The organism is Stenotrophomonas sp., from assembly GCF_059505245.1.
Genome location: NZ_JCACKF010000045.1, coordinates 82062 through 195870, shown reverse-complemented (window position 1 = coordinate 195870; position 113809 = coordinate 82062). Strand labels below are relative to the sequence as shown.

Annotated in this window: 95 protein-coding genes and 3 pseudogenes (2 of these 98 only partly in view); 58 read left to right on the top strand and 40 right to left on the bottom strand. The window is 67.1% G+C overall.

Annotation, left to right across the window (positions count from 1 at the left end; genetic code table 11):
• Window positions 1-619, top strand: the 3' portion of a protein-coding gene (mutM, locus tag AC5JLE_RS18480; RefSeq protein WP_014645439.1) for a bifunctional DNA-formamidopyrimidine glycosylase/DNA-(apurinic or apyrimidinic site) lyase. It extends 194 nt beyond the left edge of the window; 619 of the gene's 813 nt are visible here — the last part of the coding sequence; its start codon lies beyond the left edge, outside the window; its stop codon occupies window positions 617-619.
• 105 nt (window positions 620-724) lie between these two features.
• Complete coding sequence (locus AC5JLE_RS18475; protein ID WP_046427647.1) at window positions 725-2329, top strand: OpgD/OpgG family glucan biosynthesis protein; 1605 nt, start codon at window positions 725-727, stop codon at window positions 2327-2329.
• 520 nt (window positions 2330-2849) lie between these two features.
• Here the strand turns inward: AC5JLE_RS18475 and AC5JLE_RS18470 are convergent.
• From AC5JLE_RS18470 to AC5JLE_RS18460, 3 genes are read right to left on the bottom strand one after another with little or no spacing between them, the layout of a single operon-like run.
• Window positions 2850-3470, bottom strand: a complete 621-nt coding sequence (locus tag AC5JLE_RS18470) for a thymidine kinase (protein ID WP_169412586.1) — start codon at window positions 3468-3470, stop codon at window positions 2850-2852.
• A 9-nt stretch (window positions 3471-3479) separates the two neighbouring features.
• Window positions 3480-4208: a sel1 repeat family protein gene (locus AC5JLE_RS18465; protein ID WP_496065530.1), complete on the bottom strand. Its 729-nt coding sequence runs from the start codon at window positions 4206-4208 to the stop codon at window positions 3480-3482.
• A gap of 39 nt (window positions 4209-4247) precedes the next feature.
• Window positions 4248-4919, bottom strand: coding sequence for an SEL1-like repeat protein (locus AC5JLE_RS18460; RefSeq protein ID WP_100450850.1), 672 nt, complete (start codon window positions 4917-4919; stop codon window positions 4248-4250).
• Between the two features lie 99 nt (window positions 4920-5018).
• On the opposite strand from AC5JLE_RS18460, the gene AC5JLE_RS18455 reads away from it, so the two are divergent.
• Complete coding sequence (locus AC5JLE_RS18455) at window positions 5019-6995, top strand: UvrD-helicase domain-containing protein (RefSeq protein ID WP_049404935.1); 1977 nt, start codon at window positions 5019-5021, stop codon at window positions 6993-6995.
• A 434-nt stretch (window positions 6996-7429) separates the two neighbouring features.
• Here AC5JLE_RS18455 and AC5JLE_RS18450 read toward each other — a convergent pair whose 3' ends face one another.
• Window positions 7430-7741, bottom strand: coding sequence for a hypothetical protein (locus AC5JLE_RS18450; protein ID WP_496065529.1), 312 nt, complete (start codon window positions 7739-7741; stop codon window positions 7430-7432).
• Between the two features lie 1070 nt (window positions 7742-8811).
• Here AC5JLE_RS18450 and AC5JLE_RS18445 point away from each other — a divergent pair.
• The 3 genes from AC5JLE_RS18445 to AC5JLE_RS18435 are packed head-to-tail and all read left to right on the top strand — an operon-like array spanning window position 8812 to window position 15789.
• The gene (locus AC5JLE_RS18445; protein ID WP_496065528.1) at window positions 8812-11448 is read left to right on the top strand and encodes an RHS repeat domain-containing protein; all 2637 of its coding nucleotides are present in this window, start codon (window positions 8812-8814) and stop codon (window positions 11446-11448) included.
• Window positions 11449-11461: 13 nt separating this feature from the next.
• Window positions 11462-15205 (top strand): RHS repeat-associated core domain-containing protein, encoded by a 3744-nt coding sequence (locus AC5JLE_RS18440; protein WP_262217498.1) that lies wholly within the window; start codon window positions 11462-11464, stop codon window positions 15203-15205.
• On the top strand, window positions 15202-15789 hold the full coding sequence (locus tag AC5JLE_RS18435) for a hypothetical protein (protein ID WP_164110669.1): 588 nt from the start codon (window positions 15202-15204) through the stop codon (window positions 15787-15789). The genes AC5JLE_RS18440 and AC5JLE_RS18435 overlap by 4 nt, the downstream gene beginning before the upstream one ends.
• A gap of 61 nt (window positions 15790-15850) precedes the next feature.
• Here the strand turns inward: AC5JLE_RS18435 and AC5JLE_RS18430 are convergent.
• A pseudogene (locus tag AC5JLE_RS18430) lies at window positions 15851-16282 on the bottom strand (transposase); the annotation flags it as partial.
• Between the two features lie 248 nt (window positions 16283-16530).
• Here AC5JLE_RS18430 and AC5JLE_RS18425 point away from each other — a divergent pair.
• Window positions 16531-17097 carry a DUF4304 domain-containing protein gene (locus AC5JLE_RS18425; RefSeq protein WP_164110668.1) on the top strand — a complete coding sequence of 189 codons (567 nt, stop codon included), beginning with the start codon at window positions 16531-16533 and terminating at the stop codon, window positions 17095-17097.
• 122 nt (window positions 17098-17219) lie between these two features.
• Here AC5JLE_RS18425 and AC5JLE_RS18420 read toward each other — a convergent pair.
• Window positions 17220-17635, bottom strand: a pseudogene (locus AC5JLE_RS18420) (transposase); the annotation flags it as partial.
• A 224-nt stretch (window positions 17636-17859) separates the two neighbouring features.
• Between AC5JLE_RS18420 and AC5JLE_RS18415 the strand changes: the two are divergent.
• Window positions 17860-18384, top strand: a complete 525-nt coding sequence (locus tag AC5JLE_RS18415) for a GNAT family N-acetyltransferase (RefSeq protein ID WP_164110664.1) — start codon at window positions 17860-17862, stop codon at window positions 18382-18384.
• 131 nt (window positions 18385-18515) lie between these two features.
• On the opposite strand, the gene AC5JLE_RS18410 is transcribed toward AC5JLE_RS18415, so the two are convergent.
• Window positions 18516-19166 (bottom strand): YceH family protein, encoded by a 651-nt coding sequence (locus AC5JLE_RS18410; protein ID WP_046427683.1) that lies wholly within the window; start codon window positions 19164-19166, stop codon window positions 18516-18518.
• A 101-nt stretch (window positions 19167-19267) separates the two neighbouring features.
• Between AC5JLE_RS18410 and AC5JLE_RS18405 the strand changes: the two genes are divergently transcribed.
• The 5 genes from AC5JLE_RS18405 to plsB all read left to right on the top strand — a co-directional run bounded on the left by AC5JLE_RS18405 (window position 19268) and on the right by plsB (window position 25859).
• On the top strand, window positions 19268-20191 hold the full coding sequence (locus tag AC5JLE_RS18405) for a 5'-nucleotidase, lipoprotein e(P4) family (RefSeq protein WP_032962372.1): 924 nt from the start codon (window positions 19268-19270) through the stop codon (window positions 20189-20191).
• Complete coding sequence (gene pyrF, locus AC5JLE_RS18400; protein WP_111205508.1) at window positions 20188-20913, top strand: orotidine-5'-phosphate decarboxylase; 726 nt, start codon at window positions 20188-20190, stop codon at window positions 20911-20913. The genes AC5JLE_RS18405 and pyrF overlap by 4 nt, the downstream gene beginning before the upstream one ends.
• A gap of 218 nt (window positions 20914-21131) precedes the next feature.
• Window positions 21132-21953, top strand: a complete 822-nt coding sequence (locus AC5JLE_RS18395) for a S1 family peptidase (RefSeq protein ID WP_032962376.1) — start codon at window positions 21132-21134, stop codon at window positions 21951-21953.
• A gap of 316 nt (window positions 21954-22269) precedes the next feature.
• Window positions 22270-23223 (top strand): hypothetical protein, encoded by a 954-nt coding sequence (locus AC5JLE_RS18390; protein WP_164110660.1) that lies wholly within the window; start codon window positions 22270-22272, stop codon window positions 23221-23223.
• Window positions 23223-25859, top strand: a complete 2637-nt coding sequence (gene plsB / locus AC5JLE_RS18385) for a glycerol-3-phosphate 1-O-acyltransferase PlsB (RefSeq protein ID WP_032962379.1) — start codon at window positions 23223-23225, stop codon at window positions 25857-25859. The genes AC5JLE_RS18390 and plsB overlap by 1 nt, the downstream gene beginning before the upstream one ends.
• 87 nt (window positions 25860-25946) lie before the next feature.
• Here plsB and AC5JLE_RS18380 read toward each other — a convergent pair whose 3' ends face one another.
• Window positions 25947-26150 (bottom strand): YdcH family protein, encoded by a 204-nt coding sequence (locus AC5JLE_RS18380; RefSeq protein ID WP_032962381.1) that lies wholly within the window; start codon window positions 26148-26150, stop codon window positions 25947-25949.
• A 91-nt stretch (window positions 26151-26241) separates the two neighbouring features.
• On the opposite strand from AC5JLE_RS18380, the gene ttcA reads away from it, so the two are divergent.
• The 3 genes from ttcA to AC5JLE_RS18365 are packed head-to-tail and all read left to right on the top strand — an operon-like array spanning window position 26242 to window position 28943.
• Window positions 26242-27162, top strand: coding sequence for a tRNA 2-thiocytidine(32) synthetase TtcA (ttcA, locus tag AC5JLE_RS18375; protein WP_014645455.1), 921 nt, complete (start codon window positions 26242-26244; stop codon window positions 27160-27162).
• Between the two features lie 36 nt (window positions 27163-27198).
• Entirely contained in the window at window positions 27199-28104 is a 906-nt protein-coding gene (locus AC5JLE_RS18370; RefSeq protein ID WP_496065527.1) for a recombination-associated protein RdgC, read from the top strand.
• A 59-nt stretch (window positions 28105-28163) separates the two neighbouring features.
• Window positions 28164-28943: a M48 family metallopeptidase gene (locus AC5JLE_RS18365; RefSeq protein ID WP_414934871.1), complete on the top strand. Its 780-nt coding sequence runs from the start codon at window positions 28164-28166 to the stop codon at window positions 28941-28943.
• 325 nt (window positions 28944-29268) lie between these two features.
• On the opposite strand, the gene AC5JLE_RS18360 is transcribed toward AC5JLE_RS18365, so the two are convergent.
• Entirely contained in the window at window positions 29269-30135 is an 867-nt protein-coding gene (locus AC5JLE_RS18360) for a methylglyoxal synthase (RefSeq protein ID WP_496065526.1), read from the bottom strand.
• 166 nt (window positions 30136-30301) lie between these two features.
• Here AC5JLE_RS18360 and AC5JLE_RS18355 point away from each other — a divergent pair, with 166 nt between their 5' ends.
• Complete coding sequence (locus AC5JLE_RS18355) at window positions 30302-32710, top strand: ATP-binding protein (RefSeq protein WP_496065525.1); 2409 nt, start codon at window positions 30302-30304, stop codon at window positions 32708-32710.
• Here AC5JLE_RS18355 and AC5JLE_RS18350 read toward each other — a convergent pair.
• From AC5JLE_RS18350 to AC5JLE_RS18340, 3 genes are all read right to left on the bottom strand, one after another.
• Window positions 32696-34141, bottom strand: a complete 1446-nt coding sequence (locus AC5JLE_RS18350) for an FAD-dependent oxidoreductase (protein ID WP_032962391.1) — start codon at window positions 34139-34141, stop codon at window positions 32696-32698. The genes AC5JLE_RS18355 and AC5JLE_RS18350 overlap by 15 nt on opposite strands.
• A gap of 61 nt (window positions 34142-34202) precedes the next feature.
• The gene (gltB, locus tag AC5JLE_RS18345; protein ID WP_496065524.1) at window positions 34203-38657 is read right to left on the bottom strand and encodes a glutamate synthase large subunit; all 4455 of its coding nucleotides are present in this window, start codon (window positions 38655-38657) and stop codon (window positions 34203-34205) included.
• A 174-nt stretch (window positions 38658-38831) separates the two neighbouring features.
• Window positions 38832-39221, bottom strand: a complete 390-nt coding sequence (locus AC5JLE_RS18340; RefSeq protein WP_014035471.1) for an I78 family peptidase inhibitor — start codon at window positions 39219-39221, stop codon at window positions 38832-38834.
• A 111-nt stretch (window positions 39222-39332) separates the two neighbouring features.
• Here AC5JLE_RS18340 and AC5JLE_RS18335 point away from each other — a divergent pair, with 111 nt between their 5' ends.
• Complete coding sequence (locus tag AC5JLE_RS18335) at window positions 39333-40388, top strand: DNA topoisomerase IB (RefSeq protein ID WP_111206357.1); 1056 nt, start codon at window positions 39333-39335, stop codon at window positions 40386-40388.
• Here the strand turns inward: AC5JLE_RS18335 and AC5JLE_RS18330 are convergent.
• Complete coding sequence (locus AC5JLE_RS18330; protein WP_014645461.1) at window positions 40366-40674, bottom strand: hypothetical protein; 309 nt, start codon at window positions 40672-40674, stop codon at window positions 40366-40368. The two genes, AC5JLE_RS18335 and AC5JLE_RS18330, sit on opposite strands and share 23 nt — an antisense overlap.
• A 218-nt stretch (window positions 40675-40892) precedes the next feature.
• Between AC5JLE_RS18330 and AC5JLE_RS18325 the strand changes: the two genes are divergently transcribed.
• The 3 genes from AC5JLE_RS18325 to AC5JLE_RS18315 all read left to right on the top strand — a co-directional run bounded on the left by AC5JLE_RS18325 (window position 40893) and on the right by AC5JLE_RS18315 (window position 44347).
• The gene (locus AC5JLE_RS18325; protein WP_241884651.1) at window positions 40893-41999 is read left to right on the top strand and encodes an SDR family oxidoreductase; all 1107 of its coding nucleotides are present in this window, start codon (window positions 40893-40895) and stop codon (window positions 41997-41999) included.
• A gap of 116 nt (window positions 42000-42115) precedes the next feature.
• Window positions 42116-43531 carry an XVIPCD domain-containing protein gene (locus AC5JLE_RS18320; RefSeq protein WP_164110653.1) on the top strand — a complete coding sequence of 472 codons (1416 nt, stop codon included), beginning with the start codon at window positions 42116-42118 and terminating at the stop codon, window positions 43529-43531.
• Window positions 43532-43534: 3 nt separating this feature from the next.
• The gene (locus AC5JLE_RS18315) at window positions 43535-44347 is read left to right on the top strand and encodes a hypothetical protein (RefSeq protein WP_496065523.1); all 813 of its coding nucleotides are present in this window, start codon (window positions 43535-43537) and stop codon (window positions 44345-44347) included.
• Here the strand turns inward: AC5JLE_RS18315 and AC5JLE_RS18310 are convergent.
• Window positions 44282-45403: a serine hydrolase domain-containing protein gene (locus AC5JLE_RS18310; protein WP_414934893.1), complete on the bottom strand. Its 1122-nt coding sequence runs from the start codon at window positions 45401-45403 to the stop codon at window positions 44282-44284. The two genes, AC5JLE_RS18315 and AC5JLE_RS18310, sit on opposite strands and share 66 nt — an antisense overlap.
• 191 nt (window positions 45404-45594) lie before the next feature.
• On the opposite strand from AC5JLE_RS18310, the gene AC5JLE_RS18305 reads away from it, so the two are divergent.
• Both AC5JLE_RS18305 and AC5JLE_RS18300 read left to right on the top strand, forming a co-directional pair.
• Window positions 45595-45981 carry a BlaI/MecI/CopY family transcriptional regulator gene (locus tag AC5JLE_RS18305; protein WP_014645465.1) on the top strand — a complete coding sequence of 129 codons (387 nt, stop codon included), beginning with the start codon at window positions 45595-45597 and terminating at the stop codon, window positions 45979-45981.
• Between the two features lie 3 nt (window positions 45982-45984).
• On the top strand, window positions 45985-47985 hold the full coding sequence (locus AC5JLE_RS18300) for a M56 family metallopeptidase (RefSeq protein WP_478439944.1): 2001 nt from the start codon (window positions 45985-45987) through the stop codon (window positions 47983-47985).
• A gap of 66 nt (window positions 47986-48051) precedes the next feature.
• Here the strand turns inward: AC5JLE_RS18300 and AC5JLE_RS18295 are convergent, their stop codons facing one another.
• From AC5JLE_RS18295 to AC5JLE_RS18285, 3 genes are all read right to left on the bottom strand, one after another.
• Entirely contained in the window at window positions 48052-48366 is a 315-nt protein-coding gene (locus AC5JLE_RS18295; RefSeq protein ID WP_049404229.1) for an I78 family peptidase inhibitor, read from the bottom strand.
• 78 nt (window positions 48367-48444) lie between these two features.
• Window positions 48445-49467 carry a ribonuclease H-like domain-containing protein gene (locus AC5JLE_RS18290; protein ID WP_496065522.1) on the bottom strand — a complete coding sequence of 341 codons (1023 nt, stop codon included), beginning with the start codon at window positions 49465-49467 and terminating at the stop codon, window positions 48445-48447.
• A complete protein-coding gene (locus AC5JLE_RS18285) occupies window positions 49464-51953 on the bottom strand; it encodes a DEAD/DEAH box helicase (RefSeq protein ID WP_014645468.1) in 2490 nt (829 codons plus the stop codon). The genes AC5JLE_RS18290 and AC5JLE_RS18285 overlap by 4 nt, the downstream gene beginning before the upstream one ends.
• Window positions 51954-52165: 212 nt before the next feature.
• On the opposite strand from AC5JLE_RS18285, the gene AC5JLE_RS18280 reads away from it, so the two are divergent.
• Together AC5JLE_RS18280 and AC5JLE_RS18275 are read left to right on the top strand one after the other, a co-directional pair.
• Complete coding sequence (locus tag AC5JLE_RS18280; protein ID WP_180834749.1) at window positions 52166-52684, top strand: hypothetical protein; 519 nt, start codon at window positions 52166-52168, stop codon at window positions 52682-52684.
• Window positions 52685-52724: 40 nt separating this feature from the next.
• The gene (locus tag AC5JLE_RS18275) at window positions 52725-53399 is read left to right on the top strand and encodes a hypothetical protein (protein ID WP_014645470.1); all 675 of its coding nucleotides are present in this window, start codon (window positions 52725-52727) and stop codon (window positions 53397-53399) included.
• Window positions 53400-53509: 110 nt separating this feature from the next.
• Here AC5JLE_RS18275 and AC5JLE_RS18270 read toward each other — a convergent pair whose 3' ends face one another.
• Genes AC5JLE_RS18270 through AC5JLE_RS18230 form a run of 9 tightly spaced genes read right to left on the bottom strand, consistent with a single transcriptional unit; the run spans window position 53510 to window position 65867 of the window.
• Window positions 53510-55318 (bottom strand): hypothetical protein, encoded by a 1809-nt coding sequence (locus AC5JLE_RS18270; protein ID WP_496065521.1) that lies wholly within the window; start codon window positions 55316-55318, stop codon window positions 53510-53512.
• On the bottom strand, window positions 55315-57489 hold the full coding sequence (locus AC5JLE_RS18265; protein ID WP_496065520.1) for a hypothetical protein: 2175 nt from the start codon (window positions 57487-57489) through the stop codon (window positions 55315-55317). Before AC5JLE_RS18265 ends, AC5JLE_RS18270 begins: the two co-directional genes overlap by 4 nt.
• Window positions 57486-58607, bottom strand: coding sequence for a BatA domain-containing protein (locus AC5JLE_RS18260; RefSeq protein ID WP_496065519.1), 1122 nt, complete (start codon window positions 58605-58607; stop codon window positions 57486-57488). The genes AC5JLE_RS18265 and AC5JLE_RS18260 overlap by 4 nt, the downstream gene beginning before the upstream one ends.
• On the bottom strand, window positions 58604-59500 hold the full coding sequence (locus AC5JLE_RS18255; protein ID WP_164167003.1) for a DUF58 domain-containing protein: 897 nt from the start codon (window positions 59498-59500) through the stop codon (window positions 58604-58606). Before AC5JLE_RS18255 ends, AC5JLE_RS18260 begins: the two co-directional genes overlap by 4 nt.
• A 7-nt stretch (window positions 59501-59507) precedes the next feature.
• A complete protein-coding gene (locus AC5JLE_RS18250; protein WP_496065518.1) occupies window positions 59508-60491 on the bottom strand; it encodes an AAA family ATPase in 984 nt (327 codons plus the stop codon).
• Window positions 60492-60507: 16 nt separating this feature from the next.
• The gene (locus tag AC5JLE_RS18245) at window positions 60508-61215 is read right to left on the bottom strand and encodes a DUF4159 domain-containing protein (protein WP_032957605.1); all 708 of its coding nucleotides are present in this window, start codon (window positions 61213-61215) and stop codon (window positions 60508-60510) included.
• The gene (locus AC5JLE_RS18240; protein WP_014645476.1) at window positions 61215-62549 is read right to left on the bottom strand and encodes a TldD/PmbA family protein; all 1335 of its coding nucleotides are present in this window, start codon (window positions 62547-62549) and stop codon (window positions 61215-61217) included. Before AC5JLE_RS18240 ends, AC5JLE_RS18245 begins: the two co-directional genes overlap by 1 nt.
• Before the next feature lie 21 nt (window positions 62550-62570).
• The gene (locus tag AC5JLE_RS18235) at window positions 62571-64205 is read right to left on the bottom strand and encodes a TldD/PmbA family protein (protein ID WP_100450864.1); all 1635 of its coding nucleotides are present in this window, start codon (window positions 64203-64205) and stop codon (window positions 62571-62573) included.
• A gap of 30 nt (window positions 64206-64235) precedes the next feature.
• On the bottom strand, window positions 64236-65867 hold the full coding sequence (locus tag AC5JLE_RS18230) for a TldD/PmbA family protein (protein WP_049419130.1): 1632 nt from the start codon (window positions 65865-65867) through the stop codon (window positions 64236-64238).
• Window positions 65868-66640: 773 nt separating this feature from the next.
• Here AC5JLE_RS18230 and AC5JLE_RS18225 point away from each other — a divergent pair.
• Window positions 66641-67255, top strand: coding sequence for a DUF938 domain-containing protein (locus AC5JLE_RS18225; protein ID WP_032961616.1), 615 nt, complete (start codon window positions 66641-66643; stop codon window positions 67253-67255).
• Between the two features lie 74 nt (window positions 67256-67329).
• On the opposite strand, the gene AC5JLE_RS18220 is transcribed toward AC5JLE_RS18225, so the two are convergent.
• Window positions 67330-71016 (bottom strand): indolepyruvate ferredoxin oxidoreductase family protein, encoded by a 3687-nt coding sequence (locus tag AC5JLE_RS18220; protein WP_496065517.1) that lies wholly within the window; start codon window positions 71014-71016, stop codon window positions 67330-67332.
• Between the two features lie 169 nt (window positions 71017-71185).
• Here AC5JLE_RS18220 and AC5JLE_RS18215 point away from each other — a divergent pair, with 169 nt between their 5' ends.
• Window positions 71186-71821 (top strand): tetratricopeptide repeat protein, encoded by a 636-nt coding sequence (locus AC5JLE_RS18215; RefSeq protein ID WP_080281912.1) that lies wholly within the window; start codon window positions 71186-71188, stop codon window positions 71819-71821.
• 387 nt (window positions 71822-72208) lie between these two features.
• Here AC5JLE_RS18215 and AC5JLE_RS18210 read toward each other — a convergent pair whose 3' ends face one another.
• Window positions 72209-73693: an AAA family ATPase gene (locus AC5JLE_RS18210; RefSeq protein WP_014645482.1), complete on the bottom strand. Its 1485-nt coding sequence runs from the start codon at window positions 73691-73693 to the stop codon at window positions 72209-72211.
• 123 nt (window positions 73694-73816) lie between these two features.
• Here AC5JLE_RS18210 and AC5JLE_RS18205 point away from each other — a divergent pair, with 123 nt between their 5' ends.
• The 9 genes from AC5JLE_RS18205 to AC5JLE_RS18165 all read left to right on the top strand — a co-directional run bounded on the left by AC5JLE_RS18205 (window position 73817) and on the right by AC5JLE_RS18165 (window position 82793).
• On the top strand, window positions 73817-74446 hold the full coding sequence (locus AC5JLE_RS18205; RefSeq protein WP_005420986.1) for a nucleotide-binding protein: 630 nt from the start codon (window positions 73817-73819) through the stop codon (window positions 74444-74446).
• A 49-nt stretch (window positions 74447-74495) separates the two neighbouring features.
• Window positions 74496-74972 (top strand): SixA phosphatase family protein, encoded by a 477-nt coding sequence (locus AC5JLE_RS18200; protein ID WP_014035499.1) that lies wholly within the window; start codon window positions 74496-74498, stop codon window positions 74970-74972.
• Window positions 74973-74976: 4 nt separating this feature from the next.
• Window positions 74977-75594 carry a YceI family protein gene (locus AC5JLE_RS18195; protein ID WP_014645483.1) on the top strand — a complete coding sequence of 206 codons (618 nt, stop codon included), beginning with the start codon at window positions 74977-74979 and terminating at the stop codon, window positions 75592-75594.
• Window positions 75591-77648, top strand: a complete 2058-nt coding sequence (locus AC5JLE_RS18190; protein WP_197556768.1) for a phospholipase D family protein — start codon at window positions 75591-75593, stop codon at window positions 77646-77648. The genes AC5JLE_RS18195 and AC5JLE_RS18190 overlap by 4 nt, the downstream gene beginning before the upstream one ends.
• 10 nt (window positions 77649-77658) lie before the next feature.
• Window positions 77659-78093, top strand: a complete 435-nt coding sequence (locus AC5JLE_RS18185; protein ID WP_014035502.1) for a hotdog fold thioesterase — start codon at window positions 77659-77661, stop codon at window positions 78091-78093.
• 118 nt (window positions 78094-78211) lie between these two features.
• A complete protein-coding gene (locus AC5JLE_RS18180) occupies window positions 78212-79003 on the top strand; it encodes a lysophospholipid acyltransferase family protein (protein ID WP_032961622.1) in 792 nt (263 codons plus the stop codon).
• Window positions 79004-79055: 52 nt separating this feature from the next.
• Entirely contained in the window at window positions 79056-80045 is a 990-nt protein-coding gene (locus AC5JLE_RS18175; RefSeq protein WP_049408361.1) for a YheT family hydrolase, read from the top strand.
• Between the two features lie 56 nt (window positions 80046-80101).
• Window positions 80102-82171 (top strand): tetratricopeptide repeat protein, encoded by a 2070-nt coding sequence (locus AC5JLE_RS18170; protein WP_053495707.1) that lies wholly within the window; start codon window positions 80102-80104, stop codon window positions 82169-82171.
• Window positions 82172-82181: 10 nt separating this feature from the next.
• Window positions 82182-82793, top strand: coding sequence for a YbhB/YbcL family Raf kinase inhibitor-like protein (locus AC5JLE_RS18165; RefSeq protein ID WP_032961630.1), 612 nt, complete (start codon window positions 82182-82184; stop codon window positions 82791-82793).
• A 101-nt stretch (window positions 82794-82894) separates the two neighbouring features.
• Here the strand turns inward: AC5JLE_RS18165 and AC5JLE_RS18160 are convergent, their stop codons facing one another.
• From AC5JLE_RS18160 to AC5JLE_RS18150, 3 genes are all read right to left on the bottom strand, one after another.
• Entirely contained in the window at window positions 82895-83428 is a 534-nt protein-coding gene (locus AC5JLE_RS18160) for an NADPH-dependent FMN reductase (RefSeq protein WP_014645488.1), read from the bottom strand.
• Between the two features lie 79 nt (window positions 83429-83507).
• On the bottom strand, window positions 83508-84335 hold the full coding sequence (locus AC5JLE_RS18155; RefSeq protein ID WP_049420290.1) for an META and DUF4377 domain-containing protein: 828 nt from the start codon (window positions 84333-84335) through the stop codon (window positions 83508-83510).
• 73 nt (window positions 84336-84408) lie between these two features.
• Window positions 84409-85203, bottom strand: coding sequence for an undecaprenyl-diphosphate phosphatase (locus AC5JLE_RS18150; RefSeq protein ID WP_014645490.1), 795 nt, complete (start codon window positions 85201-85203; stop codon window positions 84409-84411).
• A gap of 222 nt (window positions 85204-85425) precedes the next feature.
• On the opposite strand from AC5JLE_RS18150, the gene glnA reads away from it, so the two are divergent.
• The 14 genes from glnA (at window position 85426) to AC5JLE_RS18080 (ending at window position 100044) form a co-directional block, all read left to right on the top strand.
• Window positions 85426-86835 carry a type I glutamate--ammonia ligase gene (gene glnA / locus AC5JLE_RS18145; RefSeq protein WP_014645491.1) on the top strand — a complete coding sequence of 470 codons (1410 nt, stop codon included), beginning with the start codon at window positions 85426-85428 and terminating at the stop codon, window positions 86833-86835.
• A gap of 321 nt (window positions 86836-87156) precedes the next feature.
• The gene (locus tag AC5JLE_RS18140) at window positions 87157-87495 is read left to right on the top strand and encodes a P-II family nitrogen regulator (protein ID WP_004134334.1); all 339 of its coding nucleotides are present in this window, start codon (window positions 87157-87159) and stop codon (window positions 87493-87495) included.
• Between the two features lie 22 nt (window positions 87496-87517).
• Complete coding sequence (gene amt / locus AC5JLE_RS18135; RefSeq protein ID WP_053495709.1) at window positions 87518-88948, top strand: ammonium transporter; 1431 nt, start codon at window positions 87518-87520, stop codon at window positions 88946-88948.
• Window positions 88949-89183: 235 nt separating this feature from the next.
• On the top strand, window positions 89184-89717 hold the full coding sequence (locus AC5JLE_RS18130; RefSeq protein WP_141098637.1) for a hypothetical protein: 534 nt from the start codon (window positions 89184-89186) through the stop codon (window positions 89715-89717).
• 563 nt (window positions 89718-90280) lie between these two features.
• The gene (locus tag AC5JLE_RS18125) at window positions 90281-90658 is read left to right on the top strand and encodes a VENN motif pre-toxin domain-containing protein (protein ID WP_032959340.1); all 378 of its coding nucleotides are present in this window, start codon (window positions 90281-90283) and stop codon (window positions 90656-90658) included.
• Window positions 90655-91143 carry a hypothetical protein gene (locus AC5JLE_RS18120; protein ID WP_197561620.1) on the top strand — a complete coding sequence of 163 codons (489 nt, stop codon included), beginning with the start codon at window positions 90655-90657 and terminating at the stop codon, window positions 91141-91143. The genes AC5JLE_RS18125 and AC5JLE_RS18120 overlap by 4 nt, the downstream gene beginning before the upstream one ends.
• 407 nt (window positions 91144-91550) lie before the next feature.
• Entirely contained in the window at window positions 91551-92297 is a 747-nt protein-coding gene (locus tag AC5JLE_RS18115; RefSeq protein ID WP_032959392.1) for an N-acetylmuramoyl-L-alanine amidase, read from the top strand.
• A gap of 67 nt (window positions 92298-92364) precedes the next feature.
• Window positions 92365-93531, top strand: a complete 1167-nt coding sequence (mltA, locus tag AC5JLE_RS18110) for a murein transglycosylase A (protein ID WP_164109089.1) — start codon at window positions 92365-92367, stop codon at window positions 93529-93531.
• 108 nt (window positions 93532-93639) lie between these two features.
• Window positions 93640-93954, top strand: a complete 315-nt coding sequence (locus AC5JLE_RS18105; RefSeq protein ID WP_005411860.1) for a hypothetical protein — start codon at window positions 93640-93642, stop codon at window positions 93952-93954.
• A 104-nt stretch (window positions 93955-94058) separates the two neighbouring features.
• Window positions 94059-96104 (top strand): TonB-dependent receptor, encoded by a 2046-nt coding sequence (locus tag AC5JLE_RS18100; RefSeq protein WP_241884642.1) that lies wholly within the window; start codon window positions 94059-94061, stop codon window positions 96102-96104.
• 115 nt (window positions 96105-96219) lie between these two features.
• Window positions 96220-97281, top strand: coding sequence for a two-component system sensor histidine kinase NtrB (locus AC5JLE_RS18095; protein WP_032959394.1), 1062 nt, complete (start codon window positions 96220-96222; stop codon window positions 97279-97281).
• The gene (gene ntrC, locus AC5JLE_RS18090) at window positions 97274-98722 is read left to right on the top strand and encodes a nitrogen regulation protein NR(I) (RefSeq protein ID WP_197556764.1); all 1449 of its coding nucleotides are present in this window, start codon (window positions 97274-97276) and stop codon (window positions 98720-98722) included. The genes AC5JLE_RS18095 and ntrC overlap by 8 nt, the downstream gene beginning before the upstream one ends.
• Before the next feature lie 93 nt (window positions 98723-98815).
• The gene (locus AC5JLE_RS18085; protein ID WP_241884641.1) at window positions 98816-99385 is read left to right on the top strand and encodes a superoxide dismutase family protein; all 570 of its coding nucleotides are present in this window, start codon (window positions 98816-98818) and stop codon (window positions 99383-99385) included.
• 32 nt (window positions 99386-99417) lie between these two features.
• Window positions 99418-100044, top strand: a complete 627-nt coding sequence (locus AC5JLE_RS18080; RefSeq protein WP_049420293.1) for a superoxide dismutase family protein — start codon at window positions 99418-99420, stop codon at window positions 100042-100044.
• A 296-nt stretch (window positions 100045-100340) separates the two neighbouring features.
• On the opposite strand, the gene AC5JLE_RS18075 is transcribed toward AC5JLE_RS18080, so the two are convergent.
• Window positions 100341-101228: a hypothetical protein gene (locus AC5JLE_RS18075; protein ID WP_241884612.1), complete on the bottom strand. Its 888-nt coding sequence runs from the start codon at window positions 101226-101228 to the stop codon at window positions 100341-100343.
• Window positions 101229-101321: 93 nt separating this feature from the next.
• Here AC5JLE_RS18075 and AC5JLE_RS18070 point away from each other — a divergent pair, with 93 nt between their 5' ends.
• On the top strand, window positions 101322-102617 hold the full coding sequence (locus tag AC5JLE_RS18070) for an acetyl-CoA C-acetyltransferase (RefSeq protein ID WP_087786464.1): 1296 nt from the start codon (window positions 101322-101324) through the stop codon (window positions 102615-102617).
• Window positions 102618-102844: 227 nt separating this feature from the next.
• Here AC5JLE_RS18070 and AC5JLE_RS18065 read toward each other — a convergent pair whose 3' ends face one another.
• From AC5JLE_RS18065 to AC5JLE_RS18055, 3 genes are all read right to left on the bottom strand, one after another.
• Window positions 102845-104140: a heme biosynthesis HemY N-terminal domain-containing protein gene (locus tag AC5JLE_RS18065; protein WP_164109097.1), complete on the bottom strand. Its 1296-nt coding sequence runs from the start codon at window positions 104138-104140 to the stop codon at window positions 102845-102847.
• A 6-nt stretch (window positions 104141-104146) separates the two neighbouring features.
• Entirely contained in the window at window positions 104147-105124 is a 978-nt protein-coding gene (locus AC5JLE_RS18060; protein ID WP_496065516.1) for a uroporphyrinogen-III C-methyltransferase, read from the bottom strand.
• A 104-nt stretch (window positions 105125-105228) separates the two neighbouring features.
• Window positions 105229-106038 (bottom strand): uroporphyrinogen-III synthase, encoded by an 810-nt coding sequence (locus AC5JLE_RS18055; RefSeq protein ID WP_496065515.1) that lies wholly within the window; start codon window positions 106036-106038, stop codon window positions 105229-105231.
• A 35-nt stretch (window positions 106039-106073) separates the two neighbouring features.
• On the opposite strand from AC5JLE_RS18055, the gene AC5JLE_RS18050 reads away from it, so the two are divergent.
• The 5 genes from AC5JLE_RS18050 (at window position 106074) to AC5JLE_RS18030 (ending at window position 109158) form a co-directional block, all read left to right on the top strand.
• Complete coding sequence (locus AC5JLE_RS18050; RefSeq protein ID WP_005407593.1) at window positions 106074-106541, top strand: YiiD C-terminal domain-containing protein; 468 nt, start codon at window positions 106074-106076, stop codon at window positions 106539-106541.
• A 32-nt stretch (window positions 106542-106573) separates the two neighbouring features.
• Entirely contained in the window at window positions 106574-106999 is a 426-nt protein-coding gene (locus AC5JLE_RS18045) for a hypothetical protein (RefSeq protein ID WP_049441732.1), read from the top strand.
• Window positions 107000-107056: 57 nt separating this feature from the next.
• Window positions 107057-107494 carry a rhodanese-like domain-containing protein gene (locus AC5JLE_RS18040; protein WP_014645505.1) on the top strand — a complete coding sequence of 146 codons (438 nt, stop codon included), beginning with the start codon at window positions 107057-107059 and terminating at the stop codon, window positions 107492-107494.
• Window positions 107495-107593: 99 nt separating this feature from the next.
• Entirely contained in the window at window positions 107594-108112 is a 519-nt protein-coding gene (secB, locus tag AC5JLE_RS18035) for a protein-export chaperone SecB (RefSeq protein WP_005407596.1), read from the top strand.
• A 20-nt stretch (window positions 108113-108132) separates the two neighbouring features.
• Window positions 108133-109158, top strand: a complete 1026-nt coding sequence (locus tag AC5JLE_RS18030; RefSeq protein ID WP_005420929.1) for an NAD(P)H-dependent glycerol-3-phosphate dehydrogenase — start codon at window positions 108133-108135, stop codon at window positions 109156-109158.
• A gap of 124 nt (window positions 109159-109282) precedes the next feature.
• On the opposite strand, the pseudogene AC5JLE_RS18025 reads toward AC5JLE_RS18030, so the two are convergent.
• Window positions 109283-109738, bottom strand: a pseudogene (locus AC5JLE_RS18025) (YybH family protein).
• Between the two features lie 135 nt (window positions 109739-109873).
• Here AC5JLE_RS18025 and AC5JLE_RS18020 point away from each other — a divergent pair.
• Window positions 109874-110539 (top strand): Ivy family c-type lysozyme inhibitor, encoded by a 666-nt coding sequence (locus AC5JLE_RS18020; protein ID WP_164109103.1) that lies wholly within the window; start codon window positions 109874-109876, stop codon window positions 110537-110539.
• A 60-nt stretch (window positions 110540-110599) separates the two neighbouring features.
• Here the strand turns inward: AC5JLE_RS18020 and AC5JLE_RS18015 are convergent, their stop codons facing one another.
• From AC5JLE_RS18015 to AC5JLE_RS18000, 4 genes are all read right to left on the bottom strand, one after another.
• Entirely contained in the window at window positions 110600-110974 is a 375-nt protein-coding gene (locus AC5JLE_RS18015) for a hypothetical protein (RefSeq protein WP_075076523.1), read from the bottom strand.
• A 487-nt stretch (window positions 110975-111461) separates the two neighbouring features.
• Entirely contained in the window at window positions 111462-112493 is a 1032-nt protein-coding gene (gene arsB / locus AC5JLE_RS18010) for an ACR3 family arsenite efflux transporter (RefSeq protein WP_164109105.1), read from the bottom strand.
• A 13-nt stretch (window positions 112494-112506) separates the two neighbouring features.
• Entirely contained in the window at window positions 112507-113010 is a 504-nt protein-coding gene (locus AC5JLE_RS18005) for an arsenate reductase ArsC (protein WP_111206057.1), read from the bottom strand.
• 37 nt (window positions 113011-113047) lie between these two features.
• Entirely contained in the window at window positions 113048-113377 is a 330-nt protein-coding gene (locus AC5JLE_RS18000; protein ID WP_164109106.1) for an ArsR/SmtB family transcription factor, read from the bottom strand.
• 17 nt (window positions 113378-113394) lie between these two features.
• On the opposite strand from AC5JLE_RS18000, the gene arsH reads away from it, so the two are divergent.
• Window positions 113395-113809, top strand: the 5' portion of a protein-coding gene (gene arsH / locus AC5JLE_RS17995; protein ID WP_164109108.1) for an arsenical resistance protein ArsH. It continues 314 nt past the right edge of the window; the window shows 415 of its 729 coding nt (coding positions 1-415); its start codon is at window positions 113395-113397; its stop codon lies beyond the right edge, outside the window.

Sequence of the window (113809 nt, the reverse complement as noted above, 5' to 3'; positions counted from 1 at the left end):
CATCGGCAGCGCGGTGCTGCACCTGGGCATGTCCGGCAGCCTGCGCGTGCTGCCCGGTGACACACCGCTGCGCGCCCACGACCATGTGGATATCAGTCTGGACAACGGCCGCCTGCTGCGCTTCAACGACCCGCGCCGATTCGGCAGCCTGCTCTGGCAGCCCGCCGGTGAGATCCACCCGCTGCTGCAGGGGCTGGGCCCGGAGCCACTGGACGAGGGATTCGACGGCGACTACCTGTTTGCGCGCAGCCGTGGCCGCAGTGCGCCGGTGAAGACCTTCCTGATGGACCAGGCGGTGGTGGTGGGCGTGGGCAACATCTACGCCGCCGAGAGCCTGTTCAAGGCCGGCATCAGTCCGCTGCGCGAGGCTGGGAAGATCTCGCGCGAACGCTACCAGCGGCTGGCCGACGCGGTGAAGGAGATCCTGGGCTATGCCATCACCCGTGGCGGCACCACCCTGCGCGATTTCATCAGCCCCGATGGCGCGCCGGGCTACTTCGAACAGGAACTGCTGGTGTACGGCCGTGACGGGCTGCCCTGCCCGAACTGTGGCCGCGCGCTGAAGCACGCCACCATCGGCCAGCGCGCCAGCGTCTGGTGCAGCCACTGCCAGCGCTGAGCCGGCAGCCAGCGGCAGCTGAACGGGCAGGGCGCGTCTCCGCTGCCCGTTAACGTTTGTCTGCCTATGATGGCCGACCTTCCTCCCTGTGCCTGACGCGCCTGCATGCAACGACGCGACTTCATCCGCAATGCCTCCCTCGCCCTGGCTGCATTCGGCCTGCCGTCCCTGCCCGCGTGCGCGGCCAGCAGGAGCGGCCAGATGGGCCTGCGCCGCCTCGGCCAGCCGCAACCGTTCGACTTCGCTACCCTGAAGGGCCAGGCGCGCGCGCTGGCGCAGGCGCCCTACAAGAGCCACAAGCGGGTGCTGCCGGGCCGTCTGGAAGGACTGGACTGGGACCAGTACCAGTCGATCGGCTACCGCCAGGACCATGCGCTGTGGGCCGACCAGCCCGGCAAGTTCCAGGCCAAGTTCTTCCACCTGGGCCTGTACTTCCATTCGCCGGTGCGCATGTTCGACGTGGTCGACGGCAAGGCGCAGGAACTGGCCTATGACGGCGCGGCGTTCAACTACGGCAAGAGCGGCATCAAGGATGGCGAGCTGCCGGCCGACCTCGGCTTCGCCGGCTTCCGCCTGAACACCCGCAAGGACACTGACCGCGACTTCGCCGCCTTCCTCGGCGCCAGCTACTTCCGCGCGGTCGGCAAGGAAGGCCAGTACGGCCAGTCCGCGCGCGGCCTGGCGATCGACACCGGGATGGGCAAGCCGGAGGAATTCCCGGATTTCATCGCCTACTACCTGGAACAGCCATCGGCTGATTCGGACACGATCGTGGTCTACGGCCTGCTGGATTCACCCAGCGTGGCTGGCGCCTATCGCTTCGCGATCACCAATGGCGACGTGCTGCTGATGGACATCGACAGCGCGCTGTACCCGCGCAAGCCGATCGAGCGGCTCGGCATCGCACCGTGCACCAGCATGTACCAGGTGGGCGAGAACGACCGCCGCATGGCATGGGACTGGCGCCCGGAGATCCACGATACCGATGGCCTGTCGCTGTGGACCGGCGCTGGCGAATGGATCTGGCGGCCGCTGCTGAACCCGCGCAACCTGCGCTTCAACATGTTCGTGGACCGCAACCCGCGCGGCTTCGGCCTGCTGCAGCGCGACCGCAACTTCGACCATTACCAGGACGACGGCGTGTTCTACGAGAAGCGCCCGTGCCTGTGGGTGGAGCCGAAGGGCGAATGGGGCGAGGGCTCGGTGCAGCTGGTGGAGATTCCCACCGTGGACGAGACGTTCGACAACATCGTGGCGTTCTGGAACCCGAAGGATAAGCCGCAGCCGGGCCAGGAGCTGCTGGTCGGCTACCGCCTGTACTGGGGCGCCGAACCGCCGGCGCGCCCGCCGCTGGCGCACTGCGTGGCCAGCCGCACCGGCCTGGGCGGTGTGGTCGGCAAGAAGCGCGAGTACTTCAGCTGGCGCTTCGCGGTGGACTTCGAAGGGGGCGAGCTGGCCAGCCTGATCGACAAGGGTGAGGTCGAGGCGGTGGTGGAAGCCAGCCGTGGCCGGGTCGAGATCGTGTCGGCGCGCCCGCTGCGCGAGATCAACGGCTATCGCGCGATGTTCGACCTGGTGCCGCCGGAAGGCAGTACCGAGCAGATCGACATCCGCCTGTTCCTGCGCAGTGGCGGCAAGACGCTTACGGAAACCTGGCTGTACCAGTACACCCCGCCGCCGGCGGGTGCGCCGGAGCGCACGCTGTACTAAGAGGGGGTTGGGTTTGCAGGGCTTGCAGCCCTGCACCTGCAGACATCAACGTCAACGTCAACGTCAAAAGCGGGCATTCCGTGGGACGGCGGGGTGGGTCCGGTGGCGGGAGACGCCGTAAACCCGTCCCTGGGGGCTTGGTCGCGGCATCCATGCCGCGAACACTCCCGCCACCGGACCCACCCCGCCTTCGACAGATCGCCGCGATCTGTCGGAATTGCTCATGGGGTCAGATCCGTTTTACGAAGGAAAACGGATCTGACCCCGGAATTTCATTCGATATCTGACAGATGTGTCGACCAAGGTCGACACCTACCAACAGCCGCGGCCATCTGTCAGAGGTGGGGCGGTGTCGGAGTGCGGGGTGTCAGCCGCATGGATGCGGCTGCCAAGCTTGCAGGGACGTACTTGCAGCGTCCCCGCACTCCGACACCGCCCCGCCATCCCACGGAATGCCCGCTGTTGCCGTTGCTGTTGTCTCTGCAGGTGCAGGGCTGCAAGCCCTGCAAAAGAACACCCCTTACAGCGGCAGCGGCGCCTGCGCCGGGTCGATCCGCCCTTCGCCGCGGGTGATCTTCTTGAACTCCGCACGGCTGACCGACACGTAGCGCTCGTTGCCACCGATCTCCACCTGCGGGCCATCCTGCACGGCGTGGCCATGCTCGTCCACGCGCACGGTCATGGTCGCCTTCTTGCCGCTGTGGCAGATGGTCTTGATCTCCTGCATCTCGTCGGCCCAGGCCAGCAGGTACTGGCTGCCTTCGAACAGCTCGCCGCGGAAGTCGGTACGCAGGCCGTAGCACAGCACCGGAATTCGTAGCTGGTCGACTACCTCGCTGAGCTGCCAGACCTGGGCCCGGGTCAGGAACTGCGCCTCGTCCACCAGCACGCAGCCCATCGGCCCGTTCGTCGCCAGATCCTGCTCCACCCAGCGCTGCAGGTCGGTATCGCGGTCGAAGGCCATGCCATCGGCGCGCAGGCCGATCCGCGAGGCGACCACGCCGGCGCCGGCGCGGTCGTCCAGGCGTGGGGTCAGGATCGCCACCCGCATGCCGCGCTCGCGGTAGTTGTGTGCGCTCTGCAGCAGAGTGGTGGTCTTGCCGGCGTTCATCGCCGAGTAGTAGAAGTAGAGCTTGGCCATCGGCCAATTCTAGTCGCCCCCCGGCCCGCCGTCGCGGATCTGCTGCGGCGCACCGATCTCGATGCTGGGCGCAAGCGCTGGCCGCCAGTAGTTGTCCTGCAGGCACCAGTAGTCGGGGGCCTTCCAGTAGTCGTTGTCGTAGACGATGTTGCCTGGCGTTGCGATGCCCTGCTCGTCGCCGCGGCGCCGCACGACGACCAGGGCCGAGCTCACGTAGCCGACGCGGCTGCCGGTGATCTGCCGGCGCCCGTCGCTGAGCGCCCGTTCCATGCGGGGCTTGGCTACGCGGTCGCCATAGTCGGCGTATACCTGTTGGCCGCGCTCGATCGCCTGTGCCTGCTGCAGCGGATCAAGGCGTGCCCAGTAGTGTTCCCGCAGGACCAGGAAGTCGTGGTACATGCGCTCGGCGGCCAGGTCCATCCAGATGTAGGCCATCACCGGGTCCGGCGCAGTGCCGATACCCTCCTGGTACAGCCTTGCCACCATTGCCTGGGAGAACTTGTCGGCGTAGCGTGCCGAGCGTTTGTAGTAGACCAGGGCCCTGGCGGGCTGTTTATCCTGTTCGGCCCGTTGGGCCATGCTTCGCCAGAAGAGGTCCGGGTGCGAATCGAAAAACCCTCCGGTCAGGACGGTGGGCGGAATCCGTCGCGGGGCCTCAACCGGACATTCCTTTGCGGCGACGGCAGCGGCCGTCGACAGAAGCAGCAACAGGCAGAGTGGAGCGTGTTTCGCCTTCATGATGGCCCTCCTGGCCATGGCCATGGAAAAAAACCAACGTCATCGCCCCGACTTCGCCAACGCCTCGTCCTGCCATTGCCGGTAGGCCACCGGATCCCAGTAACGGGCCAGCTGGTGCTTCTCCGGTTGCAGCACGCGCGGCCCGGCATCGCCGCGGCCCTGGCTGCGCATGGCGCCGCTCCAGCCGGCGCGGCTGCCGGTCTGCTGCATGCTGCCGGCGCGCAGTTCGCGTTCCAGCCGCGGTGTGGCGGCGGGGTCACCGAACTCGGCGTACAGCGCGCGGCCCTCGCGCACCGCGCGCTCGCGTTCGTCGGCGGACAGCGCCTCCCAGAAGCGTTCGCGCTGCACCACCAGCCACTCGGTGCCGCGCTCGGCCGCCAGGTCCATCCACGCGTAGCCCAGGGCGCGGTCAGCCGGGCCGCCTTGCCCGTTCCAGAGCATGTCGGCCAGCGCTGCCTGTGACAGCTTGTCGCCGTAGCGCGCGGCATTGCGGAAGTCGATGCGGGCTTCTTCGTGGCGGCCCCGTTCGCGGGCCTGCATGCCGAGCCCACGGAAGCGCAGGTCCGGATGGTAGATGAGGAACTCGTGCGACTGCAGCACGATCGCTTCATAGGCATCCGTGCGCGGCGGCGGGCCGGACCCGGCCGCAGGCTGGGCCAGCAGGCCGAGCAGGGCGGCCGCAAGCGGACGGGCGATGACAGTCGGGGACATGGACCACGCTCCTGTGTTCCGGTGCCGATTCAATACCTTACGGGCGGGCGCCATGCAAGTCAGGTGGGCCTGCCGGCACCCCGCTACAATCCTGTCCCCATGCACGGTCTGAATCCTCCCCAAGCTGCCGCGGTCCTGCACGTCGAAGGCCCGTTGCTGGTGCTCGCCGGCGCCGGCAGCGGCAAGACGCGCGTGATCGTGGAGAAGATTGCCCACCTGATCGGCTGTGGCCGCTACCCGGCCCGCCGCATCGCCGCGATCACCTTCACCAACAAGTCGGCCAAGGAAATGCGCGAGCGCGTGGCCAAGCGCCTGCGCGAGCAGGACGCCGACGAGGTGACCATCTGTACCTTCCATGCGCTGGGCCTGAAGTTCCTGCAGATCGAACATGCCGCCGTGGGCCTGAAGCGCGGTTTCTCGATCTTCGATGCCGATGATGCCGCCGCGCAGATCAAGGACCTGATGTACGGCGCCAAGCCCGATGACATCGAGGACATGAAGAACCTGGTGTCGCGCGCGAAGAACGCTGGCCTGTCGCCCGAACAGGCGATGGCCGCCGCGCGCAGCAACCGCGAGAAGGAAGCGGCCAGCGTCTACGAGCGCTACCAGCTGCGGCTGACCGCGTTCAATGCGGTCGACTTCGACGACCTGATCCGCCTGCCGGTGCAGATCCTGGAAGAGAACCCGGAAATCGCGCTGGCCTGGCGCGAGCGCATCGGCTACCTGCTGGTGGACGAATGCCAGGACACCAACGACGCGCAGTACCGCCTGCTCAAGCAGCTGGCCGGCGAGAAGGGCAATTTCACCTGCGTGGGCGACGATGACCAGTCGATCTACGCCTGGCGCGGCGCCAACCCGGAAAACCTGCAGCAGATGGGGCGTGATTACCCCGCGCTGGAAATCATCAAGCTGGAGCAGAACTACCGCTGCTCCAACCGCGTGCTGCGTGCGGCCAATGCGCTGATCGCCAACAACCCGCACGAGCACCTGAAGAAGCTGTGGAGCGACCAGGCTGACGGCGAGCGCATCCGCGTGTGGGAATGCCGCAACAGCGAACACGAAGCAGAGAAGGTCGCTGCGGAGATTGCCTTCGTGGCGCAGTCGCGCAACGTGCCGTGGAGCGACTTCTGCATCCTGTTCCGCGGCAACTTCCAGTCGCGCCCGCTGGAAAAAGCGCTGCAGCTGCTGCGCATCCCCTACCACCTGACCGGCGGCACGATGTTCCTGGAGCGCCAGGAAGTGAAGGACACGCTGGCCTGGCTGCGCCTGCTGGTGAACCCGGACGACGACACCGCGTTCATGCGTGCGGTGCAGTCACCCAAGCGCGATGTCGGTGCCGGCACGCTGGCCAGGCTGGCCGAACTGGCGCAGGAAAAGGACATGCCGATGGCGCAGGCCGCCGAGGCGATCGGCGCCCTGCAGCAGTTGCCGCCGCGTGCGGCCAACAGCCTGGCGCGCTTCACCGACATCCTGCGCGACCTGCGTGCGCAGATGCGCCAGGTCAGTTCCGGCGACATGATCCGCAAGGTCGCCAAGGAGTCCGGCCTGCTCAGCGAACTTCGCCAGCAGGCCAAGGAAGAAGCCAGTTACCAGCGCCGTGCCAACAACATCGAGGAACTGGCGCAGTGGTTCGAGGGCGGCCCGCGCGGTGCCACTGCGGCTGACCTGGCCGGACAGCTGGCACTGCTGTCGCGCAGCGACAAGGACGAAGGCGGCAACCAGGTGCGCATGATGACCATGCATGCCTCCAAGGGCCTGGAGTTCCCGTACGTGTTCATCGTCGGCTGCGAGGACGGCGTGCTGCCGCACCAGGTCAGCCTGGACGAGGGCAACCTGCAGGAAGAACGTCGCCTGCTGTACGTGGGCATCACCCGCGCCAAGATCCAGCTGTGGATGAGTTACAGCAAGCTCACGCGCAAGTTCGGCGAGCACGTGCGGCTGAAGCCGAGCCGGTTCTTCGATGAGATCCCGGCCGAGGAGATCCAGCGCGATGGTGCGGACCCGGTGGCCGATGCGGCGCGGAAGAAGGAGCGGGCGAGTGCCGGGTTGGCGGCGATCGAGGCGTTGTTCGACTAAGTGGAGTCTGAACACTCCTCCCGATCCATCAAAACAGGCTCCGGCCCGCCAGCAAGCACCTGTTCCAGGTAGTCCAATGGATGCATCTGTCGTTGCAGCAGCGCCCGTAACTGCAGAACGTCGGGCGCTCGCTGTTTCGCATCCAGTGAAGCCCGCAGCAGCAAATGCTGCGAGCGCCTATCCAGCCACAGCACTGGAACGTCTCTGCAGTGAATCCGGAAAGCGCCGTCTGCATGTCGTTCGACGAGCTGGAAGCCCTGCCTCGGCCGTGCCTTCACGAACTGGACCGCTTGGCGACGCAGCTGCGAATAGCGCACGCCAGAGAGGCTCTGGAACGCGAGAGGCGAGGGTATGGACGGTACCCACCACTGGCGCGGTACCGCAATCGCTGGGGCGAGGCACAGCGCCATCGCCATCCAAGGGTGCCACACCACTCAGCCCTCCGGCTGCAGGCGCGTGCTGGCGTGCGCGGTGAGTCCCAGCCCGGCCATGATCAGACCTTCCATGACCCGCGGGCCGACGTACTGCTCCAGTTCGCCGTTCTCGCGGGCGCGCTGCGCGGCCAGCAGGATCTCCAGCACGCGCAGGCCCGCCAACGAACAGTCGGTGTCGGCCAGGGCCAATCGTCGGCCGGGCATCTGATGCCGTTCCGGCCAGGGTTGGCCATCGGAAGCAGTGCCGGAGCCGATGCTGTGCAGCAGGGCAATGAGGGTGCTCGGATCCAGCGCCGGCCCGTCCGCGGGCACGTCGTGGACTGGGTGCGGGGCAGGGGAGTGGGGCTAGGTCATGGCTGGGCTCCTTGCGTGCAGGCAGAAGCCGCCACCGATAAAGGTGGCGGACGATGCATGGTTCGAAACCCCGTGTGTGGATGACCGGGCAGGCTCTAGGCCTCCACGCATCGCCCGCCATAGCCGGCCGACGGATTGCCAGCCGGCACCGCACGAGGCGGTGCCGGCTGGCAACGTGCAAACAACATCCACACAACCGGGGTTTCGAATCCCGACCACCAGTGCTCGGTGGCACGGCAAGGAATACGCGGACCTATGCGTGATGCCAATGCAGTAGGGCCGATGCCGTCATCACTTTCAACATTTTCAGAATCGTTGCATATGGTGTAACGGGGCCGGAGCCCAGCGCTGCAAGGCTATCGGCGATGTTGGTAGTGGATGCCAGCGGACTGTCGACATCCGCCCGGCGGGTTCATAAACGAGGCGGATGCGACAGGGGCGCCGGAGACTGTTTGGTCTCAGCACCTCTTCAGCGCGGCTTTGATCAGCTCCAGCCATGCGGCATGTCAGGATGTAGGGATCGTCGCCCAATGGCGAGCTGACCGCCTGCTCGAGCAGGAGTGGGCGTGGGGTCGGGTGCCATCGGTGGCGACCTGTCATGACGCGTCAGTTAATGAGCTCAAGTCCTATGGTGAGCTATCTGATGGGGTGGTGCTGATGAAAAGGGTTTCACTCCGATATCGCTGGCGATTTTAGAAGAGCCTCAACCTCCCGATCTTGCCGTATCACCCGGATGAGCAGGCCAAATACGCTTGGTGTCGTTTTTGGCACGTCGGTTTGCGGAAGTGTGGCAGGAAATTCGATGAATCGTGACTTTCTCACGAGATCGCCTCGGAATAGCTTGAGAGGATTTTTCACTTCTGGCTGCGGCCAATCCGCAGGAGATTGCCGTAGCTCCTGATCGGAAAATTAGTGGGTCATTACAGCCCCGCTCAATACAGGTTTGACAACGCGAAGCTGTAGGCGTAGTTCTTTGCTCAATCAGCAGCTGATTTCCCTTTCACTCGTTATCCAAGGATGTAGCGAAGATGATTTCTGCCAAGGACAGGCGGGAGGAAAAATCCCCCCGTAGTAATTATCTTAATTCGCGACTTTGCTCGATCATCACGGGCGCAGCGCTCACGTTGGGGGCTGGGTTCCACGCTTCGGCGCAAGATGGGCTCTTCAATTACCAAGAATATGAGAAGCGGATAAAGAGCACGCAGTCGCTCGCCGCTATCTCTACCGATGAGGTCTTTGGCGATCGGACTTCAGGCTTCGACGGTAGTACGGAGTTCTTCATTGAGGACGTGTCCATTCCCGGCAACTTTGACCTTCCTGTGAGCGTCGCTCGACGCTTTTCGGTGGAGGCGACTAACCGAGGATTTCGCGATAGCGAGACGAAGGGTCTGACAGTGTTCGATGATTGGGAAATCGTCGTGCCTTATGTGTCGGGCGTGTGGACCAAAGGCGCTGGATGGATCACGGGTGACCAAGGGGCTCAGACCACGCAGCGTTGTTCGGTCAACACCGCGCCCTTGCTGCTGGAGACCTGGGGCTACACCGACATCGGCTTTGGCATCGATGTGAAGTGGAGTGGCGGAAACGGCGAGGAGCTTCTGATTGCCGATGACCCGTCCTATGCCTCTGCGCCAGGCCTTGAGGCACCCAAGTGGATGACAGCGTCCAGAGCGCGATTCACTTGTCTGTCTGCAACGCGCAACGGATACCCAGGCGAGGCGTTCGTGGGGCATACGCCCGATGGCAAGAAGTACTTCTTTGACTGGGGAGCGGAAAAGCCCTACGCCACAGCTAAGGCCGGGAGTCGCATGATGGCGCGTAAGCGCGTCTACCTTCTGGCATCGCGTGTTGAGGATCGTTATGGGAACTGGGTTTCTTATAGTTACGACGGGTACCGGCTCACCAGGATTGAGTCCAGCGATGGACGCCGGATTGACCTGAGCTACGATGGCGACGGCCGGGTGACCACAGTCACGGCCAATGGGCGAGTTTGGCGGTATGCCTATGTGGGCGATACGGAGGGAAATGACGGCGGCTTGTCCCAGGTGACACTCCCGGATGGCTCTGCTTGGACCTACAGTCATCGCGGGCGGCTTCAATCAAGCCTTCCTTTGCGTGGCGGTGACGATGGGGGCGGGTGCGAGATCCGCGCGGGCAATGCCCCTCCACCCACGCAGATGACGGTAACCTCTCCGTCAGGTGCTCAAGGCATCTTCGACTTTGAAATGGAGCTGTTTATCCGCTCTGATCCTTGCAACGGACTCCTTCCGTCGCATTACGATGCATGGTCCTTGAAGAAGCGCAGCATCATGGGGCCCGGACTGCCTTCGATGGTGAGTACGCGAAGCTACAACCTGCAGTTGCCGGGAGATGGGCGCTGGTCCAGTCTGACCAAGCCGGATGGCACGCAGATTCGCGAACGCTATGGCGCAGATCCGGGCTTGAACGAACGAAAGCTCCTCCAAAAGCAGATTCTGGATGCGGCCGGCAAGGTGCAACGTGATGAGCTAAGCACCTACACCTTTGGTTCCGAGACAGGTCCGTTTACCGTCCGGGTAGGGCGGTCAATTGGACTACAGTCAGGTCAGTTCTTGGCGGGCACGCTGAGTGCGCTGAGCGAGAGCCAATTCAGTCAGGATGGCGATACCTATCGCGTGGTCTACAGCGACTTCAATCGCAATGCCCGTCCAGCACGCGTGACTTACAGTGGCCCTTCCGGATCCAAGGACGAGATACGCGAGCATCTTGATACGCCGAACCCTTGGGTCTTGGATCAGGTGTTGAGCGTCAAGGAGGTTGCGTCCGGGAAGGTCACCACGCGATATAGCTATGACGCCATGGCCAAGCCGAATGCCGTCTATCGCGCTGGAGCGCTGCTGCAGAGTGTGACTTATGCCGCGGATGGCACGATTAGTACGGTGCGTGACGGAAAGGGAAATACGACCCAGATCCAGGACTGGTATCGGGGGGTACCGCGACTGGTCACCAATCCTGATGGCACCACCAACAGCATGTCGGCCGACGGAAACGGGTGGATCACCTCAACCACGGATGCGCTGCAGAGGACCACGTCCTATCAGCACGATTCGATGGGTCGCGTGAAGGAGGTCCAGCCACCGGTCGATGAGAACCAGTGGACCAAGACAACCGTCTCGTTCCAGCAGGTCGCGGCCGATGAGTACGGCCTTTCGCCGGGCCACTGGCGAGTCGATAACGCTCAAGGGGCGCGGCGTCAGGAAACCTATCTCGATGCGCTTTGGCAGCCGCTCCTGGTGCGCGAATACGATGCAAACGACATCGCGGGGACCCAACGGTGGGTCAGGAACAGCTACGACAGCGAGGGTCGCCCGATCTTCACTTCCTACCCTTCAAAGGATAGCAACGTGGCGACCGGTACCTGGACTGAGTACGACGCACTTGGGAGGAAAACTTCCTCGGCCCAGGACAGCGAGCAAGGCCTGCTGATCACGACCATTGCCTACAGCAGCAATGCTACGACTACCGTCGTTGATCCGCTCGGCCACCAGACGATCACCCGGTTCGATGCCTTTGAAGGACCTGACTATGAAAAGCCTGCGCAGATCATTCGTGCCGACGGCAGCAAAGTCAGCATAAAACGGAATGCGTTTGGCCTCACTACCGAAGTGGTCCAGTCCGCAAACTGAAACCACGTCAAGGATGGCATTCGTGAACACTGAAAAACTGCGCATGGCCGCGGCGGCCCTGCTGGGGCTGATGATCATCTTCCTGTGCCAGGTGGCACACGCTGACGCTTGGATTGAACTTACGGGGCCAGCCCAAATCTCCTACACGGCACCAGCAACCTATCAGTTGCAGCTCAAAAGTGGCGTCACAAGCACTGGCCCCAAAGCTGAGTATCTGGAAGACATACAGCTCACGCGCAATGGCCAAGTGATCTCCCGACTTCCGAACGGGACCTATACCGAGAACGGCCTGTCGGCGGGCACGTATCAGTATGTCTATAAGGCATTTGGCGTGCGCAACTTCAACGGCAATGAGTCTTACAGACAGCTGATCTCACCCACGATCACGGTCACGGTGGCGGCACCGCCAACCCCTTTTGACGGCGCGGAGTACGTTTCCGCAAGCTGGCCTAACTCGGCCGATAGAGGAACCCCGTTCAGCGGTACTGTCACCTTCCGGAACACGGGCAACACAACGTGGCGAGCAGGGGAAGGCTATCGACTGGGTCAGGCCGAGCGCTACGTTTCCGGCGCCACGAAACTCGGAATTGCCGAGGTTGCCGTACCCCACGACGTGGCTCCGGGTGGCACAGCAACGTTCGCGTTCAGCGGAGTAGCGGCCAGTGAAAACGGACCGACAACGCTCCAATGGCAAATGAACCGGAATGGTGCTCGCTTCGGTAGCACCAGCAGCGAGCAGATCTTTGAGACGACCGGAAGGCTCAATCGCGGCGTCATGTATGAGCAAGAGGTCCCGACCAGCATGGAGACCGGGCGGACCTATCGAGTCAAGCTGAAGTTCACCAACACGGGTAACACGACGTGGTCGGCGTCGGCGGGCTATGCATTGGGGTCCTGGAATCCCAATGACAATGTCCGCTGGGGTAGGGCGCGGGTTCCAATGCCGAATGACGTCAGTCCACAGCTACCTGCGTTCTTTGAATTCGACGTGGTAGCTCCTTCATTGCCAGGTGTCTACAGCTTCCAATGGCGGTTGCTGGAAGAGGGCAAAGAATGGTTTGGTCGGGAAAGCGACAATGTCCAGGTCACGGTCAGCGGGCCGCCGTCCAAGGTGATCGGCAACATCGATGGTGTCACCAGCGACGGTCAGATTCGAGGCTGGGCGTGCTCGACGGGCATTGATTCGTCGATTGACATTCATGCCTACTCCGGTGGAGCCGCCGGCAGTGGTGGGACGATCTTCCTGACCGGCAAGGCCGACTTGGCGAGTGAGCCGGCCGTGGCTGCGTCCTGCAAGGCGGGAGGCAATCATCGCTTCTCGCTTCAGATGAGCAACGAGCAGCGCCGCCAGCGTGCCGGACAACCGATCTACGTCCATGGAATTTCCCCCGTTGGACAAGCCAACAACACCCTTGATGGCTCCGGCGCCTTTGTGGTTCCTGCAGCCCCCACTGGCACGGTGTCCGCGACTCCGGCCATGTGCCAGATTGCATCGGGCGCTCAAACCTGCAACGTAACGCTGGCCTGGTCTGCAACGGACTCACGTGCGGAGCTCTGGCGTGATGGCGGGGTGTTGGTGGGCAGTGGTGCCAGCGGCTCTCTTGCTGCACCCATCGGTGCTGGAACGAGCCGGTTTACTCTCACTGTAGACGGCGATGTGATCGCTAGTGCGCTTGCCACCGCGAGCAGGGCTCCCATAGCGCCTGTCGACCCAGAAAATCCGGCGCCTCCGGTCACCCGGAGATACGTCTACGACGACAACCTCCGGCTGTGCAAATCAATTGAGCCCGAAGTCGGTGCAACGGTTATCGAGTACGACGCTGCCGGTAATATTGCCTGGAGCGCACAAGGGCTTGATCTCTCCGATTCCTCCCGGTGCGATCGCGATGTAGCTTTTTCCTCGACTCGACGCGTGGCGTATGCTCATGACGCACGTAATCGCATCGTCCAGACGACCTATCCTGATGGGCTTGGCAACCTCCAGCTCCAGTACACCGCCGATGGCAAGCTGAAGTCAGAGACGTCTCTCAACCAGAATGGCGTCACCGTCATCACCGGGCTCAGCTACAACTCGCTGGGCTTGGTCGTTGGCCACTCCAGAATTGTTGGGACAGCAAGCCCAAGGACCTCCACCTTTGCCTACAACGGGCTTGGTCAACAGGTGCTCACGCGCTATCCGGACGGCTATGAGGTTCAGCAGACCCTGAACGCGCTGGGGCAACCACTCAAGCTGCAGGATGGCCAAGGCACCGTGCTGGCCAGCGAGGTGAGCTATGCACCCAGTGGCAAGGTCTCGAGCATGACCTATGGCAATGGAGTCACTCGTCGCGTACAGGAAAATGCTCGTCAGCTGGTGAGCGAGGTGCTAGACGTCGAGGTTGTCAACCTAAATTACAGCTACGATTCGGCAAGGAATATCGTCACTATCCACGATGCCCTGCGCGGCGACGCGGGCACTGTATCGCTAGGCTATGATCGACTCGACCGACTGGTACGAGCCAACTCACCTTCGTTCGGTGGTAATGGGCAGTATGTGTTCGCCTACGATACCTTAGATAACATCATCTCGATGCGCCTTCCGGGAAAGCGCGAGCGCACGTATCACTACGATGCGTGGAATCGCCTGCAATTGCTTCGCGACCATGATGGCAACGGCGTATTTGCAATCGGGTACGACGCGGCAGGCAATATGACGACTCGAAACGGCCAGATGTTCGAATTCGATGTTGGTGGGCGGCTCCGCGCTGGCGGACTCGTTTCCAAGTACCTGTATGATGGTGGCGGCAATCGCGCTGCCGCGGAAGGCGAGCTGTACCGTACTTGGAACTACTTGGCAGATGGCAAGCTGATCGAGTCGACAACGGGGCCAGATGTATCCGACTACATCTATTTGGGGAGCAGCCTGCTTTCCATTCGAACCAGTACCCCCGATGCAGTCAAGATGGTCTACCAGCATTACGATGCGCGCTCGACACTTGCTGCGACCAGCGACACCAGCGGCAAGGTGTTATCCCGCCACATCTGGTCACCGTACGGCGAGCCGGACATTGCGCCAGACGCCTCGACGCCAGGTTACTCAGGACATCTCACCGATCCCGATACAGGCTTGATATACATGGGGCAGCGCTATTACGATCCAGCGATCGGGCTGTTCCTGAGCGCGGATCCGGTTACGGCGCACAGTGATCCTGCAGCAATGTTCCACCGCTACAGATACGCAAACAACAATCCCTACAAATTCATCGACCCCGATGGTAGGCAGGCAGTCCCCGTCCGCCCGCTTGTCTTTTACCAAATCACAACGCGCACCACGACCGACAGCGGAGCGGTCAACGTCGCCAGGACGAATGTTTCGAACTACGGAATCGTCCACGGTGCGCAAACGGAAGTCCGCGGGACCGTCACGCTTCTACCCCAAAAGTCACTAGGCGGGACACCGGCCAACCCCGGGCCTGCCGTGACAACCAGATTGCTTAATTTCAGCGATAAGACCCAGCAGAACATTGAAGTGACGAGCGGCCAAAGAACCGTGGAGCAAAACCAGGCTGTGGGCGGTGCGACTCGGAGCCAGCATCTGCAGGACAACGCGGCAGACATTCGGATCAGTGGGAGCACGCCGAAGCAGACCGCTGATGCGGCCCATAGCTCCGGTGAGTTCAACAGAGTCAATCAATATACTGATGGCCGCGGCGTCCATGTAGATCTTAAGCAAGGCGGAACGCAGGGACGATTCACTGACTGGAAACCTCAAGAATGAAGATTATCTACAGTGCCGCCTCGGTTCTGATGCTGGCGGCATGCAGCCCCGCCCCCTCTGACGTGCTGGAGGGGGCAAAGCACGCACCCGTTGAGGCTGCCTCCGCAGCGGAGACGGCCATCGACACCAGCCATGGTTCAATCGCAGGTCTCCGTACGGGTATGACTAGGGACCAACTTGTCGCAACCGGGCACGCCATCATTGAACGCTTGGTCATGCAAGAAGGAGACGAGTACGTGGTCATGGACGTCTCATTGCGCGACGGCGTAACCGTCGAATGCTGGATTGACGATGGCAGGATTGAGCTGATGCGAACCACAGCCGAAGGCATGAGCGACAAGAAGGGAGTTGGCGTCGGCTCAACTCTGGCCGAGTTGAAAGCCGCCTACCCCGGTGGCCGTCTGATTGTGGGAATTGAGGACGGGAGACGCTATGCCAACTTCGTCAACCACTCAAGGCTAGTCTTCGAGATGGACATGGACGCGCTTCCGAAAGCATGTTTCGATGACGAAAGTGTCGGATGTGAAATACACCCGGACTTGCGGGTGCGTAGCATTGTCATGTATTCCAGCCCCGCAGGTTGAGCGAAAAGCGCGAAGTGCAATTCCCGCGGAGTCCTGATTGCCCAAACACACACCTAGCTAACTAGCACGATGCTTCAGCCGGAAATACGGGCACATCTCGCAGTGTCCGTTCCGGCCACGGGGTGATCCGTGCGGCAGCGCGGAGCGGGCGCGGCACCAGCGCCGACAGGTCGAAGCGTCGTTTGGAGCGCCATTGCGCCTCGGCCAGATAGCGATGAGCGTACTTGCAGAATCTGAAGGCATGGCACGTGCCGTCCAGCGCACGCTTCAGATTGGACAACACCACGTTGACCCAGTGCGCATTGGGTTGCTCGCACCCAGTATTGCCACTGGCTTGGGTCACCGTATGGGCATGCTCGTTCTCCAGCACACGAAAGGCGCCTAATCCGTCGCTGTAAACATCCGATCCCGGTTGCAGCTGCCGTGCACTTCATTGGGCCAGGGCGGCTTTGCATGCGCGCGGCGGAGAGAATGCTGCCGCTGCAAATGGACGCGCAGCTCACGCCGCTCTAGCCCAAAGAATTGCAGCGAAACCTGGCTGGCAATCTGAGCCGCAAATGATTGGAGCTGACGGTAAGGTCTACAAACCTGACGCAGTCACACCGAATGGTCGAGTCCTCGAGTTGAAGCGAATACACCTTTTGGTATGACACCGGGCGCTCGGCAAACTGCAAATTACGAAAAGCAGCTCGGCACGCATGCACGAGTCATCTATTACGGCCCGGATAAATTTAAAAAGCCATGACAATAAAGAAACTCATTGCGCGCACAGATGAGGTCCTTGCACCCCTTGTATTCAACCGAAAGGGCGCACTTTGGAATCGCACGATTGATTCAATTGTTGAGGTGATTGATATTCAGGTAGGTAAGTCTGGTGATACTGCGACGATTAATGTCGGTGTGTTGCAAGTCGACGCCTTCGAGAAAGCATGGGGCCGCAAGCCTCAAGGATTTGTGGAAGAGCCCTTTTGCATCGTGCGTGCTCGCGTTGGAGAGATCGTCAACAATCACGATCTCTGGTGGCCTCTGAATGATGGCCAAACTCCAAAGAACGTCGCCATGACACTGGAAACACATGTTCTCCCTTTCTTGGAAAGGTCGCGAACTCAAGAGGCAATGGAGGCATTCTTGGAAGCCGTACATGGAAATTACCCCCTGCCGAAGATCTATCTGGCGATCCTCAAATACCAAGGCGGGGACATTCAAAGTGCATGCGCTATTCTTCGTAAGTTGCATGAGAAAGCGCGTGGGGACGGGAGTGATAGATCCATGGAAGTTGCACGAAGGATTGGGTGTGATATCGGTTGAAGGCTCTGTAAAGTCGAACAGGGAATAAATAAGAGCCGCCTGGACAATCCCGGCATTCCATACGTGCTGCTCAGCACGCCTGTCTGCGGCGATATAGGCACTGTCGCGAACACCCAGTCTTATTTGCCATGCAGCAGCTCATGGGTGACCGTCATGTCACCGACATCGGCCGCAGTACGCTTCACGTGATGCACCAGGCCTGAAAACTCATCTACACCGATATGGACCTTCATGTCGAAGTATCACGGGTTGCCCTTGCGGGTCTCGTGCATCTCAGAATCTCCCGCCCTTTCGGCATTCTTGGTTGAGCTGGGCCCGTGGATGATGGAGGCGATCCACGATCGTGCCCGCGCGCAGGCACCCTTTCGGGCAGGTGCGCGTTCACCGCTTCAAGCATCTTCGCCGCCAGGCCGTGCAGCTCCAGCAGACGACGGACATTGAGGATCTTGGTCTCATCCGGAATCGCATCAGGACCGCCGGGCCGGGCGAACAACCGCATCGAGGCGATCTCATGCAATGCCATGGATGGCTCCTCAAGATGAGCCGCATTGTCTCTCGGGTTGCCGGCAAGCGGCCGGCACTGCCCGGGTAGTTGTTCAGAGCATCCTTTTTCGCGCCATCCATGGCGCCGATACCCCCGCGAACCCGCCCCACCCGGCCTCTGAAGGATTCCGGGCGCGTCCTACCGCGGCAATGCAGAGAGAATCAAACGCAACTGCCGGGGGTTGAGGCAGAATCGGGGTTTCGGCTGGAGGTCTGCGCGTGCATCCGATTGAAAGTGAACGCCTGCGCCTGCGTGCGATCGAACCTGATCGCGATGCGGTGCCGATGCTGGCGCTGTTGAACGATCCGGGTTTCCTGCGCTTCATCGGCGACCGTGATGTGCACAGCGAGGAACAGGCGCGGGAGTACATCGCGCTGCGCGTGCTGCACAGCTATGCCTTGAACGGGTTCGGCATGTATGCCATCGAACGCTTGTCCGATGGTGCCTGGCTGGGCAACGCCGGGCTGGTGCGGCGTGATGGCCTGCCGGGGCCGGATATCGGCTATGCGGTGCTTTCGGAATTTGCCGGGCAGGGCTATGCCGGCGAGGCGGCGCGGGCAGTGTTCGCGCATGCACGCGGAGCGCTGGGCCTGCACGATCTGTATGGCATCACCGACCTGGACAACGTGGTGTCCGGAAAGATCCTGCTGGGCCTGGGCATGCAGGAACGCGGGGTGATCCAGCTGCCGGGCGTGGACAGCCCGAGCCGGCTGTATGCCACGCCGGGCGCGGCCGAGGTTTGATCATGGTGGGTGCCGACAGTTGGTCTGCACTGCATCGGCAGGACATCCGGTAGTGCCGGCCGCTGGCCGGCAACCCGGGATAGCACTGGGGTCAGAGCCCGCCTTGCGGGATCCGACCCCAGTAGATTGCTTCAGACGCGCAGTTCGGCCAGCTGTGCCTGCAGCTCGGCCACGGCCGCTTCCAGCTGGGCCACGCGCTCGGCCAGGCCCGGGTCGGCCGCATCGCTGCTGCCGCTGCTGCTGGCGTACTTCGCCGCCAGCGCCGCGCCATCCACCTCGCCGCACAGCAGGTGCATGTAGCGGTCTTCGCGCTGGCCACTGGCACGCGGCAGCACCACCAGCAGGGCACGCTGCTGCAGGCGCTCGATGGCATGGCGGGCTTCGTCGGTGTCGGCGAAGCGGTGCAGGCGCTCGCTGCGCGTGACCAGCTCGCCCAGCGTCTGTGGACCGCGCAGCAGCAGCAGCGCCAGCAGCACGGTCTGCTGCCGGGTCAGGTCCAGCGCGGCCTGCAGGCGGTGTTCGTAGCGATCGGCGCGCGAGGAGAAGTGCTGGCGGGCCAGGCCCAACGCCTCCAGCTGGCGCAGCGCGTGCTGCACGCTGCCAGCGTCCACGTTCATCACCGGCTCGCGCGCGGTCTTCTGGTTGGCCGCCGATTGGGCGGCGTTGACCGTCAGCGGGTAGGTGTCCGGGGTGGTCGCCTCCTTCTCCACCAGGCAGCCCAGCAGGCGGGCCTGCACGGCGTCGAGCAGGGGGACGTCAGGGGTCTGGGCGGAATCGGTCATGGCGGCCTCCGGAAGGGCAACGGGTCAACCGCCAAGCATAGCCGTCCCGGGGCCGGCTTTGCCGGTAAAATGCGCCGGTATATCTGATTGCCGGTGAATCCATGCGTCGTCCCGTTTCCCTGTCCCTGACCCTGCTCGCCACTGCGGCGCTGGGCCTGTCCGCCTGCAAGCGCGTGGAGGCGCCCGCCGCCGAAGCCGCGGCCCCGCAGGCGCCCGCTGCCGCCGCCAAGGCCGACGGCGCGCTCGATGCCACGGCCAACGACAACCTCAACGCCGTGCTGTGGATGCAGCGCGCGCAGGAGTACAGGGCGATCACCGAGCAGACCTACCGCGCCGCCGCCGACCACCTGGATGCGGCGTTGAAGGAAGCCCACTGGGATGCGCTGGTGCCGGAAGAGCGCGGCAACGACGCCAAGGGCCTGAAGCCGGCCGTGGTGCTGGACGTGGACGAGACCGTGCTGGACAACTCGCCCTACCAGGCGCGCTTGGTGCGCGACGGCAAGGAATACGACGAACTGACCTGGGACCAGTGGGTAGCCGAAAAGAAGGCCAAGGCGATCCCGGGCGTGGTCGACTTCGCCAAGGCCGCCAATGCCAAGGGCGTGACCCTGCTCTACATCTCCAACCGCGCCGTGCACCTGAAGGACGCGACCCTGGCCAACCTGCGCGAGCAGGGCCTGCCGGTGGCCGACGACAGCGTGTTCCTTGGCCTGGGCACGGTGGTGCCGGGCTGCGAGCAGGCCGGCAGCGAGAAGAACTGCCGCCGCCGCCTGGCAGGGCAGAAGTACCGCGTGCTGATGCAGTTCGGCGACCAGCTGGGTGACTTCGTTGAAGTGACCGCCAACACCAACGACGGCCGTGACGCGCTGCTGCAGCAGTACCACGACTGGTTCGGCGAGCGCTGGTGGATGCTGCCGAACCCGACCTACGGCGGCTTCGAGCCGGCGCAGTTCAACAACGACTACAGCCAGTCGCGCCAGGCCCGCCACGACGCCAAGCGCGCCGCCCTGGACTACGCCCCGTGAGCCGCGCACCGCTGCCGTTGCGCGCCGATGAGCGCCTGATCTTCGCGCTGGACGTGCCTGATCGCGCGCAGGCACTGGACTGGGTCGATCGCCTTGGTGACAGCGTGGCGTTCTACAAGATCGGCATGGAACTGCTCGCCTCCGGCGAGTACTTCCAAGTGCTGGATGAGCTGGCCCGCCGCGACAAGCGCGTGTTCGTCGACCTGAAGTTCTTCGACATCCCGGCGACCGCTGCAGCGGTGATCAAGCGCCTGTCGCAGTGGCCGGTCAGCTACGCCACCATCCATGGCTGGCACCCGGCGATGATGGAGGCCTGCGCGGCCGCCAACAGCAGCGACATGCGGCTGCTGGCGGTGACCGTGCTGACCTCGATGGGGCGCGCCGATCTGGCGCAGATGGGCGTCGACCGCGAGCCGGTGGACGTGGTGGTCGAACGCGCGTTGGCCGCCCAGGCAGCGGGCGTCGATGGCGTGATCGCCTCGGGCCAGGAGGCTGCACCGATCCGTGCCGCGACCGGTAGCGGGTTCTCGATCGTCTGTCCGGGCATCCGTCCCGGTGGTCCGGTCGGCGATGACCAGAAGCGCACCGTTGGCGTGGCCCAGGCCTTCGCCGATGGCGCCGACGCCATCGTTGTCGGACGCCCGATCCGCCTGGCGGCTGATCCGCAGGCCGCTGCGCGGGCAATCCAGCAGGAAATCGCGTCGGCTCTGGCTGCACGCTGAGCCCACCGCTGACGCCGGTCACGCCGGCACCACGAACGCCATTCCGATCCATGCGGGATGGCGTTCGCAATTGTTGGCCTGCGACTGTCGCAGGCAGCGCATTGCACCGAAACTGTGCGCGCGTTCGCGCTGCAGGCTTCATCCCTGCTTCCCAATCGATGCACCGGCACGGACCGCGGCCGCGCCGGTTCCAACCATTGATAGAGGAGTACAGGGATATGTATCGCAGCACCTCTTTGTTCATCGGCCTGTTGTTGGCCGCGTCCGCCGTACCCGCCTTCGCTGCGCCGCAGGTGCGCGAAGCACCGCGCATCATCGGCGGTGAAGCAGCGCCGGCTGGCGAGTACCCGTTCATGGTCAGCATCCAGGGCATCTTCGACGGCGATTCGGATCATGACCGCCACTTCTGCGGGGGCACCCTCATCTCGCCTTCGTGGGTGCTGACCGCCGCGCACTGCATGCAGGGGGAAGCGCCGGGCGGCATCGCCGTCGTCGGCAACGCGGCGGCCCTGTCCACCGAAGCCTCGCCCCGCGCCTCCAACGTCAAGGCGATCCACGTCCATCCGGCATTCAACAGCGGCAACTCGCTGGAGCACGACGTGGCCCTGATCCAGCTCAACGCCCCCCTGGACGGTGCACAGCCGGTGGCGCTGCGGCTGCGGCCCGACGCCAGTTATCTCAAGCCGGGCCGCGAATTCACCGTGATCGGCTGGGGCGACACCGACATCGGCGATGGCCGGGTCTACCCGACCCAGCTGCAGACCGTGCAGGTGCCGTTCGTGGCATTCGACGAATGCCAGCAGGCCTACGGCGGGGAACTGTCGCGCGGCAAGGTGATCTGCGCCGGCCGCGAGGGCATCGACAGCTGCCAGGGGGACTCCGGCGGGCCGCTGCTGCTGCGCCTGCGTGAGGGCTGGACCCAGTTCGGCATCGTCAGCTGGGGCGAGGGCTGCGCGCTGGCCGGCTATCCGGGGATTTATGCCCGAATCGCCGAAAAACACGCCGTAGATTTCATTGAATCCGTCTGGCAGCACGATTGATTCAATAAAATCAAATACATACATGGCATTACGTGAAGTGTTGCCTTAACTTGAAGGGCAGCGTAGGATCGCCGCCATCCGGTCCTCGGACCGGACATGTGCCACAACACTGTCCTCCGGCCCCGTGCCGGTTTGAAGAGCCTGTGATCCCCGTGATCCGGGCTCTTTTTTTATCCCGCTGGTGGTTCTGGGGTCAGATCCCTTCTGCCTGCCGGCAGAAGGGATCTGACCCCCTTGGTTGGAAACGTGACCGCACGGCTTGCCGCTGTCACGTCGCAGGCCGCAAGATGCGGGCCGGTCCGGGGAGTCCGAGTGCATGAGCGTGGCGGTGCGAGCAAGGTCTGCGCGTGGATGGGGGCTGGCGGCGATGCTGCTGCTGGCCGTTGCGGCATGCCGCGAGTCTGTGAACGATCCGGCCAGGCCGGCGGCCGAGCCGGTGGCTGCGGTGCAGGCGATGGCGTTGCGCCTGGCCGAAGATGATCTGGTCGGCTACGCAAAGCTGTCGGTATCGCCAGGCCAGTATCAGCGGCTGCAGCAGGCCTGGGCGGAGGGACACAGCCAGTGGCCGCTGACCGAGCTGCCGCTGGGGGACCAGCTGCTGCCGATGCTGGCCGCGCTGCGCAAGCCCGATGCCAGCACCGAACTGCAGCGCAGCTTCGACCGCCAGCTGGCCGGCCAGGCCAGCGCCGTGCGCCAGGCCGCGCAGTCGATGGGCAATTTCGGGGTGCAGTACCTGCGCCATCAGAAGGGCTACACGCCCGGCCAGCAGGCCCATTACATCGCCCTGGTCGAAACCCTTGCTGTCTGGGCGCAGGGCGCGCCGATCAGTGACCGCGCCCGTGCACGCAGCACCATCGCCGCGCTGGTCGGCGCGGCCGGCAAGGTCGGCTTCGATGACGAGGCTGGCCTGCAGGCGGCTGGCATGGAGGGCAGCCTGCAGCAGCTGGCGCCGTTCATCCACACCCTCAAGGCGGTGCTTGGCAGCTACGGGCTGGGCGTGGATGACGCGCTTCGCAGCGTACGGGGCGAGCTGCTCTCGGTGGAAGGCGACAATGCGCTGGTACGCCTGCACTACGACCTGGCCGGCCGCGAGATGAGCCTGCAGCTGCCACTGAGCCGGCGCGAGGGCCACTGGTACCTGACCCGTACCCTGGCCGACACCGACGCGCTGCTGCGCAAGGCCGACGCGGCCCGCGCGGCTGCGTCGCCGGCAGCCGCTGAAGCCCCCGCCGAAGGTGGGGAAGCGGCAACGCCGCCGCCTAAGCCATAATGGCGCCGATGTCGAAACAGAACCCGCTGCCGTTCCCCGGCGAAGAATCCCAGTCGACGCCCGCCGATACGGTGCCGGCGTCCCCCTCGACCGGTACCGGCCCGAACCCGGTACCGCCGCCCGCGCACGCGCGTCCGGCCGGCCGCCGCCCGCTGTGGGCTCGCCTGCTCGGCCGCCTGGTCGAGCCGTGGCTGTCGCTGAAGATCGAACCGGAAGACCCGGGCCAGTACAACGATGGCCGCCCGGTCATGTACGTGCTGGAAGACTACGGCCTGTCCAACGCGCTGATCCTGGACAAGGCCTGCCGCCAGGCCGGCCTGCCGTCGCCGCTGGTGCCGCTGGCCGGTGACCCGACCGGCCGCAAGCGCGCCTACCTGGCGCTGTCGCGGCGCAGCTCCAGCAACTCGCTGATTCCCGAGCAGCGCGGCGCCAAGACCCACTCCGACTCGCTGGCCAAGGTCCTGCAGGCGCACCGCGTGCGCGATGACCTGGACGTGCACCTGGTGCCGGTGTCGATCTTCGTCGGCCGCGCCCCGGACAAGCAGAGCGGTTGGTTCGCGGTGCTGTTCTCGGAAAACTGGGCACTGGTCGGCCGCTTCCGTCGCCTGCTGGCGGTGCTGCTCAACGGCCGCAGCACCATCGTCCGCTTCGCCCCGCCGATCTCTCTGCGCAACACCGTGGATGAAGGCCTGGAGCCGGAGCGCACGGTGCGCAAGCTGCAGCGCGTGCTGCGTACGCACTTCCGACGCATCCGTGAATCGGTGATCGGCCCCGACCTGTCGACCCGGCGCCTGCTGGTGGACCAGGTGCTGGCCGCCGAGCCGGTACGCGAAGCGATCGCCGCACAGGCCAAGCGCGACAACTCAAAGCCGGCCGATGCCTGGAAGAAGGCACACGCCTACGCCTGGGAAATCGCTGCGGACTATTCCAGCCCGGTAGTGCGCTCGGCCAGCTTCATGCTCAGCCACGTGTGGAACCGCATCTATGCGGGCGTGCTGGTGCACCACCTGGACAAGTTCAAGGCCGCCGCGCCGGGGCACGAAGTGGTCTACGTGCCCAGCCACCGCAGCCACATGGACTACCTGCTGCTGTCCTACCTGCTGTACGACCGTGGCATCGTGCCGCCGCACATCGTGGCCGGCATCAACCTGAACCTGCCGGTGGTCGGCACCCTGCTGCGCAAGGGCGGTGCATTCTTCATCCGCCGCTCGATCCGTGGCAACGCGCTGTACTCGGCGGTGCTCAGCGAATACGTCGCGCAACTGGTGGCCGGTGGCTACTCGCTGGAGTACTTCGTCGAAGGCGGCCGCTCGCGTACCGGGCGCCTGCTGCAGCCCAAGGGCGGCATGATCTCGATGACGCTGCGCGCGTTCCTGCGCCAGCCGCGCAAGCCGGTGCTGTTCCAGCCGATCTACATCGGCTACGAGAAGCTGATGGAAGGCGGCAGCTACCTGGACGAACTGTCCGGCCGGCCGAAGGAAAAGGAATCGATCTGGTCGCTGCTGTGGGGCATCCCCAAGGTGCTCAAGCAGAACTACGGCCAGGTGGTGGTGAACTTCGGCGAGCCGATCGCGCTGAACGACGTGCTGGCCGAGAAGGCACCGGAGTGGAAGGGCGAGGCGGTGTCCGAGGACGAAAAGCCGGCCTGGCTGTCGACCACGGTGGACACGCTGGCCGAACGCATCCAGGTGCGCATCAATGGCGCCGCCGACGTCAACCCGATCAACCTGCTGGCGCTGGCCCTGCTGTCCACGCCGAAGCACGCGATGGGCGAGGCCGACCTGATCGCGCAGATCGAACTGTGCAAGACCCTGCTGGTCGAGATGCCGTACTCGGACCGGGTGACGGTGACGCCGCACTCGCCGGAGCGGATCATCGCCCACGCCGAGGAAATCAACGTCCTCACCCGCATCAAGCACCCGCTGGGCGATGTGCTCAGCGTCAGCGGCGACACCGCAGTGCTGCTGAGCTACTTCCGCAACAACGTGGTGCACCTGTTCACCGCCTCGTCGTGGGTGGCCTGCTGCTTCCAGAACAACCGCCGCATGAGCCGCACCGGCCTGGTCCAGCTGGGCCGTACGGTGTACCCGTTCCTCCAGGCCGAGCTGTTCCTGCCGTGGAGCGAGGACGAGTTCGCCCAGCGCATCGACCGGACCATCGATGTGTTCGTGCGCGAGGGCCTGCTGCAGAACGTCAACGATGACGACGGCGGCATCCTGGCGCGCAACACCGGGCAGACCGACGAGGTGTTCCGCCTGCGCGCGATCGGCCATTCGCTGCAGCAGGCGTTCGAGCGCTATTACATTGCCATCTCGGTGCTGGTGAAGAACGGCCCCGGCGTGCTCGGCGCTGCCGAGCTGGAAAGCCTGTGCCAGCAGGCCGCGCAGCGGCTGAGCCTGCTCTATGCGCCGGCCGCGCCGGAGTTCTTCGACAAGTCCCTGTTCCGTGGCTTCATCCAGAAGCTGCGCGAACTGCGTCTGGTGTGGCCGGACGAGAACAGCAAGCTGCTGTTCGACGAGCGCCTGGATGCCTGGGCCAAGGATGCCAAGTTCATCCTGGGCCGTGAGCTGCGCCACACCATCGAACGGGTCAGCCCGGAAGCGGCCCGCCCGGACGAGCCTGCGCCGCAGGATTGAAGGCAGCGCCGGCCATGCGGTGGGTGTGGACCTTGGTCCACACCTCCCAGCCGTGCCAACCAAGGTTGGCACCCACCAGGACGGTCTCTAGGCCGGCTCGTCGGGAATCTGCAGGCTTTCCAGCCTGGCGATGCAGTCCTTCAGCTGCAGCTTGCGCCGCTTCAGGCGCTTGGACTCCAGCTCGTCCTCGCCGTTGGCGGCCATGCGGGTGATCTGTTCATCCAGCAGGCGGTGCTCGGCGCGCAGGGCGACGAGGCGCTCGACGATCTCGGCGGGGCTGTAGGTGTCCACAGCCTCCGAGCATACACAGCGATGATGACCGCCGGGAGAGGGGAATCCCGATCCCCGGCCGGGGCGGCTCCGAGCCGTTAGAATGGAACCCATGAGTGCCGTGATTTCCCTTCCCGATCCCCCACCGCGCGCCGCCCGCGATCCGCGCGTGGCCGAGCGCGAGCAGCACAAGCTGGCCAAGCGCCTGCGCCGCCAGGTCGGCGAGGCGATTGCCGACTTCGGCATGATCGAGGCCGGCGACAAGGTCATGGTGTGCCTGTCCGGCGGCAAGGACAGCTACACCCTGCTGGACGTGCTGCTGCAGCTGCAGAAGAAGGCGCCGGTGCCGTTCGAGCTGGTGGCGGTGAACCTGGACCAGAAGCAGCCGGGCTTCCCCGAGCACGTGCTGCCGGAATACCTGGCAGGCCTGGGCGTGCCGTACCACATCATCGAGCAGGACACCTATTCGGTGGTCAGCCGGGTCATCCCGGAAGGCAAGACCATGTGTTCGCTGTGCTCGCGCCTGCGTCGTGGCGCGCTGTACAACTACGCCGAGACCCACGGCTTCACCAAGATCGCGCTGGGCCACCACCGCGACGACATGGTGGCCACGTTCTTCATGAACCTGTTCCACCACGCCAAGCTGTCGGGCATGCCGCCGAAGCTGCGCAGCGACGACGGCAGGCACGTGGTGATCCGGCCGCTGGCCTACGTGCGCGAGAGTGACATCGTCGAGTACGCGCAGGCACGCCGGTTCCCGATCATTCCCTGCAACCTGTGCGGCAGCCAGGAGAACCTGCAGCGCCGCCAGGTCGGCCTGATGCTGAAGCAATGGGAAAAGGACCACCCGGGCCGCATCGAGCAGATCGCGCGCGCCATGGGTGAAGTCCGGCCCTCGCAGCTGGCCGACACCACCCTGTTCGACTTCATGGCGCTGGGCCGTCGCGACGACGCGCCGCTGCCCGACGCCCATGCCTGGCTGGCCGGCTCCCCGGCCGACGCCGACGCAGATCCCGAGACGCCCACCGTTTAAGGTCGGGCGCCCTTCCTCTTCGCCATCCGGAATTCCATGTTCTTTCGCAACCTGACGTTCTTCCGTTTCCCGACCACCACCGATTTTTCCGAAGTCGACACCCTGCTGCCGCACGCCCTGCTGAAGCCGGTCGGCGCGCTGGAAATGAATTCGCGCGGCTTCATCTCGCCGTTCGGCCGCGAGGAAAAGGAACTGCTCTCCCACCGCATCGCCGAACACCTGTGGCTGACCGTGGGCGGCGAGGACAAGATCCTGCCGGCGGCGGTGGTCAACGACCTGCTCGAGCGCAAGCTGGAGGAGATCGAGGAGAAGGAAGGCCGCCGCCCGGGTGGCCGCGAGCGCAAGCGGATGAAGGACGACCTGCTGCATGAACTGCTGCCGCGCGCCTTCGTGAAGTCCTCGCGCAATGATGCCTTCATCGACCTGCAGCACGGCTACGTGGCGGTGGATACCCCCAGCCGCAAGACCGGCGAGTACTTCATGTCCGACATCCGCGGCCTGCTCGGCAGCTTCCCGGCGATGCCGCTGAACGCCGAAGTCGCACCGCGTTCGATCCTGACCGGCTGGATCGCCGGCGAGCCGCTGCCGACCGGGCTGAGCCTGGGCGAAGAGTGCGAGATGAAGGATCCGGTGGAAGGCGGCGCCGTGGTCAAGTGCCAGCACCAGGAACTGCGCTGCGACGAGATCGACAAGCATCTGGACGCCGGCAAGCAGGTGACCAAGCTGGCGCTGATCTTCGAGGACAACCTGTCCTTCGTGATCGGCGACGACCTGATCGTGCGCAAGCTGAAGTTCCTCGACGGCGCACTGGACCAGCTGGAGCATGCCGACGAAGACGGCCGCCGCGCCGAGTTCGACGCCCGCTTCGCCCTGCAGAGCGCCGAGATCCGCCGCCTGTTCCTGTTGCTGGAAGAAGCGTTCAAGCTCAGCAAGGCTGACTGAACAGGCACCCTGTGGGTCGCCGGTCATCCGGCGGCCCGAAGCAGCGCTATGCTGGGCGCATGAGCCGTCTGCTGCGCCGCCTGATCAGCCCGACCCCGCCCGCTACCGTGCAGCGCGACACCGTTCGCCTGCGCCTGGAGGATGCCGAGATCGAAGTGCTGCGCGTGCGCGATCCGCGCGCGCGCCGCATCAAGCTGAGCGTGGACGAGCGCGGCGCACGGTTGACGCTGCCGCCGCGGGCCAGCCTGGTGATGGGCGAGCGTTTCCTGGAACAGCACCGCGACTGGTTGGCGCTGCAGCTGCGCCAGTACCAGAGCCAGGGCCTGCCCGCCCCGTTGCAGCCGGGCGAGAACGGCGTGCTGCCACTGCGCGGCGACCTGTTGCCCCTGCGCTGGCAGGAAGGCCGCTATGCGCGGCTGGAGATCGACGAACACGGCGCCTGCGTGCAGTGGCCGACCCGTGCCGGCGATGCCACCCTGCGCCGCCTGCTGCGCGAGTTCTACGAAGCACAGACCCGCGCCGATGTCGGCCGCTGGCTGCCGAAGTACCTGCCCACCCTGCCACGTGCACCCAGCCGCTTGCGGCTGAAGGTGATGTCTTCGCAGTGGGGCTCGCTGGCGCCGGACGGCAGCATGGCACTGGACCTGGCCCTGGTGCTCGGTCGTCCGGAAGCGTTCGAGTACGTGCTGGTGCATGAACTCTGCCACCTGATCCAGCCGAATCATTCGCCCGCGTTCTGGCATGAAGTCGAACAACGTTTCCCCGCGTGGCGCGAGCAGCGCGACTACTTCCAGCTGGAAGGGCGCAGGCTGAAGGCGATGCTCCGCCAGCTGTTGTAGAGCCGAGCCGATGCTCGGCTGACGCGCGTGGCGCGGATATCCAGCCCTCGCGATCGACAGCAGCCGAGCATGGCTCGGCTCTACAAAAGCGCGCGCAGCGCGCGACCCGCTCCTGCTCTTCCTTCTTTCTTCCGTGATGGGCACACAGGAAACTGTCCGTGGCCGGGCGGGGTGGGTTGCGCAGGGGCGTGAGCCGCATGGATGCGGCGACCGAGCTTACAAGGACGTACTTGCAGCGACCCCTGCGCAATCCACCCCGCCCGGCAGAGCACGGCTTCTGATTTGAACGACCCACCACGAGGGGCTCAGCCGTTGGCCGAAACCCTCACCCCGCCCGCAACGCCGCCGCTGCCGCCCAGCGTGCCGCCACCCGCGGCGCCGTGATGCACACCGCCTGGTCGGTCACCGTCGTCACCGCGCGCTCCAGCAGCTGGATATCGGCCTCGTGCTGGCGTGCCACATGCGGGTCCTCGAAGAAGATCGCGCGCTGGCAGCGCCCCTCCAGCACCCGGTCGGCAATCTGTGCATCGCCGCCCATCGGGCCACTCTGGTAACGCGTCACCCACGGCGTATCGCTGGGCCAACCCCGGCTCCAGGCCAGCTCGTTCAAGCGCTGCCCGGTGGTGCCCGTCGCAACGCGTTGGCCAAACCGGGCCAGCACATCGAAGTACTCGTCAGCGAAGGCCAGCATCGCCGGCTTCATCGCATCATGCGCGATCAGCGCCAGCGTCTGCCCCTGGAAGGCATGCAGGTCGTCGGCACCGGTGTCGGCAGCCAGCCCGGCGTGGATGCGCTCCACCTCGATCCAGTCGCGTGCAGTGGCCACGGTTGAAATGAACGGCTTGCCGTGGATCACGCACTGCCGCTTGAGCGCGGTTGCTTCCGGAAACACCGAGGACGGATCGACCGGGTCGATCAGGTAGATCGCACCGTCCAGTGTCCGCTCCGGCCCCATGCCGACCACCTCGGCCACCAGCTTCATCAGGCCACCCTCGCGCCCGTAGGGATACCGGTGCAGGCCGCCGTAGCCGGCCAGGAATCCCTGCCGTTCGATCGCATCGTGGGTGCGCCCGACCGCATGCAGTGACACCCCCAGTTCGCGCGGGCCTGCCTCGCTGGCACGCAGCCAGCGGAACAGCGCCGCGCGCGCATCGTGGTGATGGAGACGGTTGGCGGCCAGGCCGATACGCATCGAGCGCTCCGTAGGACGGGTAGAAGCGGCAGTGTATGTCGGCATTCGCCGATGCGGATGCTTTTCCAATTTTTCTCATTGTCGCGGACGCCTGCCTCGCTAGCGTGGCTGGCAGCGGTACCGCTGCGCGGCCGTGGTTCCTGCCCGCGAAATGAGGACGTCTACCGTGAATGTCGCCGGCCGCCGCGCCGTCGCCGCCGTCATGGCATCGCTGTTGCTGCCCGGCATCGCCGCTGCATCCGGTTGTACGGGCCCCCTGCAGGTGGCATGGCGCTCCGACCGGCCGCCCCTGTCATACAGCCAGCAGGGCGAGGTTGCGGGACTGGCCGCGGATTACCTGCCGCTGCTGGGCATGCAGGCGGCGCAGCATGCGAAGCCGTTGCCTGCGACGGTACTTACCGAGGGAGCACTGCCGGCCGGCACCCAGGTGCTGCTGGGCTGGCCGCGCGCACAGCTGCCGACAGGCTGGGTGGCCAGCAGGGCCTACCTGGAGGTGCCGCAGGTGATCGTGCGGCGCGAGGGCGCCGCTGCGGTGCTGGGGCTGGAGGGCCTGCGTGGCCGCAGCGTGGCCAGCCCGGACCGGCTGCCGCTGGAGCCATTGCTGGCCGAGCAGGCCCCGGGGGCGCAGCTGCTGGCCCCTGCGCCGCTGGACCACGCGCTGTCACTGCTGCGTGCCGGGCTGGTCGACGCCGTGGTCGCCAATCTCGCTGAACTGGAGGCCGCGCTCCGCGCAGAGCCAGGTGATGCTGTGGTGATCGCGGCACCCGCAGGCTTCGGCGATGCACTGGTACTCGCGGCCGTGCCGGCCTGTGCCGAGGTGGTCGCTGCTTTCGACCAGCGGCTCCTGCAGGAGAGCGATGCACATCGCGCGTCGAGCCGCAGCGCCTGGCTGCCGGACCGGCCACGCGCGCGGCTCACCGGTTCGGCGCTGCGCTGGCTGGTGCCGGCGTCGCTGATCCTGCTCGCGCTCGTGCTGCTGCATGCCTTCGGCTACTGGCGCGTGCATCGCGAGAGCGTGCGTCGCCGCGTGCTGGAGCAGCGGTTGCACGACGTCACCGCGAACCTGCCGGCGGTGGTCTACCAGGCCCGCCGTTCGGCAACCGGCCACTACAGCCTGGCGCAGATCGCCGGTGACGTGCAGGCGTTGTTCGGCGTAAGCGTGGAGACTGCGCGGATCGACCATCTGCAACTGCTGGCCGCGGTGCATGCCGACGACCGCAGCCGGGTGATGGCGTGCATCGAAGCGGCCGCGCTGGTGCGCGGTCCCATCGACGTTACGTTCCGCACCCGGTCGGCGCAGGGCTGGCGCTGGGTCCGCTCGCAGGGACGACCGCTGCAGTGCGATGACAGCAGCGTGGAGTGGAGCGGCTACTGGTTGGATGTCAGTGAAGCACAGGCGCGTGCAGTAGCGCTGGCCGAGGCGCGCCGCGCGGCCGAGCAGGCGGCGCTGGCCAAGAGCCATTTCCTGGCGACCATGAGCCACCAGATCCGCACGCCGATGAGTACCCTGCTGGGCATGCTGGAGCGATTGGCTGCCAGTGACCTGGATGCGGGCCAGCGGCAGGTGCTGACCACCGTGGGTGATGCCGCGCAGATGCTGCGGCAGATCCTGGACGATGTGCTGCACAGCCAGCGCCTGCAGCCAGCGCCACTGCAGCTGCGGCCGACCGATCTTGCGGCGCTGGTGCGCGCGGTGCAGCAGCTGTTGATGCCCGTCGCGGCCAGCCGCGGCCTGCACCTGCACAGCGAGATCGACCCCATGCTGCAGCAGTGGTCGCTGGCCGATGGGCTGCGCCTGCGCCAGGTCCTGTTCAACCTGGCCGGTAATGCACTCAAGTTCACTCTGCAGGGAAGCGTGGTGCTGCAGGCCCATGTGCTGCAGCAGCGCGATGGCGGGCAGCGGTTGCGCCTGCAGGTGACCGATACGGGCGTGGGCATCAGCATGGAGCGGCAACAGGCGGTATTCGCTGCCTACGAGCAGGCCGAGACCTCGACCACGCGCCGCTTTGGTGGCAGTGGGCTGGGCCTGTCGATCTGCCGCGAGCTGGCGGCATCGATGGGGGGCCAGCTGCACCTGCGCAGCGCGCCGGGCAAGGGCACCACCGTATGGCTGGAACTGGTGCTGGCGGCCTGTGCGGCGCCGACGGTGGTACCGTTGCTCACGACGGCCGTGCAACGGCCGCTGCCGCCGGCGCGGGCACTGGTTGTTGAAGACCATCCGACCAACCTGCAGTTGCTGGTGCAGCGCCTGCGCGAGCTGGGGCTGCAGGTACACGCCTGCGACGACGGCCAGCAGGCATGGGAGGCCTGGCAGGCGCAGCCCTTTGATCTGGTCATCACCGACTGCCATATGCCGCACATGGACGGCTTCGCGCTGGCACGGGCGATCCGTGGCGATACCTGTGCCATCCGTGCGCAGGTGCCGATCGTCGCGCTGACTGCCAGTGTGCTGGAACGCACACGCGAGGCCTGCCGTGATGCGGGCATCGACCATTTCCTGGCCAAGCCGGTGGCGCCGTGCGAACTGCGCGCGCTGCTGGAGGAGCTGCTGTTGCCGGACTCAGTGCGCCAGTAGGCGGACGATGCTGGCAGCGGCATCGCGGCCTTCGGCCACGGCGGTCACCACCAGGTCTGCACCGCGTACCGCGTCGCCACCGGCGAACAGGCGTGGATGCGCGGTCTGGAACGGCAGGCGGTCCTTGCCCCCGGCGACGATGCGGCCGTTGGGCTGGCCTTCCACCCCCAGGTCCGCCAGCCACGCCGGCACGCTCGGCGAGAAGCCGAAGGCGATGATAACCACGTCCGCTTCCAGCAGGGATTCACTGCCTTCGATCGGCACGGCGTTCTGGCGGCCATTGGCATCGGGCTCTCCCAGCCGGGTTTCGACCACGGTCACGCCGATCACTTCATCGTCGGCGCCGGCTTCGATCGACAGCGGCTGGCGGTTGAACAGGAAGCGCACGCCCTCTTCGCGCGCATTGGCCACTTCGCGAGCGCTGCCGGGCATGTTGGCTTCGTCGCGGCGGTAGGCGCAAGTGACCTTGGCCGCGCCGAGGCGCACCGCGCTGCGCACGCAGTCCATGCCGGTATCGCCACCACCGAGCACCACCACGCGCTTGCCGTTGAGGTCGGGCAGGGCGATGGTGTCCTCCCAGCCGGCAATCGGCCGGCCCTTCGGGTCATCGCCGCCGACGATGCGGCTGTTCTGCACCAGGAACGGCAGCGCCGGCAGCACGCCCTTCAGGTCCTGGCCGTCGAGGCCACCATCGGTGTAGCGGTAGGCGCCGGTACCGATGAACACCGCATCATGGGTGTCCAGCAGCTGCTGCACGCTGAGGTCGCGGCCGATCTCCACGCCGAGGCGGAACTGCACGCCCATGCCCTCCAGCACGTCGCGGCGCCGGTGGATTACGTCCTTGTCCAGCTTGAAGCTGGGAATGCCGAACTGCAGCAGGCCGCCGATCTGCTCGTAGCGGTCATAGACCACCGCGGCAATGCCGGCGCGGGCCAGGCGGTCGGCGCAGGCCAGGCCCGCGGGACCGGCCCCGATCACCGCAACGCTGCGGCCGGTCGGCTGCACCGCGCCCAGGTCAGGGCGCCAGCCGCTGGCCAGCGCGGTATCGACGATGTACTTCTCCACCGCACCGATGGTGACCGCACCGAACTCTTCCAGCGTGCAGCTGCCCTCGCACAGGCGATCCTGCGGGCAGACCCGGCCGCACACCTCCGGTAGCGGGTTGGTGCTGTGGCACAGCGTGGCGGCTTCGTGGATGCGGTTCTCCTGCACCAGCTGCAGCCACTGCGGAATGGCGTTGTGCACCGGGCACTTCCAGCTGCAGTACGGGTTGCCGCAGTCCAGGCAGCGGCCCGCCTGGTACTGGGCGTCCTCCTTGCCGAATTTTCCGTACAGCTCGCCCCAGTCGCCGGACGTGCGCAGTTCCACCGGGATGCGCTGCGGCATGGTGCGGGGCAGGTCGAGGAACTGGAAGGCGTGCTTGCGGCTCATGGCGGGCTCTGGAATGCGAGGGAGAACGTTGCCGGCCAGCGGCCGGCACTACCGGAAAACATCACGCGGCGCGTCGCAGGGTTTCGGTCAGCGACTCGATGCTGGCGGCCTTGGGTTTGACCAGCCAGAACTTGCCGATGTAATCGCGGAACTCGTCCAGGATCTGCTGTGCCCAGATGCTGCCGGTCAGCTCGCGATGGCGGCCGATCAGGCGGTGCAGGTGCTGGCGGTAGTTCTCGAAGCCTTCGGCGGACACGCGATGGATGTCGATCAGCTCGTGGTTGTAGCGGTCGACGAAATCACGGTCCACGTCCAGTACGTAGGCCAGGCCGCCGGTGAAGCCGGCGCCGAAGTTCAGCCCGACCTTGCCCAGCACCAGCACCACGCCATCGGTCATGTACTCGCAGCAGTGGTCACCGGCACCTTCGACCACGGCCAGTGCGCCGGAATTGCGCACCGCGAAGCGCTCGCCGGCGCGGCCGGCAGCGAACAGCTCACCGCCGGTGGCACCGTACAGGCAGGTGTTGCCGATGATGGCGGTGCTGCGTGCCTCGAAGCGCGCGCCACGCGGCGGCCGCACCACCAGCCGGCCGCCAGCCATGCCCTTGCCGACGTAATCGTTGGCTTCGCCTTCCACTTCCAGGTGCAGGCCACCGACATTGAAGGCGCCGAAGCTCTGCCCGGCGCTGCCACGGAAGCGCAGTTCCAGCGGTGCCTCGGCCATGCCCTGGTTGCCGTGCGCGCGTGCCACCGCACCCGCCAGGCGGGTACCGATGCTGCGGTCGGTGTTGTGGATCAGGAAGCGATGCTCGCCGCCGCGCTTGTGCTGGATCGACGGCGCCAGCAGGCCATCCATCTGCGTGGCCAGACTGTCCCGCGATTCGTACAGGCGCTGCGCGGCGCAGTGGCTGCCCTCGTAGCGGCTGTCGGCCAGCAGGCGCGACAGGTCCACGCGCACGCCGTCGCGCGGCGCAGATGCGATCTGGCGCAGCAGGTCGGTACGGCCGACGATCTCTTCCAGCGAACGCGCGCCCAGGTAGGACAGCCAGCTACGCACTTCTTCGGCCAGCAGCCGGAAGAAGTTCTCCACGCGCTCGGGCTGCCCGGTGAAGTGGTTCTCGCGCAGGCGCTCGTCCTGGGTGGCCACGCCGGTGGCACAGTTGTTGAGGTGACAGATGCGCAGGTACTTGCAGCCCAGCACGATCATCGGCGCGGTGCCGAAGCCGAAGCTGTCGGCGCCCAGCAATGCGGCCTTGACCACGTCCAGCCCGGTCTTCAGGCCGCCATCGGTCTGCAGCAGGGTACGGCCGCGCAGGTCGTTGGCGAGCAGCGCCTGGTGCGCCTCGGCCACGCCCAGCTCCCACGGCACGCCGGCATAGCGGATCGAGCTGACCGGCGAGGCACCGGTGCCGCCATCATGGCCGGAGATGGTGATCAGGTCCGCACCGGCCTTGACCACGCCCGCCGCAATCGTTCCGACGCCGGCATGGCTGACCAGCTTCACCGACACCAGCGCGGTCGGGTTGACCTGCTTGAGGTCGTAGATCAGCTGCGCCAGGTCCTCGATCGAATAGATGTCGTGATGCGGCGGCGGCGAAATCAGACCGATGCCCGGGCGCGCATAGCGCAGCCGCGCGATCAGTTCGTTGACCTTGTGCCCGGGCAGCTGGCCACCCTCGCCGGGCTTGGCACCCTGCGCGACCTTGATCTGCAGCACCTCGGCATTGACCAGGTACTCGGCGGTCACGCCGAAGCGCCCGGAGGCCACCTGCTTGATCTTGCTGCGCCTGGCGGTGCCATAGCGTGCGGGGTCTTCACCGCCTTCGCCGGAATTGCTGCGGCCCCCCAGGCGATTCATCGCAATCGCCAGCGCCTCGTGCGCCTCAGGCGACAGTGCACCCAGGCTGATCGCCGCGGTATCGAAGCGCGGGAACAGTTCGCTGGCCGGGGCCACTTCATCGAGCGGTGCGGGCGTGGCGGCAGGGACCAGTTCCAGCAGGTCACGCAGTGCCGAGGGCGGGCGCGCATGCACCGCATCGCAGTACTGCTGCCAGGCACGCGGATCGCCGCTGCGCGCCGCGCGCTGCAGGGTGGTGACCACGTCCGGGTTGTACATGTGGTACTCGCCGCCGTGCACGTACTTCAGCAGGCCGCCGACATCCACGTCCTGCTGCGCGTCCCACGCCTGCGCGCACAGCTCGCGCGCGTCGGCATCCAGGCGCGCGAAACCCGCGCCACCGATGCGCGAAGCGGTATCCGGGAAGCACAGATCGACGACCTCCGGTTCCAGGCCGATGATCTCGAACAGCTGCGCGCCGCGGTAGCTGGCCACGGTACAGATGCCCATCTTCGAGATGATCTTCGACAGCCCCTTGTAGACGCCCTTGCGGTAGCGGCGGCCGATCTGCGACTGCTCACCGCCCTTGCTGAGCTTGAGGATGCCACGGCGGCCCAGGTCGAACAGGGTCTGGTAGGCCAGGTACGGATACACCGCCGTGGCGCCGAAGCCGAGCAGGCAGGCCATGTGGTGCGGGTCGCGCGCGGTGCCGGTCTCGACGATCAGATTCACGTCGCAGCGCAGGCCCAGCCGCGAGAGGTGGTGGTGGATGGCGCTGGTGGCGAGCAGCGCATGCACCATCGGCCGCCCGGCCACCGGGTAGCGGTCGGACAGCAGCAGCATCACCATGCCGTCGCGCGCGGCCTGTTCGGCCTCGGCGCAGATGCGCTCGATGCCGGCACGCAGGCCCTCGTCTTCGCTGTAGGACAGGTCGAGCAGACGGTTGGCCTGCGCGTACTGGTCCATCTTCAGCAGCTGGCGCAGCTTGCGCTGGCTGAGCACCGGCGAATTGAGGATGACGTGGTTCACCGTCTCCGGACCGGCATGGAAGATGTTGGTCTCCTTGCCGAGCTGGGTGGACAGGGACATCGCGCAATCTTCGCGCAGCGGATCGATCGGCGGGTTGGTGACCTGCGCGAAGGCCTGGCGGAAATAGTCGTACAGCGGGCGGCTGCGCTGGCTCAGCACCGCCATCGGCGTGTCGTCGCCCATCGAGCCGGTGGCTTCCTGCTCGGTCTCGGCCAGCGGCCGCAGCACCTGCTCCACTTCCTCGCTGCTGAGCTGGTACAGCTTGTGGTAGCTGCGCAGGGTGGCTTCGTCGAACGGCTCTTCCACCAGCGACGGGTCGATCAGTTCGGTCTGCAGGTAGGTCACGCCCTGCTGCAGCCACTGCTTGTAGGGCGCGCGGCCGCGGTTGATGCGGTCGACCGCATCGGAGTCGAGCAGGTCGCCGCGCTTGAGGTCGATCGCGATCATTTCGCCGGGGCCGAGCTTGCCCTTGCGCACCACCCGCTCGGTGGGCACTTCCCACACGCCCGCTTCAGAGGCAACCAGGAAGTGGCGGTCGGCGGTCAGCATCCAGCGTGCCGGGCGCAGGCCGTTGCGGTCGAGGGTGCAGACGGCGTAGCGGCTGTCGCAGGCAACGATGCCGGCCGGGCCATCCCACGGCTCGCTGTTCAGGCCGTGGAACTCGTAGAACGCGGCCAGGTCCGGGTCCTTGAACTCCAGCGACTGGGTGGCCGGCGGCACCAGGATGCGCAGCGCCTGGATCAGCTCCATGCCACCGGCGACCATCAGTTCCAGCATGTTGTCCAGGCTCTGCGAGTCCGAGCCGTGCATGGAGATCACCGGGTCGAATTCGGCGATGTCGAAGCGCGGCGTCTTCCACACCTTGCTGCGCGCCTGGGCCCAGCGGCGGTTGCCTTCGATGGTGTTGATCTCGCCATTGTGGGCGAGCATCCGGAACGGGTGGGCAAGCGGCCAGCGCGGCAGCGTGTTGGTCGAGAAGCGCTGGTGGAACACGATCGCGCTGGAGGCCAGTTCGCGCCGCTGCAGGTCGGGATAGAAGCGGCTGAGCTTGTCCGGCAGCACCATGCCCTTGTAGCTGATCGCATCGGGGGTGAGGGTGGTGACGTAGAAATCAGCGTGATCGCGCAGCTGCTGTTCGCTGCGGCGACGGGCCAGGAACAGCGCCAGCGCGAAGCCGGCATCGTCCTGGCCGACACCGGCATCGACGAACACCTGTTCGATGCGCGGCAGGGTATCGCGCGCCAGCTGGCCGCAGACGCTGTCATCGGTGGGTACCTCGCGCCAGCCGGCGACCTTGCAGCCGACCGCTTCCACCTGCGCCTGCAGCTGGGTACGGCAGGCGTCGGCGGCCTCGCTGTCGTGCGGCAGGAACACCAGGCCGGCAGCGAAGCGCGCGGCGGTGGTGATGCCGGCTTCGCTGGCCAGCAGTTTCAGGAATGCATCGGGGCGGCGCAGCAGCAGGCCACAGCCATCGCCGGTCAGGCCATCGGCGGCGACGCCGCCACGGTGGGTCATGCGCGAAAGCGCGGCGATGGCGGTATCAACCAACAGGCGCGAAGGTTGATCGTCGAGCTGGGCGACCATGCCAAATCCACAGGCATCGCGCTCGGAGCGCGGGTCGTAAAGCCCTTGGCGGTTGCGGGGGGCCATCTCTACCTCGATGCGTATAGGGTTGGCGGCGACACTCGTCCCCGCTCATTCCCTGGAGCGCATCGTGAGGCCACCGGATGCCTCGACTAGATCACAGGTTGCTGCAGCGCCGCAATACACGGTTGCAGGTGCAACAGAACGCGCCGGCAACCCCGTGCCGGCGCGGGGTCGGCCTCAGCCGCAGCGCACGCCGCTGACCAGGCCCTTGTCGTCCACTTCGATGTTCAGGCGGTCGCCGAGGAATTCCATCGTGGCCACGTCGTTGGGCTTCATGACGCGCAGCTGGTGGGCACCGGCATCTTCCTGCGCCTGCTTGCCCAGCGCGTCGGCGTAGGCCTGGCCGACCAGGCTCTGCACCTGGCTGGCATCGCAGGTGCCGACCGGCGGTGCCTCGGTGGCCTTGCCGGCTTCGTCGGCCGGTGCCTTGGCGGCTTCGGCAGCCTGCTGGGCATGGGCCGTGGCCGAATCCTGTTCATCCAGCGCCGGTGCCTGGCAGGCGGTCAGGGCCAGCACGGCCGGCAGCAGCAGGGCGGAGAGCGAACGGGCGCGAATCGGGAACGACATCATGACTCCGGAAGGGATTGTGAAAGCCCGAGCATAGCGGCGAACCGATCCTCACGTGTTTGTCTTGTGTTATCGACAGGATCGCGGCAGCGCGGCAGCGACACTGCGCGCATGCCGACCCCCTCTACCCCCGAACGACAGGCCGCGCGCGCTGCGGGCCTGCGCTATGTCGATGACACCCAGCCGGGCATCAGCCGGCGCCGCGCCGGCAAGGGCTTCAGCTACCGCGATGCCGATGGCCATGCGGTGCGCGATGCCGCCACCCTGCAGCGCATCCGCGCGCTGGCGATTCCACCGGCCTATACCGCCGTATGGATCTGCGCCCACGCCAATGGCCATCTGCAGGCCACCGGCCGCGATGCCCGCGGGCGCAAGCAGTACCGCTACCACGCTGATTGGGCCGCAGTGCGCGACGCCGGCAAGTTCGACCGGGTGATCGCCTTTGGTGAAGCACTACCCGCGCTGCGGCGCCGGCTCAGCCGCGATCTCAAGCACAGCGGCTTCCCCCGCGAGAAGGTGCTGGCGGTCGTGGTCGCGCTGCTGGCCGACACCCTGGTGCGGGTAGGCAATGAGTCCTATGCCAAGGAAAACAGATCCTTTGGCCTGACCACGCTGCGCAACCGGCACCTCGACCTGCTGCGCGGCGGGCGCGTACGGATGCGCTTCCGCGGCAAATCCGGGCAGCTGCACGAAGTGACGGTAGGTGACCGCCGGCTGGGCACGCTGGTGCGCGGCGTGCAGCAGTTGCCGGGCCAGGCGTTGTTCCAGTATCGCGACGACGACGGTGCCATCCAGCCGGTCGACTCCGGTGCGGTCAACGATTACCTGCGCGAGGTGATGGGCGAGGAATTCACCGCCAAGGATTTCCGCACCTGGGGCGGCACCCTGGCCGCGGTGCAAGCGTTCGCGGCCACCGAGTTGCCCGAACCGGCCAGCCAGCGTGCGCTGGCCAAGGTACAGCGTGAGGTGGTGTGCAAGGTGGCGACCCAGTTGGGCAATACGCCTGCGGTGTGCCGCAAGGCCTACATCGACCCCTGCGTGTTCGCCGGCTGGGAGCGCGGTGAACTGGCGGAACTGGCCGGCCTGCGTGGGCCGCGCCAGTGGGAGCAGGCCACCCTGCGCGTGCTGCGCAGGGCGCGCCGGCTCAGCCGCAATAGATCGCGGTGATGTTGTTGGTGCGGCCCTTCTCGATGGTCAGGCGGTCACCGCCTTCGTGTGCCGGCGGCACGCGCGGGCCGTCATGGCGCAGCACCTGCACGTGCAGGCTGTCGCTGTCCACGCGCGCGCGCTCGACGGTTGCGGCGGAGGCGGCCAGGCCGAGCGCACCACGCACCCTGTCGCTGTGGCACTGGCCGGAAATCACGCCGTCGATCGGCTGCACCTGGGCCACCGGCGTGCTGCTGCAGGCGGCGAGGGCGAGACAGACGGCGGCGGTGGCGATGGCATGCTTCATGGAAGGATTCCTTGGTGTGGTTGCGTGCAGCGTGCGACGGCGCACGTGGTGGCGGAATGAACACCGTGCACATCGTGGATACGGTGCGCTCACCCCCGCCAACAGCCTGTGTGGAGACACTGCAGTCGCGGCGGATGCCGCCCCCGGTACTGCGGCGCATGCGCCCGGTAATGCCGGCCGCTGGCCGGCGATCCCATTCCCCCCCCGAGGAGACCTGCATGGCCACCACCCGAAAGACCCCCGCCCGCCGCAAAGCCTCACCCAAGGTGCGCAAGGGCAGCACCGCGACCCAGACCGCTGCCGACCCCGCTCGCCCGCGGGTGGTGAAGACCGCAACCCGCAAGGCGGCGGCTGGTGATCCCCGCGCCGCCCGCGTTGCCGCCCGGCAGCGGCGCCTGCAGGACCAGGAAAAGGCCAAGGACGCCCGCGCGGCCAAGAAGGCCACGAAAAAGACCGCGACCCAGGCCGGCGCACGCCGCCAGCCGGAGGACATGCCGGCCCAGCAGCTGGCAAAGCCGGGGCACGAGCACGAACTGGAGCTGGCACCGCGCTTCCTCGCGCCGGACTACACCGGCAGCGGCAAGCTGCAGGGCATGCGCGCGATCGTCACTGGCGGTGATTCCGGCATCGGCCGTGCTGTGGCCGTGCTGTTCGCACGCGAAGGCGCCGATGTGGCGGTCCTGCACCTGGACGAGGCCGAAGATGCCGACATCACCCGCCAGCACGTGGAGCGCGAAGGTGGCCGCTGTGTGGTGATCGCCGGTGACGTGCGCGACCCGCGCTTCTGCAACAAGGCGGTCAAGCAGGTGGCCAAGGCCTTCGGTGGCATCGACATCCTGGTCAACAACGCCGCGTTCCAGCTGCACTGCGAGCGGCTGGAGGATCTGGAAGACGCGCACCTGCAGGAGACGCTGCAGACCAACATCGGCGGCTACATCCAGATGGCGCGTGCGGTACTGCCGCATCTGGGCGAGGGCGCCAGCATCATCAACACCGGCTCGGAAACCGGACTCTTCGGCAGCAAGGCGCTGATCGACTACTCGGCCACCAAGGGCGCGATCCATGCGTTCACCAAGGCCCTGGCCAGCCAGCTGCTGCCGCGCGGCATCCGGGTCAACTGCGTGGCGCCGGGGCCGGTATGGACGCCGCTGAACCCGGCCGACAAGCAGGCCGGGGATGTCGCCGAGTTCGGAAAGGACAGCGACATGGGCCGGCCTGCACAGCCTGAAGAGCTGTCACCGGCGTATGTGTTCCTGGCCTCGCCGGTCTGTGCAAGCTACATCAGCGGGGCGATCCTGCCGGTGATGGGTGGGCCGCGCGGCTGAGTCGTGTCGGTTCCCGCCTGGATCCGGCGGCAGCGAAGGTGTGCGGCCTGTCAAAGGCCCCACACCGTGCGATTGGGGTAGGCTGATCCTGTACCGACCATGTTCAAGGACCGACCATGCCCGAAATGGATATCAATGCCGCAGCCAACGAGGTCGTCGCCCTGCTGCGGCGGAACGATGCGCGTGCTGCCGCCACCCGCCTCCAGGCCCTGCACGACGGCCAGAGCGCAGTGGTGCAGGAATCGCTGGATCGCTATATCTCGGCGCGTGCGGCCGCCGAGCTTGAGGGCTTGCGCCGGAACGGGGGCGTGGCCGCAGCGGATGCAGCTACGGTGAATCCGATGCTGGATCGCTTGGGCGAGGCGACGCGCCCGCCGCGGATGCCCGATGCTGCCGAGACAGCGGGATTGAGCCAGGCCCAGCAGTACGACGTTTATGGCAGCATCGTGGCCCAGCGCGGCAACATCGCAGCGAACGATGCAATGGCAACCCAGGACCGCGTGGTGCTGGGGTTGCGCGATGAGAACCGCACGACCGAGGCGCGCGGACGTGGGGTCTACGATGACCGCATCGTGGTGCTGTGGAAGGATGCGCAGGGCCGCGGCCACGTGCGCGAGTTCAACCAGGCCACGACCGAGCCGACCGCCCAGTACGACGGCCATGCCAAGACCGCGCCGCGCAGCCCGGGCTTTGGCAATGTGGCGCCGCGTACCAAGACCGAGGGCGAGGACGTCAACGGCGACCGGGTCAAGGATCTGGGGCGCCTGGGCGAGGGCACCATCGAGATGCGCGCGACCACCCATCCGCGCAATGGCCATCCCGATGAGTTCGCGCTGCGTCCTTCGCAGGACGCGATCACTGCGGGCGCCGGACGGGTGGAGCGCGACAGCAATGGCGATGGCTGGTTCGATGCGCGTGATACCCAGGGCGTGCAGGACCTCAACGACACCTTCAAGATCCATCGTGGCAGCCATTCCAACACCGATTCGGCCGGTTGCCAGACCATCGGTGGCGGCGAGTATGACGACTTCGTGTCGACGGTGCGCGGCACGCCTGGGCAGAACCGCTGGCAGTACGTGCTGACCTCGGTTGCACCCGGCCAGACGCGCGAATTGGGGCAGGACGTGCCGCTCGCGGCCAACGATGACCCCCGTCAGCCGCAGCATCGCGATCATGCCCTGCAGCAGCAGATCAGTACGCGCCTGCAGGCCCTGGGCGGACGCTACGCCGAGCATGCCGAGGACTACAGCCTGGTGATGCTGCGCGAAGCGAAGGCCGCGGGCATCACCCGGGTCGACCAGATCGTGGCCAGCAATCCCAGCGCCGGCCGTGCGGCTGGCGAGACACTGTTCCTGGTGCAGGGCAGCCCGGGCGATCCTGCGGCGCTGCGCGCAGGGGTCAATGCGGCCGAGGTGCGCGAGACCGCGGTGGAAACCGGCCTGCGCCAGCTGCAGCAGCAATCGCGCGAACAGGCTGCACCTGCGCCCGCGCCGGCACAGCAGCAGGACGCGCCGGCGATGGGAGGGCGTTGATCGATGATCCGATCGCAGTTGACGCCGAGCGTTCCATTGATGCTGCTGCTGGCCTGCAGTGCCTGCGCGCCCGCTGGAGAGCGCGTCGCGCCGGTGGCGCCCACTGCCAGCTCGGCCGCGAAACCGGAGGCCCTGCCTGCGCAGACCCTTCCCACGGATCGCGGACTGCCCGCATTGCCGAAGGCTTCCGGCAGCGGCCATCCCGGCGGCCGCTACGCTACGCTGCCCGAACCTGCCAGGCAGGTGCTGGCGCAGTTGAAGTGCAACGTGGACAGCGCCAGCAAGGTGCAGGTGCTCTCCATTCCCGCGCAGGATGGCCAGCAGGATTTGATGGTTACTGATCGCAGCGGGCCGCGTTTCCGCTATTGGATGCGGTCGTTCTCCGGCAGTGGCGGTACCACCGGCTATCTGGTGCAGCTGCAGGGCTGCCCGGCAACCACCACGGGCATGCGCGCCTACATCGCACAGGGAGCCGCACCGCTGCAGGATGTCACCGCATCCATCCTGGCGCAGGCCGGATTGCCCGATGCGGCGACCATGACGGCCTACCAGGAAAAGGGCGCGGGCGATCTTTTCGCCTTCATCGGCGTGCTGGACAAAGTGCCAGTACTGCGCTGGGTGGCCGAAGCCGACCCCGAACAGCCACTGGCCGCCGATGCACGCAGCTTCGACCATGGCAATGCCATCCACGGCGGTTTCCTGCACTGGAACCAGGATCACTTCGAAGTGGCCAGGGCCGTTCCCGCCGCGCTATGGCCCTGCGATGACAGCCCGTTGCTGCCGTGCAAGGCCGACCCGTTCGTGACGGGGCGTTGAGGCATCGCGCACATAGAAGTCGGCAATGCGCGGAATGAACTGCTGCGGATTGGCACCGACAAGATTGGTCAGCACCACGACCGCCACGCCGCGCTCGGGATAGACCACGAAGGCCGAGCGCGCACCGCCGATACCGGCCACCTGAAGGTCGGGCGATGCGCGCAGTACCGCCCAGCCACCCGCCCACGGGCCGGCGCGGCCATCAGCGAGGCGCTCTGCGCTCCACATCCGCCGCAGTGCCGTCTCCGGCAGCAAACGGCCTTCGGTCAGTGCGACGAGCCAGCGCGCGGTGTCGTCGGCGGTGGTGAGGATGCCGCCACCGGCCCAGAGCGAAGGCGGTATGTCGTAGAACCAGTGCGACAGGCGGGACGGTGCATCCACAGCATCGGTGGCACGCGGGGCCAGGCTGTACATCGTCGCCGCATCCGGAATCAGGTCGTAGCTGTCGCCGAAGGTGGTGCGGGCCATGCGCGCGCTGCTGAACTGGCGTGTGGCCAGGAAACGTTCGTAGGACATACCGGATTGCTGCGCGATGATCCGTGCCAGCAGGACATAGTTGGTCTGGTTGTAGGCGAAGCGCTGCCCGGGCGCCGCTTCCAGCGGCCGAGCTGTCACCGCCGTCCACGCCTGTGCTTCGGAGCCACCGCCCAGCAGTCCGTTCGCATCAAGGATGTCCGGAAGGCCTGAGGCATGCGCCAGCAACTGGTGTACGCGCACGTCTCTCCACGCTGGCGGAAGATCATCCAGGTAACGCGAGGCCGGCGCGTCCAGATCCAGTCGTCCCTCCTGCGCCAGCTGCGCAGCCGCCACGCCGGTGAATGCCTTGGTGGCCGAGTTGAGCGGGAAGCGGGTGTCGCGCGAGGCACGCACACCGTTCTCGACATTGGCCAGACCGTAGGCCTCGGACAGCACGATCTGCCCGTCCTTGACCACCGCGACCTGCAATCCGGGGATGCGCTGCTCCAGCATGATCTGGCGGATCAGGCGGCGGGTCTGGTCGTTGGCCTGGTCCTGGCTGGCAGCAACGGCGGCGAAGGGCAGTGCACTGATGAGCATGAGCAGGGCACGGAGCATTGGGCGGGACATGTGGAATTCCAGCGGGGCGTTGCAGATCGGATGCAGCGGGCGGGTCAAAGGTTTAGGCGCTCGGTGGTGCCTACCGTTCGTCGGCCCATGACTTCCGGGGGGTTGACTACAGTTGTCGTCACGCAGACAGTGGCGACACGTGTAGTCAAGGGAGTGGTGTCATGCGTGGCAAGACGATCGGGGACCAGGAGCTGGCCCTGCTGCAGTACATCGATGAACATGCGCCGGCCACCGTCGGCGAGGTCGCCAGTGGCTACGGGGAGGCCCGTGGGCTGGCCCGCTCCACCGTGCTGACGATGATGGAGCGACTGCGGGCGAAGGGGTATCTTCAGCGCCAGCAGCAGGACGGTGTCTACCGCTACCAGGCCACGCGTGGCCCGCAGAGCGTGCTGCAGGGCGCGGTGGCGCAGTTCGTCGACAATACCCTGCAGGGCTCGGTGTCGCCGTTCGTGGCCTACCTGTCGCAGCGCCAGCAGGTCAGCGACAACGAGCTGGCCGAACTGGAAGCGCTGGTTGCCCAACTCCAATCGCGCCGCCACGAGGGCTGAGCCATGGACACCACGATGCTGATCCCGATGTTGGAACGGCTGGGCTGGACCAGCCTGCAGACCGTGCTGCTGGTGGCCCTGGTGTATGGCGTATGCCGCGCGCTGCCGTCGCTGTCGGCGGCGACCCGCTGCCGCCTGTGGTGGCTGGTCTCGCTGCAGGCTGTGCTCGGCCTGTTCTGGAGCCAGCCGTTGCAGCTGGCCTGGTTGCCGGCGCCGCAGGCGGTGGCGATGAGCGCGACCGATGTGGCCGCCGACATGGTCTACCCGCTGGCCCCGGAGGCCTCGGCACAGCTGTTGGCCGCAATGCCGATGCCCGCCGCGGATGTGCCGGCGGTGGCATGGTGGGCCGTCGCACTGGCCACGCTGTGGATGTCCGGCGTGCTGCTGATGGCCCTGCGTACCTTCGGTGAGTGGCGTCGCTGCCGCGCGCTGCTGGCAGCGGCCTATCCCTGCGAGGACGAGGCGCTGGTGCAGGCCCTGCAGCTGGCCTCCGATGCGCACGGCGTGCGTCCTGCGCCGCGGTTGTGGATGAGCACGCAGGTGGACGCACCGCAGCTGGTCGGACCGTTCCGCCCGGTGCTGCTGCTGCCGGCGGGCGACAACGCCCTGCAGGGCGACGCGCTGGACCTGGCCCTGACCCACGAACTGCAGCACCTGCAGCGGGGTGACCTGCAATGGGGCCTGCTGCCTGCACTGGCCCAGCACCTGTTCTTCTTCCACCCGCTGCTGCGCCTGTCGGTGCGTGAATATGCACAGGCGCGCGAGGAAGCGGTGGATGCAGCGGTGGTTGGCCAGCACGGTGCCAGCCGCCAGGCCTATGGCCGTCTGCTGCTGCAGCTGGGCGTGGCACCGCAGCCGCATCTGGGCGTGGCCAGTGCCGCACCGGATACCACCAGCCTCAAGCGCCGCCTGCTCTCGCTGCAGTCGCGCCGGTCCTGCCCGCGCATCCTGGCGATGGCGTTGACTGCGGTGGTGCTGGTGGTGGGCGTGGCGCCGATGCGGCTGGTCGCAGCGCCGGTGCCGCCGGCACCGCCCGCGCCTCCTGCGGCGCCGAAGGTCGTGCCGCCGCCGCCGCCGAAGGCTCCGAAAGCGCCGCCCGCACCGCCTTCGTCCGCGCGCGTTCCGGCCGTGCCGGTGGCGCCCGCGCCGCCCGCCGAGCCGGCTGATGTCGAGGCGTTGTCAGGTCCGGACGATGCGGATGTGGCGGTCGACGTGGATGCGGATGTCGATGTCGATACCGGCATGCACAGTGAACACACGACCTCCCGCACCACTTCCATCACCACCTACGGCCGCCTGGACCTGGGCAAATCGCCGCCGGAGGCCTTCGTGCTGGTAGATGGCGATTCGACCTTCGCCAACGGCGGCATGGACGACGTGACGGTGGCCCGCAGACAGCTCGGCAAGGGCCCGGCACTGTGGTTCCGCAAGGGCGACAAGCGCTACGTGGTGCGAGACCCGATGATGATCCAGAGCCTGCAGCGTGCCTACAGCGGCGCGGCGGATCTGGGCCGCCAGCAGAGCGAACTGGGCCGCCAACAGAGTGCGCTGGGTCGCCAGCAGGGCGAACTCGGCAGGCAGATGGGCGAGATGGGCCGCCTGCAGGGCGAGGAGGCGCGCCGCATGGCACTGGCCGCTGCCGAGGCTGCGCGCAGCGCGATGGCCGCGCATGACATCAACCGCGAAGCGGCGGCAGAAGCGGCGAAGGCGGCGCGGGGCGCGACCAACGATGCGGCCATTGCACGTGAGGCTGCACGTGAGGCTGCTGCAGAGGCACGTCGTGCAATGCAGGAAGTGGACAACGAAACCGCGCGGGCCACCCACACCCGCGGCATGCAGCGCCTGGCCAGCCAGCAGTCTGAACTGGCCAGCCGCCAGGCGGCGCTGGGCAGCCGGCAGGCCGCGTTGGGTGAGCGTCAGGCACGCGTGCATGAGCAGGCGTCGCGGCAGGCGCAGCAGGTGATCGCGCGCGCACTGGCCAGCGGCAAGGCCGAGCGACTCTGACTGGTAGTGCCGGCCGCTGGCCGGCAATGTGGGGTGCCGGCCAGTGGCCGGCACCCACTGGGTTGATCAACCGCAGCTGGCGCGCTCGATCCGGTTCTGACCGTCCACCTGCACCGTCACGCGGTCCTGGCGGAAGTCCATGGTTACCTCCATGCCCGGCTTGACCACGCGCGCGTTGCGGGCACCGCTGTCGGCCACCAGTTTCTTGATGGTGGCCTCGTCGGCGGTCTTGCCGGTGAAGGCTTCCAGCGCTTCCGGCCTGCATTCGTGGGCGGCATCGGCCACCGGTGCCGGTGCGGCATCGTGGGTGGTGCTGCTGCCGGCGTGGCTGCAGGCGGCCAGCGGCAGGATGGCGAGCAGGGCAAGCGGATTGAGGCGCATCGTCGGGCTCCAGGCGTGGATGGTGGCGGCAGTGTCACCGCTGCCACCGTCAGGGCATGTCAACGCGGCCCTTGGCCATTACTGCCCGACCAGCGCCAGTGTTTCGCGCTCGCGCTGCTCCTCGCGCACCAGTCGCTGCAGCAGCAGGGCCAGGGTGACCACGTCCTGATGGTTGTGGTCGGCCACCCGACGCAGGTTCACCGCATCGCCGCCGCGCAGGAAACGCAGCCATGCGCCCGGGGCTTCGGAGCCAGGCAGGTCATCCTCGCGCACCACGCGCAGCAGCTGGCGCTCAATGGTGGACAGCTTGCAGTTCTCCCACGTGCCGCGATAGCGGCGGCGGGTCGGGTAGAGCAGGTCGACGTGATCCAGCGCGCTGATCGGGCAACGCTGGCGGGCCAGCCGGTAGCGCGTCTTCAGCAGCGGCGCATCGTAGCTGCGCCCGTTGTAGCTGCAAAACACGGTGGACGGCTGCAGCCAGCGGGCGAAGGTGGCCAGCATCGCTTCCTCGGCGGCCATCGTCGACATCAGCAACTGGCGGATGCGCAGGCCTTCGCCACGCTGCGGGCACACATGCCAGTCGGCGGCGCCGATCATGAAGGCGCGGGTGCCAGTGCCGCCGGCCAGGCCGGTGGTCTCGGTATCGAAGAACAGCAGGTCGCGCGCGGCGACGTGCTCGTGCTCGCGCCTGGCGAAAGCCAGGGAAAGCGGTTCTGCGGGAATCGGTTGCGGCTGCAGCGACTCGATCAGGAACAGTCCCGGCGCGATTTCCTCGCCGGGGAGCTGGCGATCCTGGGCACTGGCGCGTGCCGGTGCGGCTCCACCACGCGAGCGCAGGCCGAGCAGGCGGTGCAGGCTGCCCACTTCCGGTCGACGCAACGGTGCGGCGGCCGTCACAGGCGCGGCAGCGCCGGTCGGCTTGTGGCGGATTTCCTGTTCGACCCAGGCGAACACCGAGCGCTCCGCCGGTGGCTGCCGTGCATCGTTGGCGGCTACCGGGGCCGGCGCCGGGGGGGGCGGTTCGGGTGCCACCGGCGTGACTGCTTTCGGGTCGCCGGCCTGCTTCCGCAGCAGGCGCAGCTTTTCCAGGCTCAGGCTCACGGTGCCAGCAGCTCCATCGGCTCGCGCGTGGTCACCACCACGTCGCGCACGTGCTGGCAGGCTTCTGCGTCGAACAGGTCGAGCACGCGCAGCGCCAGCGCGCGCGGCGAGGTTTCATCTTCCTCCTGTGCAGCCAGCACCGGGCCGACACAGGCCGGGCAACCGGCCTTGCAGTCGCAGCGCTGCACCAGTTCGCGCGCGCGCTGCACCAGCTCGGCCTGGCGCTGCCACAGCGGCTCGCTCAGGCCAACGCCGCCAGGAAAGTTGTCGTACAGATAAACGGTCGGCACGAACTCCTGCAGCAGCTCCACCGCGCCAGGGTCGCCTTCGCTGCCGCGCAGCTGGCCACGGCCGCTCTGGTCGGCGATCGCGAACCAGGCACCATCGCCGTTGCCGACTGACTTCTGCAGATCGCGCGCATCGGCCATCACCGCCACGGTGGCGACGATGTGCAGGGCATACGCGGCGCCGAGGAACCCATCCAGCGCATCCTGCTTGCTGGCGAACGCGCGCAGCAGCAGCGCCTGCGGCAGCTGCCACCACACCGCAGTGGTGTGCAGTTCCTGGTCGGGCAGGTTCACCGGCCCATAGCCGATGTTCTCGTGGGTGTAATAGCGGATCTTCTTGTAGCCGGCCACGCGACGCACCACGTGCACTTCGCCATGGTGCGAATCGCCACGGCCGGCCACGCCACCGTCGAAACGGTCCAGCACCTTGAGCTTGGTGAAGTCGATGCTGTCGGTGTAGTAATCCACATGCGTGCGGGTGACATAGGCCTTGCGGCCGTCCCAGTCCAGCGTCTCCACCTGGTAGGGCGTGGACTGCACCATGTGGATGGCGCCTTCGTACAGGGTGAGTGCGGCGGCGGAATAATCGACCTCGGCGATGATCTGCTGGCGGCCGTCGCTGCGGTCGACCACCACGAAGTTGCCGTCGGCCACCGCGCGCAGGCTCACCGCGTTGGCCGGATAGCTGTCGGCGATCCATTCCCAGCGCTCGCCTTCGCGGTGGATGACTTCGGTTTCGGCCAGCGCTTCCAGGAACACTTCCGGATCGATCGGGCCGAAGCCATCGCCAACCCGGAACGGCAGTTCGAAGGCTGCGCAGCGGATGTGGTCGAACAGGATCAGCGGCTGGTCAGGTGCAATGCGTGCATGTTCGGGCGAGGCCTCGGCGAAGAAGTCCGGGTGCCGCACCACGTACTGGTCCAGCGGCTGCGAGCTGGCCACCATCACCCCCAGCGCCGGCTGCTGGCGGCGACCGGCGCGGCCGAAGCGCTGCCAGGTGGCGGCCACGCTGCCGGGATAGCCATTGAGAATGACCACGTCCAGGCTGCCGATATCCACGCCCAGTTCCAGCGCCGACGTGCTGACGATGCCGTCGATGTTGCCAGCGCGCATCGCACGCTCGGTCTCGCGACGCTCGGTGGGCAGGTAGCCGCCACGGTAGGCGCGGATGCGCGGCGGCTTGCGCGGGTCGTGGTCGAAGATGTCCTTCAGGTACTTGGTCAGCACTTCGACCATCAACCGGGTCTGCGCGAACACCAGGGTCTTCAGCCCGGACTTGATCGCGATGCGCGCGATGCGGTTGCTCTGCGAGCGTGCCGAGGCGCGCAGGCCCAGGTCCGGATTGATCACCGGCGGGTTCCACAGCAGTACCTGTTTCGGTCCGCTGGGCGCACCGGATTCGGTGATCGCGGTGACCGGTGCCTCGATCAACGCCTCGGCATGCGCCTGCGGATTGCCGATGGTGGCCGAGCACAGGATGAACTGCGGTTGCACGCCGTAGAACGCGCAGATGCGCTTGAGCCGGCGCAGCACGTTGGTGACGTGGCTGCCGAACACGCCGCGGTAGGTGTGTACTTCGTCGATGACGATGTAGCGCAGGTTCTCGAAGAACTGCGCCCACTTGGTGTGATGCGGCAGGATCGCCTGGTGCAGCATGTCCGGGTTGGACACCACGATGTCGCCATGCAGGCGGATCGCCTGGCGCGCATCACCCGGGGTATCGCCATCGAAGGTGAAGGCCTTGACGCCCAGATCGCCGGCACGGTTGAGTTCCAGCAGCTCGGCCACCTGGTCCTGTGCCAGCGCCTTGGTCGGGAACAGGTACAGCGCCTTGGCCTTGTCCTGCATCGCCGCGCTGACCACGGGCAGGGTGTAGCACAGCGACTTGCCGCTGGCGGTGGGGGTGACGATGGCCACGTGCTCACCACGCTGGCTGGCCTCCCAGGCCTCGGCCTGGTGGCTGTAGAGCTGCTCGATGCCGCGTGCCTTCAGGGCCGCGGCCAGGGCCGGCGGTACCGCATCGGGAATGGGGGCATAGCGGCCCTCGCGGCCGGGAATGGCAAAGCTGCCGGTGATGCGGTCCTGGTAGCGGCGCTGCAGGCGCGCGCTGAGCAGGGCGCCGTCACGGGCGGGCAGGCCATCGCGGGTGGCGAGCTTCTGCTCGGCATCGGCGGTGCGCTTGGCGAGTTCGTAAGCCATGGAAAGTGGAGCCGGGACGGATTGCGAGGGGTCACATGGCACCACATCCACGTCTCATGATGTGAGACATCGCACACGGAGGGCGTGAACCGTTCAGTGCTAGCGTCCCGTGGCGCCGCCGCATCTCCCCTGGCTGAACAGCTGCCAGTGCAGCAACGAAATCTGAAGCCGGCATCCGTATCCTTGGGCGCTGGACGCAACCAACAGGGCGGATGGCTGTGGCACGACGTGGAACGCAGGGAGCACTCCTGGCCGGCATGCTGCTGGCCGGCATCGCGCAGGCGCAGCAGGCCGCGCCGGTGTCGGTGCCCGATCCTGCACCCGTTCCTCCTGCTGATGCCCCGGCAGCAGACACCGCGCCGATCTCCACCGCCCTGCCGCAGGACAACGTCACCACCCTCGGCGAGGTGCGTGCACTCAAGCCCGACGACGAGCCGCTGGACCTGTACCGCTTCAAGAACCCGGTGAAGTTCGGCGACAACCGCTTCAGCCGCGACTGGAGCGAGCCACCGTCACCGGAGCAGGTCAGCATGGGCGGCGGCTACATCATGATGGGCGTGGTCAAGGGCGTGCTGGCGGCGGGCCGGGGCCTGAACAAGCTCACCGGTGGCCCCGACCAGATCCAGTCCGCCATCGCCCGGCCACCGCCTGAGCTCAGTGCCGAACAGCGGCAGCGTGCGCTGCGGTTCTCCCAGCAGCAGGATGCCGGTGATGCACCGCCGGTGAAGTAGGCCGGTATATCCTGCCGGTTCCTCAACCGATAGCGCTGCCATGTTCCTGCGTTCGTTCTGCCTGCTGGCTGCATTGCTGCCCGCGTCCGCCTTTGCTGCCGGCATCGCCGGTGATGGCGCGTGCCGCAATGGCGCGTTCCCCTCCGAACAGAGCCGGTTCGCGCTGGCGCGGGTGGTCGACGCACCGCGCCTGTATCTGCTCGGCGACATGGACGGGTGCCCCGCCAAGGGCGAACCGGCCTGCCGCCAGCGCAGCTATGTGGTCAACGGCGATACGGTGGTGACCGGTCGCGACCTTGGCCGCTACCGCTGTGCGTTCTTCCCGAACAAGGTGGGCGGCAGCGCCGGCTGGGTGGACCGCAGCAAGCTGCAGCCGTTGCCGGTGGCCGTGCCAACGCTGCAGGACTGGGTGGGCCACTGGAAAGACGGCGACAACGGCCTGCGCATCACCGTGCAGGGTGGACAACTGCATGTGGATGGCGACGCCTACTGGCCCTCTGCCAACCCCACGCCGGAACAGCGCCCGTATGGCCCGAACATGGGCCAGGTGGAAGCGCGCGCGACGCCGCGTGGTGCTGATGTCGAGTTCGTCGAGGACACGTGCCGGGTGCGCGTGCACTCGCTGGGCGAGGTGCTGATCGTGGCCGACAACAGCGAATGCGGTGGCATGAACGTGCGCTTCAACGGCGTGTACCGGCGCGCGGGGAAACGTTGAAGGACGCATGAGGGGGGGGCCAGTAGATCCACGCCATGCGTGGATGCTGTTTGCGATCCAATCGGTGGGGTCAGAGCCCTTTCGTGGACGAAAGGGATCCGACCCCGGGCTCAGCGCCGCCGCTCCAGCCACCACAGCAGCGATGCGCAGAGCACGAACGCCAGCCACCACGGCCAGCGCGAGCCCGGCACGGGCTGCATCATCGCCGTGTTCGTCGGCCCGCTGACGGCCAACGCCCGCGTGGTTGCATCGATCATCGCCTGCTGGTGCAGTGCAGGTGCGGCCTTCGGGTCGAACACATAGCGCCAGACCGTGGTGTCGCCGTGCTGCAGGCGCTGCCAACCCGCCTCGCGCGGCCACCAGCCGGCACAGCGCAGGGCTGACGTCGCGCCATCGACGATCAGCGGCGTGCCTTCGCCGCGCGCGTTGAAGACCTGCAGTGGCGCCTGCACGCCGCACAGCGCCTGCCGTTCGCCCGCCCAGCTGATCGGCTGTGGCGACCACAGCGCATCACTGCTGTCCTGCGCGCGCGCCAGCGTGGCGACGACGCTGCTCCAGAGTTCACCGTGGCGATCATCGCGCCCGGCCAGCACCCAGCGCCAGCTGTCGGTGATCGGCAGCAGGCCGATGCGACCCTTGCCGGCAGCGCGCCAGCCGCCGACAGCCTTGCCCGTCCCATCCCGCAGCAGGGCGTTGCTGCCTGGCGCCTGCAGGGCGAGTGCTTCCAGCGCGGGCAGGGGCGCATTGTGCGAGCTGCGGTCAGCGTCCTCGCCGTAGCCGGTCGGCAGCGTTCCGGCGGCGAGCGGGCCGCGTCGTGCGGCGAGGACCGCGCTGTCGCCGTCGCCGGGAAGTTCGAGGGCGTGGCTGCTGCCATCGCCCTGCACTGGCAGGCCCAGATCGCGGAGGCGCTGGCGCGCGCCGGCTGCAGGTGCGCCTGCACTGCGCAACAGAACGCCAAGGCCGTCGCGCAACGCCTGCCGCACGGCAGCCAGCTGGCCGGCACTCAATGCGGCCAGGCTGCGCTCGTCCAGCAGCAACAGATCGCTGCGCGCGAGTGACGCTGCATCCAGCGCGGCCGCGCCATCCCCCACGCTGACACCTGCCCCGGTATCGGCCTGTACCTGCACGCGGATGCCGGTATCGGCGGCCCAGCGGCGCAGGTACTTCAGCTCCGGGCCCGGCGCGCTGGCACGCACCAGCATGCGCAGCGGTGCCGCCGGCAGGGTCTGCTGCGGTACCGGCGCGCTGTCCACCACATGACCGCCGGCATCGAGCAGGCGCAGCTGGAACACGCTGCGGCCCTCGGCGCGGGCGATGCCGCTGAGCTGCACGCGACCGTCCTCGGCAACGTCCACGCGATCGACCACGCTGTCGGCGGGATCAAGCAGTTCCGCCTTGGCCTTGGTGACGCCGCGCGCCTGTGCATGCACGTCGAAGCGTGCGCCGGGCGCGGCGTCGGCGGGTGGCTGCAGCGCGATCCACCCGCGCGTCGGAGCTACCGGCTGCCAGCGCACGTCGCGTGGCAGTACCGCGTCGCGGTCACGCGCGACCAGGCCGGCACCGACCAGCGTCAGCGTGGAAGCCGGATGCTGGCGCAGCGCCGTGGCCAGGTCCGGCACGCGCTGGCCCCCGGGCACATCGGCAGCCTCCGGCAACAGCAGCCGCGGGCCTGCGCTGGCCGGCAGCGCGCCGGCCTTGTCGGCATCGATTCCCAGCACGACCAGGCCGACCGCGGGTTGCTGGCCGGTGGGCGGGACCAGGCAGAAGTACAGCAGCGTGGCAGCGATCAGCTGCAGCGCAATCACGATCCACTGGCGGCCACGACGCGCGGCATTGCCACGCAGCTGGCGCACGCTGGCGATGACCACGATCAGGGCGAGTGCCAGCGCAATCCACAGGTTCACAGCAGAGGCGTTCATGGCTGCGCCTCCAGCGCATCAAGGTACCGCTGCCCCATCGCATCGGCGGCACTGCGCCGCATCGCCTGCGGCAATGGACGCTGCAGCGCCCGCCACAGCTGCGCGCGCAGGCGCTGGCGGCAGTCGCGGCAACCGGGTTCGATGCGCAGCTGCTCGATGGCCGCGGCCAGGTCCAGCGCATCGGGCAGGTAGGCGGCGTTGCGCTGCTGCCAGGTGGCGAGTGCATCGAGATCGGGAGGGGCCGTGTCCTCGCCTAGGCGTTGCCAGGCTTCGATGATGGCCGGGTCGGGCGGCGTGCGTGCGGCCAGCGGCAGTTCGCGACTGGCCAGCCCGGCGCGATCGCCACCCAGCCGGCGCCCTTCATCGATCGGCGGCAGCTCCGGCCCGACCCGGGCCAGATAGATGCGTTCGGCCTGCTGCACCTGCTTGATGAACCCCAGTGCCTTGTAGGCGAACGGCAGTGCCTGCTCCGGACGGCCCTGGCGCAGCTCGCCTTCGGCCGACCACATCTGGTCCAGCGCGGCCTTCAGCGTGGCACGGGTCTGTGGGTCGAGCAGGGTCGCGGCCTCGGCATGGTCGTGGGTGTGGCCGTACTCCGACAGCACATCGGTGGCGCTGCCGAACACCGGTGGCGCATCGGCATTGGACGCCTTGCCGCCGTGATCGTGGCCTTGCTCATCGTGTGCTCCGGCCTCGGCGCCATGGTCGTGATCGTGCTCGTGCTCGTCGTCGTGGCTGTCTGCAGCCGGCGCATCGCTGGTGGGCAGGTCGCTGGTCGGCGGTGGCCTGGGTGCGCCCTCGCTCTCCTCGCCCAGGAACTGGCCGTAGCGCAGGCGCAGGATGCGCTGGTCGACACCGATCGCATCGCTGCGTTTCACGAAGTCCTCGGCGGCGAGGCTGCGTCGCTGCCGGATCAGCGCTTCGGCATCGATGATGATCTGCCGCTGGCTGCGGAAATAGGCCGGCAGGGTCTTCTTGATGCGGCCTTCCAGTTCGGCACCGAGTGCAACCTCGGCGCTGGGCAGGCGCAGGATCACGCTGCTGCTGCGCCCGGTCTGCGGTGTTGGCGCGTGGTTGTCGCGCACTTCCAGCTGGGCGATGACATCGTTGCCCGGTTGCGCGCCCAGCGCAGCCAGATCAAGCGTGTGGGCGAAACGCCGCGCGGTGGCTTCGCCGCTGCCGGCAAGCGTCACGCTGCGTTTCACGAAGGTGATGTTCTCACCGCTGCCCTGGGTGGTGGTGACCGACAGCGTTGCCTGCGCGGCTACGCCATAGTCGTCGGTGGCCTCGAAGCGCAACGACCACTGGCGTTGCCCGGGCGTGCCCAGCACCAGGCTGGCGGCCGGCTCCAGCACGCGTACGCCGGGCGCGCGGTCGGCGACCACGTCCAGACGATGCAGGTCGGTTCCGGCCAACGCCGGCTCGCTCACCACGCGGTACAGCACCGGCGTGCGCGCCACATCCTGTGCCTGCCACTGGCCATCGTGTTCGTTCAGCGGCAACCGGCGACCATCGTGGAACTGCAGCCATGCCTTGTCCGGTGCGCGATCGAAGCGCAACGACCACGACAGCCGGCTGTCGGCGGCGACCTTGGCATCCAGTGCGTTCTGGGTGAGCGTGGCTTGGCCGGTATAGGCCGGCGCGTCGATGCGCATGCGGGTGGACTGCAGGTGCAGTGGGCCCGCGGCAGCCGTGCTGCCAGGCGCCGCCGCACGGACCGGCGCGGAGCCGGGGCTGGAACGTGGCCAGCCGAATGCCAGCGCAACGATGGCCAGGCCTGCGATCCAGCACAGCGCCAATGCTCCACGCGGCCAGCGCGGACGCAGTTCCGGCATCGCGCGTTCCAGCGTGGCCAGCACATGCGCGCGCTGGCGCTGCTGCAGCGGATTGAGGGTAAGCGCATCGGCAAACAGCAGGTCGGCACTGTCCTCACTGGCGCCGCTGCCATCGAGCTGGCGCTGCAACCACTGCGGGTCCAGCTGGCGGGAGCGTGCCGTGGCGAGCGCTGCGCAGGCAAGCAGGCCGATGGTGCCGATCACGCAGGCGATATCGAAGCCCGCCAGGCGCAGCGCCAGCACCGTTGCGGCCAGCGCCCACGGCAGGCCCAGCAGCAGGGTGACGAGCGCACGGCGGCGGCGCGCGTGCTGCCAGGCGAGCTGCAGGGTGTTCATGCGGGCCCCCTGCGTCGATGACTGCTGGCCATCCAGCGTTCCAGCGCGAACAGCAGCACGATGGCCAGCAGCAACCACGGGGTGAGCTTGCGCAGCGGCGGCGTTGCCGCAGGCAGTGCTGCCTGGCGGGGGGCCTGGTCCTGGGCATCGCCGAGGCGTGGCAGTGGAGGCGGCTGCAGAGCCAGCAGCAGCGCGCGTGGCAACTGCGGATCGCGCAGCGCAGCGTTGCCTGAGGCATCCCAGTCGCCGGGCAGAGACAGCAGGACACCGTGGCCGATGCGTTGCTGCCACAGCAGCGGGGTGCCCTCGGTGTTGCGCAGCAGGATGCTGGCCTCGGCGGCAGGCTTGCCGGCAGTCACTACACGTCCGCCGTCCTGCAGCCACGCCTGCCAGTTTGCCGGCAGTGCGCCAGTGCGGCTCCAGACGCCGATCTCGCCGCGTTCGGGCAGCGCATCCGCCACCAGAGGCGCGAGCGGCGCCTGCCTGCCCCACGCGCGCTGCAGTGCATTCAACCAGTGCTGGACGACGGCCGATGCATCGCTGTGCACGCGCAGGCGCGGCAACGTTGCGGCACTCGGTTGCTCACTCACCTGTATCGGCTGCGGGCGCCACTGCACCTCGCGCGACAGCTGCAGGCGTGCGCCGTCCAGGCCGGGCAGGGGATCGGGAACGTGCACGGTCAATGCGGTGCCCGCAGGCAGCTGTGCGTCCAGTTCGCGCAGCAGGCTGGGCAGGGAAGCCGTGGACGCGGGTGGCACTTGATCAATGGCCGGGAAGCCGGGCGCCAGCCAATGCCAGTTGCCCGCTTCGGCGGTGCCGCGTAGTGCGGTCGCGTCCAGCCCTGGGGCTACGACCGTCCACGCAGTGGGGGCTGGCGCAGGCCCGGTCAATGCAGGTCGTGCCAGCAGCAAGGCCAACGCGGCAAGCAACAGCAGGCGCACCAGCAGCAACGGCCAGTCATCGAAGCGGATGCGCTGGCGCGGCCGGATCTGTGCACGCAGCCAGCGCAGCGCGGCGAAATCCAGCGGTGTGTACGGATGGCGGCGGGCGAGGTGGATCAGCAGCGGCAGCAACCCTGCAGCGAGCGCGGCCAGGCCCAACGGGAACAGCAGGGTCATGCGCCGCCCCTGCGGCCAAACAGTGCCTGCAGTGGTTGGTCCAGCGGCTGGTCGAGCCAGCCAGTGGCACTGGCGATGCCGCTGGCCTGCAGGCGCGACTGCAATGCGTTGCGTGCGTCAGCGAAGCGTTGCAGGTAGTCGGTGCGGATCGCCGCGCCATCGCCCAGCAGTTCCTCGCCGGTCTCCGGATCGCGGAAGCGATGGCCTGCGTCGAAGGGAAAGTCACGCTCGTCGGCGGTGAGGATCTGCAGCAGTGCCACTTCGCGGCGTGCGCTGGCCAGTTGTTCCAGCAGCACAATGCCGGCCTCGTCAAAACCGTCGCCGATCGCCAGCAGCAGGTCGCCCGGGCGCACGCGCTCCCACAGCGGGCGCAGGCGATCGGCCACAGGCCAGCCGCCACGCGCCTGCAGCGCATGCAGTTGCAGGTGCACGCGATCACGCTGGCGTGCGCCGTTCGCTGCGGGCACCAACTGCAGTCCATCGCCATTGATCGCCAGCAGGCCGAAACGGTCGCCCTGCTGCAGGGCCAGTTCCACCACGCAGGCGGCCACACCGCGCATGTGGTCCAGGCGGGTGCGCTGCGGTGCCGCGCGATCGGTCTGGCCGGCCGAGGCGGTGGCATCAAGCAGCAGCCAGACCGTGATCGGGCTTTCGCGTTCGGATTCGCGCACGAAGAAGCGGTCCGAGCGTGCATACAGCTTCCAGTCGATCTGGCGCAGCTCATCGCCTGGTTCGTAGGCACGGTACTGGGCGAATTCGAGGCCGGCACCGCGGCTGCGGCTGGCGTGCTGGCCGATGCCACTGGCGCCACTGGCCAGGCGTGGCCGCACGCGGAGCGTGCGCAGGCGCGCACGCAGCTCCGGTGGCAAGGTCAGCGGGGTACCGGCGTTCACGGGTGGCTCAAGCCGGGAACGGCACGGCCTGCAGCAGGGCGGCGACCACGTCGTCGGCACGCTTCTGCTCGGCCTCGGCGGCGAACGACAGCAGCAGGCGATGGCGCATCACCGGCGCGGCCAGTGCCTGCACATCCTCGCGGGTGGCGGCAAAGCGGCCCTGCAGCAATGCGCGCGCTTTTGCCGCCAGCACCAGCGACTGTCCGGCGCGCGGGCCCGCGCCCCACTTCACCCACTGGTTGATCGCGGCGGGTGCGCCTTCGCCTGGGCGGCTGGCGCGCACCAGGCGGGTGATCCAGGCCAGCACATCCGGGCTGACATGCACCTGGCGTACGGCGGCCTGCAGCGCGATCACCGCCTCTGCATCCATCACCTTCGGCACCGCGTCGGTGGCGCCGCCGGTGGTCTGTTCCAGGATCTGCCGCTCCTCGTCCTCGCTGGGGTAATCCACCAGCACGTGCAGCAGGAAGCGGTCCAGCTGCGCTTCCGGCAGTGGGTAAGTGCCCGCCTGCTCGATCGGGTTCTGTGTGGCCAGCACGAAGAACGGCGCCGGCAGTGCGTAGGTGGTGCCGGCGTAGCTGACCGTGCGTTCCTGCATCGCTTCCAGCAGTGCGGCCTGGGTCTTGGGCGGGGTGCGGTTGAGTTCGTCTGCCAACAGCAGGTGGGTGAAGATCGGGCCCTGCTGGAAACGGAAATGGCGATGGCCGGTGCCGTGGTCTTCCTCCAGCAGTTCGGTGCCGAGGATGTCGCTGGGCATCAGGTCGGGGGTGAACTGCACGCGCCGGAACTGCAGTTCCAGCGCCTGCCCGAGCGAGCGCACCAGCAAGGTTTTGCCGAGCCCGGGCGCGCCTTCCAGCAGGCAGTGGCCGCCGGCCAGCAGGCCGATCAGCAGCTGCTCGACCACGGTGTGCTGGCCCACCACGGCGCGTGCAAGCGCGGCGCGCAGCGCATCCAGGCGTGGCAACAGGGAATCGAGGTCGGGGGAAGTCATGGGCGTGCCGGTCCTATCAATTGTTCAACGCGTACATCACGATGTTGACGCCGAAGCGGGTGTTGTCTTCGGCCAGGAAACGCTTGTTGCGCCAGTCGTAGTCCCACTCGCAGCCGTAGTCCTTGTTGCTGTAGAGCAGCCCCAGGCGGCCATCGATCTCGATGCCCTTCAGGTAGTCGTGCACCAGGTCGTCGCCCCAGCCGTTGAGTTCGAAGCTGGTGGCCGGCGGGCCATCGGGGAAACGGAAGAAGCTGCGGTACAGCGGGTGGCTGTTGGGCAGCTTCTGCAGTGCCCTGGGACCAAACAGGCGGCCCATCTGTGCCTCGAACGAGGTGGCGAACAGCCCATCGATATCGTGGTTGCAGTCGTCGACGAAGACGAAGCCGCCATTGCGCACATAGCGCACGAAGTTCTGCCGCTCGGCGGCATTGAACTCCACCAGCGTGTGGCCGGCCAGGTAGCAGAACGGCGCTTCCAGCATGCGCGGGTCGGCCAGTGCCACCACGTGCTCCTGCGGGTCCACGCGCAGCGAGGTGTAGTCGATCAGCGAGGTGATCAGGTTGGACGGCATGCGCGCGTCCACGTCCCAGTCACCGGAGTCGTACTGCAGGCGGGTGAACCAGAAGTCGTAGCGCGAACTGCGCGGGCCTGCCTGTGCCCAGGCCGGCAGCGCCGCCGCCGAAGCGGCAGCGGCCAACCAGCGCAGGCAGGCCCGGCGATCCATCAGACAGCGTCGGACAGCGAGGTGAAGGTGAAATCGCGCAGCTTCATCGGCGGGATCATCATCACGTAGCTGGACTCATCACCGGCCACACGCACCGGCTTGCCCAGCTCTTCGATGTTGTTGAGCATGATCACCGGCGACTCGTTGAAGCGGAAGTTCTTCACCGGGTGCTTGATCTGGCCGTTCTCGATGTAGAAGGTGCCGTCGCGGGTGAGGCCGGTCAGCAGCACCGTCTGCGGATCGACCATGCGGATGTACCAGGTACGCGTGACCAGGATGCCCTTCTGGGTGCCACGCACCAGCTCGGCGGTGCTTTTGTCGCCACCGCTCATCAGCAGGTTGCCCGGCGAGGCCTTGGCGGTCTTGCCCTGCTTCTGCGCCCAGAAGCGCGAGTAGTCCAGGTTGGCGATCTTGCCGTTCTCGATGATGGCCATGCGCTCGCGCGGCAGGCCTTCGTTGTCCCACGGCAGCACCGGTGCGTCCGGATGCCACGGATCGGCGATCATGGTCACGCGCGGGTCGTAGACCTGCTCGCCCAGCTTGTTGCCACCACCCTTCTTCGACAGGAAGCTGCGGCCTTCATCGGCCGAGCGCGCACTGAAGAAGTTCATCATGAAGCTGATCAGGCCTGCCGCTGCGGCCGGCTCCAGGATCACCGTGTACTTGCCCGGTTCCAGCGCCTTGGCTTCGGCCGACTCGGTGGCCTTGCGCATGGCGATGCGGATGTCCTGGTCGGCCTTGAAGTCGGCCGCATCCTTCAGGTTGCGGCCGACCCAGCCAGAGCCGCGGCCATCTTCAGTGCGCACAGTGCAGGTGTAATCGAAGTTGGTGGTGCGCTGATAGGCGAAGTTGCCGTTGCTGTTGGCGGTGGCCTGGAAGCCCTGGCCGTCCTCGAGGAAGCCGGCGGCGATCAGGCCGTGACCACGGCACGGGGCGATCGAATCGGCGGCGACCTTGGCACGGAACGCCGGATCGATGGCAGCAGTGGATTCGCTGAAGGTGGGGCTGGCGCGGTAGCTCTGCTTGCCGATGGCCGGCATGAACTCCGGGTTCTCCGGGGCCAGGCGGGCCAGGTCTTCGGCACGGCGCACCACGCGTTCCAGCGCGGCATCGTCGAACTCGTTGATCGAGGCGGTGCCGACGCGCTTGCCGAAGGCGACGGTGACTGCCAGTTCGGTGTTGTCGACGATGCCACTGGTGGAGACATTGTTCAGCGCGAAGCGGATGTTGCCGCTGATCGCGCCGGCCAGCACGGCGGTGCACTCGTCGGCCTTGGACAGGGCGATGACCTTGTCGAGGATGGCCTTGGCCTGGGCTTCGGTGAAGATACTCATGGTGTAAGGGCTCCTGACCGGTCAGCCGAGGCTGCGTGCGGTGTTGATGACGTTGATGCCGTTGAAGCGCGCGGTGGACGAGCCGTGCGAGACCGCCGAGACCTGTCCCGGCTGGCCCTTGCCGTCGAAGAACGAACCGCCCAGGCGGTAGTCGCGTTCGTCGGCCACGGCGGTGCAGGCGTTCCAGAACTCCGGCGTGCGGATCTGGTAAGCCACGTCTTCCAGCATGCGGGTGATCTGGCCGTTCTTGATCTCGTAGAACAGCTGGCCGCCGAACTGCGCGTTGTAGCGCTGCTGGTCGATCGAGAACGAGCCATCACCGATGATGTAGATGCCGTTCTCCACGTCCTTGATCAGGTCCGGCACGCTCAGCGGCGTCTTGCCCGGTGCCATCGACACGTTGGCCATGCGCTGGAACTGCACGCTGGACCACGAGTCGGCATAGCAGCAGCCGTCGGACTCGGTCTTGCCGAGGATGTGGGCCTGGTCGCGGATGGTCTGGTAGTCCACCAGCTTGCCGTTGCTGATCAGCTCCCAGCGCTTGCACTTCACGCCTTCATCGTCGTATGCCACCGCGCCGAGGCTGCCGGGCTGGGTCTTGTCGGCGAAGATGTTGACCAGCTCGCTGCCGTACTGGAAATGCTGTTCGCGCTTGTCCAGGGTGGCGAAGCTGGTGCCGGCGTAGTTGGCTTCGTAGCCGAGCACGCGGTCCAGTTCCAGCGGGTGGCCGATCGACTCGTGGATGGTCAGCCAGGTATGCGACGGATCGAGCACCAGATCGTACTTGCCCGGCTTCACCGACGGGGCCTTCAGCTTTTCCTGCGCCTGCCGGGCGGCGGCGATGGCGTCTTCCTTCATGTCGTAGGAAGAACTGTAGTTGACCACGCCATTCGGGCTGACCACCTTGCCGGCGGCGGCGCCGTCCAGGTACTCGTAGCCCAGGCCCATCGGCGAGGACAGGCCCGAACGGGTGCGGAACTTGCCGCTGCTCTTGTCGATGGCGGTGACCGTCATCGGCGCCCAGATGCGGTGCACGTCCTGGTCGATATAGGAACCATCGGTGGAAGCAAAGTACTTCTGCTCGTTGACCAGGAACAGCATCGAGTTGACGAAGCTGGCACCAGCGCCCATTGCGGCAGCGTTGACGTCCAGCAGCAGGCCGACCTTGTCCTTGATCGGCACCTCCATCGCATTCTTGCGGATCGGCGTGCGCCAGCTCACTTCACCCACGCCCGGCGCCTTGGCCAGCTGCACCGGTGCGGTCTGCACGCCGGCATTGGCCTTGGCGATGGCCGCCGCCTGCTGCGCGGCCCTGGCCACGTCAGCGGTACCCAGTGCGTTGGTGGCGGCGAAGCCCCAGGCGCCGTTGACGATCACGCGGATGCCCACGCCGGTGGACTCGGTGTTCACCACGTTCTGCACCTTGTCCTCGCGGGTGATCACGAACTGCCGCAGGTAGCGGCCGATGCGCACGTCGCAGTAGGTGGCACCGGCGCTGCGCGCCGCCTGCAGCGCCGCGTCGGCCAGGCGCTTCTTCAATGCCGGGTCGAGGCTGGACTGCAGCTGCTCGGCGGCGATCACCTTGCCGAAGAAGGAGGGCACGATCAGCCCGCCCGCGGTAAGCCCGGTCAGGGCCAGGAAGTCACGTCTTTGCAAGGCTGCTCTCCATGTCGAAGGATGGGTGGCTCAAGCGCCGAGACTGCGCGCGGTGTTGATGATGTTGATGCCGTTGAAGCGGGTGGTGGACGAACCGTGCGAGACCGCCGAGACCTGGCCGGGCTGGCCCTTGCCGTCGAAGAACGAACCGCCCAGGCGGAAATCGCGTTCATCGCAGATGGCCGTGCAGGCATTCCAGAATTCCGGCGTGCGGATCTGGTAGGCCGCATCCTCGATCATGCCGGCGATCTTTCCGTCCTTGATCTGGTAGTACAGCTGGCCACCGAACTGCGCGTTGTAGCGCTGCTGGTCGATCGAGTACGACCCCCGGCCGTGGATGTAGATACCGTTCTCCACGTCCTTGATCATGTCCTCGACGCTGAGCGGCTGCTTGCCCGGCGCCAGCGAGACATTGGCCATGCGCTGGAACTGCACGCTGGACCAGGAATCGGCGTAGCTGCAGCCATGCGATGCATCGCGGCCGAGGATATGGGCTTCATCGCGGGTGGCCTGGTAATCGACCAGGATGCCGTCGCGCACCAGGTCCCAGCGCTGGGTCTTGACGCCCTCGTCGTCGTAGCCGACCGCACCGAGGCTGCCCGGCTGGGTCTTGTCGGCGAAGAAGGTGACGATGTCGCTGCCCCAGCGGAAACCCGCATCGCGCTTGTCCAGCGTGGCGAAGCTGGTGCCGGCGTAGTTGGCTTCGTAGCCGAGCACGCGGTCCAGCTCCAGCGGGTGGCCGACGTTTTCGTGGATGGTCAGGAACAGGTTGGACGGGTCCAGCACCAGGTCGTACTTGCCGGGCTTCACCGACGGCGCCTTCAGTTTCTCGCGCGCGTGGCGGGCGGCCGCAATGGCGTCCTCGACCGGGTCGTAGGAATCGCGGTAAGCGGTGATGCCACCGGGCAGGTGCACCTTGCCGCGCGCATCGCCATCGAGGAACTCATAGCCCATGCCCATCGGCGAGGACAGGCCGGCGCGGGTGCGGAACCTGCCGCTGGCCTTGTCGATGGCGGTGGCGGTGAACGGCAGCCAGATGCGATGGATGTCCTGGTCGATGAACGAGCCATCGCTGGAGGCGAAGTACTTCTGTTCGTTGACCAGGAACAGGGTGGAATTGATGTAGTCGGCGCCCGCATCCAGCGCGGCGGCATTGAGGGCCAGCAGCAGTTCGACCTTGTCCTGGATCGGCACCGCCATCGCGTTCCTGCGGACGGGGGTCTGCCAGCGCACCTCCCCGACCGGCGGCGTCGGCGCCAGCTGCACCGGCCGGGTCTGGATGCTGGCGTTGGCGCGGGCGATCGCGGCCGCCTGCTCGACCGCAGCGCGTACGGCGGCCTCGGTCTGCTGGTGGGTGGCAGCGAAGCCCCAGGCCCCGTTGACGATCACCCGCACGCCCACGCCGGACGATTCGCGGTTGGTCACGTTGCCGACCTGATGCTCGCGGGTGATGACCGACTGGTTGAGGTAGCGGCCGATGCGCACATCGCAGTAGCTGGCCTTGGCCGTGCGTGCGGTGGCCAGCGCCACGTCCGCCAGGCGCCTGCGCTGGAGGGTGTCGACCGGGGCGAGCAGTTGCTCGGCGGCGATGGCACGGGAATGCGGCAGCAGCAGGCCCGCCAGGCCCAGACCGGAAAAAGCCAGGAACTCACGTCGTTGCACAGCGTTTCTCTCTCTCGCTTGCGTGCGGCCGGCAATGGGCCGAGCCGATCACGTCAACCACTCGACTTTCGCCAGCGCGGGGCATCCGGGCAAGTGACTGCAGTCATGGTTGGGGGTGTTTCGGCAGGGCTGCGCCCTGCACCGGCTCAATGCAACGGCAACAGCAACGGCCAAAGCCAGAGTCAGAGCGGCATTCCGTGGGATGGCGGGGCGGTGTGGGTGGGCAGGACACGCCGTAAACCCCCCTCCGGGGTCCGGCCCAGCCGCTGGCGGCTGGGCGTTCGGGCGCTTGCGAAGCAGTGCTTCGCAAGCAAAGCGCCCTCACCCATGGGGGCTCGATGGCGCCATCCATGGCGCCAACGGTCCTGCCCACCCACACCGCCCCGCCTCTGACAGATTCCGTGCGCTGCTGGTAGGTGTCGACCTTGGTCGACACATCTGTCAGATATCGAATGAAATTCGGGGTCAGATCCGTTTTCCTGCGGAAAACGGATCTGACCCCAAGAGTGTTTCCGACAGATCGCGGCCAACTGTCGAAGGCGGGGTGGGTCCGGTGGCAGGGGCGTGAGCGCCATGGATGGCGCGACCGAGCCTCCATGGACGATTTACGGCGTCCCCTGCCACCGGATCCACCCCGCCATCCCTCAGGAAGCCCGCTGTTGCTGTTGCTTTGGCTGTTGCCGTTGCTGTGGCTTGAAGCAGGTGCAGGGCGCAGCCCTGCTCAGAACACTCCCTCGTGCACAATGGGCCGACCCCGCCTGGACACCGTCCTGATGTCGAGCAAGCCGCATTCAGAAGCCTGCGAGCGCAACCGCGAACCGATCGCCGCCGCACTCGACCCGTGGATGGGCGACCGCCATCGGGTGCTGGAAATCGGCAGCGGCACCGGGCAGCACGCGGCCTTCTTCGCCGAGCGTTGGCCCTGGCTGCGCTGGCAGCCCAGCGACCATCCGGACCATCTGCCCGGCATCGAGGCCTGGCGCGCGGAAGCGGCGCTGCTGAACCTGCTGCCGCCGGTGGCGCTGCAGGTGGAACTGCCACCGGCGCCTGGGCTCAGCCTGCCACAGGGCAGCACGTTCGACGCCGCGTTCAGCGCCAACACGTTGCACATCATGAGTTGGGCGCACGTGCAGGCGTTGTTCGCCGCGCTGCCATCGGTGCTGCGTCGCGGCGCGCTGCTGGCGGCGTACGGCCCGTTCAACTACGGCGGCCGCTACAGCAGCGACAGCAACGCGCAGTTCGATGCCTGGCTGAAGGCGCGCGACCCGCGCAGCGGCATCCGCGATAGCGAAGCGGTGCAGGCGCTGGCCGCCGACCACGGATTCACCCGCCTGGGGGATGTGGCGATGCCGGCCAACAACCGCCTGCTGCTGTGGCGGTTGGGGTAAACCATCGGTAGTGCCGGCCGCTGGCCGGCAACCGATTGCCGGGATGAATGCCGGCCAGCGGCCGGCACTCCCCTTCAAGCCACCTGCACGATGTGCAGCGCCTTCGGATTGCGCCACTGCGCCAGCAGGGCTGCTTCGCGCGCCTTGGCCTGCTCGAAATGCGCTTCCTTGACGTGGCCGAAGCCGCGGATGTGCTCGGGGATGCTGGCAATCTCCACCGCCAGGGCCAGGCGGTCGTCATCCAGGCCGTCCAGCAGTACCTGCACGGTGGCCTCGTAATCGCCGATCAGCTTGCGCTCCATGCGGCGTTCCGCGGTGCGCCCGAATACGTCGAAGCGGCCGCCACGCAGGAACTTCAGCCTGGCCAGCAGGCCGAAGGCCTTGAACATCCACGGGCCGTATTCCTTCTTCAGCAACCGGCCCTGCTCATCCTTCCTGGCGAACAGCGGCGGCGCCAGGTGGAAGCGCAGCTGGTAGTCGCCCTCGAACTGCTGCTGCAGGCGGCGCTGGAAGTCGCCGCTGGTGTACAGGCGGGCCACTTCGTACTCGTCCTTGTAGGCCATCAGCTTGAACAGGTAGCGGGCCACGGTCTCGGTCAGCGCAGTGGAGCCGCCGATGCGGTCGGCTTCGGCGGTGCGCACGCGCTCGACCAGGCTGCGGTAGCGGTTGGCGTAGGCAGTGTCCTGGTACTCGACCAGGAACGCGGCGCGGCGCTCGATCATTTCATCCAGCGAGCGCGACAGGCGGGCGTCATCCAGCGGCAGGAACGCCACGTCGCCACCGTGCGAGGGCAGGCCGCGCAGTTCGCGTTCGTCGCCGGTGTTGCGCGGTGCCGCAGTGGCACCCCATTCATTGCCCTCCCACTCGCCTGGCGGCAGCGGATGCAGCGGGCCCGGGGTGGATTCGGCATCGGTGTGGCGGTTGCGCACCAGGCCGGCGGCCTGCTGCACGGCCTGCGGATCGACCACGGCCAGGCGGCCCCACGCAAAGGCCTGCTGGTTCATCGCCACGGCGGCGCCATTGAGCTCGATGGCGCGCATCAGTGAGTCGAACGACAGCGGCACCAGGCCCTGCTGCCAGGCGTAGCCGAGGATGAACAGGTTGGCGGCGATGGCATCGCCCAGCAGCGCGGTGGCCAGCTGGGTGGCATCGAGCAGCAGTGGTTCCTGGCCGCCCAGTGCCACGCGCACGCCGGCGATGATGTCGGCGGCGGGGAACTGCATGTCCGGGCGCGTGGTGAACGTGCCCGGCATCGCTTCGTAGGTGTTCAGCACCACCTGCGAACGGCCGGCACGCACCTTCGACAGCGCCCAGTAATCGTTGACCACCACCATGTCGCAGCCCAGCACCAGGTCGGCTTCACCGGCGGCGATACGCACGGCGTGGATGTCTTCAGGGCGACGGGCAATGCGGATATGCGTGGTCACCGCGCCGCCCTTCTGCGCCAGGCCGGTCTGGTCGAGCACGGTCGCGCCCTTGCCTTCCAGGTGGCCGGCCATGCCCAGCAGCGCGCCGATGGTCACCACGCCGGTACCGCCGACGCCGGTGATCAGGATGTTCCAGGGCTGTTCCAGGCTGCCGTGAAGGGTCGGTGCCGGCAGGTTGTCCAGCAGCGTGGACGCATCGCGCTTGCTGCCCTTGCGCGGCTGGCCACCGTGCACGGTGACGAAGCTCGGGCAGAAGCCGTTCACGCAGGAATAGTCCTTGTTGCAGTTGGACTGGTCGATCTCGCGCTTGCGCCCGAACTCGGTTTCCTTCGGCAGCACCGACACGCAGAAGCTCTTCTTGCCGCAGTCGCCGCAGCCTTCGCAGACCAGCGAATTGATCAGCACCCGCTTCTGCGGGTCTTCCAGCTTGCCGCGCTTGCGGCGGCGGCGCTTCTCGGTGGCGCAGGTCTGTTCGTAGATCAGGATCGAAACACCCTTCACTTCGCGCAGGCGCTTCTGCACTTCGTCCAGCTCGCTGCGGTCATGGAACTCGACGTCGCTGGGGAAGTGCTCGCGCTGGCCGGTCCACTTGCCGATGTTGTCCGACAGCACCACGATGGTGTGGATGCCCTCGGCACGCATCTGTTTTGCAATGTCCGGCACGCTCAGCGGGCCGTCCACCGGCTGGCCGCCGGTCATCGCCACCGCATCGTTGTAGAGAATCTTGTAGGTGATGTTGACGCCGGCGGCGACCGCCTGGCGGATCGCCAGCGAACCGCTGTGGAAGTAGGTGCCGTCGCCGAGGTTCTGGAACACGTGCGGGGTATCGGTGAATGGCGCCTGCCCGGCCCAGGTCACGCCTTCGCCGCCCATGTGGGTGAAGGTATCGGTGCTGCGGTCCATCCAGGTCACCATGTAATGGCAACCGATGCCGGCCAGCGCACGCGAGCCTTCCGGCACGTTGGTGGACGTGTTGTGCGGGCAGCCGGAGCAGTAGTGCGGCACGCGCGGAAAACTGGCGCGCGGCAACGCAAGTTCGGCTTCCTTCTCCTGCATCCACTGCAGGCGCTGCTCGATCGATGCGTTGTTGAAGAACTTCTGGATGCGGCGACCGATCACGCCGGCGATGGTGGCCGGGGTCAGTTCACCGGTGGACGGCAGGATCCACTCGCCGCTCTCGTCGTACTTGCCGACGATGGACGGGCGCTGGCCCCAGCTGGCCGGCCAGTTGAAGAACTGTTCCTTCATCTGGCGCTCGATGAAGGCACGCTTCTCCTCCACCACGATGATGTCTTCCAGGCCCTGCGCGAAGCGCGCGATGCCCTGCGGCTCCAGCGGCCACGTCATGCCGACCTTGTACACGCGGATGCCGATGTCGGCGCACGCCGTTTCATCCAGGCCCAGGTATTCCAGCGCCTGCAGCACGTCCAGGTAGCTCTTGCCGGTGGTGACGATGCCCAGCCGCGCCCGCGGCGCATCCATCACCACCTTGTCGATGCCATTGGCGCGGGCGAACGCCTGTGCAGCCTTCACCGCATAGCGGTGCAGGCGCATTTCCTGGTCCAGCGGCGGGTCCGGCCAGCGGATGTTGAGGCCGCCGGTCGGCATCTCGAAGTCTTCCGGCAGCACGATGCGGCGCGCCATCGGATCGACCTCGACCGAGGCCGACGATTCCACCGTCTCGGCGATCGTCTTGAAGCCGACCCAGCGGCCGGTGTAGCGGCTCATCGCCCAGCCCAGCAGGCCCATGTCCAGGATGTCCTGCACGCCGGCCGGGTTCAGCACCGGCATCATGGCGCTGACGAACTCGTCCTCGCTGCCATGCGGCAGGGTTGAACTGCGGCAGGCGTGGTCATCGGCGGCCAGCGCCAGCACGCCGCCATGGCGCGAGGTGCCGGCGGCATTGGCGTGCTTGAACACGTCGCCGCAGCGGTCCACGCCCGGGCCCTTGCCGTACCACATGCCGAACACGCCCTGCACGTTGGCGCCGGGGAACAGGTTGGTCTGCTGGGTGCCCCACACCATGGTGGCGCCCAGGTCCTCGTTCAGGCCGGGGGTGAACTTCACCTTGGCCGCGTCGAGGTGCTTGCGCGCGCGCCACAGCTCCAGGTCAAAGCCGCCCAGCGGGCTGCCACGGTAGCCACTGACGAAACCGGCGCTGTCGATGCCTTCGTGCGCGTCGCGCAGCCGCTGCATCAACGGCAGTTTCACCAGCGCCTGCACGCCACTCAGGTAGATCCGCCCCTCGTTGCGGGTGTACTTGTGGTCGAGCGTGTAGTCACGGTCGATCAGGTCGGCGGAAGAGGGCGAAGTGAGTTGCGCGGTACTGGTCATGGCTGGCCCGGTCAGGATCGGCTGGCACCGGCCGCGTGCAGGCACGCGGCGGGAAAGGCGCGAATTGTAGCAGCGAGGCCCGACCGGCCCGGCACTCGCGCCGGCGGCCATGCTGGGGTTAGGATCGGGGAGAGAGAGGGAGGCTGCGGTTGCGGCCTGGGGAGAAGGGATGTCAGTTGCAGCAAAGATCCTGGGCAGCATGTTGCTGGTCTCGGGAACGGCCCCCGTGTGGGCCGCGCCGGCGGTGCCGGCACCACAGGAGTTCTACTTCGACAGCGATGCGGCCGCCGTGCCGATGGTCGTGGTCCAGTCCGACGGGGATGCGCTGGTGGCGCAGCTGCTCAAACAGCGCGAGCGCGGCCGGCGTACCGTGGAGGCCACCGTGCAGCTGGCGTCGGTGGCCATTGCGCAGGGCCGAACCGAGCTGGGTGAACAGCTGTATCGCGAAGCACTGAAGGATGCGCCGGTGCAGGGCAGCCTGGGCCGTAGCGTGCGCTGGAATTACGGCTGGGACCTGCTGCGTCAGGGCCAGCCCGAAGCCGCCCTGGAGCAATGGCAGGCTGCTGCCGGTGGTTCGCTGAGCAAGCCGGGCTGGCTGCCACCCACCTATGCGCTGGCGCTGTGGCGGGCCGGGCGGAAGCAGGAGGCGGTGCAGTGGTATGCCGCAGCGGTGCGTACCGAGCCGACGCAATGGAGCGACAGCAGCCGCTTTGCGCAGTTGTTGCCGTTGTGGCGTGACGACGAGCGCGCCTCGCTGGCGGAAGTGCAGCAGGCCTGGGCGGCCGCGCCGCCGGCCTGGCCCTGAGGGAAGGGGGGGGCCGGGTTGCACCCGGCACCCGCAGAGGCAACGGCTGGAGCAACTGCAGCAGCCGAAGCAACAGCGGGCTTCCTGCGGGATGGCGGGGCACTGTGGGTTTGCGGGGCCGCCGTAAACCCATCCATGGGGGCTTGGTCGCCGCATCCATGCGGCTCACACCCCGCAAACCCACAGTGCCCCGCCTTCGACAGGTTCCGGCGGCTGTTGGTAGGTGTCGACCTTGGTCGACACGGTAGGTCCATGCCATGCGTGGATGAGATCTGCCAGGGATAGAAATCGAACTGGGGTCAGATCCGTTTTCCAGAGGAAAACGGATCTGACCCCCAATGCCCTCAAGAGCAGCCAGCCAAGCGCTTTCGCTTTTGCGCTTCCACTTCAATCGTCCGCGGAAACCGTCCGCCCCGACGCCCATGCCCGCAATGCCTCTACCTGCTCGGCCATCAGCACCGACAGCGGCCGCGTCGCACGGATCTCGTTCATCAGCAGCTCGGTATCCAACGGCCGGCCTTCGGCGTGCGCCGCATACAGCCCGGCCACGATCGCCTGCTCGATCTCGGCGCCGGAGAAGCCATTGGCCGCGGCCGCCAGCGCCGGCAGCGCGAAGTCGTCGCCGTTGAGCTGGCGTCGCCCCAGGTGCAGCCGCAGCAGCTCCACACGCACCTCAGGCGTGGGCAGGTCGACGAAGAAGATCTCGTCAAAGCGGCCCTTGCGCAGCAGTTCGGCCGGCAACTCGTGTACCTGGTTGGCGGTGGCGACGATGAAGACCGGCGCCTTGCGTTCGGCCATCCAGGTCAGCAGGTAGCCGAGCACGCGGCGCGATACGCCACCGTCCTCGCCACCGCTGGCCAGGCCCTTCTCGATCTCGTCCATCCACAACACGCAGGGTGCCAGCTGCTCGGCCGAGGCCAGCGCCTGGCGCAGGTTGGCCTCGGTCTCGCCGTGGTACTTGTTGTACAGCGCGCCCACGTCCAGGCGCAGCAGCGGTACGCCGAAGCCGGCGGCGGTGGCCTTGGCCAGCATCGATTTGCCGCAGCCCTGCACGCCCAGCAGCAACATGCCGCGCGGCGGATCCAGGCCGGCCGGTGCCGAGCCGGCGATGAAGGCCACCCGGCGCTGGCTGATCCAGCGCTTGAGCCGGTTGGCACCGGCCACGTCGCCGAAGCGCGCGCTGTCATGCTCGAAGAACAGGTGGCCGCTGCGGTTGAGCAGCTCGAACTTCAGCCGTGCCAGCTGCGGCAGGTCGTCGTCGCGCAGCGCGCCATCGGCGTAGATCAGCTGGCGGGCGATGCGGCGGGCATCGACCAGGCTCAGGCCCTGCAGGTTCTTCAGGATCTTCTTCACCGCCTCGCTGTCGACCTCGACACGGCGGCCGCCGTGTTCGCGCGCATAGGCGTCGGCCTCCTCGCGCAGCATCTTCAGCAGGGCGTTGGCATCGGGCAGGCGCGGGTTGAAGCGCACCGCCAGGGCCTCCAGCTCGGCCGGCAGCTCGACCTTGGCGCCGATCAGCACCAGCACATGCGGCTCGCTATGGCGGCGCTGGATCAGGTCGCGCAGCGCGCGCTGGTGGCTGGCATACCCCAGGTAGGGGTGGAAATCGAGCAGCAGGTAGACACCCCGCTGATCGGCTTGGCGGATCATCTGCAGGGCGGCGCTGGCATCGGGCGGGCCGACCGGCGGGTCCTCGCGGTCCAGGTCGATGCGACGCAGGCCCTCGGTGATGGACCAGCGGTGCAGGGCCCGCCACACGTGCATCAGCGTCTGCCGGAACAGCTCGACGATGCGGGCCTCATCCTGGGTCTCGATCACGATCAGGGGGGTATTGGCGCGGATCAGTGCGCTCAGGTCCTGCAGTTCGCTCATGCCGGTTCGATCCTTCGGGGGCGCCACGATAGCAAAGGCGATGGCCACTGGTTCAGCACGGTGCTACCTCCCGTCACCACCGCCGGTGTACGCTCGGGGCACGTACCCGGAAGCGAGGCTGGCATGAAGACGATCCTGGTGGCCGGTTCCAAGGGCGGGGTGGGCAAGACCACCGTCGCCACCCACCTGGCCGCGTACGCGGCATTGCAGGGCAAGGCCACGGTGATCGCCGATGCCGACCCGCAGGGCTCCAGCACCCGCTGGGCACAACGGCGGGCAGGGCTGGAAAGCGCGGTGCTCCCCATCGATGTGTATCGGAAGAAGCAGTGGGCGCAGAAGCTGCCCGACGGTACCGATACCGTCATCATCGATGCACCGGCCGGTGCGCTGGCCGACGATATCCCCCATTTCCTGGACGCGGCCGACGCCGTGGTGGTGCCGGTGCTGCCCTCGGCGCTGGATATCGAAGCCATCGTCGGCTTCCTCAACAGCCTGGCCCAGAACCCGCGCGTGCACAGCCGCAAGCTGCCGGTGGGGCTGGTCCTCAACCGCACCAAACCCTGGACCCAGACTTCGCAGCAGGCGCTGCAGATGCTGGCCGAATGGCCATACCCGGTGGTCGCGCAGCTGCGTGACAGCCAGAGCTACGTGGTCATGACCGGCCTGGGCCGCAGCCTGTTCGACTATCGCTCCGCCCAGGTGCGCGAACACCAGGCCGACTGGGAGCCGCTGCTGTCCTGGCTCAAGCTTTGATGCCTGCCTCACTTCTCCTGCTGCATCCTCTTCTCCATGGAAACCCGCGATGCGTGAACTGATCCTGCTGCGCCATGCCCATGCCGAACCCGCCGTTTCCGGCCAGGCCGACCTCGACCGGCCGCTGTCGCCGGTGGGGCTCGCCGAGGCCGAAGCCGCCGGCAAGTGGTTGAAGGAAAACAACCTGCTGCCCGACTGCGTGCTGTGCTCGCCGTCGCGACGTACCCGCGAGACCCTGGAAGCGGTGATGACGGCCATCGGCTATGTCGAAAAGCGCCTGGAAGACCGGATCTACGAAGCCACCCCGGGCACCCTGGCGGCGCTGGTGGACGAGCGTCGTGACCTGGACCGGGTGCTGATCGTCGGCCACAACCCGGGCCTGGAGCAGCTGGTGGCCCTGATGACCGACGGCACCAGCAGTGACTATCGCGGCATGCCGCCGGGCGGCGTGGCCGTGCTTGGCTTCCCGCGCGAGGCCTCGATCGAACCCGGCGTGGCCAGCCTGAACGCGTTCTGGTGGCCGTGATCCGATGAGCCTGGCGCGGCGCAGCCGCTTCCTGCTGCCCGCGTTGCTGGCGCTCGGCCCGGCCTGGGCCGCGGCGCCCCCACCGACCCCGTTGCCGCCCGTGTCCGCCGAGGCGCCACGGGTATTGCGCCTGGATACCCAGCGCTCGCGGATCGGCTTCGAGGTGCGCACCCGATTCGGCCAGCGCATCGAAGGCGTGTTCCCGCACTTCGAGGGGCGTATCGAGATCCTGTCCGACGGCCGTCACCAGGTGCACCTGAAGATGTTCACCCGCTCGGTGGAGATCCCCGGCAAGGCGCGCTATACCGGCTGGATGCGCGGCGAGGAGTTCTTCGATGCCGGGCGCCATCCGGTGGTCGAGTTCGACTCGCTGCCCTACTGGCCGGAGACTGTGGAGCAGGGCGGCGCCATCAACGGCAGGCTGACCCTGCGCGGCATCAGCCACCCCGAGTCATTGCAGGTCGAGAAGGCGGAGTGCGCCCGACCCGGCTATGATTGCGACGTCGTCAGCCGCGGTACCGTGCAGCGAGGCCGGTATGGAATGGACAGCTGGCAGCTAGCCTTGAGTGACCGAGTGACCTTCGTATTGCGTGCGCGCCTGAGCGAGGCGCCGAAACCGTGAACCTCCTGCTGCGCGTCCTGGCGCTGGCAACCGTGTTGCTGGGCAGCGGTTGTGCATCGCTCTCGCATGCCGAGCGTGACCGTGCCGAAGCGATTGCCGTGCAGGCGCGCTCGACCGACGTCGACTGCCAGCGCGCCGACCGCTGCGCGCAGGACTCGCCGTTGCGTGCGCTGGCGGGCCGGGCGTTCACCGAATCCACCCCGGAACAGCCACGCCACTACGCCACCCTGCTCGACGAGGGCGAGGGCGCCCTGGTCGCGCGCCTGAACCTGCTGCGCAGCGCCACCCGCAGCATCGACCTGCAGACCTACATCTTCGACAAGGACGACAGTGCCCGGCTGGTCATCGACGAGCTGCTGGCCGCGTCGCGGCGCGGGGTGAAGGTGCGGGTGCTGATCGACCAGCTCTCGGCAATCTCCGACCTGCAGATCCTCGGCGCCCTGTCCGGCGCGCACCAGAACTTCCAGCTGCGGGTCTACAACCCGACCTTCGGCAAGGCCCGGCTGAACTACTTCGACTATGCCGGCAGCGTGCTGTGCTGCTTCCGCCGCTTCAACCAGCGCATGCACAACAAGCTGCTGGTGATCGACGATGCGATCGGCGTGGTTGGCGGCCGCAACTACCAGGACGACTATTACGACTGGGACCGCGAGTACAACTTCCGCGACCGCGACGTGCTGATCGCCGGCCCGGAGGCGCGGGCGATGGCGGCCAACTTCGATGCCTTCTGGCGCGCCAGGCGCAGCGTGCCGGCCGAGCGCCTGAACGATGTCGGCCGCACCCTGCTGCGCGAGGGCGTGCCGACCCTGCCGCCGGCCAGCTTCCGCCGCCCCGAGCGGGTGGAGCGGGTCAGTGCCGAAGCCAATGACATGGACTTCGTCAGCCGTTCCTTCGTCGATACCGCGTTGCCGGTGGCCTCGGTGCGCTATGTCGCCGACCTGCCGCGCAAGCACCGGCGCGAGAAGGCCGATGCGCCGCTGGCCGGGCAGCACGTGACCGAGCCGCAGCTGGATGCGCTGATCGCCGGCGCGCAGAAGGAAGTGATCCTGCAGACGCCGTACCTGGTGCTGTCCAAACCGGCGCAGAAGCTGTTCCGCGAGCTGCGCAAGCGACCGCAGCCGCCGCGCGTGGTGGTGTCCAGCAACAGCCTGGCGGCGACCGACAACCCGATCGTCTATGCGCTGTCGTACAAGTACAAGCGGCGCAACATGCGCGAACTGGGCTTCAACATCTTCGAATACAAGCCGTTCCCGCTGGATGCACCGGTCGATTACCGCAACCTGCTGCCCGACCCGATCGCCGCGCCGGAAGGCGACGACGACGGCGGGCGCAACCCGCTGATCGGCGGCAGTGCTGCCGGCAGCAATGCCGGCGACCGTCGCGATCGCGATGAGCACCCGGCACCCGCCGGCAAGCAGGGGCCGGTGAACCATCCGCGCACCGGCAGTGCCTACCAGAACGCGCGCGAGCGCCGCCGTGCGGCCGGCAGCGAGGTCGAGACCCGCCTGCTGCGCACCGAGACCCGGCCCTCGTTCCTGGGCAGCAAGGCGGTCAACAAGCCGTTGCCGGTCACCCGCAAGGGCGCGCGCATGGGCCTGCATGCCAAGTCGCTGGTGGTCGATCGCCGCATCGGCGTGGTCGGCACCCACAACTTCGATCCGCGCAGCGAGAACTACAACACCGAAGGCGCGGTGATCATTGACGACCCGGCCTTCGCCGAGCAGCTGGCCGAAAGCATCCTGCGCGACACCCACCCGCAGAACTCGTGGACGGTGGCGCCGCGGGCAAAGCCGCCGGTGCTGTCCGGGCTCAACTACAGCGTCGGCAAGGCCTCCGAAGCACTGCCGATCCTCGACTTCTGGCCGTGGCGCTATGCCACCGACTACGAGTTCAAGCCCGGCCCGGACTGCCCGCAGCCGTTGCCCCGGCAGGACCCGGGCTTCCACCGCTGCTATGTCGCCGTGGGTGATTTCCCCGAGGTCAATGTCGGCCCGAAGTGGCTGCTGGTACGCATGCTGACCGCATTCGGCGCCGGCCTCGTTCCCATCCTCTGAAGGTGCCCGCATGACCCAGGTGTTCCGCGAAGCCGTTTCCCTCGAGCAGCTCAACACGCTCAGCCGCAACACCGCGATCGCGTCGCTGGGCATCGTCTTCAGCGCGGCCGGTGACGACTGGCTGCAGGCCACCATGCCGGTGGACGAGCGCACCCGCCAGCCCTACGGCATCCTGCATGGCGGCGCGTCGGTGGTGCTGGCCGAGACCCTGGGCAGCAGCGCCGGCAACCTGTGCGTGGATACGGCCAAGCAGATCTGCGTGGGGCTGGAAATCAACGCCAACCACGTGCGTGCGGTGCGTTCGGGCACGGTCACCGGCACCGCCCGCGCGCTGCACGTGGGCCGCAGCACCCAGCTGTGGGAGATCCGCATCGAGGACGAGCAGGGCCGGTTGGTGTGCATCTCGCGGCTGACCCTGGCGGTGGTGGCGGCCGGCCACGGCTGAGCCCCGGACGGGCGGTGACGGCAGCGGAACCCAGCGTTCCCTGCCGATTGCCCCGGTCGATGGGTGTTATGGCCTAAATCGGCTGGCAGCGATGACGGCCCTCCGGTATCGTGCGCGGATGACTTCCCCCACTCCGGCCCCCCGCGGCGGCGTGGCGCGTGTGTGCCGTTACCTGTACCGCGTACCGCTGCTGTTGGTCCACATCATCGTGTTCCTGCCGCTCATCCTGATCGGCATGCTTCGGCCGTGGGGCGAACTGCGCGTGGGCGAGGCGACCCTGGGGGCCAAAGTGGTCAACTGGTGGCAGGGGGGGCTGATGTGGATCTTCGGCTTCCGCCTGGTGCAGATCGGCAGGCCGCTGCCCGGCGCCGTGCTGTTCGTCGCCAACCACGTCAGCTGGGTCGACATCTGCATCCTGCACAGCCAGCGCATGATGGGCTTCGTCGCCAAGCGCGAGATCGCCAGCTGGCCGCTGGTCGGGTGGCTGGCCGCGCGCGGGCAGACCATCTTCCACCAGCGCGGCAACACCGAATCGCTCGGTGGCGTGATGCAGGTGATGGCCGATCGCCTGCGCGAAGGCAAGGCAGTGGGCGTGTTCCCCGAAGGGCGTACCCGCGGTGGCCACGAAGTGGGCCCGTTCCATGCACGCATCTTCCAGGCGGCGGTTGAGACCGGCGTGCCGGTGCAGCCGGTGGCTCTGGTGTACGGGCTCAAGGGCGACGCGCAGACCATTGTCGCGTTCGGCCCCGGCGAGAGTTTCTTCGCCAATTTCCTGCGCCTGCTCGGTGAGCCGGCGCGGCGTGCGGAAGTGCATTTCCTGGCACCGATCGGTGCGCAGGACCTGGAAGGCCGTCGGCGCATCGCGGAGACGTCGCGCGCGCGCATCGTGGCGGCCATGAGCACGCAGTGAGGGTGCGGTGGCCCTGATCCCGCCACCCGTCCTGGACGCCGGCACGCCGACGCTGCACGCGGCTGACTACCAGCCACCGCGCTGGCTGCGCAATCCGCACCTGCAGTCGATGCTCAGCTCCAGCCGCATGCGCCTGCAGCGCGGCCTGCTGCTGCTGGCCGCGACCGGCGCGATCAGCGAAGAACTGATCCTCGACGGCGGCGACGGCGTGCGCCTGCAGGGCTGGCACAGCCATGTCGAAGGCCGCGAACCCAAGGGCATGGCCCTGCTGCTGCACGGCTGGGAAGGCAGTGCCGAATCCAGCTACATGCGCATGGCGGCCGCGCGCATGCTCGAACAGGGCTTCGACGTGGTGCGGCTGAATTTCCGCGACCACGGCAATACCCATCACCTCAACCCCGGCATCTTCCACTCCAACCTGATCGACGAAGTGGTGCATGCCGCAGGCGATATCGCCCAGCGCTGGCCGCAGCTGCCGCTGGTGGCCGCCGGCTACTCGCTGGGCGGCAACTTCGTGCTGCGCCTGGCCCTGCGTGCGCCGGCGGCCGGCGTGCCGCTGCTGCGCGTCGCCTCGGTATGCCCGGTGCTGGACCCGGCGCTGACCATGGAGAGCATCGAGAACGGCCCGGCAATGTACGACTGGTACTTCCGCCGCAAGTGGGCCGGTTCGTTGCGGCGCAAGCGCGACCTGTTCCCCGAACTGAGCGACTGCGACGACCGCGTGCTGAAGCTGGACATCCGCGCGTTGACCGCCTGGCTGGTCGAGCGCCACACCAGTTTCGGCTCGTTGCAGGCCTATTTCGACGGCTACTCGATTGCCGGCGACCGCCTGTCCTCGCTGCAGGTGCCGGCCGACATCCTGATGGCGCAGGACGACCCGGTGATCCCGTACGCGACCTTCAGCGACTGGCAGCTGCCGCGCCAGGCGCACCTGGAAACCGCCTGCTGGGGCGGCCACTGTGGCTTCCTGGAAAACTGGCGCGGTGACGGCTTCTCCGAGCGCTGGGTGGCGCAGCGCCTGCAGCGCGTGCTGCAAGGCTGAACCGGCACGGGCGCGCAGGCCGCTACAATGCGGGTTTGCCCTTGAACCGGACCGCCATGCAAGACCAGATCATCCAAGCGTTGCGCCAGAACGAGGCCGACCAGGCCGTGCAGCTGGCCCAGGCGTGGACCCGTGATGAACCCGGCCAGGCCGAGGCCCACCGCTGGCTGGCGCTTGCGCTGCAGCAGCAGGGCAAGGCCGAGGACGCGATGGAGGCCCTGCAGCAGGCGCTGCAGCTGGCCCCGGACAATGCCCAGCTGCACCTGCAGCACGCCGGCCTGCTGCTGGCCCTGCGCCAGTTCGACGGCGCTGGCGAAGCACTGACGCGCACCACCGGGCTGGACCCGAACGCCTTCGCTGCCTACCTGATGCAGGCCCACCTGGCGATCGGCCGCAACGATTTCGATGAAGCGCAGCGCCTGTCCACCCTGGCCTCGCGTGTCGAACCGGACCACCCGGAACTGCTGACCATCGACGGCATGATCGCGCTGCGCCGCGATGATGCCGATCGCGCGCTGACGCTGCTGTCGGCTGCCAACCAGGCCCAGCCCAACGACATTCGCGTGCTCTACGCACTGGGCTTCGCCTACCTGGGCAAGAACATGCTGGCCTTCGCCGAGCAGGCGTTCCGCCGCGTGCTGGAACTGAACCCGACCATCGCCTCGCTGCATGGCCTGGTGGTGCAGCTGGCCATGCGCCAGGGCAACCTGGACGCTGCCGCCGAAGCGATGCAGATCGCGCTGCAGCAGCAGGGCCTGGATACGCCCTCGATGCGCCGCCTGGCCGGCGAACTGGCACTGCGCGGCGGCCAGCCGCTGCAGGCGCTGGAGCACCTGCTGCCGTTGCTGGAATCGCTGCCTGACGACCGCGACGTACTGCAGTTGCTGCTGATGTCCTGGCAGCGCCTGGGCCGCGAAGACGAGGCCCGCGCACGCCTGGATGCCGCCCTGGAGCAGCACCCGCAGCTGCACGACCTGTGGCTGGCACGCCTGGCGGTGGAAGAGGTCGGCAGTGCCACCGCCGCCGCCACGGTCGAGCGCTGGATGGACGCGATGCCGGGCCACCTGCCGGCGCTGGAAGCGCGCCTGCGCCTGCACGACATGGTGGGCGAACACGCCCAGGCCGAAGCGATCGCCGAGCGCATCGTCAACCTCGAACCGGGCCGCGTCAGCGGCGAAACCCGCCTGGTCGAAGGCCTGCTACAGCGCGATCCGGCCGCCGCGGTCGCCCGCGTGCAGGCGCTGATCGACATGGCACCGGAAGGCCACCGCGCCGACCTGCGCACCTGGCTGGGTGAGATCCAGGATCGCGCCGGGCAGCACGAAGACGCGCTGCAGACCTGGCTGGCACTGCAGGCCGACCAGGCACCGCAGCGCCTGCCGCTGCCGCCGCAGGCCAAGGCGCCGCCGAGCTGGCCGGACAAGGGCGAGATCGACGGTGATGCCACTTCCGCGCCGATCTTCCTGTGGGGCGCGCCGGGTTCGGGCGTGGAGCGCGTGGCGACCGGCCTGGCCGCCGCCAGCCCGGTGCTGCGCAGCGACCGCTATACCTCCAACGCACCCGACGACGCGTTCCAGAACTACCACACGCTGCAGGACCTTGCCTCGGGCGTGCTGACCCCGGAGCGGCTGGTGCAGCGCTGGCGCGAACAGCTGCCGTCGCGCGGCGTGCAGGACGACGCGATCATCGACTGGCTGCTGTGGTGGGACAACGCGCTGCTGTGGGCGCTGCGCCCGCAGCTGCCGCAGGGCCGCCTGCTGGTGGTGCTGCGCGATCCGCGCGACATGCTGCTGGACTGGGTGGCCTACGGTGCCGCCGCACCGCTGGCAATGACCTCGCTGGCCGAAGCCAGCGAATGGCTGGCGCGCGCGCTGGCCCAGGTCGCCGCCCTGCACGAGGACGATCTGTACCCGCAGGTGCTGCTGCGCATCGACCAGATCGGCAACGATCCGCAGGCGATGGCCGAACTGCTGGGCCGCCTGTTCGAGCGGCCGATGCCGCCAGCCGCGCAACTGGGTGCGCCGCGCTTCCCGCCGGGCCACTGGCGCAACTACCGCGACGTGATGAGCGCCGCCTTCGCCAAGCTCACCCCGATCGCGGTGCGCCTGGGTTATCCGGAAGAGTGAGGACACGCCGATGCAACTGAGCAGCCACAGCCTGACCAACGGTGCACCGATCGACCGCGAATTCGCCGCCGGCGATGCCGCGGGCTTCGCACCGGACCGCAATCCGCACCTGGCCTGGAGCGATGTGCCGGAGGGCACCCGTTCGTTCCTGCTGGTGTGTGTCGATCCGGACGTGCCGACCGTGCCGGAGACGGTCGGCCGCACCGACATGAGCGTGCCGCGCGACCAGCCGCGCTGTGATTTCGTGCATTGGGTAATGGCCGACATTCCGGCCTCGGTGCGCGAGATCGCCGCAGGCAGCTGCAGCGACGGCTTCGTGGTGAAGGGCAAGTCCAAACCGGCCGGCCCGGCCGGCAGCCGCCAGGGCCTGAACGACTTCACCGGCTGGTTCGCAGGCAATCCGGACATGGCCGGTGACTACCTGGGCTATGACGGCCCGTACCCGCCGTTCAACGACGAACGCCTGCACCATTACTTCTTCCGCGTGTTCGCGCTGGACGTGGCATCGCTGCAGCTGCCGGCACGCTTCACCGCCGCCGACGCCTACCGCGCCATGCACGGCCACGTGCTCGCCGAAGCGGCACTGCACGGCACCTACACGTTGAACCCGGCGCTGGGCTGAGAGCCCTTGTAGGGCCGGGGCATGCCCGGCTTTGCTTGCTGCAGAGTCGAGCCATGCTCGACTTTGCCTTGTAGAGCCGAGCCCATGCTCGGCTGCTTCTGCTACGCAATGGACCTGCAGTAAACAGCAAACCCTGCCAGGAACGCATCCGCTTCGGCGCGATGCACTTCCGACTGAAGCACCTCGAAGATCTCCTCCGGTTCCAGGCCCAGCACCGGTACACGCAGGAACAGCGTTGTACTGAACGCGGCACTGACCGTGGACAGCACCGCGCGAAGTGCCTGCAGCATGTCCTCGCCACGATGGGACGCATGCACTAACGCAATGGGCCGACCGACGATCTGGTCGCCGGATACGAGCCAGTCGATCGCATTCTTCAATCCGCCGGGAATGCCACGCACGTATTCAGGGCTGCACACCAGCACACCGTCGCTGCGGGCGATGGCCGCCTTGAAGCGCGTCACGCTGCAGGGTTCATCGGTGCCTTCCAGATCGGGGGAGAACACCGGAAGTTCGCCGACCCCGGCGTAGACCTCGATCTCCATGCCGGGCGGCGCGATGGCTTTCAGGGCCACCAGCAGAGCGGTGTTGGTCGACTGCCGGCGCGCGCTGCCGGATATGGCGAGAATCTTCATCGTGGCAAGGCTGGCACGTGGGGCTGCGTCGACGCTACAGAACGTAGAAGGGCGACCTCGTGGCTGCCCTTCTGTTTATTTACTTCTTCTCGATGGCCGACTCGACCACCATGTCCAGCACGTACGCCTGCGACGGCGCATCGGCCGGCGGGTTCTTCACTTCGTAGCGCTTCACGCGCACCACGTTGCGCACGCCGTCTTCGTGGGTGTAGCCCTCGATGGTGCCGTAGAAGTTCTCGAACTTGCCCGGCTCACCCTGCTTCAGGCCCTTGTCGTCGAACTTCACTTCGCGCACCTGCAGGCACTGGTAGTCCGGGATCAGCGGGTGCGAGCACTTCTGCGTCTTGGCGGCCACTTCCAGGAACACGGTTTCGCCGGCGCCGCCGTAGCGGGTTTCAGCGGTCGGCTCCGGGTTGAACACCAGCACGTCGCCCTTGGCGTTGGTCAGCGTCAGCTTGCCATCGGCATCCTGCTCGGCCTTCAGCTCGCCCTGCAGGCGGCTCGACACGGCTTCGTCCAGCGCCATCAGCGCCTTGTCGGTGCAGGCCATCATGGTCGAGGCCATCGCGCTGACCGTCAGCTTGCCGTCGGCCAGGGTGTAGCCGCCGCCCATGCGGTTGCAGGTGTTGCTGACCGACAGTCGGCCATCTGCGAAGTCCAGGGTGACCGGCTTGTCTTCGCGGGCGAACAGCGCGTCGATGCGCTTGCCGTCGGCGCCGGTGGCCTGCTGCAGCAGCCAGTGCTGGCTCTGCAGGCGCTGCGCATCCAGGTGCGCCAGCGTCTGCTGGTCTGCTGCCTTGGCCGCGGCCGGGGCCACGTCGTCGCCGCCGGTGCCGGCCGGGGCCGGGGTCTGGCTGCAGGCGGCCATCAGGGCCAGCGGGAGGAGCAGGGTGAGCTTGCGGTTCATGGTGATTCTCCTTGGGGAACCGTGGGGGAAACGGGGTGGGGCCGGCAACGGGGTTACCGTACCCCGGCGCTGTTCAGCTGCCGGAGGGCAACCACAGCAGCAGCGCCGCGCCCAGTGCGATGCGGTAGATCGCGAAGGCGGTGAACCTGTGCGACTTGATGTAGCCCATCAGCCACTTCACTACGACGAAGCCGGTGATGGCCGCGGCAAGGAAGGCCACGCCCACGTCGGCCCAGTCCTCGCTGCCCAGCTGCCCGGCCTTGGCCATTTCCAGGAAGGTGTAGGCGCTGGCGGCGAACATGGTGGGAATGCCGACCAGGAACACGAACTCGGCGGCGGCGGCGCGGCGGCTCAGGCCCAGCAGCATGGCCAGGAAGATCGCCGAGGCCGAGCGCGAGGTGCCGGGGAACACGCCGGCCACGACCTGTGCCAGGCCCACGCCGATCGCCACCGTCCAGGTCACCTGGTCGCGGTCGGGCAGGCGCGCGGTGTAGGCCTCCACCAGCAGCATCCAGACACCACCGATGATCAATGCCCAGGCCACCGGGCTGACCGTCTCCGGCAGCGACCAGCCGGCCTTGCGCACCACCAGGCCGACCACGGCGGTGACCAGGAAGGCGGCGCCCAGCTTGAACACGTACTCACGGTTCTCGCGCTGGTTGAAGCCGGTGGCCAGCTGCAGCAGGCGCTGGCGGAACACCAGCACCACGGCCACGATCGCGCCGGCCTGGATGACGATGTTGAAGAAGTCCGAGCGGGCACCCAGCCAGTGCTGGGCGATGAGCAGGTGGCCGGTGCTGGAGATCGGCAGGAATTCGGTCAAGCCTTCGAGGATGCCCAGCAGCAGGGCGGAGAGCAGGTCGGACATGGACGGTGCGTGACGCGCGGCGGAAGGAAGAAGGTCGAGAGGATAGACGATCCCTGCCGCACCAAACGGGTGCGTCTGGTGGCAGGTGCACCCGTTTGGTGCGCACCGTTCTGCACCGCCACGGAGCGCCCTTTTTGAAATCAATGACTTGCGGCCAGCGAAAAGTTGGCACGGTCGTTGCTGTACCTCAGCAGGCATTCATCCCCATCCGAGGTCGTACCGATGTCCGTGGAAAACGTTGAGAAGCTGATCAAGGACAACCAGATCGAGTTCGTCGATCTGCGTTTCGTGGATATGCGTGGCGTCGAGCAGCACGTCACCTTCCCGGTCAGCATTGTCGAACCGTCGCTGTTCGAAGAAGGCAAGATGTTCGACGGCAGCTCGATCGCCGGCTGGAAGGGCATCAACGAATCGGACATGGTCCTGCTGCCCGACACCACCAGCGCCTACGTCGACCCGTTCTACGCAGATCCGACCATCGTGATCAGCTGCGACATCCTCGATCCGGCCACCATGCAGCCGTACGGCCGCTGCCCGCGCGGCATCGCCAAGCGCGCCGAGGCCTACCTGAAGTCCTCCGGCATCGCCGAAACCGCGTTCTTCGGCCCGGAGCCGGAGTTCTTCATCTTCGACTCGGTCCGTTTCGCCAATGAAATGGGCAACACCTTCTTCAAGGTCGATTCCGAAGAAGCCGCCTGGAACAGCGGCGCCAAGTACGACGGCGCCAACAGCGGCTACCGCCCGGGCGTGAAGGGCGGCTACTTCCCCGTGCCGCCGACCGACACCCTGCACGACCTGCGCGCCGAGATGTGCAAGACCCTGGAACAGGTCGGCATCGAAGTGGAAGTGCAGCACCACGAAGTGGCCACCGCCGGCCAGTGCGAGATCGGCACCAAGTTCAGCACCCTGGTGCAGAAGGCCGATGAACTGCTGCGCATGAAGTACGTGATCAAGAACGTCGCGCACCGCAACGGCAAGACCGTTACCTTCATGCCCAAGCCGATCGTGGGCGACAACGGCAGCGGCATGCACGTGCACCAGTCGCTGTCCAAGGGCGGCACCAACCTGTTCTCCGGTGACGGCTACGGTGGCCTGAGCCAGCTGGCGCTGTGGTACATCGGCGGCATCTTCAAGCACGCCAAGGCCATCAATGCCTTCGCCAACTCGGGCACCAACAGCTACAAGCGCCTGGTGCCGGGCTTCGAGGCGCCGGTGATGCTGGCCTACTCGGCCCGCAACCGTTCGGCGTCGTGCCGCATTCCGTGGGTGTCCAACCCGAAGGCGCGCCGCATCGAAATGCGCTTCCCGGACCCGATCCAGTCCGGCTACCTGACCTTCACCGCACTGATGATGGCCGGCCTGGACGGCATCAAGAACCAGATCGACCCGGGTGCACCGAGCGACAAGGACCTGTACGACCTGCCGCCGGAGGAAGAGAAGCTGATCCCGCAGGTCTGCTCCTCGCTGGACCAGGCGCTGGAAGCGCTGGACAAGGACCGCGAGTTCCTGAAGGCCGGCGGCGTGATGAGCGATGACTTCATCGACGGCTACATCGCGCTGAAGATGCAGGAAGTGACCAAGTTCCGCGCGGCCACCCACCCGCTGGAATACCAGCTGTACTACGCCAGCTGACCGGATGCGATGGCGGTGGGTTCCCCCTCCCACCCGCCGCCATCGCTTCCGTTTTCGCGGCTGGGGAGCCGCGGTCAGATCGGGGTCGGATCCCGTTCGTTTACGAATGGGCGCTGATCCCTATCCAGGGGCAAGAGAGAGACCGGATACGCGACCAGGGCCGCCCTCCCTCCCGCGTCGGTCGTGCAAGGAGAGAGGCACGGCCGTCCCGGCCCTGTACGTGTCCGGTGCAACAGCCACGGTCATCATCCTGATGACCCGTGGTTGCCTGATGCCAACGCGCGCTGGCGCGCTGGCCCCATCCACCCTCGGGACATGCGCATGAAACTGATCTCCGCCATCATCCGACCGTTCAAGCTCGACGAGGTCCGCGAGGCCCTGTCCGATGCAGGCGTGTCGGGCATCACCGTGACCGAAGTGAAAGGTTTCGGTCGCCAGAAGGGCCACACCGAGCTGTATCGCGGCGCCGAGTACGTCGTCGATTTCCTGCCCAAGATCAAGATCGAAACGGTGGTCACCGACGAGCGTGCCGACGCGGTGATCGAAGCGATCCAGTCGTCGGCAGGCACCGGCAAGATCGGTGACGGCAAGATTTTCGTCACCGCCGTCGAACAGGTCATCCGCATCCGCACCGGCGAAATCGGTGCCGACGCGCTGTAACCCCCTTCCGGAGATTCCCCCCATGAAGATGCGCCTTCTCACCGGGTGGCAAGCCCGGTTCCATCTGGTGTGCCTGTTGATGCTGCTCAGCGCACTGGCCGCCGGTGCCTGGCCGGGCAGCGCCCATGCCCAGGCCCAGGTATCGCCGTTGCCGAGCGAAAGCGTGGCGGTCGAGCCGCTGCACGATGCGGCCGCCACCGCCGCGGCGCCGGCCGTGGCCGAAGCGGCCGCCGCCTATGATCGTGGCGACGTCGCCTGGATGCTCACCTCGACCCTGCTGGTGCTGTTGATGGTGGTACCGGGCCTGGCCCTGTTCTACGGCGGCCTGGTGCGTTCGAAGAATGTGCTGTCGGTGCTCAGCCAGATCCTGGTGGTGTTCTCGCTGGTGCTGCTGCTGTGGGTGGCCTATGGCTACAGCGCGGTGTTCAGCGCCGGCAATCCGTTCTTCGGCTCGTTCACCGAATTCGCCTTCCTCAAGGGCTTCACCCCGGAGTCGGTGGGCAACACGCCGATCAAGGGCCTGCCGGACTATCTGTTCGTCGCGTTCCAGTCGACCTTTGCCGGCATCACCACCGCGCTGATCGTCGGTGCCTTCGCCGAGCGCATCAAGTTCCGCGCGGTGCTGCTGTTCTCGGCGCTGTGGTTCACCCTCAGCTACATCCCGATGGCACATATCGTCTGGGGTGGCGGCTACCTGGGTGAGCTGGGTGCCATCGACTTCGCCGGCGGTACCGTGGTCCACATCAACGCGGGCGTCGCCGGCCTGGTCGGCGCGTGGTTCGTCGGCAAGCGCCTGGGCTATGGCCAGACCGCGCTGAAGCCACACAATGTGCCGTTTACCTACATCGGCGCGATGCTGCTGTGGGTGGGCTGGTTCGGCTTCAACGCTGGCTCGGCAGCAGCGGCCGACACCGTGGCCTCGCTGGCCTTCCTCAACACCGTGCTGGCCACCGCTGCCGCCGTGCTTGGCTGGACGCTGGTGGAAGCGATCGGCAAGGGCAAGCCGTCGGCACTGGGCGCTGCGTCGGGTGCGGTGGCCGGGCTGGTCGGCATCACCCCGGCCTGTGGCACCGTCGGGCCGCTTGGCGCGATCGTGATCGGCTTCGTCGCTGGCGTGGTCTGCGTGTGGGGCGTGACCGGCCTGAAGCGCCTGCTGAAGGTGGACGACACCGCCGACGTGTTCGGTGTGCATGGTGTCGGCGGCATCGTCGGCGCGATCCTCACCGGCGTGTTCAGTGCGCAGTCGCTGGGCGGCACAAAGGCCGATCTGGATATCGCCCATCAGGTCTGGGTGCAGGTGGTCAGCGTCGGCCTGACCGTGGTGTGGTCGGCGGTGGTGACCGCGGTCATCCTGCTGGTGGTCAAGGTCGTGGTCGGCCTGCGCGTGACCGAAGAAGCAGAGCGCACCGGCCTGGATGTGACTTCGCACGGCGAGTCCGCCTACGAGGCCTGACGTGGCGGCGCACTGACGTGGTGGGTGCCGACCGTTGGTCGGCACTTCTACAGCTCTGGTGGGTGCCGAGCTTGCTCGGCACTGTTCCTGCTCTGGTGGGTGCCGACCGTTGGTCGGCACAGCGGGTAGCCCATCCACGCATGGCGTGGCTCTACCGTTCCTGCTCCAATGGCTGTCTGCAGGTGGGCGTGTACACGCCTCCAACGACCTCGATGGACTACAGAACGGAGTAGGCGTGATCCAGGCGACTTCCGCAGCAGTGATGGAAGACATCGAATGGTATGTCTACCTGCTGACCCTGGACGACTACAGTCCGCATGCGCTGGTGCGTAGTGTGGCCGGCGCAGGAGATCGAGAACACTGGAGCTTCGCTGTGGAGCTCACCTGTCGCTGCCTTTCCTCCGGTCTGTGGCGACTCTCCTACGGCCTGCCTCCGGAGCTGGGGCTTTCCAGCATCGATCGTCGATCCGAGCACCAGCAGTCTGATCAACATCACGGTGCCTGGAGCACGTGCATTGGATCCGGGCTTTGTGATCCGACAGGTGCTTCCGGATGGATTCGGTGGATTCTCAGTCTCAACCAGAGGCTGGGGTACGGGTTCGCGTCCAATGTTCAACTCGAATTGGTGGGCCAAGTGTGGAGTTCCAATACGCGCGATACTGGTGGCGAAGTTGGCAAGTTGCGGTGGCCTTGGAGTACTTTTCCCTCAAGGCAGAAATGCATGAGCTACCGGGGCTCTGATGGAAAGATGGTGGAGATCTGCCAGTGAGTGAGCGTGAGTTGGGGGCAAAGATTGTGTCTGTGATTGCCAGCTCCGTGCTTGGAGCGGCTCTATTCATAGGCATTCCGCTGAGTTCTCGGATAGGCAGCTTTTCGCAGGCTGCAATTTTCACATCGCTGGTTTGCGCCATAGCCGCTGTGTCGGGCCTCATCTTCGGTGTGCCCGGGGTTATGCTTGTGGACAAGTTTCTTCCGCGGTTCAAAGCTCGTTATGTTGTAGCTGCACCAATCTGTGCCTTGTTGGCGTGGCTCGCGTTCGAGGGTGCCTTCTCTCCTGGCGCTTGGATAAAGGTCTGGACCAGTCCTTCCTTTTGGTTTGGGTGGGCTCCCAGGCGCGCTGGCATCATGCTTTTCATCGGGTTGGCCGTGGGTGCCTTCTACATGTTGATCTGGCCGCGGATTGGACGAATGATGAAGGTCAACACGGCCTTGTGACTGAGGGCGATGGAATCGGGTGCCTGTGCGCAGCAAGGTGGCGGCGGCAAATAGCCAGGCATACAGCGGCGCGGGGAAGTAGGGGGCATCGATGAGTACAACCGTGCACTGAACGCAGTGACGACGGCGCTGGTGGGCGGTGTGGCGGGACAGGGCGCTGGCCAGGCCGCGTCCAATGCACTGGCGCCCTATGCCGCTCACTTCATCGGCAGCACGCTTGACCCGAACCACGGCAGCGACCCCAATGCGACTCTGCAACTGCTGTCGCATGCGGTGTTGGGTGCGCTGCTGGCGGAAGCCGATGGTGGCAGTGCGGGAACCGGAGCGGTGTCCGCGGCCGGCGGCGAGTTGGCCGCGAAGGTACTGACTAATACATTGACCGGCGGAGACCCCTCCAAGCTGAGCCCGGAGCAGAAAGAGATGGTGCTGGCGTTGTCGCAGGCAGTTGGCGCACTGGCGGGCGGGCTGTCGGAGCAAAAGAAGGTCACGAAATGAGTGCTAGTGATGTGAAAGATGCTGGAAGAATTTCCGTTCAGGCTGCATATGTATTGATGTGCGTGTTCCTTCAGAAGTATATGGAGAGGGGGGAGGGGCAGGACACTCTTGTTGATCTGTTATCTTCGGGAGGGTCATTTCTATGGGCGAATGGCTTGCCCAACGATCCGGCAATGTGGGATGACTGGTGTGATGCATTTGCAGAGGTTGTCACCGTGGGGAGTGCTCTTAATTCTGAATTTTGTAGCGCACAAATTAATTCGTCGGGCGAGTACTTGGCGTTGCTGGATGCGTTCTCGGTAATGATGGTATTCCTTGAGTCGATTTTTGACCGATCTGGTGAGGATCTTCCGCTGTTCGAAGTTGTTGTTCGCCTTATGTCGCCTCTAGGTGATTCCGGTTGTCTTGATGATTCCTCTGTCTGGGCTGGGTTCTGGGCGGTTGCTTGTTCAATGGAAGTTGGGGTTAAACGGCCGCCTCGATGAAGTTGCTCGGTTTGACGGTGTTGCCAGTCTGTATGTCACCGGTCGGAGCAGTGGTGACGCGCCAAGGTAGATTTCTTCGCAATGCGGGCGCGGAGGGATTGACCAGATCGGCCACTGGCGGGATCTGAGGGGCCGTTGATGAATCATTTTGTTCAAGTTGTTATGACGGTTGTTCCCTGGGTTCACGTGTCCACGGTGTTGGAATCGATTCGGCGGCATGGCTGGGTCCGTTTCGAGGATTGAAGGTAGGTGATGAGGAACTTGGGCGTTTGGCTATTCGAATTGGAGTTTGAGATTTGGGCATGAGGTGGGGGCGTTATTGAGTTTTTTGCATGACAGCTCCCCAGTTCTCCAGCGATCCGGACGAAGCGAAGAACCACGGCTGCAGTCATGGTTACAATCCGTCCATGATCAGCCCCCGCCTTCTGGCTTCCACACTGCTGGCCCTGGCCCTTTCGGCCTGCACCGCCACCGCGCCTGTGCAGCACAACCCGCTCGCCACCTGGGTCCCATCACCCAACCAGAACGCGCGCACCCCGGTCATCATCGTCATCCACCACACCGAGCAGAAATCGGTGCAGCAGAGCCTGCATACGTTGCGCACGGCCAACAGCGGTGGGCCGGTCAGTGCGCACTACCTGATCGGCGCCGATGGCCATCGTTACCAGCTGGTGGCTGATGAGCGCCGTGCCTGGCACGCCGGCGCCGGGCGCTGGGGCACCATCACCGATCTCAATTCGGCTTCGATCGGTATCGAGCTCGACAACGATGGCCGCAGCCCGTTCAGTGCGGCACAGATCGAATCGCTGATCGTGCTGCTGCGCGATCTCACCACGCGCCTGAACATCCCGCCGCGCCAGGTGATCGGCCATGCCGACCTGGCGCCGACGCGCAAGCAGGATCCGAGCCGCTTCTTCCCATGGCAGCAGTTGGCCGAGGCCGGCTTCGGCGTGTGGCCGCGCGCCGCCGACGGCGCGGCACCGGAAGGATTCGACGCGTGGAATGCGCTGGCCCGCTTCGGCTATCCGCTCGACAACCGCGACGCCACCGTCGCTGCGTTCCACCGCCGCTTCCGTGGCCGCGACGACCTGCCGAAGACGCTGGATGCCGAAGACGCGCGCATCCTGCACTCGCTGCTGCTGCAGACGCCGTGACCCCGCGCATGAACGCTCGGCCTCGCGCTGGGTTGCCGCCCAGCGGCCGGCCCGCCACCATGGCGGCATGATCGATTCCGCCACCTTCTTCAAGCGCAAGCACTGGACCCTGTTGGCAGCGGCGGTGCTCGCCGGTTGCGCCACCACGGCTCCGCGCACGGGTTCCGAAGCGCCCACGCCGACCTCGCCGCCGGCGGCCACCTACGCCAAGGTCGGCTGGAAAGCCCTGCCAGCGGTCTCGGACAGCGATCTGCAGGCCGGCTTCGTGGCTTGGCGCAGCAGCTGCGCCCGCCTGAAAAACGACGCTGTCTGGGCCAAGCCCTGCGCCACCGCCGCAGCGGTGTCAGACAAGGACCCGGCCGCGATCCGCCAGTTCCTGCAGCGCGACCTCGATGCCTATGCGCTGCGTGCCGGTGGCCATCAGGCCGACGGACTGATCACCGGCTACTACGAGCCGATCTACCCCGGCAGCCTGACCCGCACCGACAAGGCGACGGTGCCGGTCTACGGCACGCCGGATGATCTGGTGGTGGTGCAGCTGGACAGCCTCTACCCGGAACTGAAGGGCAAGCGCCTGCGCGGGCGCGTCGAAGGCAAGGTGCTCAAGCCCTATGACGACGCCGGCACCATCGCGGCCAAGGGCGCCAAGGCGCCGGTGCTGGCCTGGCTGACCGATCCGATGGACCTGCAGTTGCTGCAGATCCAGGGGTCCGGCCGCGTGCGTCTGGCCGATGGCAAGCAGGTACGGCTGGCCTATGCGGAACAGAACGGCCACCCCTACCGTGCCATCGGTCGTTGGCTGGTGGACCAGGGCCAGCTGAAGAAGGAAGACGTCACCATGGACGCGATCCGCGCCTGGGCCCGGGCCAATCCCGCGCGCGTGCCGGAACTGCTGCGCAGCAATCCCAGCTACGTGTTCTTCGTGCGCAATCCGGACAGCCCGGAAGGCCCGCGCGGTTCACTGAACGTGCCGCTCACTGCGGGCTACAGCGTGGCGGTGGACCGTACCGTGGTGCCGCTGGGCAGCCTGCTGTGGCTGTCGACCACGCGCCCCGATGGCACGCCCGTGGTACGCCCGGTGGCTGCGCAGGACACCGGCGGCGCCATCGCCGGCGAAGTGCGCGCCGACCTGTACTGGGGCAGTGGCGATGCCGCCGGCAAGCTGGCCGGCGACATGAAGCAGAAGGGCAACATCTGGATGCTGTGGCCGAAGGGCGTGCCCCTGCCGAACTGAACCAGCAGGGGGCGGATCCCTTTCCAAAGGAAAGGGCTCTGGCCCCGGATGCCTGATAATGGCGCCATTCCGAACTTTCCGGCCGCGCCTGCGGCCAGGACCCCTGCAATGACCTACGCAAAGCACAACGCAAAACCCGGCGCGAAATCCGCCGCAAAGAAGTACTACAAGCACTGGGCCGAATCGGGCCTGGGCAAGGGCAACGTGCTGATGGAAGCGCGCGGCGACAAGATCGTGCGGCAGGTGGAAATCTACGGCACCAAGATGGTCTGGGCCGACGAGCACGCCCACAGCGATGACCGTTTCCTGCTGGCCGACCAGCCGGTGTCGTTCCTGGATTTCGACGAGGACGACGAAATCTCCGCGCGTGAATTCGAAGCCGCCTGGAAGAAGGCACGGGAAGCCACCGGCTACCCGGTGTAATCCCCCCGGCTCCCGCCCTTGTAGCGCCGAGCCTTGCTCGACGCTGCAAAAAGCGGGCATGTGAAATGTTATATGATTACATTTCACCGTAACCGCCCCTTCCCATGAAGACTCCCACCCTTGTGGCCGCCCTGGCGGCCGCACCGTTCGCCCCTGAAGCTTTCGCACAGTCCGCCGATGCCGCGCTCACCCTCGGCAAGGTGCAGGTGCACCAGCACGGTGAAGGCCAGCTCAGTGCGCACCAGGTGCTGACTTCGGTGGACGTGCTGGGTGCAGACCAGATCGAAAACCGCAACGTTTCGCACAGCTGGGAACTGCTCGGGCAGATGCCCGGCATCCAGCTCACCGAAACCCGGCAGGGCGCCGAATCGGGCAAGATCAGCTTCCGCGCCTTCAACGGCGAGGGTTACCTCAATGCCATCAAGACGCTGATCGACGGCATCCCCAGCAACGTCAACAGCGGCAACCAGCGCTTCATCGACATGCTGTTCCCGCTGGACATCAGCTACATCGAAGTGGTGCGTGGTACCAACGATCCGCGCTATGGCCTGCACAACATCGGCGGCAACGTGAACTTCGGTACGCGCCAGGGCGGCAGCTACACCGATGCGCGCCTGGCCTACGGCAGCTACAACACCCGTGATGCGCAGCTGGCGATTGGCCGCGAAGCCAATGGCTTCGCGCAGAACTACTTTGTCGGCACCCAGGCCAGCGATGGTTATCGCGACCACGACACCTCCAGGAAGTACTCGCTGGGCGGCAAGTGGTTCTTCGGCACGCTGGACGAAGGGCTGCGCATGGGCCTGACCGCGCGCGCCTACCACCATGAGGCCGACGAACCGGGCTTCATGACCGCCGAGGAACTGCGCACGCACCGCCGTGGCAGCGAGCTGCGCAACGGCAACGACGGCGATGACCGCGACATGCGCCAGATCGCCGCGCACGTCGACCTGAAGCTGTCCGACGCACTCACCTTCGGCACGCGGCTCTACTACAACCGCTATGAAGACGACCGCCGCGTGACCTTCAGCGACCTGCCCACCGGCAACCTGCCGCGCCAGCGCCGCGTGTGGGATGAACGCCAGACTGGCCTGCTCAGCACGCTGACCTGGCAGGCCAGCTCCACGCTTACTGTCGAGGGCGGCCTGAACTACGAGCAGCAGGACAACGGCTATATCCGCGAGCGCTATGCCTACGCCGAACCGACCGATTACAGCCAGCCGCCGGCGCGCGTGCAGAACGACGACCGCCACAGCTTCGACAACTGGGGCGCCTACGTGCAGGCGATCTACCAGCCCGCCGAGGCGTGGAAGATCGTGCCGGCCTATCGTATCGATCGCTTCAGTGGCAGCACGCACCTGATGAACGGCATCACCGCCCGGCTGCAGGATTACGGCAGCATCGGCCAGCCCAAGCTGAGCATCATCCACAGCCTGGGCCAGACCACCCACGTCTACGCCAACTGGGGCCGCACCTTCCAGGTGCTGACCGGGTCCACCGCACCGGCCTACCTCACCCCGGGGCAGGCGCCGATGCAGCCGTCCACCAATACGGGCATGGAGCTGGGCCTGAAGTTCCAGCCGTTCCAGGGCGCCCAGGCGCGCCTGGCGGTGTGGCAGCAGGACGCGGAAAACGAGGTATCCAACATGCCTGCCACCGGCACCACGGTCACCCTGGGCAAGACCCGCCGGCGCGGCGTGGATGCGCAGTTGAGCCTGCAGCTGGGCGATGACTGGACGGTATGGGCGTCGCACGCCTACCAGGAAGCGAAGATCACCCGCGACGACCGCGATGCCGGCATTTCCCTGCACGGCCGCGAAGTGGCCGCCACCCCGCGCCACATCAGCAATCTGGGTGTGGACTACCGCGCCAGCGACGCGCTGCGCCTCGGCCTGCAGGCACGCGCGCAGGGCGACTACTACCTTGAGGAGCGCAACGTGGCCGGCAAGTTCGGTGGCTTCGCCGTGCTCGACCTCAGTGCTGCCTATCAGCTCACCCCGCGTTTCAGCGTGGACCTGCAACTGAAGAACGTCACCGGCCGCCAGTACGCCTACGCCTGGTACGACAGCTTCTTCTGGGACAGCGCCCGCCCGATGTTCTCGCCGGCGCCGGGCCGCAGCGTATTCGTCGGCCTCAACATGAAGCTGTAGCCGGCCACGCATCGGGTAGTGGTCGAGCTTGCTCGACCTGCAGCAGGGGTCAGATCCCTTTCCGCCAGGAAAGGGCTCTGACCCCGAACCCCGCGTTTTGCACTACATTGGTGCAATGTCCGACCCCGCACCCCCGCCGTCCCTTGATGCCCTGGGCACGCCGCTGGCCTGGGCCGGGGCCGATGGCTGCATTGCCGGCTGCAATCCGGCCTTCGCCCGCTGGCTGGGCGTCAGCGTCCGGCGCCTGCTGGGTCGGCCATTGGCCGCACTGGAAGTGCAGGGCGAGGCACTTGCCCATTTCCTGGCCCGCGATGAGCGCGACAGCCTGCGCCTGAACCGGCTGGCGCTGGCGGTGCCCGGCGAGGCGCCGCGCTTCGCCGAGGGCTGGATGAGCCGCCGCGACGATGGTGGCTGGCTGCTGGAGGCGCATCCAGTCGATGAATTCCCCGGGCTGGACCCAACCCAGGCGCTGCCCAGCGCGCTCAGCGCGGCGCTGAAGGGCCTGGCCCACGAGCTGCGCAACCCGCTGGCCGGGCTGAAGGGCGCGGCCCAGCTGCTGGCCCGCCGCGCGGCGCAGCGCGATGCCAGCGAACGTGAGCTGATCGAACTGATCGGCTCGGAGATCGAGCGCCTCAACGGCCTTCTCGACCAGCTGCTGTCGCCGGCCCCGGCTGCGCCGCATGCGGAACTGAACATCCATGCCGCGCTCGAGCGCGTGCTGCGCCTGGCCGAGAACGAGGCCGGCTGGGCGGTGCGCCTGCAGCGCGACTACGACCCCAGCATTCCCGAATTCCACGGCGACGCCGACCGCCTCACCCAGGCGGTGTGGAACCTGGTGCGCAACGCGATCCAGGCCGGCGCCGGCAGCATCACCCTGCGTACCCGCGTGGAGCATGGCGTGCGCATCGCCGAGCAGTTGCACACCTTGGCGCTGCGCCTGGAAATCGCCGACGACGGCCGTGGCGTGCCCGAGGAGCTGGCCGAACACCTGTTCCTGCCGCTGGTCAGTGGCCGTGCCGAAGGCACCGGGCTGGGCCTGGCACTGGCCCAGCAGGTCGCGCGCGAGCATCGCGGCACGCTCACCTACCGCTCGCGTCCGGGCCATACCGTGTTCACCCTGCTGTTGCCGATCGGCAACGGCGCCGCTCCTGCCGAGGAGGCCCCGCGCGATGTCTGAGTCCCCCACCACCGCACAGCGCATCTGGGTGGTCGACGACGATCGTGCGGTGCGCTTCGTGCTGTGCACCGCGCTGCGCGAGGCGGGGTACCAGGTCGTCGATTTCGACAGTGCCGCCCCGGCCCTGCAGGCCCTGAGCGAGGGCCCGCCGCCGGCGCTGCTGTTCACCGATGTGCGCATGCCCGGCGACGATGGCCTGGTGCTGCTGGACAAGCTCAAGGCCGCGTTGCCGCAGCTGCCGGTGGTGGTGATGTCGGCCTATACCGATGTCGCCAGCACCGCCGGTGCGTTCCGCGGCGGCGCGCATGAATTCCTGTCCAAGCCGTTCGACCTGGACGATGCCGTGGCGCTGGCGCAGCGGGTGCTGCCAGCGGTGGCGCCCGCGCTGGCCGCTCCCAGCCCCGCCGCCGAAACGCCCGGCGACCAGCCGCCGCAACTGGTGGGTGATACACCGCCGATGCGCGCGCTGTTCCGCGCCATCGGTCGCCTGGCGCAGGCACCGCTGGCGGTGCTGATCACCGGCGAGACCGGCACCGGCAAGGAGCTGGTGGCCAATGCGCTGCATCGCGAATCGCCGCGTGCGCAGCGCCCGTTCGTCGCGCTCAATACCGCCGCGATCCCTGCCGAACTGCTGGAAAGCGAGCTGTTCGGCCACGAAGCTGGCGCCTTCACCGGTGCGCAGCGCCGTCATGTCGGCCGCTTCGAGCAGGCCAACGGCGGCACGCTGTTCCTGGATGAGATCGGCGACATGCCGTTGCCGCTGCAGACCCGCCTGCTGCGTGTGCTGGCGCAGGGTGAGTTCTTCCGCGTCGGTGGCCGCGAGCTGATCCGCGTCGATGTGCGCGTGGTGGCCGCCACCCACCAGGATCTGGAAGGCCTGGTCGCGCAGGGCAAGTTCCGCGCCGATCTGCTGCATCGCCTGGACGTGGTGCGCCTGCAGTTGCCGCCGCTGCGCGAGCGCCGCGAGGACATCGCGCAACTGGCCAGCACGTTCCTGGCCGCCGCCGCACGCAGGCTGGATACGCCGCCGAAGCGCCTCACCGCCGCGGCCCTGCAGGCGCTGCGCGAACACGACTGGCCGGGCAACGTGCGCGAACTGGAGAACGTGTGCTGGCGGATGGCCGCGCTGGCCGCCGCCGACACCATCGGCGTGGCCGATGTCGATACCGCGCTGAACCGCGCGCGCGGCCGCCGCAACAGCGCCAGCGCAGCCGATCCGGGCCAATGGGAAGCGCTGCTGGCCGAATGGGCGCGCCGTCAGCTGGCCGAAGGCGTAGAAGGGCTGCACGCGCAGGTGCGCGAGCGGGTCGACCATGCCCTGCTGGAGGCAGCGCTGCAGATCACCCACGGTCGCCGCGCCGAAGCCGCTGCCCGCCTCGGCCTCGGCCGCAATACCCTTACCCGCAAGCTGGGCGCCGGGCGCCGTCGCGGGGGCCATTGAACGGTCCCTGCACGCGATCCTCGCGCCCGCTTGCCGAACCGTTGATCGTTCATGGACGATGCAATGCTTAGTGTCATCTGCAAGGAGTCTTCGATGCGTCTGTCCTTTGCCATCCTGCCGTTGTCCGCCGCCGTGCTGCTGTCTGCCTGTGGCAGCGCGCCGAAGAAGGCCGAGCCCACCCCGCCGCCGCCCAACGTGGTCAGCGCAGCGAAGCAGGGTGAAGCCAATCTGTCGCCGGCCTCGGCCAGCATCGTCAGTGGCCGCATCGCACTGATGGTGGAGCCCGGCGGTATCCACATCACCGGCCTGATCGGTGGCCTGCAGCCGTTGCAGCAGGCCGGTTTCCACATCCACGAGCGTGGCGACTGCAGCGCGGTGGATGCCAGCAGCGCCGGCAACCACTTCAACCCCGGTGGCGCCGCGCATGGCCGCGCCGGCACCGGCAAGCACCACCTGGGCGACATGGACAACCTGCGTGCCGATGCCCAGGGCCGCGCCAACGTCGATATCCACCTCAAGGGCGTTACCCTTGGCGGAGGCGCCGCCACCGATATCGCCGGACGTGCACTGGTCGTGCATGCCAACGCCGACGACTATCGCAGCCAGCCCGCCGGCAATGCCGGCGTCCGCATCGCCTGTGGCGTGATCCGGGTCGTCCGCTGATCACTGCAGGCAACATCCAGGGAGAGATTCCAATGCGTCTGATCCACACTTCGCTGTTTGCGGCCATCGCCGCGCTGGGCCTGGCGGCCTGCGGCCAGCAGCCGGCCGCTCCGCAGACGGAAACCCCGCCGGCCGCCCCGGCCGAGGGCGCCACCACCGAACCGGCCGCAACGCCAGCCCCGGCGGCTGCACCGGCTGCCGATGCCTCGGCCACCGCCGAACTGGCACCGACCCAGGGCAACGAAACCAAGGGCAGCGTCACCTTCAAGGTGGTTGATGGCAAGGTCCACGTGACCGGCCAGATCACCGGCCTGAAGCCGGGCAGCGAGCACGGCTTCCACATCCACGAGAAGGGCGACTGCAGCGCCCCGGACGGCATGAGCGCCGGCGGCCACTTCAACCCGGGCAAGCAGGATCACGGCAACGTCGCCACCGATCCGCACCACGGCGGTGACATGCCCAACATCAAGGCCGACGACAAGGGCGTGGCCACCATCGACGGCCCGGTGTCGAGCAATGTCAACATCGGCAAAGGTGATGACTTCGACATCATCGGCCGCGGCCTGATCGTCCACGCCGATGCGGACGACTACAAGACCCAGCCGACCGGCAACGCCGGCGCACGCCTGGCGTGTGCGGTGATCCAGAAGGCCCCGTAAGAATCAAGGAACGCCGGCGCAAGCCGGCGTTCTTCATTATCGGTAGTGCCGGCCGCTGGCCGGCAATCGCAGATCCGGACGTTGCCGGCCAGCGGCCGGCACTACCCGTCTTCAGCGCGCCAGCAGCTCGCGCGCGTCCTGGCCGGCCTCGCAGTGCACGAACAGCACCGCGGCCATTTCTGCTGGAAACGGAAAACGCCGGCGCAAGCCGGCGTTCTTCATTATCGGTAGTGCCGGCCGCTGGCCGGCAATCGCAGATCCGGACGTTGCCGGCCAGCGGCCGGCACTACCCGTCTTCAGCGCGCCAGCAGCTCGCGCGCGTCCTGGCCGGCCTCGCAGTGCACGAACAGCACCGGCACGCCGTGCGCTTCCAGCACCGCGGCCATCTGCCGCTGGCGCATCAGGAACTGCTCGTAGATGCCCTGCAGGCGGTCGCAATCGTTCTTGCTGTGGTTGTAGTACGCGCACCAACCCGCCGGATCGAACAGCGCCATGCGTGCCTCGCCATGGGTATAGCGCAGCAGTGGCTCGGGCGCGGCATTGAGCCACTCGTCTTCGCCCGGCGCCATGATCGCGGTCTCGATCAGCGGCCACAGCGCCGCCAGGCCCTGGTTGTCGTACTGCATCGACATCATCGCGGCCAGGTCGTTCACGGTGAAATAGCGCGCGTGTTCGATGCGGGCACCGAAGCTGTTCTGTGCCATCAACGCGGTGTCGGCATGCGCCATGCCGTTGGCCAGCAGTGTATCTTCCAGCGCATTGGCCACCGCGTTGGTGGTGGCCACGTCGCTGCCGGTCAGCAGGAACGGCACCACGCGCAGGCCGCCCCCCACCAGGGTCGCATCGGCCTGGAACGGCAGCGGCACATCGCCTGCGGCATCGGTGCCGAAGGCCAGCAGGCGCGGGCCCTGGTTGCGGCCCGGGGCACGCATCTGCAGTTCTTCCAGGCGGCGATGGATCGGCCAGCCCGGGCGCAGTACTTCGGCCGGGTCGAAATGGGCGGCCGCGAACACCAGGTCCAGCTCGGCCACCTGCGGCACCAGCTTGGAAAGGTCACGGCCGACGCGTTCGGCCAGTTCACCGGCCTGTTCAGCGCTGAGCACCGCCTGGCGGGGGATTTCACCGCCGGCCAGTTCCAGGGCCAGCACGCCAAGGGCATTCATCGCGGGGTCGGGTTTGCTCATGGTTCCACGGTTGGCCCATCACAGGGCGGCAGCTACACTTGGCTCCATTATGCCTGCTCCGCCGTGCAGGCCATGTTGCAGACACCCTCATCCATGCCAGGTATCTCCATGCCCAACGCTCGTCCCGTCGCCATCCTCGGTGGCGTCCGCATTCCGTTCTGCCGCCAGAACACCGCGTATTCGGATGTCGGCAACCTCGGCATGTCGGTCCGTACGCTGGGCGCGCTGGTCGAACGTTTCGGCCTGCACGGCCAGCAGCTGGGCGAAGTGGCGATGGGTGCGGTGATCAAGCACTCCAGCGACTGGAACCTGGGCCGTGAGGCCACGCTGTCCTCCGGCCTGTCGCCGCTGACCCCGGGCATCACCCTGCAGCGCGCCTGCGGCACTTCGCTGGACAGCATCATCACCGTGGCCAACAAGATCGCGCTGGGCCAGATCGAATCGGGCATCGGTGGCGGTTCGGACACCACCTCCGACGTGCCGATCGTCTACGGCAAGAAGCTGCGTGCACGCCTGCTGGCGGCCAACCGCGCCAAGAGCACCGGCGACAAGATCCGCGCCCTCACCGCCGGCTTCAAGTTCTCCGAGCTCAAGCCCGAGTTCCCGGGCGTGGCCGAGCCGCGCACCGGCAAGAGCATGGGCGACCACTGCGAGGACATGGCCAAGGAATGGAACATCTCGCGCGACTCGCAGGATGAGTGGGCGGTGTCGTCGCACAAGAAGCTGGCCGCCGCCTATGAGCGTGGCTTCTTCAACGACCTGATCGCACCGTTCCGTGGCGTCGAGCGTGACAACATCCTGCGCCCGGATACGTCGCTGGAAAAGCTGGCCACGCTGAAGCCGGCGTTCGACAAGGTTTCCGGCCGCGGCACGCTGACCGCCGCCAATTCCACCCCGCTGACCGACGGTGCCGCTGCGGTACTGCTGGCCAGCGAAGAGTGGGCGCGCGCGCACGGCCATGAGCCGCAGGCCTACCTGCGCGACGCGCATGTCTCTGCGGTGGACTTCGTGCATGGCGAAGGCCTGCTGATGGCGCCGACCATCGCAGTGCCGGAGATGCTCAAGCGCAATGGCCTGACCCTGCAGGACTTCGACATCTACGAGATCCACGAAGCCTTCGCCGCGCAGGTGCTGTGCACCCTGCGTGCGTGGGAGAGCGAGGATTACTGCCGCAACCGCCTGGGGCTGGACGCACCGCTGGGCCGCATCGACCCGGACAAGATCAACCTGCTGGGTTCGTCGCTGGCCACCGGTCATCCGTTCGCCGCCACCGGCGCCCGCGTCATCGCCACCGCCGCCAAGCAGCTGGCCGAACGCGGCGGTGGTCGCGCGCTGGTGTCGATCTGCACCGCCGGCGGCATGGGCGTGGTGGCGATCGTCGAACGCTGATCGCTGCGACCGCGCGCCAACCAAGGTTGGCGACTACCAGAAATGCGTGCTGGATCTGCTGTGGTAGATGCCGACCTTGGTCGGCCGTGAAACGGCATCGCTTGGAAGAGGCCACGCGCCAACCAGGGTTGGCGACTACCGGGTCCCGCAGATGAAAACGCCGCCCATTGGGCGGCGTTTTTTGCTCCTGTGGGTGCCGACCGTTGGTCGGCACACTTCAGCAGCGGTCACGGCAACCGCGGATTACCGAATTCGTCGCGCTCTTCGTTGGCGTCATACACCGGCGGCTGCACCGCGAGCGGCTGTTCTTCCACCGTGGCACGCAGTGGCGTCTCGCCGCCGCGCACCAGCGCCACGCTGTCCTCGCCGCGCTGCAGGCGCAGCGCATTGGCCAGGCACTGCGCGGCCAGCGCGTGTTCGCCACGCTGGGCGAACAGTTCACCCAGTGCTTCCCACGCCTGCGCACCGGCGCCCGCGGCGATGGCCTCGTGCAGGAACGCATCGGCGGCCTCCCACTGCTGCTGGGCCAGGGCCACGCGGCCCTGCGCCAGGCGCAACGCGGCCGAGCCGTCATGCACGTTGCGCCAACGTGCGAGGTTGGCCTGGCGGGTAGCCAGGCGCTCGGCCGGCAGACGGCCATACAGCGCCACCAGTTCGTCATCCCAGCGCTGGTCCAGCGCCTGTTCCAGCGCCAGCAGCGCCGGCTCGTCCCAGTCCAGCGCCACCGCGCGGCTGGCATAGGCGCCAACCACGTCCGGAGTCGGTCGCAGTGCCTTCGGCGTGGCTTCCCACTGCGCGGCCAGTGCGTTGACGTCGGCCGCTTCCAGCAGCGCCTGTGCAGCCAGGCGTGCTTCCAGTTCACTGCTGGCCTCGGCCGGCAGCACCTTGCTCTGGCGCAGTGCACCCAGCTGGCCATACGCCTCGTGGGCGCGGCCGGCCTGTGCCAGTGCCTCGGTGCGCAGCCACAGGCCACGTGGCGGCAGCGGCTGGATCGCCGCTACGTCCAATGCGTTGATCGCATCCACCGGCAGATCGCGCGCCAGCAGCTGTTCGGCGCGCAGCAGCGCCTGCAGGGTGGCATCACTTTCGCCCAGGCGCTGCAGCAGCGCCTCGCCAGCCGGGCCGTCGGCACGTGCCTGCGCGCTGCGCACGGCGTTGGCCAGCGCCACCGCGCTCACCTCCGGGTCCTTGGCGGCACCGTCCAGCAGTTTCTCGGCACGCTGCCACTGGCCGTGCTCATAGGCCTGCAGGCCGTCGATCAGGCGCACCCGGCCCTGTTTGCGGCGGTAGCGGCCCCAGGCGCGGAACGGTGCGGCGATCAGGCTCCACAGCAGCCATAGCACCAGCACCGCGATCACTGCCAGCAGCGCCACCTTCGGCAGGTTGCTGTGGTAGTCGTAGCCGCCGTAGCGCAGGGTCACTTCGCCGAAGCGGTTCAGGTCATCGGCGCCGAGCCATTGCGCAGCGACCACGCCGATGGCCACGGCCAGCAACAGCACGACCAGGGATTGCAGGGGTTTCATGCGGGCTTACCTCCGGTCGGTCTGGGTGCGCAGTTGTTGCAGGGTGCTGCCAAGGACAGCGTCGTTGGCCTGCAGCGGCAGTTCGCGCAAGGCCTTCAGTTCAGCACGTTGCGCGCGCAGGGCTGGTGAATCCGGCCAGCGCCGCTGTGCCCAGTGCTCCACGCGGTCCAATGCGGTATTGCGCCCCGCGTGGTCGCCGCGCTCGATTGCCGCACGTGCCAATGTCAGTTCCAGCTGCAGCGCGTCGTCGGCATTGCGCTGTTCGGCGGCGGTCAGCGGGCCGTTCTGGCGGCTCGGGGTGATGTCCACGAACGGCGCCAGAGCTGCCTGCCACCAGGGTTTGGCGGTGCTGCTGCCGGTCGTGCCGGTGATCTGCGAAGGCAGGCCCTGCAGTGCCCTGCCCACAGCATCCAGGCGCTGCAGCGATTGCACGCGTGGACCGCTGCCGAGCGCATCCAGTGCCTCGCGCTCCTGCACCAGCGCCTGGCGCAGGTTCAGGCCATCACTGTCGGGCAGTTCGGCCAGTGCCGTCGCGGCCTGGGCGTACAACCGGCGTGCGCCTTCCACATCGTCGGCGTAGTTCAGGCGCTGCGCGGCCTGGGTCAGCAGCAGTTCGGCCTCATCGCGCTGTACCGCCTGGCGGCCCTGGTTGGCGCTGTCGGCCAGCTTGGCCAGGTTCTCTTCCAGCAATGCGCTGCGCTGGGAAAGGCCCAGCATCTCGTCGCGCAGCACGCGGTTGGTGGCGGCCGCGTCCTGCAGGCGCTGGCTGGTCGCGCGCTGGTCACGACGCAGCGCATCCAGCGTGGCCTCCAGGCCCTTCAGCTGGACAGCCGTGGTCTGTGCCTGCGCTGCCTGTTCGTTCTGTTGCTGTTGCCAGACGTACCAGCCGGCATAGCCGCCCACGCCGAGCACGACCACACCGGCCAGCGGCAGCAGCCAGCGCACGGGTCGACGGGGCGGGGAAACGGGCGGAGTGTCGTTCATCGGGCTTCCTTGTCGGCAACGTCGCCGGTCGGGGGCCGGCAGGCCGCGTTGTGCACAGCATCACTGTTGCCGACGACAGCGGCAAGCGTGACCCACGTCCCTGTTCAGGTCGCTGCCGGGACGGTGAGCGTGGCGTGTGCGGCCGCCACCAGCTGCGCGGTGGTGGGGCCTGCCGCGCGCACGACATGCTGCAGGCCCAGTGCCCGGGCCTGTTCGCCGAGGCGATCACTGGCCACCACAGCAGTCGCGTGCGCCTGCAGGCGCTGCTGCAAGGGCGGCGGAAGCTGCTGCCAGAAATGCTGCAGCGCTTCGCCACTGCTCACCGCCAGCATCCACGGCTGCGCTGAATGCGCCAATCGGGCCAGCGCACGGGGCGGCAGGTGCAGCAGGCGACGCTGGTAGATGTCGGCACGTTCGATTGTGGCGCCGGCCGCCTGCAGCCGCGCGGCAATCAGGCCACGCCCGCCGGGCGCGGTCACCAGGCCGATGCGCAGGCCCTGTACGTCAGCCAGCACCGGCAGCGCCAGCAGGCCTTCACTGTCCATCCGCTGCGGCGCATGCACCTCGGTGATGCCGTGTGCCCGCAATGCGCGCGCGGTGCCTTCGCCGACGGTCAGCCACGGGCTGCGCTGCGCCTCGGCCAGCGGCAGCAGGGTGGCGGCCGCGGTCACGGCGGCCGGGCTGGTGAACACCACCCGATCGCAGTTCAGCGCGCGTTGCAGCTGACGCACCACAGGCGTGCCGTGCAGGCGCTGCAGGCGCCAGGGCGCCAGGGCCAGGACATCCCCGCCCAGCCCAGCAACGGCGCGGCGCAGCGCCACATTCTGGCCCCGCGGGCGCAGCGAGATCAGGGTCCAGCGCGCGCCGGAACGGGTGGCGCCAGTGGGTATCGTATGGTCGGCCATTGCCTGCATTATGCGGGCCCTTCGTTGTCGTGGTCGCTGCTCCGATGTCCGTTGATGCCCTGACTTCCTCGTTGGCCGCCCTGCAGGACGTGCTGGACTGCATGCCGGCGGTGCGCGCCATGCAGATCCAGCTCGACGGCTATGCCGATGGCGTGCTGCGCATCACCGCGCCGCTGGCCGCCAACGTCAACGACAAGGGCAACGCCTTCGGTGGCAGCCTGGCCTCGGTGCTGACCCTGTCCGGCTGGGCGCTGGTCAGCCTGCGCCTGCGCCTGGCCGGCCACGATGCCGAGGTCTACGTGGCCGACAGCAACCTGCGCTACCTGGCCCCGGTCTACGAAGACCTGCACGCCCACGCCGAAGCGGCCGAGGCCACCGGCTGGGATGCCTTCCTGAACACCTTCCGGCAGCGCCGCAAGGCCCGCATCAGCATCATCGCCACCCAGCCCGGCGCCGATGGCAAGCCCGCCGCCGAATTCAGCGGTCGCTTCGTTGCCTTCGCCAAAGGGTAGGATGGCAGGCTGACGTTCTGGGGAAACCACCGATGCGCCGCCTGATCCAGTTCCTGATCTGTTCCCTGCTGCTGGCCAGTGCCGTGGCCTCGGCCGACGACCTCAGCCGCAAGCAGCGCAAGCTGCTGGAAGAGACCCAGATCGCCTACGGGGCGACCATCCGCTGGGGCAGCATGGACGATGCCATCGGCTACCTCGACCCCAAGCTGCGCAAGGAAAAGCCGCCCACCGAGTTCGAGCTCAACCGTTACGCGCAGCTGCGCGTGTCGTCCTACCGCGAGCGCGGCAGTGCCTCACTGGACGGGGGACTGGTCGAGCGCCGGGTCGAAATCGGGGTGATCAACCAGAACACCCAGGCCGAGCGCACGGTGGTCGTGGTCGAGCGCTGGCGCTGGGACCCGGAAGCCAAGCGCTGGTGGCAGACCGCCGGCCTGCCGGACCTGTGGAAGGGGCAGTGACGGGCCGCGTCCGGCTTGTGCGACAATCGGCGCCCGCTTAATCGACCCGTGACCTGAGTGAATTACGAAGAGTTGCTGGCCTTTGCAGGCCGAAACCCGATGCTGTCCGCGGCCCTGGTCGGCCTGACCGTGGCCATCATCGTCACCGAGATCCGCCGCCTGTTCCGGGGCTTCAAGGGCATCAAGCCCGCCGAACTGACCCAGCTGATCAACGCGGGCGGCACGGTGGTGGTCGACCTGTCGGCCAGCGGTGACTTCGAGAAGGGCCACATTGCCGGCAGCCGCAACGCCCAGGCCAGTGCCTTCGGCCCGGACCACAAGCTGGTGGCCAACGCCAAGCAGTCGCCGGTGGTGCTGGTGTGCCGCAGCGGCAACGCCTCGGAAACCGCCGCCAAGGCGCTGAAGAAGGCCGGCTTCGAGAAGGTCTACGTGCTCGACGGCGGCATTCCCGCCTGGCAGCAGGCCGAGCTGCCGCTGGTCAAGGGCCGCAACTGATTGCCGCAGGTGGCGGATCCGGCCTTGTATGGGCCTGATCCCGCCCCCATCGCAGTAATTCGACCATCGTTTTCATTGCATTCATTGGAGTTACTGGAAATGTCCGAAGAGATCACCAACGGCGCTGCTGCGCCGGTCGATGCCGCCACCGGCCCCGCTTTCACCGTCGAGAAGATCTACGTCAAGGACGTCTCCTTCGAGTCGCCGAACGCCCCGACCATCTTCAATGACCAGGTGCAGCCGGAGCTGCAGCTGAACCTGAACCAGCAGGTGCAGCGCCTGGGTGAGAACGCCTTCGAAGTCGTGCTGGCCGTGACCCTGACCTGCCAGGCCGGTGAGCGCACCGCCTACGTGGCCGAAGTGAAGCAGGCCGGCGTGTTCGGCCTGGTCGGCCTGGACCCGCAGTCGATCGACGTGCTGCTTGGCACCCAGTGCCCGAACATCCTGTTCCCGTACGTGCGCCAGCTGATCAGCGACCTGATCCAGGCCGGCGGCTTCCCGCCGTTCTTCCTGCAGCCGATCAACTTCGAAGGCCTGTACGCGGAAACCCTGCGCCAGCGCCAGGAGCAGGGCGACGCACCGTCGCTGGCTGACTCCGAGCCGGCTGGCAACGCCTGATTCCTGCCGCGACGTCACGGATGAGCACTCCCGCTGACAAGATCGCCGTGCTGGGCGCCGGTTCCTGGGGAACCGCGCTGGCCAGCCTGCTCGCACGGCACGGTCATCCGACCGTGCTGTGGGGGCGCGACGCTGCCGTGGTCGAGGCCATCGACCAGCGCCACGAGAACCCGCGCTACCTGCCGGGCATCCCGCTGCCGGACAGCCTGCGTGCCACCACCGACCTGGCGTCGGCGGTGGAAGGCGCGGCCTGGATCCTGGTGGTGACCCCGTCGCATGCCTTCGGTGAAACCGTGCGTGCGCTGGCGCCGCTGCGTCCGGCCGGTGCCGGCGTGGCCTGGGCCACCAAGGGCTTCGAACCCGGTTCGGGCCGTTTCCTGCATGAAGTGGCGCGCGAAGTGCTGGGCGAGGACGTGCCGCTGGCCGTCGTCACCGGGCCATCGTTCGCCAAGGAAGTAACCCAGGGCCTGCCCACCGCGATCACCGTGCACGGCGACGTGCCCGAGTTCGCGCAGACGGTGGCCGAGGCGATGCATGGCCCGGCGTTCCGCGCCTACACCGGCGACGACATGGTCGGTGCCGAGCTGGGCGGTGCGATGAAGAACGTGCTGGCGGTGGCCACCGGCGTGGCCGATGGCATGCAGCTGGGCCTCAACGCCCGTGCCGGCCTGATCACCCGCGGTCTCAATGAAATGCTGCGCCTGGCTGCGGCGATCGGCGCCAAGCCGGAAACGCTGATGGGCCTGGCCGGCCTGGGCGATCTGGTGCTGACCTGCACCGGCGATCTGTCGCGCAACCGTCGCCTGGGCCTGGCCCTGGGCCGTGGCCAGACGCTGCAGGATGCCGTGCGCGAAATCGGCCAGGTGGTCGAGTCGGTGCAGACCGCCGACGAAGTGATGCGACAGGCACGCCGCCATGGCATCGACCTGCCGATCTCCGACGGCGTGCGTGCCGTGCTGCACGGCGAGCAGACCCCGGAAGAAGGCCTGCGCGCACTGCTGGCGCGGGAACAGAAACCGGAATACCCGGACACGCTGTTCAAGTGAATCGAAAAACCCCGGCCACGTGCCGGGGTTTTTTATGTGCGCGAGCCATCCACGCATGGCGTGGATCTACTGCCGAACCCGCTTCTGGTAGCTGCCAACCTTGGTTGGCGCCCGACGGCGGCAATCACCGCGCCCGTGGCGGCGCGCTGGTGTTGTCCATGTCCGAGAAGATCAACCACGGCCCGTCGCCCACGCGCTTCAGGGTCAGCGTGAACTTGCCGGTGTCCCCCTCGTTGCTGCCGTAGCGATACGCACCAATGATGTAGCCCGTGTTGCCCTCCACCGAGTGAGCCAACGCCCGCAGCCGCAACGGACTGCCGCCCTGGCCGGCATACGCGGCCTCGATCGCAGTACGCCCGCGCACCGGCGGCTGGTCGCTCTGCAGTACAAGACCATCCTCGGCAAACAGCGCAGCCAATGCCTTGGCATCAGCCGAGCGCCACGCCCGCTCCTAATCGCGTAGTACGCGCTCCAGCGGTGCGGGCAGGGCTGCGCCCGGGAGAGGCCGTGCAGGCTTCGCGCCTTCTGCATCGTGGGCAATTGCCGGCGATGCCAGCCGCAGGGCACTGCAGAAGATCATGGCGAGTCGTGTACGGCGCATGCGTCCGGCTCCAGGCGATGACGGGACGCTACGAACGCATCCTGGCACGGTGCTGGTTAGAATCACGCGGCCGCCGATTTGGTGGATGCAGCGCAGATCAGACAAGGACGGGGAATGAAGATTCGAATCACAGGGATAGCACTGACGGTCGCATTGCTGGCCGCCTGCGGGCAGGCACCGGCACCCGATGCAGCACCAGCCGCACCAGCACCGGCCACAGAAGCACCTGCGGCCACGGCAACGGTGGGCGAGAAGGCGCCATCCATCGAAGATGGCGTGGATCCCTCGGTGTGGGACAACGAAGGCGAACCGGAAGACCCGAGTGCCGGCGGCGAACTCACCTGCGCGGACAACCCGCTGGCGACGCATTTCTTCACCCTGGTGGGCGGCAATACCGTGGACGACTGCGGCCGCAAGGACCCGAAGGTGCTGGCCGCGTTCAACGCCCTGATGAAGGACACAGCCGCAGCCGAATCCGCCGACAGGGAGATTCCATCGCTGCGCGAACGCCTGTTGAGCGGGCCCAGCGGTCCTGGTGAGCTGCTGGTGCTGCAGGGCGAGCCGTGGTGGTTCTATACCGCCTGCCAGGCCCACGACTGCCCCGGCACCGCATTGACGATGCTGTATTCGGCCGACCAGTCGAAGATGGTCGGCCGTCTTACCGCGCGCTGCCGTGTCTGGTGGCTGGGCGAGCCGACGGCGGAACAACGTGCGCAGATCGAACAGCGCCAGCCACTGCAGGATGCCGCGTTGAAGGAAGACAGCGCACTCTGCGAGTGATGTGGCGCGCTCCGCAGCGCCGAATCATACCCGGCGGAATCGCGGGCGTTGTCGCCCGCGTCACCCTTCCGGCCGCATACGCGCGCTGGCCTGTGCGTTCATGGCCAGGCACGCCATGATCAGCCCTTCCATCACCCGGTCGCCCACGTACTCGGCCTCCGCGCCGTTCTGGCGTACGCGTTCGGCCGCCAGCAGCAGTTCCAGCGTCACGCGCTGGCTTGCCAACGCACAGTCCGCATCGGCCAGCGCCATGCAGCGGCCCGGCATCTGGTGACGCTCCGGCCAGGGCTGGCCGTCGGCGGCCGCGCCTTTGCCGATGCGGCGAAGCGTGGCGATGAAGGCGTTCGGATCGGTCGCAGCCGCGTGCTCTGGCGGCCCACCGCCAGTGGCGGATGAGCGATGCGGATGCAGGCGAGGGAAGTCCGGTGTGGTCATGGCAGTGCTCCGTGCAGGACAGACGGTAGCCGCCACACAAAGGTGGCGGGCGGAGACGTGGCTCGAAAACCGGGAGATCACGAACAAGACCGGCAGGCGCAAGGCCTCCACGCTCCGCCCGCCATAGCCGGCAGACGGAATGCCAGCCGGCGCCACGCGGGGTGACGCCGGCTGGCAAGCGCAAACAACGTTCGTGATCTAACGGGTTTTCGAGGCCCGGCCACCGATTTTCCGGTGGCCCGCCATCTGTACCGCTGTCGCTGCGCAACGCCAATCAGACGAGTTGCAAACAGCGTTTGATCGAAGACGCTTTCAGCATTCTTGCATGCTGTTAAGCCGTCGCGGACGCAGGTGCCGCAACGTCCGTGGCAGCGTGGGGAATATGCGACATGGTTCGAACTTGATGACAGGGATATGGGTACCCCACCAAGCCGATGACGACAGTGCGGAGCGAAGAACGTAAATCGAACTCGCCCCACTCTGGTTGTCAGCGCTCTTGGGGTCTTTCGTACCAGGCCTGAGTACGGTTGACGATCCGCACCACGGACAGCATGACCGGCACCTCGATCAGCACGCCCACCACCGTCGCCAGCGCCGCCCCGGAATGCACGCCGAACAGTCCCACCGCAGTCGCCACCGCCAGTTCGAAGAAGTTGCTGGCACCAATAAGCGCTGACGGGCCGGCCACGCAATGTGCCACGCCCAGCCGACGGTTGAGCAGGTAGGCCAGGCCCGAGGTGAAATAGACCTGGATCAGGATCGGCACGGCAATCAGCGCGATTACCAGCGGTTGCTTCACGATCTGCTGGCCCTGGAACCCGAACAGCACCACCAGCGTCAGCAGCAGCGCGGACAGGGACAGCGGCCCCAACCTTCGAAGCGTGAGTTGCAGGCCCGCCTCGCCGCTGCGCAAAAGGATCCAGTGCCGCAGCAGTGCAGCAGCCAGCACCGGCACCACGATGTAGAGACCAACGGACAGCAACAGCGTATCCCACGGTACGGTGATCGCTGACAGGCCGAGCAGCAGTGCAACCACCGGCGCGTAGGCAACCACCATGATCGCGTCGTTCAACGCCACCTGGCTCAGGGTGAAGTTGGCATCACCGCGGCACAGGTTGCTCCACACGAACACCATGGCGGTGCAGGGTGCGGCTGCCAGCAGGATCAGCCCGGCGATGTGGCTGTCGATCTGTGCTGCGGGCAACCAGTCGGCGAAGGCATGGCGCAGGAACAGCCAGCCCAGCAGCGCCATCGAGAACGGCTTCACGGCCCAGTTGATGAACAGTGTTACCCCGATGCCCTTCCAGTGTTGCTGCAACTGGCGCATCGCGCGGAAGTCGACCTTCAGCAGCATCGGGATGATCATCAGCCAGATCAGCACCGCAACCGGCAGATTGACCTTGGCCACTTCGGCGGACGCCAGCACCGCGAAGGCACCGGGCAGGACGTGGCCCAGCAGCGTGCCCATCGCAATGCACAGCACAACCCACAGCGTCAGGTGTCGCTCGAACAGACTCATGGCAGTGGCACCGTCACTGCGCGCCGTCGGTCGGCAACAGCTGGCCGATCCGGTCCAGCGCGTGCTGCAGCGCTTCGCGTTCGGACCACACCGATTCGGGCAGTGCGAGCAGCGCACGCAGGCGGGTTTTCACGATGGCATGGGCCAGCGCGAAGGCTGCGGCCTTGTCGGCATCGCTGCCTGCCACGGCGGCCGGATCGGGCAGGCCCCAATGGCTGCGGATGAAGTCACCGAACACCACTGGGCAAGCTTCGGCAGCGGCCGCATCACACACGGTGATGACCAGGTCCATGGGCGCTGCATCCACGAACTCGTCCCATGATTTGCTGCGCAGCCCTTCAACGGGCATTCCTTCGGCATGCAGTTGTGCCAGCGCGAACGGATTGACCTGGCCGGTGGGCTGGCTGCCCGCACTGAATGCCCTGAAGCGATCGCTGTCCCAGGCGCGCAGGGTGGCTTCAGCCAGCACGCTGCGCGCGCTGTTGCCGGTGCAGAGGAACAGGACATTGCGGGTCATGTGGCAATCGCTTCGATGGGGTGGGTCGTGTGCGGTATCAGCACTTGCAGGCGGGTTCGGCGGGGACGCACTGGTTGCTGGGTGAGCACGCGCAACAGTTGTGCGTGAGGTACTCGATCAAGCCGTTCATGGCATCGAAGTTGGCCCGATAGCAGACGTTGCGGCCCTGGTTCTCGCTCTCCACCAGCCCGGCCTGCACCAGCTCCTTCAGGTGGAAGCTGAGCGTGGCTGGGGGCACCTGCAGGGCCGTAGCGATGTCGCCCGCCATGCGCCCTGCCGGGCCGGCCTCCACCAGCAGGCGGAAGGCAGCCAGGCGGGTGGCATGACCGAGGGCGGTCAGGGCGGAGATTGCATTCGATGTTTCCATATTTCTAGAATAATCGAATGAATGAGCCAATCACAAGCCTGGACCTGCCCAACCTGGTGGAATCGTCATTGCCCCAGCCCAATCATCACCAGCTCGCCGCGGCAGATCTGGGGCCGCCGCGCATCCTCCTGCTCTACGGCTCGCTGCGGCCCCAGCCGTTCAGCCGCAAGCTGGCGCTGGAAGCCGAGCGACTGCTGCGCCATCTGGGGTGCGAAACCCGGGTGTTCGACCCGCATGCGCTGCCGATGCTGGACAGCGTGGACCCGCACCACCCTGAAGTGCAGCGACTGCGCGAATGGTCGCAGTGGTCGGAAGGCCAGGTATGGGTCAGCCCCGAGCGGCATGGCACGGTCACCGGCGTGTTCAAGAACCAGATCGACTGGTTGCCGCTGGAAGATGGCAGCGTGCGGCCCACGCAGGGCAGGACGCTGG

What these genes read in the sequence shown, in the direction of transcription:
- AC5JLE_RS18475 (WP_046427647.1), top strand. Translation starts at nt 725, where the DNA reads ATGCAACGACGCGACTTCATCCGCAATGCCTCCCTCGCCCTGGCTGCA.
- AC5JLE_RS18470 (WP_169412586.1), bottom strand. Translation starts at nt 3,470, where the DNA reads ATGGCCAAGCTCTACTTCTACTACTCGGCGATGAACGCCGGCAAGACC.
- AC5JLE_RS18465 (WP_496065530.1), bottom strand. Translation starts at nt 4,208, where the DNA reads ATGAAGGCGAAACACGCTCCACTCTGCCTGTTGCTGCTTCTGTCGACG.
- AC5JLE_RS18460 (WP_100450850.1), bottom strand. Translation starts at nt 4,919, where the DNA reads ATGTCCCCGACTGTCATCGCCCGTCCGCTTGCGGCCGCCCTGCTCGGC.
- AC5JLE_RS18455 (WP_049404935.1), top strand. Translation starts at nt 5,019, where the DNA reads ATGCACGGTCTGAATCCTCCCCAAGCTGCCGCGGTCCTGCACGTCGAA.
- AC5JLE_RS18445 (WP_496065528.1), top strand. Translation starts at nt 8,812, where the DNA reads ATGATTTCTGCCAAGGACAGGCGGGAGGAAAAATCCCCCCGTAGTAAT.
- AC5JLE_RS18440 (WP_262217498.1), top strand. Translation starts at nt 11,462, where the DNA reads ATGGCATTCGTGAACACTGAAAAACTGCGCATGGCCGCGGCGGCCCTG.
- AC5JLE_RS18435 (WP_164110669.1), top strand. Translation starts at nt 15,202, where the DNA reads ATGAAGATTATCTACAGTGCCGCCTCGGTTCTGATGCTGGCGGCATGC.
- AC5JLE_RS18425 (WP_164110668.1), top strand. Translation starts at nt 16,531, where the DNA reads ATGACAATAAAGAAACTCATTGCGCGCACAGATGAGGTCCTTGCACCC.
- AC5JLE_RS18410 (WP_046427683.1), bottom strand. Translation starts at nt 19,166, where the DNA reads ATGACCGATTCCGCCCAGACCCCTGACGTCCCCCTGCTCGACGCCGTG.
- AC5JLE_RS18405 (WP_032962372.1), top strand. Translation starts at nt 19,268, where the DNA reads ATGCGTCGTCCCGTTTCCCTGTCCCTGACCCTGCTCGCCACTGCGGCG.
- AC5JLE_RS18395 (WP_032962376.1), top strand. Translation starts at nt 21,132, where the DNA reads ATGTATCGCAGCACCTCTTTGTTCATCGGCCTGTTGTTGGCCGCGTCC.
- AC5JLE_RS18390 (WP_164110660.1), top strand. Translation starts at nt 22,270, where the DNA reads ATGAGCGTGGCGGTGCGAGCAAGGTCTGCGCGTGGATGGGGGCTGGCG.
- plsB (WP_032962379.1), top strand. Translation starts at nt 23,223, where the DNA reads ATGGCGCCGATGTCGAAACAGAACCCGCTGCCGTTCCCCGGCGAAGAA.
- ttcA (WP_014645455.1), top strand. Translation starts at nt 26,242, where the DNA reads ATGAGTGCCGTGATTTCCCTTCCCGATCCCCCACCGCGCGCCGCCCGC.
- AC5JLE_RS18370 (WP_496065527.1), top strand. Translation starts at nt 27,199, where the DNA reads ATGTTCTTTCGCAACCTGACGTTCTTCCGTTTCCCGACCACCACCGAT.
- AC5JLE_RS18365 (WP_414934871.1), top strand. Translation starts at nt 28,164, where the DNA reads ATGAGCCGTCTGCTGCGCCGCCTGATCAGCCCGACCCCGCCCGCTACC.
- AC5JLE_RS18360 (WP_496065526.1), bottom strand. Translation starts at nt 30,135, where the DNA reads ATGCGTATCGGCCTGGCCGCCAACCGTCTCCATCACCACGATGCGCGC.
- AC5JLE_RS18350 (WP_032962391.1), bottom strand. Translation starts at nt 34,141, where the DNA reads ATGAGCCGCAAGCACGCCTTCCAGTTCCTCGACCTGCCCCGCACCATG.
- gltB (WP_496065524.1), bottom strand. Translation starts at nt 38,657, where the DNA reads ATGGCCCCCCGCAACCGCCAAGGGCTTTACGACCCGCGCTCCGAGCGC.
- AC5JLE_RS18340 (WP_014035471.1), bottom strand. Translation starts at nt 39,221, where the DNA reads ATGTCGTTCCCGATTCGCGCCCGTTCGCTCTCCGCCCTGCTGCTGCCG.
- AC5JLE_RS18335 (WP_111206357.1), top strand. Translation starts at nt 39,333, where the DNA reads ATGCCGACCCCCTCTACCCCCGAACGACAGGCCGCGCGCGCTGCGGGC.
- AC5JLE_RS18330 (WP_014645461.1), bottom strand. Translation starts at nt 40,674, where the DNA reads ATGAAGCATGCCATCGCCACCGCCGCCGTCTGTCTCGCCCTCGCCGCC.
- AC5JLE_RS18325 (WP_241884651.1), top strand. Translation starts at nt 40,893, where the DNA reads ATGGCCACCACCCGAAAGACCCCCGCCCGCCGCAAAGCCTCACCCAAG.
- AC5JLE_RS18320 (WP_164110653.1), top strand. Translation starts at nt 42,116, where the DNA reads ATGCCCGAAATGGATATCAATGCCGCAGCCAACGAGGTCGTCGCCCTG.
- AC5JLE_RS18315 (WP_496065523.1), top strand. Translation starts at nt 43,535, where the DNA reads ATGATCCGATCGCAGTTGACGCCGAGCGTTCCATTGATGCTGCTGCTG.
- AC5JLE_RS18310 (WP_414934893.1), bottom strand. Translation starts at nt 45,403, where the DNA reads ATGCTCATCAGTGCACTGCCCTTCGCCGCCGTTGCTGCCAGCCAGGAC.
- AC5JLE_RS18305 (WP_014645465.1), top strand. Translation starts at nt 45,595, where the DNA reads ATGCGTGGCAAGACGATCGGGGACCAGGAGCTGGCCCTGCTGCAGTAC.
- AC5JLE_RS18300 (WP_478439944.1), top strand. Translation starts at nt 45,985, where the DNA reads ATGGACACCACGATGCTGATCCCGATGTTGGAACGGCTGGGCTGGACC.
- AC5JLE_RS18295 (WP_049404229.1), bottom strand. Translation starts at nt 48,366, where the DNA reads ATGCGCCTCAATCCGCTTGCCCTGCTCGCCATCCTGCCGCTGGCCGCC.
- AC5JLE_RS18285 (WP_014645468.1), bottom strand. Translation starts at nt 51,953, where the DNA reads ATGGCTTACGAACTCGCCAAGCGCACCGCCGATGCCGAGCAGAAGCTC.
- AC5JLE_RS18280 (WP_180834749.1), top strand. Translation starts at nt 52,166, where the DNA reads ATGGCTGTGGCACGACGTGGAACGCAGGGAGCACTCCTGGCCGGCATG.
- AC5JLE_RS18275 (WP_014645470.1), top strand. Translation starts at nt 52,725, where the DNA reads ATGTTCCTGCGTTCGTTCTGCCTGCTGGCTGCATTGCTGCCCGCGTCC.
- AC5JLE_RS18270 (WP_496065521.1), bottom strand. Translation starts at nt 55,318, where the DNA reads ATGAACGCCTCTGCTGTGAACCTGTGGATTGCGCTGGCACTCGCCCTG.
- AC5JLE_RS18265 (WP_496065520.1), bottom strand. Translation starts at nt 57,489, where the DNA reads ATGAACACCCTGCAGCTCGCCTGGCAGCACGCGCGCCGCCGCCGTGCG.
- AC5JLE_RS18260 (WP_496065519.1), bottom strand. Translation starts at nt 58,607, where the DNA reads ATGACCCTGCTGTTCCCGTTGGGCCTGGCCGCGCTCGCTGCAGGGTTG.
- AC5JLE_RS18250 (WP_496065518.1), bottom strand. Translation starts at nt 60,491, where the DNA reads ATGACTTCCCCCGACCTCGATTCCCTGTTGCCACGCCTGGATGCGCTG.
- AC5JLE_RS18245 (WP_032957605.1), bottom strand. Translation starts at nt 61,215, where the DNA reads ATGGATCGCCGGGCCTGCCTGCGCTGGTTGGCCGCTGCCGCTTCGGCG.
- AC5JLE_RS18240 (WP_014645476.1), bottom strand. Translation starts at nt 62,549, where the DNA reads ATGAGTATCTTCACCGAAGCCCAGGCCAAGGCCATCCTCGACAAGGTC.
- AC5JLE_RS18225 (WP_032961616.1), top strand. Translation starts at nt 66,641, where the DNA reads ATGTCGAGCAAGCCGCATTCAGAAGCCTGCGAGCGCAACCGCGAACCG.
- AC5JLE_RS18220 (WP_496065517.1), bottom strand. Translation starts at nt 71,016, where the DNA reads ATGACCAGTACCGCGCAACTCACTTCGCCCTCTTCCGCCGACCTGATC.
- AC5JLE_RS18215 (WP_080281912.1), top strand. Translation starts at nt 71,186, where the DNA reads ATGTCAGTTGCAGCAAAGATCCTGGGCAGCATGTTGCTGGTCTCGGGA.
- AC5JLE_RS18210 (WP_014645482.1), bottom strand. Translation starts at nt 73,693, where the DNA reads ATGAGCGAACTGCAGGACCTGAGCGCACTGATCCGCGCCAATACCCCC.
- AC5JLE_RS18205 (WP_005420986.1), top strand. Translation starts at nt 73,817, where the DNA reads ATGAAGACGATCCTGGTGGCCGGTTCCAAGGGCGGGGTGGGCAAGACC.
- AC5JLE_RS18200 (WP_014035499.1), top strand. Translation starts at nt 74,496, where the DNA reads ATGCGTGAACTGATCCTGCTGCGCCATGCCCATGCCGAACCCGCCGTT.
- AC5JLE_RS18195 (WP_014645483.1), top strand. Translation starts at nt 74,977, where the DNA reads ATGAGCCTGGCGCGGCGCAGCCGCTTCCTGCTGCCCGCGTTGCTGGCG.
- AC5JLE_RS18185 (WP_014035502.1), top strand. Translation starts at nt 77,659, where the DNA reads ATGACCCAGGTGTTCCGCGAAGCCGTTTCCCTCGAGCAGCTCAACACG.
- AC5JLE_RS18180 (WP_032961622.1), top strand. Translation starts at nt 78,212, where the DNA reads ATGACTTCCCCCACTCCGGCCCCCCGCGGCGGCGTGGCGCGTGTGTGC.
- AC5JLE_RS18170 (WP_053495707.1), top strand. Translation starts at nt 80,102, where the DNA reads ATGCAAGACCAGATCATCCAAGCGTTGCGCCAGAACGAGGCCGACCAG.
- AC5JLE_RS18165 (WP_032961630.1), top strand. Translation starts at nt 82,182, where the DNA reads ATGCAACTGAGCAGCCACAGCCTGACCAACGGTGCACCGATCGACCGC.
- AC5JLE_RS18160 (WP_014645488.1), bottom strand. Translation starts at nt 83,428, where the DNA reads ATGAAGATTCTCGCCATATCCGGCAGCGCGCGCCGGCAGTCGACCAAC.
- AC5JLE_RS18155 (WP_049420290.1), bottom strand. Translation starts at nt 84,335, where the DNA reads ATGAACCGCAAGCTCACCCTGCTCCTCCCGCTGGCCCTGATGGCCGCC.
- AC5JLE_RS18150 (WP_014645490.1), bottom strand. Translation starts at nt 85,203, where the DNA reads ATGTCCGACCTGCTCTCCGCCCTGCTGCTGGGCATCCTCGAAGGCTTG.
- glnA (WP_014645491.1), top strand. Translation starts at nt 85,426, where the DNA reads ATGTCCGTGGAAAACGTTGAGAAGCTGATCAAGGACAACCAGATCGAG.
- AC5JLE_RS18140 (WP_004134334.1), top strand. Translation starts at nt 87,157, where the DNA reads ATGAAACTGATCTCCGCCATCATCCGACCGTTCAAGCTCGACGAGGTC.
- amt (WP_053495709.1), top strand. Translation starts at nt 87,518, where the DNA reads ATGAAGATGCGCCTTCTCACCGGGTGGCAAGCCCGGTTCCATCTGGTG.
- AC5JLE_RS18120 (WP_197561620.1), top strand. Translation starts at nt 90,655, where the DNA reads ATGAGTGCTAGTGATGTGAAAGATGCTGGAAGAATTTCCGTTCAGGCT.
- AC5JLE_RS18115 (WP_032959392.1), top strand. Translation starts at nt 91,551, where the DNA reads ATGATCAGCCCCCGCCTTCTGGCTTCCACACTGCTGGCCCTGGCCCTT.
- mltA (WP_164109089.1), top strand. Translation starts at nt 92,365, where the DNA reads ATGATCGATTCCGCCACCTTCTTCAAGCGCAAGCACTGGACCCTGTTG.
- AC5JLE_RS18105 (WP_005411860.1), top strand. Translation starts at nt 93,640, where the DNA reads ATGACCTACGCAAAGCACAACGCAAAACCCGGCGCGAAATCCGCCGCA.
- AC5JLE_RS18100 (WP_241884642.1), top strand. Translation starts at nt 94,059, where the DNA reads ATGAAGACTCCCACCCTTGTGGCCGCCCTGGCGGCCGCACCGTTCGCC.
- AC5JLE_RS18095 (WP_032959394.1), top strand. Translation starts at nt 96,220, where the DNA reads ATGTCCGACCCCGCACCCCCGCCGTCCCTTGATGCCCTGGGCACGCCG.
- ntrC (WP_197556764.1), top strand. Translation starts at nt 97,274, where the DNA reads ATGTCTGAGTCCCCCACCACCGCACAGCGCATCTGGGTGGTCGACGAC.
- AC5JLE_RS18085 (WP_241884641.1), top strand. Translation starts at nt 98,816, where the DNA reads ATGCGTCTGTCCTTTGCCATCCTGCCGTTGTCCGCCGCCGTGCTGCTG.
- AC5JLE_RS18080 (WP_049420293.1), top strand. Translation starts at nt 99,418, where the DNA reads ATGCGTCTGATCCACACTTCGCTGTTTGCGGCCATCGCCGCGCTGGGC.
- AC5JLE_RS18075 (WP_241884612.1), bottom strand. Translation starts at nt 101,228, where the DNA reads ATGAGCAAACCCGACCCCGCGATGAATGCCCTTGGCGTGCTGGCCCTG.
- AC5JLE_RS18070 (WP_087786464.1), top strand. Translation starts at nt 101,322, where the DNA reads ATGCCAGGTATCTCCATGCCCAACGCTCGTCCCGTCGCCATCCTCGGT.
- AC5JLE_RS18065 (WP_164109097.1), bottom strand. Translation starts at nt 104,140, where the DNA reads ATGAAACCCCTGCAATCCCTGGTCGTGCTGTTGCTGGCCGTGGCCATC.
- AC5JLE_RS18060 (WP_496065516.1), bottom strand. Translation starts at nt 105,124, where the DNA reads ATGAACGACACTCCGCCCGTTTCCCCGCCCCGTCGACCCGTGCGCTGG.
- AC5JLE_RS18055 (WP_496065515.1), bottom strand. Translation starts at nt 106,038, where the DNA reads ATGCAGGCAATGGCCGACCATACGATACCCACTGGCGCCACCCGTTCC.
- AC5JLE_RS18050 (WP_005407593.1), top strand. Translation starts at nt 106,074, where the DNA reads ATGTCCGTTGATGCCCTGACTTCCTCGTTGGCCGCCCTGCAGGACGTG.
- AC5JLE_RS18045 (WP_049441732.1), top strand. Translation starts at nt 106,574, where the DNA reads ATGCGCCGCCTGATCCAGTTCCTGATCTGTTCCCTGCTGCTGGCCAGT.
- secB (WP_005407596.1), top strand. Translation starts at nt 107,594, where the DNA reads ATGTCCGAAGAGATCACCAACGGCGCTGCTGCGCCGGTCGATGCCGCC.
- AC5JLE_RS18030 (WP_005420929.1), top strand. Translation starts at nt 108,133, where the DNA reads ATGAGCACTCCCGCTGACAAGATCGCCGTGCTGGGCGCCGGTTCCTGG.
- AC5JLE_RS18020 (WP_164109103.1), top strand. Translation starts at nt 109,874, where the DNA reads ATGAAGATTCGAATCACAGGGATAGCACTGACGGTCGCATTGCTGGCC.
- AC5JLE_RS18015 (WP_075076523.1), bottom strand. Translation starts at nt 110,974, where the DNA reads ATGACCACACCGGACTTCCCTCGCCTGCATCCGCATCGCTCATCCGCC.
- arsB (WP_164109105.1), bottom strand. Translation starts at nt 112,493, where the DNA reads ATGAGTCTGTTCGAGCGACACCTGACGCTGTGGGTTGTGCTGTGCATT.
- AC5JLE_RS18005 (WP_111206057.1), bottom strand. Translation starts at nt 113,010, where the DNA reads ATGACCCGCAATGTCCTGTTCCTCTGCACCGGCAACAGCGCGCGCAGC.
- AC5JLE_RS18000 (WP_164109106.1), bottom strand. Translation starts at nt 113,377, where the DNA reads ATGGAAACATCGAATGCAATCTCCGCCCTGACCGCCCTCGGTCATGCC.